At 57.9% G+C, this 115,343-nt stretch carries 106 protein-coding genes and 2 pseudogenes (2 of these 108 only partly in view); 61 read left to right on the top strand and 47 right to left on the bottom strand.

Features of this window, described 5'->3' with window-relative positions; all coding sequences use genetic code 11:
* From A6013_RS09270 to A6013_RS09240, 7 genes are all read right to left on the bottom strand, one after another.
* A protein-coding gene (locus tag A6013_RS09270; RefSeq protein WP_069732928.1) for a LacI family DNA-binding transcriptional regulator crosses the window boundary here: on the bottom strand, positions 1–619 show its 5' portion. It extends 398 nt beyond the left edge of the window; the window shows 619 of its 1,017 coding nt (coding positions 1–619); it begins with the start codon at positions 617–619; its stop codon lies beyond the left edge, outside the window.
* Positions 620–647: 28 nt separating this feature from the next.
* Positions 648–2,054 (bottom strand): sucrose-6-phosphate hydrolase, encoded by a 1,407-nt coding sequence (locus A6013_RS09265; RefSeq protein ID WP_069732927.1) that lies wholly within the window; start codon positions 2,052–2,054, stop codon positions 648–650.
* Positions 2,054–3,424: a sucrose-specific PTS transporter subunit IIBC gene (locus tag A6013_RS09260; RefSeq protein WP_028013216.1), complete on the bottom strand. Its 1,371-nt coding sequence runs from the start codon at positions 3,422–3,424 to the stop codon at positions 2,054–2,056. The genes A6013_RS09265 and A6013_RS09260 overlap by 1 nt, the downstream gene beginning before the upstream one ends.
* A gap of 66 nt (positions 3,425–3,490) precedes the next feature.
* The gene (locus A6013_RS09255) at positions 3,491–5,008 is read right to left on the bottom strand and encodes a carbohydrate porin (protein WP_063437974.1); all 1,518 of its coding nucleotides are present in this window, start codon (positions 5,006–5,008) and stop codon (positions 3,491–3,493) included.
* 172 nt (positions 5,009–5,180) lie between these two features.
* Entirely contained in the window at positions 5,181–6,071 is an 891-nt protein-coding gene (locus tag A6013_RS09250; RefSeq protein WP_069732926.1) for an aminoimidazole riboside kinase, read from the bottom strand.
* A gap of 88 nt (positions 6,072–6,159) precedes the next feature.
* Positions 6,160–7,371: a diguanylate phosphodiesterase gene (locus A6013_RS09245; RefSeq protein ID WP_069732925.1), complete on the bottom strand. Its 1,212-nt coding sequence runs from the start codon at positions 7,369–7,371 to the stop codon at positions 6,160–6,162.
* A gap of 95 nt (positions 7,372–7,466) precedes the next feature.
* On the bottom strand, positions 7,467–8,948 hold the full coding sequence (locus A6013_RS09240; RefSeq protein WP_069732924.1) for a carboxylesterase: 1,482 nt from the start codon (positions 8,946–8,948) through the stop codon (positions 7,467–7,469).
* A gap of 266 nt (positions 8,949–9,214) precedes the next feature.
* Here A6013_RS09240 and A6013_RS09235 point away from each other — a divergent pair, with 266 nt between their 5' ends.
* From A6013_RS09235 to A6013_RS09205, 7 genes are read left to right on the top strand one after another with little or no spacing between them, the layout of a single operon-like run.
* Positions 9,215–10,069 carry a MurR/RpiR family transcriptional regulator gene (locus A6013_RS09235; RefSeq protein WP_045630451.1) on the top strand — a complete coding sequence of 285 codons (855 nt, stop codon included), beginning with the start codon at positions 9,215–9,217 and terminating at the stop codon, positions 10,067–10,069.
* Between the two features lie 12 nt (positions 10,070–10,081).
* Positions 10,082–10,657 carry a D-alanyl-D-alanine dipeptidase gene (ddpX, locus tag A6013_RS09230; RefSeq protein ID WP_069732923.1) on the top strand — a complete coding sequence of 192 codons (576 nt, stop codon included), beginning with the start codon at positions 10,082–10,084 and terminating at the stop codon, positions 10,655–10,657.
* A 14-nt stretch (positions 10,658–10,671) separates the two neighbouring features.
* Positions 10,672–12,204 carry an ABC transporter substrate-binding protein gene (locus tag A6013_RS09225; protein WP_069732922.1) on the top strand — a complete coding sequence of 511 codons (1,533 nt, stop codon included), beginning with the start codon at positions 10,672–10,674 and terminating at the stop codon, positions 12,202–12,204.
* Positions 12,205–12,227: 23 nt separating this feature from the next.
* On the top strand, positions 12,228–13,250 hold the full coding sequence (locus tag A6013_RS09220) for an ABC transporter permease (protein ID WP_069732921.1): 1,023 nt from the start codon (positions 12,228–12,230) through the stop codon (positions 13,248–13,250).
* The gene (ddpC, locus tag A6013_RS09215) at positions 13,247–14,140 is read left to right on the top strand and encodes a D,D-dipeptide ABC transporter permease (protein WP_041909883.1); all 894 of its coding nucleotides are present in this window, start codon (positions 13,247–13,249) and stop codon (positions 14,138–14,140) included. Before A6013_RS09220 ends, ddpC begins: the two co-directional genes overlap by 4 nt.
* Positions 14,140–15,126 carry an ABC transporter ATP-binding protein gene (locus tag A6013_RS09210; RefSeq protein WP_069732920.1) on the top strand — a complete coding sequence of 329 codons (987 nt, stop codon included), beginning with the start codon at positions 14,140–14,142 and terminating at the stop codon, positions 15,124–15,126. Before ddpC ends, A6013_RS09210 begins: the two co-directional genes overlap by 1 nt.
* A complete protein-coding gene (locus tag A6013_RS09205; protein WP_069732919.1) occupies positions 15,119–16,048 on the top strand; it encodes an ABC transporter ATP-binding protein in 930 nt (309 codons plus the stop codon). The genes A6013_RS09210 and A6013_RS09205 overlap by 8 nt, the downstream gene beginning before the upstream one ends.
* Here A6013_RS09205 and A6013_RS09200 read toward each other — a convergent pair.
* Positions 16,045–16,794, bottom strand: a complete 750-nt coding sequence (locus A6013_RS09200) for an SDR family NAD(P)-dependent oxidoreductase (protein ID WP_048999630.1) — start codon at positions 16,792–16,794, stop codon at positions 16,045–16,047. The two genes, A6013_RS09205 and A6013_RS09200, sit on opposite strands and share 4 nt — an antisense overlap.
* 112 nt (positions 16,795–16,906) lie before the next feature.
* Here A6013_RS09200 and A6013_RS09195 point away from each other — a divergent pair, with 112 nt between their 5' ends.
* Entirely contained in the window at positions 16,907–17,812 is a 906-nt protein-coding gene (locus A6013_RS09195; protein ID WP_069732918.1) for a LysR family transcriptional regulator, read from the top strand.
* Between the two features lie 23 nt (positions 17,813–17,835).
* On the opposite strand, the gene A6013_RS09190 is transcribed toward A6013_RS09195, so the two are convergent.
* Positions 17,836–18,264 (bottom strand): OsmC family protein, encoded by a 429-nt coding sequence (locus A6013_RS09190; protein WP_028013230.1) that lies wholly within the window; start codon positions 18,262–18,264, stop codon positions 17,836–17,838.
* 115 nt (positions 18,265–18,379) lie between these two features.
* Between A6013_RS09190 and A6013_RS09185 the strand changes: the two genes are divergently transcribed.
* Complete coding sequence (locus A6013_RS09185; RefSeq protein WP_048958278.1) at positions 18,380–19,339, top strand: hypothetical protein; 960 nt, start codon at positions 18,380–18,382, stop codon at positions 19,337–19,339.
* Between the two features lie 7 nt (positions 19,340–19,346).
* Here the strand turns inward: A6013_RS09185 and A6013_RS09180 are convergent, their stop codons facing one another.
* Positions 19,347–20,222, bottom strand: coding sequence for a LysR family transcriptional regulator (locus A6013_RS09180; RefSeq protein ID WP_047365094.1), 876 nt, complete (start codon positions 20,220–20,222; stop codon positions 19,347–19,349).
* A gap of 110 nt (positions 20,223–20,332) precedes the next feature.
* On the opposite strand from A6013_RS09180, the gene A6013_RS09175 reads away from it, so the two are divergent.
* The 6 genes and pseudogenes from A6013_RS09175 to adhP all read left to right on the top strand — a co-directional run bounded on the left by A6013_RS09175 (position 20,333) and on the right by adhP (position 27,010).
* Positions 20,333–21,184: a Vmh family MBL fold metallo-hydrolase gene (locus tag A6013_RS09175; protein ID WP_049138013.1), complete on the top strand. Its 852-nt coding sequence runs from the start codon at positions 20,333–20,335 to the stop codon at positions 21,182–21,184.
* Positions 21,185–21,416: 232 nt separating this feature from the next.
* Positions 21,417–21,629 (top strand): annotated as a pseudogene (bdm, locus tag A6013_RS09170) (biofilm-dependent modulation protein); the annotation flags it as partial.
* Positions 21,630–21,727: 98 nt separating this feature from the next.
* Entirely contained in the window at positions 21,728–21,865 is a 138-nt protein-coding gene (sra, locus tag A6013_RS09165) for a stationary-phase-induced ribosome-associated protein (protein WP_008501714.1), read from the top strand.
* Positions 21,866–22,041: 176 nt separating this feature from the next.
* The gene (locus A6013_RS09160) at positions 22,042–23,739 is read left to right on the top strand and encodes an NAD-dependent malic enzyme (RefSeq protein WP_028013235.1); all 1,698 of its coding nucleotides are present in this window, start codon (positions 22,042–22,044) and stop codon (positions 23,737–23,739) included.
* 351 nt (positions 23,740–24,090) lie between these two features.
* Entirely contained in the window at positions 24,091–25,803 is a 1,713-nt protein-coding gene (locus A6013_RS09155; protein WP_069732917.1) for an ABC-F family ATP-binding cassette domain-containing protein, read from the top strand.
* A gap of 196 nt (positions 25,804–25,999) precedes the next feature.
* Complete coding sequence (gene adhP, locus A6013_RS09150) at positions 26,000–27,010, top strand: alcohol dehydrogenase AdhP (RefSeq protein ID WP_041909867.1); 1,011 nt, start codon at positions 26,000–26,002, stop codon at positions 27,008–27,010.
* 43 nt (positions 27,011–27,053) lie between these two features.
* Here adhP and A6013_RS09145 read toward each other — a convergent pair whose 3' ends face one another.
* A complete protein-coding gene (locus tag A6013_RS09145; protein ID WP_028013240.1) occupies positions 27,054–27,560 on the bottom strand; it encodes an Rrf2 family transcriptional regulator in 507 nt (168 codons plus the stop codon).
* Between the two features lie 130 nt (positions 27,561–27,690).
* Here A6013_RS09145 and A6013_RS09140 point away from each other — a divergent pair, with 130 nt between their 5' ends.
* The 7 genes from A6013_RS09140 (at position 27,691) to A6013_RS09110 (ending at position 36,148) form a co-directional block, all read left to right on the top strand.
* A complete protein-coding gene (locus tag A6013_RS09140; RefSeq protein WP_069732916.1) occupies positions 27,691–28,893 on the top strand; it encodes an NAD(P)/FAD-dependent oxidoreductase in 1,203 nt (400 codons plus the stop codon).
* 140 nt (positions 28,894–29,033) lie between these two features.
* Positions 29,034–30,653 (top strand): TIGR04028 family ABC transporter substrate-binding protein, encoded by a 1,620-nt coding sequence (locus A6013_RS09135; protein ID WP_069732915.1) that lies wholly within the window; start codon positions 29,034–29,036, stop codon positions 30,651–30,653.
* A gap of 10 nt (positions 30,654–30,663) precedes the next feature.
* A complete protein-coding gene (locus A6013_RS09130; RefSeq protein WP_047368609.1) occupies positions 30,664–31,608 on the top strand; it encodes an ABC transporter permease in 945 nt (314 codons plus the stop codon).
* On the top strand, positions 31,605–32,456 hold the full coding sequence (locus A6013_RS09125; protein WP_049138019.1) for an ABC transporter permease: 852 nt from the start codon (positions 31,605–31,607) through the stop codon (positions 32,454–32,456). Before A6013_RS09130 ends, A6013_RS09125 begins: the two co-directional genes overlap by 4 nt.
* Complete coding sequence (locus A6013_RS09120) at positions 32,453–34,060, top strand: ABC transporter ATP-binding protein (protein ID WP_069732914.1); 1,608 nt, start codon at positions 32,453–32,455, stop codon at positions 34,058–34,060. The genes A6013_RS09125 and A6013_RS09120 overlap by 4 nt, the downstream gene beginning before the upstream one ends.
* Positions 34,057–35,046 carry a putative FMN-dependent luciferase-like monooxygenase gene (locus A6013_RS09115; RefSeq protein ID WP_069732913.1) on the top strand — a complete coding sequence of 330 codons (990 nt, stop codon included), beginning with the start codon at positions 34,057–34,059 and terminating at the stop codon, positions 35,044–35,046. Before A6013_RS09120 ends, A6013_RS09115 begins: the two co-directional genes overlap by 4 nt.
* A 10-nt stretch (positions 35,047–35,056) precedes the next feature.
* On the top strand, positions 35,057–36,148 hold the full coding sequence (locus A6013_RS09110; protein ID WP_069732912.1) for an alkylhydroperoxidase domain protein: 1,092 nt from the start codon (positions 35,057–35,059) through the stop codon (positions 36,146–36,148).
* Between the two features lie 6 nt (positions 36,149–36,154).
* Here the strand turns inward: A6013_RS09110 and araJ are convergent, their stop codons facing one another.
* A complete protein-coding gene (gene araJ, locus A6013_RS09105; RefSeq protein ID WP_041909850.1) occupies positions 36,155–37,330 on the bottom strand; it encodes an MFS transporter AraJ in 1,176 nt (391 codons plus the stop codon).
* Positions 37,331–37,494: 164 nt separating this feature from the next.
* Here araJ and ppk2 point away from each other — a divergent pair, with 164 nt between their 5' ends.
* The 3 genes from ppk2 to A6013_RS09090 all read left to right on the top strand — a co-directional run bounded on the left by ppk2 (position 37,495) and on the right by A6013_RS09090 (position 38,927).
* A complete protein-coding gene (gene ppk2, locus A6013_RS09100) occupies positions 37,495–38,313 on the top strand; it encodes a polyphosphate kinase 2 (RefSeq protein ID WP_045630464.1) in 819 nt (272 codons plus the stop codon).
* 102 nt (positions 38,314–38,415) lie between these two features.
* Complete coding sequence (locus tag A6013_RS09095; RefSeq protein WP_045260590.1) at positions 38,416–38,604, top strand: type II toxin-antitoxin system CcdA family antitoxin; 189 nt, start codon at positions 38,416–38,418, stop codon at positions 38,602–38,604.
* On the top strand, positions 38,604–38,927 hold the full coding sequence (locus A6013_RS09090; RefSeq protein WP_047368614.1) for a CcdB family protein: 324 nt from the start codon (positions 38,604–38,606) through the stop codon (positions 38,925–38,927). Before A6013_RS09095 ends, A6013_RS09090 begins: the two co-directional genes overlap by 1 nt.
* A 48-nt stretch (positions 38,928–38,975) precedes the next feature.
* Here the strand turns inward: A6013_RS09090 and fdnI are convergent, their stop codons facing one another.
* The 3 genes from fdnI to fdnG are packed head-to-tail and all read right to left on the bottom strand — an operon-like array spanning position 38,976 to position 43,568.
* The gene (gene fdnI, locus A6013_RS09085; RefSeq protein WP_063437952.1) at positions 38,976–39,632 is read right to left on the bottom strand and encodes a formate dehydrogenase-N subunit gamma; all 657 of its coding nucleotides are present in this window, start codon (positions 39,630–39,632) and stop codon (positions 38,976–38,978) included.
* Positions 39,625–40,509, bottom strand: a complete 885-nt coding sequence (fdxH, locus tag A6013_RS09080) for a formate dehydrogenase subunit beta (protein ID WP_049138028.1) — start codon at positions 40,507–40,509, stop codon at positions 39,625–39,627. The genes fdnI and fdxH overlap by 8 nt, the downstream gene beginning before the upstream one ends.
* An 11-nt stretch (positions 40,510–40,520) precedes the next feature.
* Positions 40,521–43,568, bottom strand: coding sequence for a formate dehydrogenase-N subunit alpha (gene fdnG, locus A6013_RS09075; protein WP_139128221.1), 3,048 nt, complete (start codon positions 43,566–43,568; stop codon positions 40,521–40,523).
* Between the two features lie 221 nt (positions 43,569–43,789).
* Between fdnG and yddG the strand changes: the two genes are divergently transcribed.
* Together yddG and A6013_RS09060 are read left to right on the top strand one after the other, a co-directional pair.
* Complete coding sequence (yddG, locus tag A6013_RS09065) at positions 43,790–44,668, top strand: aromatic amino acid DMT transporter YddG (protein ID WP_069732910.1); 879 nt, start codon at positions 43,790–43,792, stop codon at positions 44,666–44,668.
* Between the two features lie 475 nt (positions 44,669–45,143).
* The gene (locus A6013_RS09060; protein ID WP_028013256.1) at positions 45,144–46,253 is read left to right on the top strand and encodes a porin OmpC; all 1,110 of its coding nucleotides are present in this window, start codon (positions 45,144–45,146) and stop codon (positions 46,251–46,253) included.
* A 55-nt stretch (positions 46,254–46,308) separates the two neighbouring features.
* Here the strand turns inward: A6013_RS09060 and A6013_RS09055 are convergent, their stop codons facing one another.
* Positions 46,309–47,253 carry a LysR substrate-binding domain-containing protein gene (locus A6013_RS09055; RefSeq protein WP_047368617.1) on the bottom strand — a complete coding sequence of 315 codons (945 nt, stop codon included), beginning with the start codon at positions 47,251–47,253 and terminating at the stop codon, positions 46,309–46,311.
* Positions 47,254–47,423: 170 nt separating this feature from the next.
* Between A6013_RS09055 and A6013_RS09050 the strand changes: the two genes are divergently transcribed.
* Genes A6013_RS09050 through A6013_RS09020 form a run of 7 tightly spaced genes read left to right on the top strand, consistent with a single transcriptional unit; the run spans position 47,424 to position 53,874 of the window.
* Entirely contained in the window at positions 47,424–48,374 is a 951-nt protein-coding gene (locus tag A6013_RS09050) for a branched-chain amino acid ABC transporter permease (RefSeq protein ID WP_047368618.1), read from the top strand.
* A gap of 8 nt (positions 48,375–48,382) precedes the next feature.
* Positions 48,383–49,489, top strand: coding sequence for a branched-chain amino acid ABC transporter permease (locus A6013_RS09045; RefSeq protein WP_047368619.1), 1,107 nt, complete (start codon positions 48,383–48,385; stop codon positions 49,487–49,489).
* Positions 49,486–50,253, top strand: coding sequence for an ABC transporter ATP-binding protein (locus A6013_RS09040; protein WP_048958777.1), 768 nt, complete (start codon positions 49,486–49,488; stop codon positions 50,251–50,253). Before A6013_RS09045 ends, A6013_RS09040 begins: the two co-directional genes overlap by 4 nt.
* Positions 50,246–50,965: an ABC transporter ATP-binding protein gene (locus tag A6013_RS09035; protein ID WP_069732909.1), complete on the top strand. Its 720-nt coding sequence runs from the start codon at positions 50,246–50,248 to the stop codon at positions 50,963–50,965. The genes A6013_RS09040 and A6013_RS09035 overlap by 8 nt, the downstream gene beginning before the upstream one ends.
* A 28-nt stretch (positions 50,966–50,993) precedes the next feature.
* On the top strand, positions 50,994–52,151 hold the full coding sequence (locus A6013_RS09030; protein WP_069732908.1) for a branched-chain amino acid ABC transporter substrate-binding protein: 1,158 nt from the start codon (positions 50,994–50,996) through the stop codon (positions 52,149–52,151).
* Positions 52,152–52,168: 17 nt separating this feature from the next.
* The gene (locus A6013_RS09025) at positions 52,169–52,651 is read left to right on the top strand and encodes an L-2-amino-thiazoline-4-carboxylic acid hydrolase (RefSeq protein WP_028013263.1); all 483 of its coding nucleotides are present in this window, start codon (positions 52,169–52,171) and stop codon (positions 52,649–52,651) included.
* The gene (locus A6013_RS09020; RefSeq protein ID WP_069732907.1) at positions 52,648–53,874 is read left to right on the top strand and encodes a Zn-dependent hydrolase; all 1,227 of its coding nucleotides are present in this window, start codon (positions 52,648–52,650) and stop codon (positions 53,872–53,874) included. The genes A6013_RS09025 and A6013_RS09020 overlap by 4 nt, the downstream gene beginning before the upstream one ends.
* A gap of 66 nt (positions 53,875–53,940) precedes the next feature.
* Here the strand turns inward: A6013_RS09020 and A6013_RS09015 are convergent, their stop codons facing one another.
* Positions 53,941–55,428: an MFS transporter gene (locus tag A6013_RS09015; RefSeq protein ID WP_069732906.1), complete on the bottom strand. Its 1,488-nt coding sequence runs from the start codon at positions 55,426–55,428 to the stop codon at positions 53,941–53,943.
* Positions 55,429–55,546: 118 nt separating this feature from the next.
* Between A6013_RS09015 and A6013_RS09010 the strand changes: the two genes are divergently transcribed.
* From A6013_RS09010 to narI, 6 genes are all read left to right on the top strand, one after another.
* The gene (locus A6013_RS09010) at positions 55,547–56,122 is read left to right on the top strand and encodes a TetR family transcriptional regulator (RefSeq protein ID WP_028013266.1); all 576 of its coding nucleotides are present in this window, start codon (positions 55,547–55,549) and stop codon (positions 56,120–56,122) included.
* A gap of 209 nt (positions 56,123–56,331) precedes the next feature.
* Complete coding sequence (locus A6013_RS09005) at positions 56,332–57,717, top strand: NarK family nitrate/nitrite MFS transporter (protein ID WP_069732905.1); 1,386 nt, start codon at positions 56,332–56,334, stop codon at positions 57,715–57,717.
* A 67-nt stretch (positions 57,718–57,784) separates the two neighbouring features.
* Positions 57,785–61,525, top strand: coding sequence for a nitrate reductase subunit alpha (locus tag A6013_RS09000; RefSeq protein ID WP_069732904.1), 3,741 nt, complete (start codon positions 57,785–57,787; stop codon positions 61,523–61,525).
* The gene (gene narH / locus A6013_RS08995; protein ID WP_008501747.1) at positions 61,522–63,066 is read left to right on the top strand and encodes a nitrate reductase subunit beta; all 1,545 of its coding nucleotides are present in this window, start codon (positions 61,522–61,524) and stop codon (positions 63,064–63,066) included. The genes A6013_RS09000 and narH overlap by 4 nt, the downstream gene beginning before the upstream one ends.
* Positions 63,066–63,761, top strand: a complete 696-nt coding sequence (gene narW, locus A6013_RS08990; protein WP_048999890.1) for a nitrate reductase molybdenum cofactor assembly chaperone — start codon at positions 63,066–63,068, stop codon at positions 63,759–63,761. Before narH ends, narW begins: the two co-directional genes overlap by 1 nt.
* Positions 63,758–64,438, top strand: a complete 681-nt coding sequence (gene narI / locus A6013_RS08985) for a respiratory nitrate reductase subunit gamma (RefSeq protein WP_023306265.1) — start codon at positions 63,758–63,760, stop codon at positions 64,436–64,438. The genes narW and narI overlap by 4 nt, the downstream gene beginning before the upstream one ends.
* 78 nt (positions 64,439–64,516) lie before the next feature.
* Here narI and nhoA read toward each other — a convergent pair whose 3' ends face one another.
* Positions 64,517–65,362: an N-hydroxyarylamine O-acetyltransferase gene (gene nhoA / locus A6013_RS08980; protein ID WP_069732903.1), complete on the bottom strand. Its 846-nt coding sequence runs from the start codon at positions 65,360–65,362 to the stop codon at positions 64,517–64,519.
* Between the two features lie 108 nt (positions 65,363–65,470).
* Here nhoA and A6013_RS08975 point away from each other — a divergent pair, with 108 nt between their 5' ends.
* From A6013_RS08975 to A6013_RS08965, 3 genes are all read left to right on the top strand, one after another.
* Positions 65,471–66,043, top strand: a complete 573-nt coding sequence (locus A6013_RS08975; protein WP_069732902.1) for a flavin reductase family protein — start codon at positions 65,471–65,473, stop codon at positions 66,041–66,043.
* A 126-nt stretch (positions 66,044–66,169) separates the two neighbouring features.
* Entirely contained in the window at positions 66,170–66,532 is a 363-nt protein-coding gene (locus tag A6013_RS08970) for a hypothetical protein (RefSeq protein ID WP_069732901.1), read from the top strand.
* Positions 66,532–66,957 (top strand): DUF3828 domain-containing protein, encoded by a 426-nt coding sequence (locus tag A6013_RS08965; protein ID WP_069732900.1) that lies wholly within the window; start codon positions 66,532–66,534, stop codon positions 66,955–66,957. Before A6013_RS08970 ends, A6013_RS08965 begins: the two co-directional genes overlap by 1 nt.
* Before the next feature lie 68 nt (positions 66,958–67,025).
* On the opposite strand, the gene fusA is transcribed toward A6013_RS08965, so the two are convergent.
* Positions 67,026–69,125, bottom strand: coding sequence for an elongation factor G (gene fusA, locus A6013_RS08960; RefSeq protein ID WP_041909807.1), 2,100 nt, complete (start codon positions 69,123–69,125; stop codon positions 67,026–67,028).
* 160 nt (positions 69,126–69,285) lie between these two features.
* Here fusA and A6013_RS08955 point away from each other — a divergent pair, with 160 nt between their 5' ends.
* On the top strand, positions 69,286–69,600 hold the full coding sequence (locus A6013_RS08955) for a helix-turn-helix transcriptional regulator (RefSeq protein ID WP_041909805.1): 315 nt from the start codon (positions 69,286–69,288) through the stop codon (positions 69,598–69,600).
* A 25-nt stretch (positions 69,601–69,625) separates the two neighbouring features.
* On the opposite strand, the gene A6013_RS08950 is transcribed toward A6013_RS08955, so the two are convergent.
* The 11 genes and pseudogenes from A6013_RS08950 to A6013_RS08895 form a co-directional block, all read right to left on the bottom strand.
* Positions 69,626–70,627 (bottom strand): Kdo(2)-lipid IV(A) acyltransferase, encoded by a 1,002-nt coding sequence (locus tag A6013_RS08950; protein WP_069732899.1) that lies wholly within the window; start codon positions 70,625–70,627, stop codon positions 69,626–69,628.
* A 192-nt stretch (positions 70,628–70,819) separates the two neighbouring features.
* Positions 70,820–71,050: a tautomerase PptA gene (gene pptA, locus A6013_RS08945; RefSeq protein ID WP_028013275.1), complete on the bottom strand. Its 231-nt coding sequence runs from the start codon at positions 71,048–71,050 to the stop codon at positions 70,820–70,822.
* Between the two features lie 37 nt (positions 71,051–71,087).
* A complete protein-coding gene (locus A6013_RS08940) occupies positions 71,088–71,705 on the bottom strand; it encodes a glutathione S-transferase family protein (protein ID WP_041909801.1) in 618 nt (205 codons plus the stop codon).
* Between the two features lie 41 nt (positions 71,706–71,746).
* Positions 71,747–72,634 carry an ABC transporter substrate-binding protein gene (locus A6013_RS08935; RefSeq protein ID WP_069732898.1) on the bottom strand — a complete coding sequence of 296 codons (888 nt, stop codon included), beginning with the start codon at positions 72,632–72,634 and terminating at the stop codon, positions 71,747–71,749.
* A 9-nt stretch (positions 72,635–72,643) separates the two neighbouring features.
* Positions 72,644–73,417, bottom strand: coding sequence for an amino acid ABC transporter ATP-binding protein (locus A6013_RS08930; RefSeq protein ID WP_045260613.1), 774 nt, complete (start codon positions 73,415–73,417; stop codon positions 72,644–72,646).
* On the bottom strand, positions 73,401–74,327 hold the full coding sequence (locus tag A6013_RS08925; RefSeq protein WP_047368635.1) for an amino acid ABC transporter permease: 927 nt from the start codon (positions 74,325–74,327) through the stop codon (positions 73,401–73,403). The genes A6013_RS08930 and A6013_RS08925 overlap by 17 nt, the downstream gene beginning before the upstream one ends.
* 9 nt (positions 74,328–74,336) lie before the next feature.
* A complete protein-coding gene (locus A6013_RS08920; RefSeq protein ID WP_069732897.1) occupies positions 74,337–74,846 on the bottom strand; it encodes a GNAT family N-acetyltransferase in 510 nt (169 codons plus the stop codon).
* 9 nt (positions 74,847–74,855) lie between these two features.
* Positions 74,856–77,119, bottom strand: a pseudogene (locus tag A6013_RS27580) (NtaA/DmoA family FMN-dependent monooxygenase).
* Between the two features lie 16 nt (positions 77,120–77,135).
* Positions 77,136–78,257, bottom strand: a complete 1,122-nt coding sequence (locus A6013_RS08905; RefSeq protein ID WP_069732895.1) for an amidohydrolase — start codon at positions 78,255–78,257, stop codon at positions 77,136–77,138.
* Positions 78,254–79,255 carry an MsnO8 family LLM class oxidoreductase gene (locus tag A6013_RS08900; protein WP_069732894.1) on the bottom strand — a complete coding sequence of 334 codons (1,002 nt, stop codon included), beginning with the start codon at positions 79,253–79,255 and terminating at the stop codon, positions 78,254–78,256. Before A6013_RS08900 ends, A6013_RS08905 begins: the two co-directional genes overlap by 4 nt.
* 110 nt (positions 79,256–79,365) lie before the next feature.
* Complete coding sequence (locus A6013_RS08895; RefSeq protein WP_069732995.1) at positions 79,366–79,905, bottom strand: AAA family ATPase; 540 nt, start codon at positions 79,903–79,905, stop codon at positions 79,366–79,368.
* Between the two features lie 62 nt (positions 79,906–79,967).
* Here A6013_RS08895 and A6013_RS27295 point away from each other — a divergent pair, with 62 nt between their 5' ends.
* Positions 79,968–80,111: a hypothetical protein gene (locus A6013_RS27295; RefSeq protein WP_154818592.1), complete on the top strand. Its 144-nt coding sequence runs from the start codon at positions 79,968–79,970 to the stop codon at positions 80,109–80,111.
* On the opposite strand, the gene A6013_RS08890 is transcribed toward A6013_RS27295, so the two are convergent.
* The gene (locus A6013_RS08890) at positions 80,108–80,506 is read right to left on the bottom strand and encodes a cupin domain-containing protein (RefSeq protein WP_063942400.1); all 399 of its coding nucleotides are present in this window, start codon (positions 80,504–80,506) and stop codon (positions 80,108–80,110) included. The two genes, A6013_RS27295 and A6013_RS08890, sit on opposite strands and share 4 nt — an antisense overlap.
* A 108-nt stretch (positions 80,507–80,614) precedes the next feature.
* Between A6013_RS08890 and A6013_RS08885 the strand changes: the two genes are divergently transcribed.
* Entirely contained in the window at positions 80,615–81,502 is an 888-nt protein-coding gene (locus A6013_RS08885; RefSeq protein WP_045260620.1) for a LysR family transcriptional regulator, read from the top strand.
* A gap of 331 nt (positions 81,503–81,833) precedes the next feature.
* Positions 81,834–83,330 (top strand): L-asparagine permease, encoded by a 1,497-nt coding sequence (ansP, locus tag A6013_RS08880; protein WP_069732893.1) that lies wholly within the window; start codon positions 81,834–81,836, stop codon positions 83,328–83,330.
* Between the two features lie 51 nt (positions 83,331–83,381).
* Here ansP and A6013_RS08875 read toward each other — a convergent pair whose 3' ends face one another.
* The gene (locus tag A6013_RS08875; RefSeq protein WP_069732892.1) at positions 83,382–84,443 is read right to left on the bottom strand and encodes a YncE family protein; all 1,062 of its coding nucleotides are present in this window, start codon (positions 84,441–84,443) and stop codon (positions 83,382–83,384) included.
* A 243-nt stretch (positions 84,444–84,686) separates the two neighbouring features.
* On the opposite strand from A6013_RS08875, the gene pqqU reads away from it, so the two are divergent.
* A complete protein-coding gene (gene pqqU / locus A6013_RS08870) occupies positions 84,687–86,801 on the top strand; it encodes a TonB-dependent receptor PqqU (RefSeq protein ID WP_069732891.1) in 2,115 nt (704 codons plus the stop codon).
* 119 nt (positions 86,802–86,920) lie between these two features.
* On the opposite strand, the gene A6013_RS08865 is transcribed toward pqqU, so the two are convergent.
* The 3 genes from A6013_RS08865 to A6013_RS08855 all read right to left on the bottom strand — a co-directional run bounded on the left by A6013_RS08865 (position 86,921) and on the right by A6013_RS08855 (position 89,526).
* Positions 86,921–87,589 carry a GntR family transcriptional regulator gene (locus A6013_RS08865; RefSeq protein WP_045260622.1) on the bottom strand — a complete coding sequence of 223 codons (669 nt, stop codon included), beginning with the start codon at positions 87,587–87,589 and terminating at the stop codon, positions 86,921–86,923.
* A gap of 255 nt (positions 87,590–87,844) precedes the next feature.
* Entirely contained in the window at positions 87,845–88,885 is a 1,041-nt protein-coding gene (locus A6013_RS08860) for an NADP-dependent oxidoreductase (protein WP_047368643.1), read from the bottom strand.
* 65 nt (positions 88,886–88,950) lie between these two features.
* Positions 88,951–89,526, bottom strand: coding sequence for an XRE family transcriptional regulator (locus tag A6013_RS08855; protein ID WP_028013292.1), 576 nt, complete (start codon positions 89,524–89,526; stop codon positions 88,951–88,953).
* A 135-nt stretch (positions 89,527–89,661) separates the two neighbouring features.
* Between A6013_RS08855 and A6013_RS08850 the strand changes: the two genes are divergently transcribed.
* Entirely contained in the window at positions 89,662–90,180 is a 519-nt protein-coding gene (locus tag A6013_RS08850) for a GNAT family N-acetyltransferase (protein ID WP_069732890.1), read from the top strand.
* On the top strand, positions 90,177–90,626 hold the full coding sequence (locus A6013_RS08845; protein ID WP_028013294.1) for a DMT family transporter: 450 nt from the start codon (positions 90,177–90,179) through the stop codon (positions 90,624–90,626). Before A6013_RS08850 ends, A6013_RS08845 begins: the two co-directional genes overlap by 4 nt.
* Here A6013_RS08845 and A6013_RS08840 read toward each other — a convergent pair whose 3' ends face one another.
* Both A6013_RS08840 and A6013_RS08835 read right to left on the bottom strand, forming a co-directional pair.
* Complete coding sequence (locus A6013_RS08840) at positions 90,627–90,860, bottom strand: YdcY family protein (protein WP_069732889.1); 234 nt, start codon at positions 90,858–90,860, stop codon at positions 90,627–90,629.
* A gap of 55 nt (positions 90,861–90,915) precedes the next feature.
* The gene (locus A6013_RS08835; protein WP_069732888.1) at positions 90,916–92,514 is read right to left on the bottom strand and encodes an ABC transporter substrate-binding protein; all 1,599 of its coding nucleotides are present in this window, start codon (positions 92,512–92,514) and stop codon (positions 90,916–90,918) included.
* A 283-nt stretch (positions 92,515–92,797) separates the two neighbouring features.
* On the opposite strand from A6013_RS08835, the gene A6013_RS08830 reads away from it, so the two are divergent.
* From A6013_RS08830 to A6013_RS08820, 3 genes are read left to right on the top strand one after another with little or no spacing between them, the layout of a single operon-like run.
* Complete coding sequence (locus tag A6013_RS08830; RefSeq protein ID WP_069732887.1) at positions 92,798–94,138, top strand: SrfA family protein; 1,341 nt, start codon at positions 92,798–92,800, stop codon at positions 94,136–94,138.
* A 4-nt stretch (positions 94,139–94,142) separates the two neighbouring features.
* Positions 94,143–97,124, top strand: coding sequence for a virulence factor SrfB (locus A6013_RS08825; RefSeq protein ID WP_069732886.1), 2,982 nt, complete (start codon positions 94,143–94,145; stop codon positions 97,122–97,124).
* Complete coding sequence (locus tag A6013_RS08820; protein WP_069732885.1) at positions 97,121–99,295, top strand: virulence factor SrfC family protein; 2,175 nt, start codon at positions 97,121–97,123, stop codon at positions 99,293–99,295. Before A6013_RS08825 ends, A6013_RS08820 begins: the two co-directional genes overlap by 4 nt.
* Before the next feature lie 56 nt (positions 99,296–99,351).
* Here A6013_RS08820 and A6013_RS08815 read toward each other — a convergent pair whose 3' ends face one another.
* Complete coding sequence (locus A6013_RS08815) at positions 99,352–100,107, bottom strand: alpha/beta fold hydrolase (protein WP_069732884.1); 756 nt, start codon at positions 100,105–100,107, stop codon at positions 99,352–99,354.
* Positions 100,108–100,193: 86 nt separating this feature from the next.
* Positions 100,194–100,367: a GhoT/OrtT family toxin gene (locus A6013_RS08810; RefSeq protein ID WP_014883956.1), complete on the bottom strand. Its 174-nt coding sequence runs from the start codon at positions 100,365–100,367 to the stop codon at positions 100,194–100,196.
* Between the two features lie 244 nt (positions 100,368–100,611).
* Here A6013_RS08810 and A6013_RS08805 point away from each other — a divergent pair, with 244 nt between their 5' ends.
* From A6013_RS08805 to A6013_RS08795, 3 genes are read left to right on the top strand one after another with little or no spacing between them, the layout of a single operon-like run.
* Positions 100,612–100,938, top strand: coding sequence for a DUF1971 domain-containing protein (locus A6013_RS08805; protein ID WP_041912006.1), 327 nt, complete (start codon positions 100,612–100,614; stop codon positions 100,936–100,938).
* A 27-nt stretch (positions 100,939–100,965) separates the two neighbouring features.
* The gene (locus A6013_RS08800; RefSeq protein WP_069732883.1) at positions 100,966–101,319 is read left to right on the top strand and encodes a DUF1971 domain-containing protein; all 354 of its coding nucleotides are present in this window, start codon (positions 100,966–100,968) and stop codon (positions 101,317–101,319) included.
* A gap of 4 nt (positions 101,320–101,323) precedes the next feature.
* Positions 101,324–101,506 carry a DUF1869 domain-containing protein gene (locus tag A6013_RS08795; RefSeq protein WP_003856955.1) on the top strand — a complete coding sequence of 61 codons (183 nt, stop codon included), beginning with the start codon at positions 101,324–101,326 and terminating at the stop codon, positions 101,504–101,506.
* Positions 101,507–101,545: 39 nt separating this feature from the next.
* Here A6013_RS08795 and patD read toward each other — a convergent pair whose 3' ends face one another.
* The 7 genes from patD to A6013_RS08760 form a co-directional block, all read right to left on the bottom strand.
* Positions 101,546–102,970, bottom strand: a complete 1,425-nt coding sequence (gene patD, locus A6013_RS08790; protein WP_060571765.1) for an aminobutyraldehyde dehydrogenase — start codon at positions 102,968–102,970, stop codon at positions 101,546–101,548.
* A 24-nt stretch (positions 102,971–102,994) separates the two neighbouring features.
* The gene (locus tag A6013_RS08785; protein WP_041909768.1) at positions 102,995–103,801 is read right to left on the bottom strand and encodes an ABC transporter permease; all 807 of its coding nucleotides are present in this window, start codon (positions 103,799–103,801) and stop codon (positions 102,995–102,997) included.
* Entirely contained in the window at positions 103,791–104,735 is a 945-nt protein-coding gene (locus tag A6013_RS08780) for an ABC transporter permease (protein ID WP_069732882.1), read from the bottom strand. Before A6013_RS08780 ends, A6013_RS08785 begins: the two co-directional genes overlap by 11 nt.
* A gap of 1 nt (position 104,736) precedes the next feature.
* Positions 104,737–105,750, bottom strand: a complete 1,014-nt coding sequence (locus A6013_RS08775; protein WP_069732881.1) for an ABC transporter ATP-binding protein — start codon at positions 105,748–105,750, stop codon at positions 104,737–104,739.
* A gap of 17 nt (positions 105,751–105,767) precedes the next feature.
* Positions 105,768–106,913 (bottom strand): putative ABC transporter substrate-binding protein YdcS, encoded by a 1,146-nt coding sequence (gene ydcS, locus A6013_RS08770; RefSeq protein ID WP_028013307.1) that lies wholly within the window; start codon positions 106,911–106,913, stop codon positions 105,768–105,770.
* A gap of 270 nt (positions 106,914–107,183) precedes the next feature.
* Positions 107,184–108,593, bottom strand: coding sequence for a PLP-dependent aminotransferase family protein (locus tag A6013_RS08765; RefSeq protein ID WP_069732880.1), 1,410 nt, complete (start codon positions 108,591–108,593; stop codon positions 107,184–107,186).
* A gap of 81 nt (positions 108,594–108,674) precedes the next feature.
* Positions 108,675–108,863, bottom strand: coding sequence for a hypothetical protein (locus A6013_RS08760; RefSeq protein WP_028013309.1), 189 nt, complete (start codon positions 108,861–108,863; stop codon positions 108,675–108,677).
* A gap of 393 nt (positions 108,864–109,256) precedes the next feature.
* On the opposite strand from A6013_RS08760, the gene A6013_RS08755 reads away from it, so the two are divergent.
* From A6013_RS08755 to hslJ, 4 genes are all read left to right on the top strand, one after another.
* Entirely contained in the window at positions 109,257–110,657 is a 1,401-nt protein-coding gene (locus A6013_RS08755; protein ID WP_047365011.1) for a cytochrome ubiquinol oxidase subunit I, read from the top strand.
* On the top strand, positions 110,657–111,667 hold the full coding sequence (cydB, locus tag A6013_RS08750) for a cytochrome d ubiquinol oxidase subunit II (RefSeq protein ID WP_045260632.1): 1,011 nt from the start codon (positions 110,657–110,659) through the stop codon (positions 111,665–111,667). The genes A6013_RS08755 and cydB overlap by 1 nt, the downstream gene beginning before the upstream one ends.
* Entirely contained in the window at positions 111,667–111,795 is a 129-nt protein-coding gene (locus tag A6013_RS08745) for a DUF2474 domain-containing protein (RefSeq protein ID WP_008501283.1), read from the top strand. The genes cydB and A6013_RS08745 overlap by 1 nt, the downstream gene beginning before the upstream one ends.
* Before the next feature lie 126 nt (positions 111,796–111,921).
* Positions 111,922–112,359: a heat shock protein HslJ gene (gene hslJ, locus A6013_RS08740; RefSeq protein ID WP_069732879.1), complete on the top strand. Its 438-nt coding sequence runs from the start codon at positions 111,922–111,924 to the stop codon at positions 112,357–112,359.
* Here hslJ and A6013_RS08735 read toward each other — a convergent pair whose 3' ends face one another.
* Positions 112,360–112,626, bottom strand: a complete 267-nt coding sequence (locus A6013_RS08735) for a DUF333 domain-containing protein (RefSeq protein WP_028013313.1) — start codon at positions 112,624–112,626, stop codon at positions 112,360–112,362.
* 271 nt (positions 112,627–112,897) lie between these two features.
* On the opposite strand from A6013_RS08735, the gene nifJ reads away from it, so the two are divergent.
* Positions 112,898–115,343, top strand: partial view of a pyruvate:ferredoxin (flavodoxin) oxidoreductase gene (gene nifJ / locus A6013_RS08730; protein WP_069732878.1) — the 5' portion only. 1,079 nt of this gene lie beyond the right edge of the window; 2,446 of the gene's 3,525 nt are visible here — the first part of the coding sequence; it begins with the start codon at positions 112,898–112,900; its stop codon lies off the right edge, out of view.

Below are 115,343 nucleotides of genomic sequence, written 5' to 3'. Positions count from 1 at the left end.
GCTTAAAACCGTCCAGACGGTCGCGCGTCGGAGACAGGCGCGGCTGGCCGCCGAGGAAGTAGAATTCATTCGGATGCTGGCGCGCAATGTCCGCTACCAGCGCCGCTGTCGGGGAAATGGAGTCGGTGATCACCAGCGGCAGCGCGCTGTCGTACATGTGCCGGTCAAAAAGCACCACGGGCAGCTGCTCGCTGAGCTTCAGGTAGTCCGCATCGTTCAGCATGCTGGAGGCCACAATCAGCCCGTCCACCTGACGCGCTACCATATTGTTCACCACCACCGTCTCCTGCCCCGGATTTTCATCGCTGCAGGAGATAAGCAGCTGAACGCCGGCCTCGCGGCACAGCGTCTCCAGCTCGTGAGAAAAGACGGCGAAACCGTAGTTGGTGATCTCAGGAACGACAAGACCAATGGTGTGGCTGCGGTTATCGCGCAGCGAGCGAGCGTGAATGCTGGGCTGATAGTGGTGCTCTTTTGCAATCGCCAGCACGCGCTCGCGCGTCTCTTCCGCCACGCGAAGCTCTTTGCTGCGCCCGTTCAGGACGAGGCTGGCGGTGGCTTTTGACACACCCGCCAGCTCCGCGATGTCTTTTATGGTGACGCGTTTTGTTTTTCTCACAACGACTTAGATCCGGCTGCCAAAACCCTCATTCTATCATGCAGGCGCGCAGCGACCAGTAGCGTAATGTGATGTCGGACGCACCTTCGAATCGCACCCGGGCTGGATGGTCAGGAAAATAGCGGCTGCTCATCACCCCTTCACCGTGATTGATGAAAATTTCAACGCTGGAGCCATCGCACAGAACGCGCAAATGACGGACGTCACCCAGCCAGAAGCGGGTCAATGTTTCACCGGTTTTCAGGCTCGCGCGTTCAAGGCGTAAACCCTGCTCATCGACCGTGAGGCGCAGCGCGCCTGCGAAATCGACATTCACCTGCGATGCGCCCAGTTCAAACTCAAGGCGCGTCGCGTCCAGTTCCGGCGCCTCGCTGGTGCGCCCCTGCCAGCGCTGCTCTTCTTCGCGCAGCGCCGCCAGCTCGCGCGCCGGAGTCTGCCAGAGCCTGCCGTCGCGGAAGCGTAATTCACGCGGGCAGGTCATCTGGTGCATCCAGCCGTGCGTCCGCGTCGGCTGAAGCATCTCTTCCCCGTCCGGTACGCCCATCCAGCCGATCAGAATACGTCGCCCGTCCCCCGCCAGCGTCGTTTGCGGAGCGTAAAATTCAAAGCCCGCGTCCAGCTCGTGCAGATCGCCGTGATCGAATGCGGCGCTGGCATAGTCAAACGCCCCGCTCATCCAGGTGGCCGGATAGGTATTGAGGTAGCGATGCGGCTCGCGCGCCAGCCCCTGCGGGCAGCAGATCAGGACGTGCGTTCCGTCGAGGGCGAACAGGTCCGGGCACTCCCACATATATCCCGCATCCGTCAGGCCGTTGACGCCGTGACCAGCGATCTCCCCGCAGGACGTCCAGGCATGCAAATCGGCTGATTTAAACAGCAGCACTTTGCCGCGCTTTTGCACATCCTGCGCACCCAGCACCATGTACCACTCCCCGTCGTGCTGCCATACCTTCGGGTCACGCACGTGGCCGGTGTAGCCTTCCGGCAGCGCCAGCACCGGCCCCAGCTTCGTAAAGGTTCCGTCCGGCTGCTCCACGGCGAGGCACTGCCAGGCGGTGCGGCTGCCGTCATCAAACTTTACGTTGCCGGTGTAGCACAGCGTGAGAACGCCGTGGTTGTCCACGGCGCTACCGGAGTAGCAGCCGTTGCGGTCATACTCTTCGTCGGGCATCAGCGCCAGCGGCTCATGCTGCCAGTGCACCAGGTCCGCAGAGCTCCAGTGCCCCCAGCATTTAAAGCGATGCTCGCAGGCCAGCGGGTTCCACTGATAAAACAGGTGGTAGCGTCCGGCAAACCAGATAAACCCGTTCGGGTCGTTCATCAGCCCCGTCACCGGCGCGGGGTGCCACTGCGGGTAATGGCTATCCGCCAGCGCCCGCGGCTGCCCTTTCATAACGGCCTGCAGGATCGCAGGCCAGCGGGAAAGTTGCGTCATTATTCAGAGTCCGTTTTATATTTCAGCAGCAGCGAGACGGTAAACGCCACGCCGAAGGCAATCACCATGCCGATAATATAGTTAAGGAGCGAGCTGGCCTGAACGATAGCCATGCCCGGAATAGCGGTCAGCCCGACGGCGGTCATGTAGACATGCACTGACACCACCCAGGCTCCGCCCGCCGCGCCGCCGATCAGCGCCGCGATAAACGGCTTCACGAAGCGCAGGTTGATACCAAAAATGGCCGCTTCGGTAATGCCCAGCATCGCAGAAAACGCCGACGGTAAGGTAATGGCTTTGATTTTGGCGTCTTTGGTTTTGAACCACACCGCCAGACAGGCGCCGCCCTGCGCCACGTTCGCCATGGCCCAGATCGGCAGCAGGAAGTTTACGCCAATGGACGGGTTACCCAGCAGCCCGGCTTCAATCGCGTGGAAGCTGTGGTGAATACCGGTGATCACAATCACTGAATACAGCCCGCCGAACAGCAGCCCGGCCAGCCAGCCCGCGTGTTCAATCAGCGTGCTCAGAATAAAGGAGATGCCGTCGCCCAGCGCGCGCCCTGCCGGGCCGATAATCAGCAAGGCGATGAAGCCAGAGATAACGACGGTGAGGAACGGCGTCAAAATCAAATCCAGCGCGTCCGGGATCGCGCGGCGCAGGTTTTTCTCGACGATGCTCATAAACCAGACGGCCAGCAGCACCGGGAATACCGTGCCCTGGTAGCCAATCATCGCGATCTCAAGGCCGAAGAAGTTCATGGTGTGGAAGCCGGAGGCCACGCCCCAGGCGTTGGTCAGTGCCGGGTGGGTCAGAATACCGCCCAGCGTCGCGCCCAGATACGGGTTCCCGCCAAATTCCCGCGCCGCGGTAAAGCCGATCAGGATTGGCAGAATGATAAACGCCGCCGAGCTGCACATGTCCAGCATGATGTAGAGGGCGTTATCCGCATTGACCCAGCCGTAGGTTTTCACCATGCCGAGAAGGCCCATCAGCAGGCCGGACGCCACAATGGCGGGAATGATCGGGACAAAGATATTTGAGAGCAGACGCGCAATGCGCTGGAACGGGTTCAGCTTGCGCGCGGCGATATCCGCCGCTTCAGACTTGCTGGACTCGCTAATCCCCGCCGCCTGAATAAACGCGGCGTAGACCTTATTCACCACGCCCGTGCCGAAAATGACCTGCATCTGCCCGGCGTTATGAAAACAGCCCTTCACGCCCTCGACCTTGCCAATCGCCTGCCGATCGGCAAGCGCGTCGTCGACCAGCACCAGACGAAGACGCGTAGCGCAGTGCGCAGCGCTGGCGATATTTTCCTTGCCGCCCAGCAGCGGAATAAGCTCGCGGGCGATTTGATTAACATCCATAGATACCTCTGCCTGACTTCTTTTTATGATGTGCGAAACGCTCCCGCCGTGCGGGAGCGTGATGGGTTAAAACCAGGTTTCCATCTGGACCCCAAAGTTCCATTCCCCGCCGGCGTTGAAGCCGCTGCTGCCAAAGGCATCATCGCTGGCGTAATTATCCAGTTTGCTGCTCCAGTCCATCCAGGTGGCAAACAGGCGCAGCTCCGGGCGGCTGAAGAAATCGCCGATTTTGCTCGCTTTTAACGTTGGCGCAAAGGTCAGCTTGTAGAAACTGCCGTTAACGGCGTTGCGGTCCTTATAGCCTTCCGGATGTAAATCCATGTACTGATAGCTTCCCTCAAACGCCAGCGCGAAGTTCTGGGTCACCTCTTTAATCAGGCGGGTGTTGAGCGTCACCCACTCATAGCTGTCGCCCTTGACGTAGCGATCTTTGCTGCTCTGTGCCAGCACGGCAGGCGCGATACTCCAGCCACCGCCGACAGGCGTGACACCGTAACTTGCGAAGCGCCAGGTATCGGCATCAGACAGCAGCGCCCCGTCGGAACCGATGCTCTTAACTTCTGCACCCAGGCCGTGGCCGTACAGCAGCGCCGTTTTGGCACTCCCTTCCCGCAGGCCATAGAAGCTCTCGTTGTGCAGCCCCACCAGGGCATGAACGCCGTTATTGGCCGCGTCGGTTTTGATGAGATCGCCGTTAGCGTCTTTACGGTCGTCGTTATCCTTCGCCCGCAGGCCGCTCACCATTACCTGCAGCGGCCCGGCAAAGTGGTTCATGCTGAGGATGTAGTTCTGAACGTTGTTGTCGGTCTGCTCCACGCTGCCGAAGTTGCGGCCGTAGATCGAGAAGTTGCTGCGCAGCGAGTCGTTCCACTTCACGTCGTAGACGCCGCCGCCGGTACCGGCCAGGAACACCACGTCGGAATCCAGCCAGTGAATATCAAAGTTGTCGCGGTCGAAGCGTTTACCCGCCCAAAAGGTGCTGCCCTTCAGCGCGCCGGTAAAATCAGGCAGGTTACCCAGCTCCGCAAAGGCCTGGCGAATATTGAGATCGCTGGTATCGGCTGACCAGTCGTTATAGGTTCGCTGACCGTCGGCCAGCATCGCCTTGAAGCGCGTGGTCGCCCCGTTATCCAGGGTTTGCTTGTGCTCCAGGTTCAGCTCGACGTAGGTGTCGGCTTCGTTACCCAGACGCCCTACCGCACCGCCGGTTTCCCCGGCTGGCGTCAGGTACGGGCCGCTTTTGCTGCTGGAGGCCGCGTCGTTCATCAGCAGGCCGGAGCGGGCGTAGCCGTGGAACTCAAATCCGCTGCTCTGATCCGCTTTTTTCTCCAGCGCGGCGGTACGCTGCGCCACCGCCTGGGTTGTGGTTTGCGTCTGCTGCTGGGCGGCGACCAGCTGCTGCGTTTTTTGTTCGGCTTCGCTGGCGCGTTTTTCGGCGACCTGCGCACGCGCTTCAGCAGCTTGAAGGCGCTGCTCCATCGCGGCAAGGCGCGCTTCGATACTCGTCATATCCGTCTGGGCAAAAACAGAGGTACTGCCGGCCAGCATGCCTATCATCACGGCAAGTCTGCGTTTTTTATACATTTTGTCGCATCCCTAAAAGTATTAATCGAACGTGCTAAATTGCTAAACCGGTTTAGGCTGCTGATACTAAACCCGGGAATTTTGGATCGGCAATCTTTTTTGCTAAACCGTTTTAGTAAGTGTGATCGAGGCGACAATTCAGGCCGCCGGACGGCGGCCAGTGAAGGAAGGATTACAGGTCGTGCTGCCAGGGCAACGCGGTCATCGCCCCCTTTGCCGTGGTGGCTAACGCGCCACAGCGCTGGGCTAAGGCGATTGCCGGAACCAGCTCCTGACCGGCGGCCAGCCCGAAGAGCAGCCCGGCGACGAAGGCATCGCCTGCGCCAGTGGTATCGACACATTGCACAGGGGTAGCCGGATAGTGTTTCACCGCGCCCTGATGCCAGGCGATAACGCCCTCTTTTCCCTGGGTGACCAGCACCAGGCGCGCCGGGCAGCGCTCCATCAGCGTGTTCAGACCTTCTCTTACATCCGCATCGCCGGTTAAAAATGCCAGTTCCTCAACGGAGAGCTTGACCACGTCGGCGCTCTGCAGGGCCTGTTCCAGGCAGCGACGCAGCGCGTTCTCATCCGGCCAGAGATCCGGGCGAATATTGGGGTCGAAGCTCACGTAGCCTCCCGCTTCCCGAATGTCGGCCATCGCCTGAATGGTCGCCGAGCGGCTCGGCTCTGCGCTTAGCGCGATGGAACAGACGTGCAGCCACTCGCCCGCGCTGAACGTCGGCAGGTCAGCGGGTTCAAGAAACAGATCGGCGCTCGGGCGCACCATGAAGGTAAACGAGCGTTCGCCGTGGTCGTCCAGATCCACCACCACCGTAGAGGTACGGTGGGCCGGGTCAAGGCGCATATGCTTCACGTCGACCCGCTCGTCAGCGAGCGTTTTCGCCATAAAGCGCCCGAAAGGATCGTCGCCAACCCTGCCGATAAACGCGCTTTTGCCCCCCAGCCGGGCAATGCCCACCGCGACGTTTGCCGGTGCGCCACCGGGGCACTGCAGTAATTTCCCTTCGCCATCGGGCAATAAATCCACCACCGCATCGCCAAGTACCCAGATTTTTTCCATGTGACCCTCTTAGCTAAACTATGTTAAACCGTTTTAGCTATTTAAGCACAGGCAGGGAAAAGGGGAAATAACGCGGGAGGAAAATTGCCTAACGCCTCAGATGCGGCCAGCGAATATCGCCAACGCCGTTAAGCTGCGGACGGGCAAACAGGAAGCCCTGGAAGCGGCGGATCCCGGCAGATTCGAGCCAGCACCACTCCTCTATTTTCTCGATCCCTTCGGCCACCAGGGTAATTTCAAGATCGGAGCAGCAGCTGATGATGGAGCGCACAATCGCCTGCTTCGGGCCGCTGAGGTGGATATCGCTGATGATTTCGCGGTCGATTTTGATTTTATCCGGCTGGAAGCGGGTCAACAACGAAAGCCCGGCATAGCCCGAGCCAAAATCATCGATCGCCAGGCCTACCCCCTCACCGCGAAGCCGCTTGATGGCGCTGTTAAACTGGTTGAACCCGGAGATCATCTCGTTTTCAGTGACTTCAATGACCACCTGCTCCGGCTGAAGGCCATGTTTTTTAATCTCATCGACCAAAAATTCCACCGCGCCAGGGACATTCACCAGCGACATGGGCAGCAGGTTTACCGCGATTTTATGGCTACCAATGCCCAGTTTTTCCGCCAGCGCGAAGGCATACGCTTTCGTCTGGAGATCGACTTCATAGATTTTCGCCGGGTCCAGGGAGCTGAAGAAATGTTCCGGGCTGCCGCCGTCATTGCTACGGATAAGCGCCTCAAGGGAGCTGATTTTCCCTTCCGAGGGCTCGACAATTGGCTGCAGCGCAAACTGGCAGGTTTGCCCGGCAATCAGGCCCAGATGTTCGCCAAAGGGTAGCGCTTCGGTCGAGAGCGTCCATTTGTCCGAGGTGTAACGCGTCCCCGACGGGGCCGGACGTTTACCGGTTATAAAGGTCTGAATAAATTTGAACACCCGGTCATCAGATGTCAGATAGCTGTCCAGCTTGCTGTAGCGCAGCACCGACTGCAGCACCTCTTTCGGCGACTGCGTTTGCAGGTCGAACAGAAGCATACCGACGTTTTCGAAGCGTCTGCGCGGACCATAGTCCCGCAGCAGTTCAACCACCCCACTGTGCCGCTTGTCCTCACGGATGGTGTGGAACAGTTTGACCACACTCTCTTCCGAACCTTCGAGGATCTGCAGAACGTCATTCCCTTTTGCCAGGAGGACGCCGGTAATATCCAGTTTTGTGTTGCGGCCTCTGGCGCGCTCCACCAGCTCCCGCAGTTCTGTGGACGGGCGGGATAAATTCAACTGGCTTCGGTAGATCAGCGTCGTCAGCACAAAAAGGGGTTCCAATGATGATGAGAGGTGCCTTGAAGCTACTATGTAACATACTTAATCAATGCGACCTAACATATTCACGCCACAAGGGAACATTACTTTTCCCCATCGCCAATCCTGCTGTCGATCCTCTCCTGCATATAGTCGTAAAACGGGTTCGAGGTGACCCGCATCAGCGCCTCTTTTCCGACGCTCAACACGGACGTTTCTCCCCACAGCGCAATTGTCCCCAGGCTTATCCCGTAGCGGTTTTTCACCCCAGGCTCACGGCCATAGAGATCGTCATCCGGCGGGAACGGCACGGCGATATGCGACAAGGAATAGACATCCTGCGGCCAGGTCTGCACAAGCGGCACAACCGTCTCCCGCGTGCTGCCTGCTGGCGTTGTTTTCGCCACCGTCGAGAAACTGTGTGCGTCCGCATTGGTAATAATCGTGACACCGTAACGTCTCTGCGCAACCGGCAGCAGCGCCGAGGTTGCCGTCCACGACGACGGCTTGAACAGCGGACGGAAGCTGGCCGCCTGATTGATATCAAACACCACCAGCTCGCTGCCGTTTGCCGGAAGCTGGTCAAACAGGCCGGTCACCACCGCGCGGGTGCTGACCGTAGAATCCATGACCGACTGGAACGCCAGCACAGGCGGCAAATTCACCAGCCTGTTCTCCCGCGCCTCGCGGCCAATCTGCTCCTGCAGGGCCTTCGTCAGCAGCCACGACTGGCGGGCGGCGTTCACCGGGAACGAGTTGTATTTATACGGGTTATATTCCGGGGAGATATTCAGCCACGCCGCTTTGGCAAACGGCGGCAGCAGCGCGGGTAGCCCCGCAAAACCGGCAAAGCGCGCAAAGGCCGTCACGCCGATCATCGGTGAGAGCAGGATTACCTGCTGCGGTCGACGAAGCGCAGAGGAATCCAGCGCATCGAGAGCATATTTCATCGCCAGCGCCCCGCCGTTGGAGTACCCCACCAGATGCAGCGGCACGTTATCTCTCGTCAGGCGCGTGGCTTCCCGCACGGCAAGACGCGTCGCCGCGAGCCACATCTCCCAGTCAACGTCGGTCAGCGCGCCGGGCGCGGTGCCGTGTCCGGGCAGGCGCGGAACCACGGCCACAAAGCCGTGCTGCTGATAATTTTCGGCAAGGTGCCTGACGCTGTAAGGCGAGTCCGTCAGCCCGTGCAGCAATACCACCGCGCCACGGGGTTTTCCTGCTGGCATCAGCACAAATGAACGGTTGGCATCGGGCGTGAACTGTCCCGGCCAAACCAGGCTCTGGCGATAATAGCGGTTTAGCGGCGTTTGTTCCTCGCCCGCTGTTTTCGCCGTCACCGCCCTATCAAGCTCGGCGAAAATGGCGTTTTCCCGGGCAACATACCCGGCAAAGTTGGCGTTATTGAGTTCACGCACGGACATCTCGTTCGCCCGCCAGGTGTGCCAGAGGTGCAGGTCCGGCCCCTGCTGCGAGAGAAACACCCGCACTGCCAACAGGACGACCAGGACGATCCCCACGACCATCCCTGTTTTCTTTGCAAGCGCCGTCAGGCGCACGCTGATTCGCCAGGGCAAATTCGCCATGCCGGGATCCCTTTTATGTTCACTGTCCTTTTATCTTATCAAAAATGTGAACGGACTGACGTATTCATCAAATTCATACCTGCCGCGTCAGCCGCTGCACCAAAAGTGAACTACGCTGCACAAATGTTGATCATTGGTTAACTAAATTTTGCGTGAAATTAACAGCACGGCGGGTTTTTACCTCACCGTGAACATGGCACGCGTCGTGCATTGTTAACCCGGTAACACAAATCCAGCTTTTGACAGCCAGTTAACAGCGAGGCGGTATGACGACGAAACCCGAGATGTTGAGCCGTATCGAAGCGACGTTCAGCCAGCTCACTCCCAGCGAAAAGCGGGTCGGGAGCTGGCTGCTGGCGCACGCCGCACAAATCCCGTTTGAAACCGCGGAAAGCGTCGGTCTGGCGAGCGGGACCAGCGGGATCACCGTCGGACGCTTCCTGCGCAAGCTGGGGTATCGCAACCTGGAAGATGTCAAAAAGAGCCTGCGCGATCCGTATCAGCCCTGGGGCATGAACGAGCGGCTGGACTCCTGGCAGCAGCAGCGCCCCCTGCCCAACCGCCTTCAGCATGCCCTGTCGCTGGAGGTGGACGCCATTACGCAGGTGTATCAGCTGGCGCAAACGGATGCCTTCCGTCAGGTGGTGCACAACCTGGCCCACGCCGACGCGGTGTTTGTGCTGGGGATCCAGTCCACGCGCGGGATCGCCAACGCCTTCTTCAGCCATCTCGAGTACCTTCGCCCGCGCGTGAGCTATTCCGAAGGCGCGTCCGGCAGCTGGGTGGAATCCCTCAACTCCGGGTTTTCGCACCCTTACGTTGTGCTGACCGATACGCGAACCTATTCCACGATGGCCCGCCAGTACTGCCGCGTGGCGAGCGAAAAAGGGATCCCGCTGGCCTTAATCACCGACATCTGGTGCCCGTGGGCGCGGGATTACCCGATGGATTTACTGCAGGTGAAAACCGATACCGGTCATTTCTGGGATTCGCTTGCCCCCGTGAGCTGTCTGTTCAACCTGCTGCTGTCGGGCGTGGTGGAAGCGCTGGGTGATGCGCTCCCGGCGCGTCTGGCGGTAAACCGACAATTACAACAAGAGTTTGGTCAATTCGAACGCTAAAGGAGCGGAGCTATGCCCGATGAGAGTGAACTGATTGACGTGGCGAAGACGTTTCCCACGCTGCATATCGATCTGAAGTACGCCACCGCCGACAACATCACCGGCAGGCCGATCTATCAGGAGGCGCTGTGCCTGCTGCATTCCGACGCCGCCACCGCGCTGGCAAAAGCCATCAGCATTGCCGCCCTGGCCGGGCTGAAGCTGGTGGTGTACGACGCCTACCGGCCGCAGCAGGCGCAGGCCCAGCTGTGGGACGCCTGCCCGAACCCGGAGTATGTGGTCGACGTGGCAATTGGCTCCAATCACAGCCGCGGTACGGCCATCGACGTCACGCTGATGGACGAGCATAACAGCGTGCTGGATATGGGCGCCGGTTTTGACGAAATGCATGACCGTTCGCATCCGTATCACCCCTCCGTAGCGCCGCACGCCCAGCGCAACCGTCTGCTGCTGAATGCCATCATGTTCGGCGGCGGTTTTGTGGGGATTAGCAGCGAATGGTGGCACTTCGAACTGCCGAACGCCGCCAGCTACCCGCTGCTTGATGACCGTTTTGCCTGTTTTCCCCTGACGCACACCTCTCTTTAACCTGGAGCACTGCCATGAAAACATCGCTTCTCACGACTCTGATTGCCGCCACGCTGGCGTTGAGCGCCCCGCTGGCGCTGGCCGCCGTCCCGAAAGACATGCTGGCGATCGGTAAAGCCGCCGACCCGCAAACGCTCGACCCTGCCATCACCATCGATAACAACGACTGGACCGTCACCTATCCGTCCTACCAGCGTCTGGTCAAGTACAAGCCCGGCTCTACCGAGGTGGAGGGCGATCTGTCGACGGGCTGGAAGGCGTCCGACGACCAGAAAGAGTGGACCTTTACCCTGACGGATAACGCCAAATTCTCCGACGGCACGCTGGTCACCGCCGAAGCGGTCAAACTCTCCTTTGAGCGCCTGCTGAAGCTCGGCCAGGGGCCGTCTGAAGCCTTCCCGAAAGATCTGAAAATTGATGCCGTCGATGACCACACGGTGAAATTCACCCTCAGCCAGCCGTTCGCGCCTTTCCTCTACACGCTGGCAAACGACGGGGCGTCCATCATTAACCCGGCGGTGCTGAAGGCCAATGCCTCGGACGACGCGCGCGGTTTTCTGGCGCAAAATACCGCCGGTTCCGGGCCGTTTATGCTGAAGAGCTGGCAGAAAGGCCAGCAGCTGATCCTGGTCCCGAACCCTCACTGGCCGGGCGACAAGCCGCACTTTAAGCGCGTCTCGGTGAAAATTATCGGCGAGAGCGCTTCACGCCGACTGCAGCTTTCCCGCGGCGATCTGGACATTGCCGACTCCCTGCCGGTCGATCAGCTTGCGGCCCTGAAGCAGGAAGGCAAAGTCGCCGTCGCGGAATACCCCTCCCTGCGCGTGACCTATCTCTATCTCAACAACAGCAAAGCGCCGCTCAATCAGGTGGATTTACGCCGGGCCATCTCCTGGGCGACGGACTATCAGGGAATGGTAAAAGGCATTCTGAGCGGCAACGGCAAGCAGATGCGCGGCCCGATCCCGGAAGGCATGTGGGGCTTTGACGCCGCGGCAATGCAGTACAGCTTCGACGAGGCCAAAGCCAAAGCGGCGCTGGAGAAGGTCAAAGACAAACCCGCCAGCCTGACCTTCCTTTACTCGGACAACGATCCGAACTGGGAGCCTATCGCCCTCTCCACTCAGGCGAGCCTTGGCAAGATCGGCATTAACGTCAAGCTGGAAAAACTGGCCAATGCCACCATGCGCGACCGCGTCGGTAAAGGCGATTACGACATTGCCATCGGCAACTGGAGCCCAGACTTTGCCGACCCGTACATGTTCATGAACTACTGGTTCGAATCGGACAAAAAAGGGCTGCCGGGCAACCGCTCGTTCTATGAGAACAAAGAGGTGGATTCGCTGCTGCAGGCCGCGCTGAAAACCACCGACCAGGCGGAACGCACCAAAAATTACCAGCAGGCGCAAAAGGTGGTGATTGACGAAGCGGCATACGTCTATCTATTCCAGAAGAACTACCAGCTGGCGATGAACAAAGAAGTCAAAGGCTTCACCTTTAATCCAATGCTCGAGCAGGTGTTCAACATCGCCACCATGAGTAAATAACGGTTCTCGTCGGGGGAAAGCGTATGACGTTCTGGAGCATCGTGCGCCAGCGCTGCTGGGGGTTACTCCTGGTGGTGGCCGGTGTCTGTATTATTACCTTTATTATTTCACACATGATCCCCGGCGACCCGGCGCGTCTGCTGGCGGGCGATCGCGCCAGCGACGAAATCGTGCAGAACATTCGCCAGCAGCTGGGGCTGGATCGGCCGCTGTATGTGCAGTTTGGCCGCTACGTGGACGCCCTGGCCCACGGTGATTTAGGCACATCCATCCGTACCGGACGCCCGGTTGCGGAAGACCTGAAGGCCTTTTTCCCCGCCACGCTGGAGCTGGCCTTTTGTTCTTTGCTGCTGGCGCTGGTTATCGGCGTGCCGCTGGGGATTTTGTCGGCGGTGTACCGCAACCGCTGGCTGGATCACCTGGTGCGTTTAATGGCGATGACCGGGATTTCCACGCCTGCATTCTGGCTTGGACTGGGCGTGATTGTCCTGTTCTACGGGCATCTGCAGATTCTGCCGGGCGGCGGCAGGCTGGACGACTGGCTCGATCCGCCGACGCACGTCACCGGGTTTTATCTGCTGGACGCCCTGCTGGAAGGCAACAGTGAAGTCTTTTTCAACGCGCTGCAGCACCTGATTTTGCCCTCACTGACGCTGGCGTTTGTTCACCTGGGCATCGTGGCGCGCCAGGTGCGCTCGGCAATGCTGGAGCAGCTTAGCGAGGACTACATCCGCACCGCACGCGCCAGCGGGCTGCCCGGCTGGTACATCGTCCTGCGTTACGCCCTGCCGAATGCGATGATCCCGTCCATTACCGTGCTCGGACTGGCGCTGGGCGACCTTCTTTACGGCGCCGTCCTGACCGAAACCGTCTTTGCCTGGCCTGGTATGGGCGCCTGGGTGGTGACGTCCATTCAGGCGCTGGACTTCCCGGCGGTGATGGGCTTTGCCGTCGTCGTTTCGCTGGCCTACGTGCTGGTTAATCTGGTGGTCGATCTGCTTTACCTGTGGATTGACCCGCGAATCGGGCGCGGAGGTGCCGAATGATGTTAACGCAGGAAACACCCGTCCCGGTGAAAACCGCCAGACAACGCATCAACTGGGCAAAGCTGTTCTGGATGCTGCGCCAAAGCCCGCTCACGATTGTCGGCGGCGTCATTATGATCGCGATGCTTTTGCTGATGGTGACCTCGCCGTGGATAGTGCCGCATGACCCGAACGCGCTGGATCTCACCGCCCGCCTGCAGGCACCTTCTGCGCAACACTGGTTTGGCACCGATGAGGTGGGACGCGACCTGTTCAGCCGTGTGCTGACGGGCAGCCAGCAGTCGATTACCGCCGGGCTGGCGGTGGTGGTGATTGCGGGCGGCATTGGCTCGCTGCTGGGCTGTTTGTCCGGCGTACTGGGCGGGCGCGGCGACGCCGTCATCATGCGGGTGATGGACATTATGCTCTCCATTCCTTCTCTGGTGCTGACCATGGCGCTGGCCGCCGCGCTCGGTCCGAGCCTGTTTAACGCCATGCTGGCGATTGCGATTGTCCGCATACCGTTCTACGTGCGGCTGGCGCGCGGGCAAACCCTGGTGGTGCGTCAGTTCACCTACGTGCAGGCCGCCCGCACCTTTGGCGCCTCCCGCTGGCATTTGATCCGCTGGCATATCCTGCGCAACGCCCTGCCGCCACTGATCGTGCAGGCATCGCTGGATATCGGCAGCGCCATTCTGATGGCCGCCACGCTGGGGTTTATTGGCCTGGGCGCGCAGCAGCCCACCGCCGAATGGGGCGCGATGGTGGCCGTGGGCCGTAACTACGTCCTGGACCAGTGGTGGTACTGCGCCTTTCCCGGTGCGGCAATTTTGATTACCGCCGTGGGCTTTAATCTGTTTGGCGACGGTATCCGCGATCTGCTGGATCCGAAGTCAGGAGGCAAACAGTAATGACCGAACCGGTACTCAATATTGAAGACCTGCACCTGAGCTTCCCGGTTTTTCGCGGGGAGGTTCATGCGCTGAACCACGTTTCGCTGGAGATCGGCAGGGGCGAAATTGTCGGCGTGGTGGGCGAATCAGGGTCGGGCAAATCCGTTACCGCCATGCTCGCCATGCGCCTGCTGCCAGAGGGCAGCTACCGTATTCATCACGGTCAGGTGAGATTACTCGGTGAAAACGTCCTGACGGCGTCCGAGAAACAGCTTCGCCAGTGGCGCGGCGCTAGAGTGGCGATGATTTTTCAGGAGCCCATGACCGCCCTCAACCCGACGCGGCGGATTGGCAAACAGATGGTGGAGGTGATCCGCCAGCATCAGCCGCTTTCCCGGCGCGAGGCGCAGCAGAAGGCGATCGCCCTGCTGGAAGAGATGCAAATACCGGACGCGAAGGAGGTCATGGCGCGTTATCCGTTTGAACTCTCCGGCGGCATGCGCCAGCGGGTGATGATCGCCCTTGCCTTCTCCTGCGAGCCGGAGCTGATCATCGCCGACGAACCGACCACCGCGCTGGACGTGACCGTTCAGCTCCAGGTGCTGCGGTTGCTGAAGCATAAGGCGAAGGCCAGCGGCACCTCGGTGCTGTTTATCAGCCATGATATGGCCGTAGTGTCCCAGCTCTGTGACAGAATGTACGTAATGTATGCGGGCAGCGTGATAGAGAGCGGCGCCACGCAAACGCTGATCCACCGCCCTGTGCATCCCTATTCTATCGGCCTGCTGCGGTGCGCGCCGGAAAACGGCCAGCCGCGCGACCTGCTTCCCGCCATCCCCGGCACTGTGCCCAACCTGAGCCAGCTTCCGCAGGGGTGCGCTTTCCGCGAGCGCTGCTTTGCCGCGGGGGCAAAATGCAGCGAAACGCCGCGCCTGCAGCCGCATGGCGCTGAGGGCCAACAGGCTGCCTGCTGGTATCCACAACGGGAGAAACACCATGTCTGATGTACTGCTGGAACTGGATAGCGTGCACGTGAACTTTGCGGCGCGCAAAAACTGGCTGGGCCGCGTGACGGAACGGGTCCATGCGCTCAACGGGCTGGATCTCCAGATCCGTCGGGGCGAAACGCTGGGCGTTGTCGGGGAATCCGGCTGTGGGAAAAGCACGCTGGCGCAGCTGCTGATGGGGATGCTTAAACCCAGCACCGGCGCATGCCAGCGTGCCCACCACGCCGGTGGCATGCAGATGGTGTTTCAGGATCCGCTCTCCTCGCTCGACCCGCGATTGCCGGTCTGGCGCATCATTACCGAGCCGATGTGGGTGCAAAAACGCAGCAGCGAGCGCGAGCGCCGTCAGCTGGCGGCGGATCTGGCGCTGCTGGTGGGCATTCGCCCGGAATATCTCGACCGCCTTCCACACGCCTTCTCCGGCGGACAGCGCCAGCGCATTGCCATCGCCCGGGCACTTTCGTCCGACCCGGATATCATCGTGCTCGATGAACCCACCAGCGCGCTGGATATCTCCGTGCAGGCGCAAATCCTCAACCTGCTGGTGACGCTACAGCAGCAGCGTAATCTGACCTACGTACTGATCTCGCATAACGTCTCGGTGGTCAGACACATGAGCGACCGCGTGGCGGTGATGTATCTCGGACAGATTGTGGAGCTGGGCAGCGCCGCGCAGGTACTTGGCGAACCGCGCCATCCCTATACCCGCCTGCTGCTTGATTCGGTTCCTCGCACCGGAGAGCCGCTGGATGAAACGCTGGCGTTACGCAAAACGGAGCTTCCCGGCAACCGTCACCTGCCCGAAGGTTGTTTTTTCCGCGACCGCTGCCCGATGGCCGCGCAGGGGTGCGAACATCCTCAGCCGCTACAGCCCTCTCGCGAGGGCCGTCACGTTCGCTGCTGGCGCAGCCTGGGTTAAATTTGCGCCATCCCGCCGTCCACAAACAACTCGGTGGCGTTGATAAAGCTGGCCGCGTCGGAGGCCAGAAACGCCACCGCTTTACCCACCTCGCCCGGCGCGCCTAAACGTCCGAGCGGCACCTGCGCGGCCAGCGCGTCGTACAGCCCCTGGCGGTGTTCTTCCGGCACCAGATCCCCTAAACCAGGCGTTTTGATCGGGCCCGGGCTTACGACATTGACGCGGATCCCACGGCCCTGCAAATCCAGCGCCCAGGAGCGGGCAAAGTTACGCACCGCGGCCTTACTGGCGCTGTAGACGCTGAAGTTGGCCGTCCCCTTAATCGACACCGTCGAGCCGGTCAGAATGATCGACGAGCCGGTTGATAATAGCGGCAGCGCCTTCTGCACCGTGAACAGCACCCCGCGAACGTTGGTGCCAAAAATCCGGTCAAACTGTTCTTCGGTGATCGCGCCCAGCGGCAGCATATCGCCGCCACCCGCATTGGCGAACAGAATATCGAGACGGCCTTCTTCTTTTGCTATCCGGGAATAAACCGCATCCAGATCGGCAAGCTTAGAGACGTCCGCGCGAATGCCCACTGCGTCAGAAGCAATCTCTGCTACCGCGGCGTCAAGTTCGGCCTGACGACGCCCGGTGATGTACACCTTCGCGCCCTGTGCCGCCAGCTCCTGCGCCGTGGCAAGACCAATACCGGTGCTGCCGCCGGTGACCAGTGCAATTTTTCCTGAGAGAGTCGTGTTCATGTCATTTACCTTTTTGTGTTTGCGTTGGACAGACTTTATCCCTTGCGACATTTATGAAAAATGGGCAAAAATGAAAATGACTATTCACCCATGGAAATAATCAGGGGTCATCATGGATCAGCTCATGGCGATGCGCGCCTTCACGCGGGTGGTGGAATCCGGCAGCTTTACCCGCGCGGCGGACTCGCTGAATATGCCGATCGCCACGCTGAGCAAACTGGTTAAATCCCTTGAGGCGCACCTGGCGATACGTCTCCTTCACCGGACGACTTGTCGGGTGGTCACGACGCCTGAAGGGCTGGAATACTATGAAAAAGCGCGCCGGGTGCTGATTGATATCGAAGATATCGACACCTCGTTTCGCGTTTCCCGCGCGACGCCCAAGGGACATTTGCGGGTTGACGTGGGCGGTTCCACCGCACGGGACGTGCTCATCCCCCTGCTGCCGGATTTTATGCAGCGCTACCCGGATATCCGTATCGATCTTGGCGTGGCCGATCGTCCGGTCGATCTTATCAGCGGTAACGTAGACTGCGTGATCCGCGGCGGCCCGCTGAACGATTCAACGCTTATCGCCCGTCATCTCGGTGACGCTCAGATGGTCACCTGCGCGACGCCGGGTTACCTTAAAAACCACGGCGTTCCGGCCTATCCGCAGGAGCTGCGCAACGGCCACAAGCTTGTTAGTTATCTCTCTCCCGTCACCGGGCGGCCGTTTCCGTTTCGCTTCCGACAGAACGGCGAGGCGCTGGAAATCACTATTCCGCACTATCTCGGCGTCAATGAAAGTAACGCTCATCTGGCGGCTGCCGCGGCGGGTCTGGGGATCGTTCAAACCTTTGAGTATTCAGCTAAGACCTATTTGCAGACGGGAGCGCTGGTGGCGATTCTGGGTGACTGGCAGCCTGCCGCGTACCCGTTTCACGTGGTCTACCCGCAGAACCGGCATTTAACGCACAGACTGAAGGTGTTTATCGCCTGGCTGGCGGAGGTGTTCCCCGCCGCGCTGAAGGGATAGCCGGGCGCAAACCCGGCTGTGATTTAGTTAAGCTTATAGTCCAGGGTAATTTCGGCCTTGAGCAACTGCGACACCGGACAGCCCGCTTTGGCTTTCTGAATAATGCCGTCAAACTGCTGTGGCGCAATGCCCGGTACGGTGACCTTACTTTGCAGCGCAACCTTAGTGATGGCAAAGCCGCCGTCGGTTTTATCCAGAGAGACGTCCGCGGTCGTATCAATCGAATCAGCGGTATAGCCCGCTTCACCCAGCATCAGCGACAGCGCCATGGAAAAACAAGCCGCATGTGCCGCGCCGATCAGCTCTTCCGGGTTGGTCCCCTTTTCACCCTCAAAGCGGGTGTTAAAGCCGTAAGGCTGTTGGTTGAGAACGCCGCTCTCGGTGGAAACCGTTCCTTTCCCGCGCTTAATGTCGCCAGACCAGTGTGCCGAACCGTGCTTATGAATCGTCATTCTTGCTCTCCTTTTGGCTTACAAAGGGTTAAGTATAGACTACGCATCTGACACGCCCTGGAACACAGACGATTCCGTGTCTTTCACCTGCTGTACCGACAACAAGGATAATGATATGACGCTAAAAATCAGGATGGCCGTCGCGGTAGCCACGCTGGCTCTCTCTCTTTCTTCACTGGCCAAAACGCCGGAAAACTTTATCTATACCAGCTCAGGCGACCTCGACGCGGCGCTCCCGCTGGTTGCGCGTGGCGACATCGGCGGCGTGCAGATCGTGTACAACTGGCGCCAGCTTGAACCCGAGAAGGACAGCTATGACTTCTCGCGGATTGAGCAGGATCTGGCGCGTCTTAAGGCTGCCCGGAAAAAACTCTTTATTCAGATCCAGGATCGTTTCTTTGAGCCGGACGCCCGCTACGTTCCGGACTATCTGATGCACGATAAGCAATACAGCGGCGGGATTGCGCCGCAGTTTGATAACCCCGGCGAGGGCAAGCCTGTCGGCGCGGGATGGGTAGCGCGTCAGTGGGACCCCACGGTGCGCCAGCGCTACCAGGCACTGCTGGCAGCGCTCGCAAAACGCTTTGATGGTGAGGTGTATGGCGTAAACCTGCCTGAAACCGCGATTGATATTGACGAGAAAAATCCGCCAGCGGGCTTCACCTGCGATAGCTATTTCGCGGGTGAGATGGAAAATCTGGCCTTTGCGCGCAAGGTTTTTCAGAAATCACATGTGGTGCAGTACGTGAACTTCTGGCCGTGCGAGTGGGATAACGACCACAACTATATGGGACGTCTTTTTGCGTATGCCAGCGCCAACAATATCGGCCTGGGCGGCCCGGACATTGTGCCCAACCGCAAGGCGCACATGAAGAATGCCTATCCCTTCTTCCATAAAAATAAACAGGCGCTGCCGCTCATTGCCATGGCGGTTCAGGAGCCGACTCTGACCTATAAGGATCCTCAGACCGGAAAACCGTTCACCAAAGCCGAGTTTGTCCGCTTCGGCGAAAATTATCTCGGGGCCGATATTATTTTCTGGAGCACGGCCTCTCCCTGGCTAAAGGCAAAATAATCGCCCCTCAGGCAAGGTGGCGGGACAGTTCGTCAAGAAACACGCGCAGCGCGGCAGGCTGGTATTCCCGTGACTGATAAATGCCGTGGATGGCAAGCGGTTTCGGCTCCAGCGACGCCAGTACCGGCACCAGTAATCCCTGCTCAAGCGCGGCGCGCGCTTCGCGCTCCGGCAGCATGGCGATGCCGCAGTGCTCGATCGCCGCGTTCATGAGCAGTGAAGAGATACTGGCGCTCAGGTTGCCGCTGACGGCCACGCTCAGGCTTTCGCCTTCCGGCGTCAGGAAGTGCCAGGACTGCCCGGCGAAAAAGCTGTAGTGCAGGCAGTTATGCTGCGCCAGTTCTTCGGGGCTGACGGGCGTGCCGTGCTGTGCCAGATACGCCGGCGAGGCGCAGAGCACCGATCGACATTCCCCCAGCCGGCGGGCGATCATGCCGGGCTCCGGGTTATCGGTAATGCGCACGGCGACGTCAATGCGCTCTCCCACCAGGCTGACCGGATGGTTGTTCACGTCCAGCTCAATGCGCAGCTGCGGGTAGCGCGAGAGCAGGCCGGGCAGGACCGGCGCAATCAGGTGCATGGCGGTAAAGTGCGCGCAGGCTACCCGCAGCGTGCCGGACGGCAGATCTTTTTCCGACTGACCTTCGATTTCCTGCGAGATCTGCGAGAGAGTCCGCGTTTTTTGCAGCACCTTTTCCCCTGCCGCCGTCAGCGTCAACTTGCGCGTGGAGCGGTTTACCAGCCGCGTCCCCGCCCACTTCTCCATTTGTTCAAGGTAACGGCTCACCATCGGCCGGGAAATGCCCAGCGCGCGGGCCGCCGCGCTCAGGCTTCCCAGCTCGCATATCCGGTTATAGACCTGAGCGGCAATAACGCGATCCATATAAGCTCCATCTGCTCGATTTATGAAACTAAGCATGTCTTGTTTCAGGAATTCTGGCAAATGAGAATATCCGTACAATAGAGACATTCCTGAACAACAGAGACAACAGCATGAAACTCACTCATATTGCCCTGCTTTCCACTCTTTTCGCTCCGGCCGTTTTTGCCGCGCCGTTGACGATTGATACCTATAACCCGCAGGATAAAGGCATTTTCGCGGTCTCCTCCACGCTCGTTTCCGGCCCAAAAGAGGCGGTGCTGTTTGACGCGCAGTTCAGCGTGAAGGATGGCGAAGCGCTGGTAGAGAAAATTCGCCGCAGCGGTAAAACGCTGAATAAGATTGTGATCACCTCCGGCGATCCGGATTTCTATTTTGGCCTGCAGCCGCTGGTGAAGGCCTTCCCGAATGCCAAAGTGGTGGCCACGCAGCAGGTGGTTGACCATATTAAGGCCACCAAAGACGCCAAGCTCGCCTTCTGGGGCCCGCAGATGAAAGACGGCGCGCCAACGGAACTGGTGGTGCCGCAGGTGCTCGCCTCCACCACCTTTATGATTGACGGGGAAAAGGTCGATATCGAGCAGCCGGACAGCTATGCGGCCTACGTGTGGATCCCGTCCGTGAAAACCATCCTCGGCGGCACCGGGGTCTCCTGGGGGATTCACGTCTGGACGGCTGATACCCAGACGCCGGCTCGCCGTCAGCAGTGGCAGCAGACTCTGGACAACATGGCCGCGCACAAGCCGGAACGCGTGATCCCAGGCCACTACCTGGGCACGCCACCGTCCGGAACCGGGGCTATTGATTTTACCCGAGGCTATCTGCAGCATTTTGAACAGGCGTTGTCGGCACATAAAAACTCTGCGGGCGTCATCGGTGCACTGAAAAAACAGTATCCGGATCTGGCAGAAGAGAGCTCTCTGGAATTAAGTGCCAAAGTGAATACCGGCGAAATGAAGTGGTAATTTAAAAACGGCTCCTGCTATATTCCCGCCATAGCAGGAGCACCGCCATAATATCCGCACTGCCTCACGCCAATATATCCCTCCGTTTTAAAAGCGCATAAAAGCATGCACTTATGTCATTTTTATTTCTAAGATGAATCTGAGACACAACCGGGGAAATATTTGCCATTCTGTTTATGAATTAAATTTTTTGCGAGCCGTACCATTAAACAGACAACGACACGGAGGCAGCATGTTTACTTATTACCCGGCTAATACCACAGCAGCACAACCTGAACTCGTTAACGCGATTGCGCAGGGTCTTCACGCCGAGCACGGTGCTGTGACTGAAGATGACATTTTAATGGAACTGACCAAGTGGGTGGAATCCACGGATAATGACATCCTCAGTGACATCTACCAGCAGACCATTAACTACGTCGTCAGCGGGCAAAACGCACCTTTGAAAAAACCTGCTAAGCTGGATCTGCAACCTAAGGGGTTACATTTCGTTTGCGAAAGCAAACTGGTCCTTAAAACTATCAACAGGATTGAGGAGTTAACATGAAATCGAACCGTCAGGCACGCCACATTCTGGGACTGAACTACAAGCTTTCTAATCAGCGTAAAGTGGTGATTGAAGGCGACCATGAAACGCAAGTCACTCACGCCACCGGCAGAAAACGCCACGCGGGCAAGTAAGTTCCAGACTGAGATCCAGAACACCATCGGCAAAACCGATGGTGTTTTTGTTTATGTGTTGCGGTAATTAATATTTAGCTCCTTTATAATACCGCCCGACCGCACCCCGTAGCACAGGCCAGAAAGATGACAAACAGCAGTGTCAGGGACGGATCTTCAAAAAAAGAGTGAGTGACATGGACAACAAACTGAAAAAACATCGTTCCTTATATATCCCTTATGCCGGCCCGGTTTTACTCGAATTCCCCCTGCTCAACAAAGGCAGCGCCTTCAGCATGGAAGAGCGCAGCAGCTTTAACCTGCTTGGCCTGCTGCCGGAAGTGGTTGAAACCATTGAAGAGCAGGCAGAGCGCGCGTGGATCCAGTATCAGGGCTTCAAAACCGAGATCGACAAACACATCTACCTGCGCAACATCCAGGACACCAACGAAACCCTCTTCTATCGCCTGGTGCAAAACCATCTCGAAGAGATGATGCCGGTGATCTACACCCCAACGGTGGGTGCGGCGTGCGAACGCTTCTCTGAGATCTACCGTCGCTCACGCGGCGTCTTTATCTCTTATCAGAATCGTCACAACATGGACGACATTCTGCAGAACGTGCCGAACCACAATATTAAAGTGATTGTGGTGACGGACGGGGAACGTATTCTCGGCCTCGGCGACCAGGGCATTGGCGGGATGGGGATCCCAATCGGTAAACTCTCTCTCTACACCGCCTGCGGCGGCATCAGCCCGGCGTACACCCTGCCGGTGGTGCTGGATGTCGGCACCAACAACCAGCAACTGTTGAACGATCCGCTGTACATGGGCTGGCGTCATCCGCGCATTACCGACGACGAGTACTATCAGTTTGTCGACGATTTCATTCAGGCCGTGAAGCACCGCTGGCCGGACGTTCTGCTGCAGTTTGAAGACTTTGCGCAGAAAAACGCGATGCCGCTGCTGAACCGCTATCGCGATGAGATCTGCTCCTTTAACGACGACATCCAGGGCACCGCAGCGGTGACCGTGGGCACGCTTATCGCCGCCAGCCGCGCGGCCGGCAGCCAGCTGAGCTACCAGAAAATCGTCTTCCTGGGCGCAGGCTCTGCGGGCTGCGGCATCGCCGAGCAGATTATTGCCCAGACGCAGCGCGAAGGCTTAAGCGAAGAGCTGGCCCGCTCCCGCGTCTTCATGGTTGACCGTTTCGGCCTGCTGACCGACGGTATGCCGAACCTGCTGCCGTTCCAGACCAAGCTGGTGCAGAAGCGCGAGAACCTGAAGAACTGGGACACCGACAACGAAGTGCTCTCCCTGCTGGACGTGGTACGCAACGTGAAGCCGGATATTCTGATCGGTGTTTCCGGGCAAACCGGTCTCTTCACCGAAGAGATTATTCGCGAGATGCACAAGCACTGCGAGCGCCCTATCGTGATGCCGCTGTCTAACCCGACTTCCCGCGTGGAAGCGACGCCGCAGGACATCATCGCCTGGACCGAAGGTAACGCGCTGGTTGCCACCGGCAGCCCGTTCGATCCGGTGGTATGGAAGGATAAAACCTATCCGATCGCCCAGTGCAACAACTCCTATATTTTCCCGGGCATTGGTCTGGGCGTGATCGCCTCCGGCGCATCCCGCATTACCGATGAGATGCTGATGTCAGCGAGCGAAACCCTTGCGGGCTATTCGCCGCTGGTCAACAACGGAGAAGGGCTGGTGCTGCCGGAACTGAAGGACATTCACAAGGTGTCGCGCGCTATCGCGTTTGCGGTGGGTAAAATGGCGCAGCAGCAGGGCGTGGCGGTTAAAACCTCTGCCGACGCGCTGCAGCAGGCTATCGATGATAACTTCTGGATGCCTGAATACCGCAGCTATCGCCGTACCTCGATTTAATTCTGCGCCCGAACCGTTCCCTCTCCTCATTGGGGAGAGGGTTACGATGAGGGGCAACAGACCGCACCATCGAATACCCACTAGCCAAACCCCCTTTCCCCCGCTACACTCCTTTCATCCATTAACCCACTGAATATATAAGGAGGCCAATTATGCTGTATCGTGAAATTTTCAATGTTTCACATACATTTGGTGATCGCACCAGCTCAAGCGTTATCGGTATCGTGCTGCGATAACTTCTGCTTGAGCGAAGACACCAACCCCTGAAATCCCTTCTCTCGGGCTTACTGAGTTATCGTCAGCGATGTTTGACGAGGCATAAACATGCCTGTAACTCTTGGGTAAGCAACAATGAGCACTTTACTCACTGCACAATCTTTACGCGTTGATACGGCGTTTGGCACGCTCTTCGACTCACTCTCCTTTACGCTGAAAAAAGGCGACCGCATCGGCCTGCTGGGCGACAACGGCTGCGGCAAAAGTACGCTTTTAAAGGTGCTGGACGGAACAGATATCCCAGCCGCCGGAACGGTAGCGCTGGCCGGGCACTGCCTGATGGCGCGCGTGGAGCAACATCTCCCGGACGCCATTTTCCCGCTGACTATGCTGGATGCCGTACTCGCGCAACTGCCTTTAGCTGAGCACGACAGCCTGCGCTGGAAAGCTGAAACGCTGCTGGCGAGCATGGGCTTCACGCCGCAGGATATGACGCTGCTATCCGCCACCCTGAGCGGCGGACAGCACACCCGCCTGTTGCTGGCGCGGGCGTTGATTCACGAGCCGGATCTGCTCCTGCTGGATGAACCCAGCAACCACTTGGATCTGCCGACCATGCTCTGGCTGGAATACTTTTTACAGAACTGGTCAGGCAGCTTCGTGCTGGTTTCGCACGACAGACAGCTGCTGGATGCCGTCACCAACGGCAGCTGGATCCTGCGTGATAAGACGCTGCACTACTTTGCCCTTCCCTGCACGGCCGCCCGTAAAGCGCTTGCAGCAAAAGACGAAAGCGATGCGCAGCGCCACAAGGCGGAGCAAAAGGAGATCGACCGCGTGACCGCCAGCGCCAAACGTCTGGCGACCTGGGGTAAGGTTTACGACAACGAAGACCTGGCCCGCAAAGCCAAGCAGATGGAAAAACAGGTCGAACGACTCAAAGAAAGCCAGACCGCGCTCACGGCGGGCAGTCCATGGACGCTAACCCTGCGCGGCGACGCGCTGCGGGCGGACCGTCTGCTGGAGATGGAAAACCTCAGCGTCCCGCCTGCGCCCGGGCTACCGCCACTGTTTAACATCGAAACGGCGCGGCTGAAAAGCGGCGATCGCGTGGCAATTGTCGGTCGTAACGGCTGCGGTAAATCGTCGCTGATGAAGCTTATCTGGCGACATTTTGTGGATGAACCGACGGACAGCGGGCTGAAAATCCATCCGCGCGTCTCGCCGGGCTACTACGACCAGACGCTGCATCAACTGCCGGATGACGCCACGCTGCTCGACGCGCTGGAACCTTTCGCTCCCGACCCGCAAAACAGGAAGATGGCGCTCATCAGCGCCGGGTTCCCGTGGGCGAGACACGGGCAAAAAGTCAGCACGCTCAGCGGCGGCGAGCGCTCTCGCCTGCTGTTCGTCGGGCTGACGCTTGCCCGCTACAGCCTGCTGATGCTGGATGAGCCCACCAACCATCTCGACATGGAAGGCAAAGAGTCACTGGCGGAAACGCTGCAACAGTTCGAAGGCGGCGTGCTGCTGGTCAGCCACGATCGCCAGTTAATTAGCCAAAGCTGTAACCGCTTCTGGCTGATTGAGGACGGCTGGCTGAGCGAGTGGCACGATGCTGAAGCCGTGTTTGAGCGGCTGCGTGAAAGCGCGGGGCTCGGGACATCCGCCGCGCCCGTCGTCACCGCTGGGGAGGTTCAACCCTCGCGGTATGACGATCTGCTGGAGCGGCTGATCGCGCTGGAAACGCTGCTGGAAGACGATCTGGCGCGTAAGCCGAAACATCAGAAGCCGCAGCTGCAGGCGCAATGGCGAAGAGAAATTGAGGAGATTGAAGCCCAGCTGTAAATCTGCGCCCGGCGAGCGCCTCGCCGGGCCAGCATTTTCCCCCTTAATTATTAGAGGATCGCCGTATTCTTAATCCGAAATCGAATCAAATGATGACATTATGTTGCCGCAGCCTTGCATTACCAGGCTAATGTATTAATCCTTAAGGGGTACTACACCTGCTATGCAGATTCTTATCATGAACAAGGAGATACACATGAAGGCTGCTGTTGTTACTCAGGATCACCAGGTCAATGTCACTGAAAAAACCTTACGCCCGCTTAAGCATGGGGAAGCCCTGCTGAAAATGGAGTGCTGTGGTGTATGCCATACCGACCTCCACGTGAAGAACGGTGACTTTGGCGATAAGACCGGGGTAATCCTGGGCCATGAAGGTATTGGTATCGTGAAAGAAGTCGGCCCTGGCGTGACGTCGCTGAAAGTCGGCGACCGCGCAAGCGTGGCCTGGTTCTTTGAAGGATGCGGTCATTGCGAATACTGTAATACCGGTAACGAAACCCTGTGCCGTGACGTGAAAAACGCCGGTTACTCCGTTGACGGCGGCATGGCGGAAGAGTGCATCGTCACTGCGGATTACGCGGTAAAAGTGCCGGATGGTCTGGATTCGGCGGCGGCCAGCAGCATCACCTGCGCCGGTGTCACCACCTACAAAGCGGTGAAAATCTCCGGCATAAAACCGGGCCAGTGGATCGCGATTTACGGTCTGGGCGGGCTGGGCAACCTCGCGCTGCAGTACGCCAAAAACGTGTTTAATGCCAAAGTCATCGCTCTGGACGTTAACGATGAACAGCTGAAGCTGGCCGCGAGCATGGGTGCGGATTTAACCATCAACTCACGCAGCGAAGATGCCGCTAAGATTGTGCAGGAAAAAACCGGCGGCGCGCATGCCGCAGTCGTCACCGCCGTCGCAAAAGCGGCCTTCAACTCGGCGGTAGATGCCGTGCGTGCCGGTGGCCGCGTGGTCGCCGTTGGCCTGCCGCCGGAAGCGATGAGCCTGGACATTCCGCGCCTGGTGCTGGACGGTATTCAGGTGGTAGGTTCGCTGGTTGGCACCCGTCAGGATCTGCAGGAGGCCTTCCAGTTTGCGGCCGAGGGCAAAGTGGTGCCGAAAGTGACGATGCGTCCTATCGAGGACATCAACGCCATTTTTAAAGAGATGGAACAGGGCCAGATCCGTGGCCGTATGGTGATCGACTTACGCTCGTAAACACCTTTTGCCGGGTAGTGGCTACGCCTTACCCGGCTCATTGCTACGACGAACGACGAACTGAAATCCACTCCTGAACCTCAATCTGGAAGGTGTCCGGCGCTTTTCGGTACATTTTACGCGCCAGGTCGAGAATAGTATGACGCGCGAGCTCCTCTTCCATCCGCTGCTGCGCGCTATCCATGACTGAACGTACTCCGCACGGCCCGTCGCAGACCCAGGCAGGCGGTGCTTCATCAAACACGGCCAGCCGCTGGCGCACTTCACGACATTCGAACATGTTTTTCTCGCCGTCAATGGCATGCGCCACATCCAGCACGCTGATCAGCTCCGCCGGACGCGCCAGCTTAAAGCCCCCGCCCTTGCCTTCCGTACTGATGACCAGCCCGGCACGTGACAGGCGTGTGAAGATTTTGCCGAGGTAGTCATACGGCACGCCCTGCAAGGCAGCCATCTCCCGGACGCTCATCTCACGCTCGTTGCCCTTCGCATCCACCATACACATCAGGCTGTGAATGCCGTATTCCACACCGGAACTGTAAAACGCCATGGTTAACTCCGAATTAGTGTTCGGAGCATTATAACGATTTTTAACTCAGAAAGAAGTTGTCGGAGTTAACTCCGACAAGTATAGTGGCAGTTATGTCAGGCATGAAGCCTGGCGGGAGAAAGGATCGAATATGAAAAAGCAGATTTTAATCGTAGGCAGTGGTTTTGCGGGTATGTGGGCAGCCGTGAGCGCGGCACGTCTCTCTGAGCAGCAGGGTAATAACAGTCTGGAAATTGCGGTTCTGGCCCCCTTACCCGAACTGCGCGTTCGGCCACGCTTCTATGAGGAGAAGGTGTCAACGCTGGTCGCCCCGTTGACTGACCTGTTTGCCGAGCTTGATATCACATTCATTGCCGGACACGCGGAACAAATTGATACCACGGCAAAAACCGTTTTATACCGGATGTCCAATGGCGCGCATGCTACGGCTTCCTACGATAGGCTGATCCTCGCTACGGGCAGCCAGACCAAACGCCCACCGATTGCCGGCCTGGCTGACTATGCCTTTGACATCGACCAGCTGGAATCCGCACAGGTATTTGAGCGCCACCTTGATTCACTGGCGTTACGTCCCTCCACGCCCGAGCGCAACACCGTGGTAGTCTGCGGAGGCGGCTTTACCGGCATCGAGCTGGCAACGGAGCTACCTGCCCGACTGCGTGCCCGTTTTGGCGACAATACGGAGATTAAAATAGTCGTAGTTGAGAGAGGGCCAGTCATTGGCGGCCGCTATAGCGACGCATTGCGTAAAACGATTGCAGAGGCGAGTGAGGCGCTGGGCGTCGAATGGCGGCTGAAGAGTGAAGTTGAAGCCATTGATGCTCACGGCGTAACGCTGAAAAACGGTGAACGTATTGCTGCTGCGACCGTCGTCTGGACCGCAGGCGTCGAGGCAAATCCTCTCAGCCTGCAGATAGACGGTGAACGCGATAGCCAGGGCCGCCTGGTTGTGACAGAGACGTTGCAGGTCCCCGCACATCCTGACGTCTATGCCACCGGCGATATGGCTCACGCCAAAACAGACGATGCGGGCAACACGGCGCTGATGACCTGCCAGCACGCGATCCAGCTAGGGAAATTTGCCGGTCATAACGCTGCCGCCAGCCTGCTGAACGTTACTCCTTACCCTTATCGTCAGGTGAACTATGTTACCTGCCTGGATTTAGGCGCGTGGGGTGCGGTCTATACCGAGGGCTGGGAACAGGCCGTCAAATCCGTCCGCGACGAGGCGAAGAAGATCAAAATCGCCATCACGAATGAGCTGATCTATCCGCCATTAGCAGACAAAACGGTCGCCTTTGCCGCCGCCGACCCGCTGGCGAAATTCGTTTAGGTCCCCGCCATCGCCCCGCTAACGGGGCGTTTTTATTTTCAGTTTCCGGCAATCCTTATCTTAATTCCTTTGTTCCCTTGTTTTCCCCCGCGCCCGATGATGAATCCGACGCTAACAAGAAGATAACAAAGGAATTCACCATGCAAACCCCATTTCGTCTGCCGCTGCTGACGGCGCTGATTCTGACGACAACCGCAGCCTGGTCCGCCGATGCGCCGGTCAAAGGCGGCACGCTGATTTATCTGGAGCAACAGGCGCACACCAACCTCTATCCGCCTGCCGGCGGCTTCTATCCGAACGGCGGCATTCTGAACCAGATCACCGACAAACTGACGTGGCAAAACCCAAAGACGCTGCAGGTCGAACCGTGGGTGGCCGAAAGCTGGACCACCAACGCCGATAAAACCGAATACACCTTCAAAATTCGCCCGGGGATCACCTTCTCCGACGGCACGCCGCTGGACGCCAACGCCGTAGCAAAAAACTTTGATACCTACGGTTTGGGCAATAAGGCGCAGCGCCTGCCGGTGTCAGAAGTGATCAATAACTACGATCGCAGCGAAGTGGTCGACCCGCTGACCGTGAAGTTCTACTTCAAAAAAACGTCGCCGGGTTTCCTGCAGGGCACCGCCACGATTGGCTCGGGTCTGGTCTCGCTCAGCACGCTGAAGCGCAACTTTGAAGAGCTGGGAGACGCCCGGCATATCATCGGCTCCGGCCCGTTTGTGGTGAAGGACGAGAAGCTGGGCCGCGAAGTGACGCTCGAAGCCCGTAAGGACTACCAGTGGGGGCCCAAAAGCCTGACGCAACAGGGTCCAGCCAATCTGGATGGCATCAAGTTTATCGTTACCCAGGAGGACAGCGTGCGCGTCGGCGCCCTGCTGGCCGGTCAGGCCGACTTTATTCGCCAGGTGCAGGCGTATGACGAAAAGCAGGCGACAGACCAGGGCTATAAAATCTACGCCGCCCCAACGCGCGGGGTGAACGACAGTATCAGCTTCCGCCCGGATAACCCGCTGGTCTCCGATATTCGCGTGCGCCAGGCGCTGCTGCATGCCACGAATGCAAAGCAGGTGGTCGAGACCCTCTTCTCGGCCAACTATCCGCAGGCGAAGTCGGTGATTGCCGATTCCGCCGCAGGCTTTGTCGATCTCAGCGACAAATTGACCTTTGACCCGGCAAAAGCCAACCAGCTGCTGGACGAGGCGGGCTGGAAAGCGGGCAGCGACGGGATCCGAGCCAAAGACGGGCAGCGGCTGGCGCTGACGGTATATGAATCCCTGCCGCAGCCGCAAAACAAAGAGGTGCTGCAGCTGGTTGCCCAGCAGTGGCGTCAGGTGGGCGTAGTGCTGAACGTAAAAGCCGGTGACGCTGGCAGCCGCACGCTGGATAACCTTGATCCACAGAAAACCCCGTTAACCGTCTCAGAAGTGGGCCGCGCCGATCCGGACGTGGTGAAAAGCATGTTCTACCCGGCTAACCGCGACGCGCTGCTGCAAAAAGGCGGCTCCAGCGACAAGGTCAAAAGCTTCCGCGACGACAAGCTGAATGCGCTGCTGGTAAATATCTCCTCAGAGGTCGATCCGCAAAAACGCCTGCAGCTGACCGGCGATGCCCAGCGCTACCTGCTGGATAACGCCTACGTCATTCCGATTTTCGAGGAGCCACAGGTCTTTGCCGGTGCGCCGTGGCTGAAAGGCGTCAATTTTGAAGCGGTCGGCCGCCCGTCGTTCTACGGCGCGTGGATTGAGAAACACTGAGGAGCTGACGATGCGCCACGCACTTCTTCAACGTCTTGGGCACGGGCTGCTGGTGCTGTGGGCCGCCTTTACCCTCTCGTTCGTGTTGCTCCAGGTGCTGCCTGGCGACGCGGTGCTGATTAAATTTCAGAACCCGGACCTGGGCCTAAGCCCGGCGCAAATCGAGGAGATGCGCGTGGCCTACGGCGCGGACAGCCCGCTGTGGCAGCAATACGGCCACACGCTGCTGGCGATGCTGCGCGGAGATTTCGGCTATTCATTACAGGCAGGGGTGCCGGTCAGCGAGCTGATTGCCAGCAATCTGCCGGATACCCTGAGCCTCGCCCTGCCCGCTTTTTTACTCGCGGTCCTGCTGGCGTTTGCGCTGGCCTTTGCGTCGCGTCTGCCGGGTCTGCGCTGGCTGAGTAATACCCTCCAGTCTCTGCCGGTCCTGTTTATCTCCTTACCCACGTTCTGGCTGGGGATTGCCCTCATTCAGCTTTTTTCTTTTCAGCTGCGGCTCATTCCGGTGATTAACCCGACGCCGCTGCAGGGGCTGATCCTGCCGATCGTCACCGTCGCGATCCCGATCTCCGCCCCGCTGGCGCAAATTCTGATGCGCAGCCTGGACCAGGTGGCGACGCAGCCGTTTGTCGCCGTCGCCCGCGCCAAAGGGCTGAGTGAAACCGCCGTCCTGTGGCGCCACGTCACCGGCAACGCGCTGCTGCCGGTACTCAATATTGCCGGGCTGCTGCTGGGCGAACTGATTGCCGGAGCGCTGATCACCGAAACCGTATTTGGCCGCAGCGGGCTCGGGCAGCTGACCCAGCAGGCGGTGAACAACCAGGACATTGCCGTGCTTCAGGCGGTGGTGATGATTTCCGCTCTCGGCTTTGTCCTGATCAATCTGCTGGTGGACCTGCTGATGCCGCTGCTGGATCCCCGTCTGCAAACCGTTACCGGAGGTGCATCATGAGCCTGGTCGATTACGCTGCCGCCGCGCGAAAACGCGTTCCCGGCTGGCACGGCGTCGCGTGGCAGCCGGGACTGTGGCTGGCGTGGGCGGTGATTATTCTCGCTATTTTTGCTGCCGTAGCCCCCGGCCTGTTAACCCAATACAGCCCGATTGAAGGCATCGCCGGAGCGCAACGTCTGGCACCGCAGGCGGGCCACTGGCTCGGCACCGATCAGCTTGGCCGCGATGTTTACACCCGCATTGTGTATGGTGCGTCCCACTCCCTGAGCGCAGCGCTCGCTGCCGTCACGATGGGGCTGGTGGTGGGCACCGGTCTGGGGGTGATCGCCGGCGCGTTCGCCGGACGCGTCGAATCTTTCCTGATGCGTTTTGTCGACGTGCTGTTGTCCATTCCGTCTCTGCTGCTCTCGCTGACGGTCATTATTCTGCTCGGGTTTGGCACCGTTAACGCCGCCATTGCCGTCGGCGTGGCCTCCATCGCCAGCTTCGCCCGCCTCGCGCGGGGTGAAGTGGTGCGCATCCGCCATACGGATTATGTCGAGGCGGCGTTTGGCAGCGGCGGGACGTTCCTGGCGGTCCTGTGGCGACACATCCTGCCCAACGCCTTAACCGCCGTTCTCGCCTTTGCCACGCTGCAGTTTGGTCAGGCCATTCTGGCCCTCTCCACGCTGAGCTTTCTCGGCTACGGCACCCCGCCGCCCGTTCCGGAATGGGGCTTATTGATTGCCGAAGGCCGTAACTATCTCTCTACCGCCTGGTGGTTAACTACCTTCCCCGGCGTGGTCGTCATCGCCGTCGTGCTTGCCACCAACCGTATCAGCCAGCAGTTCAGCGGAGGCCTGAAATGACCGTACTCTCGGTAGAAAACCTGACCATCAGCTACCGTACCGCGCGCCAGTGGCGTGAGGTGGTGCATAACGTCAGCTTCACCCTCCTAAGGGGGGAAATGCTGGCCTTTGTCGGTGAATCCGGCTCAGGCAAAACAACCACGGCACAGGCGATCATCGGTCTGCTGACGGATAACGCCCGACGCGATGCCGGGAAAATCGTGCTCAACGGCGAGGAAATTAGCCGGTGGTCAGCGAAGCGTCTCGATACCCTTCGCGGCGCGCGAATCAGCCTGGTTCCGCAGGATCCGGGTAATTCACTCAACCCGGTGAAGACGATCGGCGTACAGGTCGGGGAAATTATTCAGCAGCACCAAAAGGTAACGGCACTCCAGCGCGACGAGCAGGTGCTCGCCCTGCTGACAAAGGTCGGCCTGAGCCATCCCGAACAGCGCATGAAGCAGTATCCGCATCAGCTCTCCGGCGGGATGAAACAGCGCGTGCTGATTGCCATCGCCATTGCCCTGCGCCCGGACGTGATCGTTGCCGATGAGCCCACCAGCGCGCTGGACGTGACGGTGCAAAAACGCATTCTCGATCTGCTGGATGTCCTGCGTCGGGAATCGGGTACTGCGGTTCTGTTTGTCACCCACGATCTGGCGCTGGCTGCCCAGCGCGCGGACAGGCTGCTGGTGTTTCGCAACGGCGAGGTTCAGGAGCACGGCGACACCGCCGACATTGTCCGCACGCCGCAGCACGCCTATACCCGTCAGCTACTGAGCGATCTTCAGGGCCAGCGCCTGACCATCGCCCCGGTAGCGGGCCTTCCGCTGGCGTCACCGGCCATTCGCGCCCGCGCCATCAGCAAACGGTTCTCGCTGGGCAAAGGTCATCATCTTCAGGCGCTGGATCGGGTGGCGTTTGACGTCAGGCGCGGCAGCACGCATGCGCTGGTCGGTGAATCCGGCTCCGGGAAAACCACCCTCGCCCGTATTTTGCTGGGTTTTGAACAGGCGGACAGCGGACAGGTCATTATTGATGATATTGATGCCACCGATCTCAGCCGCGAGGCCCGACGCCAGCTGCGCCAGAAGATCCAGTTTGTCTACCAGAACCCGTTCGCCTCTCTCGACCCGCGTCAGACGCTGTTCGAGATCATCGAAGAGCCGCTGAAGAACTTTGCTCGCCTCGCTAAGGCGGAGCGCAAGCTCCGTGTAGAGACCGTGGCGCAGCGGGTTGCCCTGCCCGTTGAACTCCTGACCCGCACCGCAAGGGAGCTTTCAGGCGGGCAGCGCCAGCGCGTAGCCATCGCCCGGGCGCTTATTCTGGAGCCGACTATTCTGGTGCTGGACGAGGCCACCTCCGCGCTGGACGTCACCGTACAGGCGCAGATTCTGGCACTGCTTCAGCAGCTGCAGCAGCAGCTGGGATTGACCTACCTCTTTATCACGCACGATCTCTCTACCGTCCGCCGGATCGCCCACAGCGTCACGGTGCTGCGCAGCGGTCAGGTGGTCGAACACGGTGACGTCGAGACCTTATTCACGTCGCCACAGAACGACTATACCCGCGAGCTGATTGCCGCCATTCCCCATTTTTCACCCGCTACGGAGGAGTTCGCATGACGCGAAAACGCCTGGGATTTTTCACCCGCCTGCTTGACGACGCCACGCCGAAGGAGCGCTATCGTCTGGCAACCGAACAGATCCGCCACGCCGAACGCCACGGTTTTGACAGCGCCTGGATCGCGCAGCACCACTTCCACGAAAGTGAAGGCGGTCTGCCATCGCCGCTGCTGTTTCTGGCCCACGTTGCGGCGCATACCGAAACCATCCGCCTGGGCACGGCCATCATTACCCTGCCGATGGAAAACCCGCTGCGCGTGGCGGAAGATGCGGCGGTGCTGGATTTACTCGCCGATGGTCGTCTCGAAGTAGGTTTTGGTTCGGGCGGCACGCCGACCTCTTTCCTGCCGTTTGGACTGACGTTTGAACAGCGCGGCGCGGCCTTTGCTGACCATTTGCATGTGATCCAGAGCGCCTGGCGCGGGGATTCGCTTACCCATCCGGATAATCACCTCTACCCGCCAGCGCCACAGCTGGCTGAACGGATCTGGATTGCCACCTTTTCCGTCGACGGTGCCGTTCGCGCCGCGCGGGCCGGACACGGTTTGATGCTCTCCCGCACGCAGCCGCGCCCGGCAGACCAGTTGGATTTGACGCTCGACGCGATCCAGAACCCGATTGTGGATGCCTACCTTGATGCGCTGCCTGCGGGCATTGCGCCGCGTATTCTGGCCTCCCGCACGGCGTTCGTCGCCGACAGCGATGACTACGCGCTGAAGGTCGCCACGCCGGGTCTCACCAGGCAGGCCCAGCAGCATCGCGCTGCCGGACACGCGGTTAAAGGTGACACTGTCACAGATTTTCGTCGCCAGTTCGACGCCCATATCGGTTCGCCAGAGACGGTGCTGCGTTCACTGCATGCGGACTCCGTTCTCAGGCGCGCCACGGATATCTCGTTCCAGGTTCATTCGGTCGAGCCCACCCATCGCGACACGCTGCGATCCATCGAACTGATCGCCGAACATATTGCCCCCCACATCCTTTGAGGAGACACCTATGTCATTAAGTCAGGACATTCTCGCCGAGCTGGCGGAAATTAAACCCGGTTCCCCTCTGGCAGAGGCGCGCGCCACGCGGGACGCCGCCACGCGCCACGCCCAGGGCAGCTATGAAATCTTATTTACCCAGCAGGATAGCGATTTTGCGCTGGACGAGCGCTTCGCCGTCGCGGCAAAAGTCGCCAGGTGGCACAACGCGGAGGCGCTGGCCGCGCACTATGCGGGGTTTGGCCTGGCCGACCCAACATCCGAACGCCTGACCCCGGCGCTGCACTTCGCGCGCCTGCTGACGTTCTCTCCCGTCGAAGCCACGCCGTCCGCGTTGACGGCGCTGACCCGGGCGGGCTGGAGCAAGGAAGGCATTGTTACCCTGGCGCAGCTTGTTGCGTTTGTCAGCTTTCAGAGCCGACTCGTCGCCGGGCTGCGGCTGCTAAATGACAAGCCGGTGGTGGCAAGCGATGCGCCGGTGGCGGCAGGCATCTGGCATACAACCGCAGCCACGGTCTCCGGGAAGACGGCTCCCGTCGCGTTCACCCAGCAGGAGCTGGGCTGGGAGCCGTGGATCGACGCCAAACCGCTGGCGGACTTCCGTGATGACGAGGTTGCCGTTCTGGCGAAATTTGGCCATACCGATTCCGACTACTTCCGCCTGCTGGGGCGCAACCTGCCGGTGCTTGAACAGCGCACGCTAACGGATAAAGGAATTTTTTATACGCCGGGGGGATTGCCGCGCGCCGAGCGCGAGCTGGCCGCAACGGTAACCAGTAAAATTAACGGCTGCATCTACTGCGCCTCTGTCCATGCGCGCAAAGCCAGCCAGCTGTCAAAGGATGACGCGGCGGTAGAGGCCCTGCTGGCCGTGCGTCCGGGACGCTCCCTGAGCGAGGGGCAATCTGCGCGCTGGCAGGCGGAAATTAATTTTGCGGCAGCGCTGTCGGTTACCTCGCCTGCCGCCACGCCGCTGCACCTCGCCGCTCTGGAAAAAGAGGGGCTGGACACCTTAGCCCAGCTGGACCTGGTGCAGTCCGCTGCGTTCTTCGCCTGGGCCAACCGCCTGATGCTGACGCTGGGTGAGCCCTGGCTTGCCTGAATACAATCAGGCTAGCGCGCGAGCGTTAGCCTGAGCCTGTCTGGCCCGCAGGTAACCGTAGATCAACAGCGCGCTCATGGCCGAGAACGAGAGGAACGCCGCAGGCAGCGTGACGTAGCGCCAGCTAAAGCCGAGGGTAATCATCATCCCACCAAAGTACGCCCCGATCGCGCTGCCGAGATTAAACGCCATCTGCCCTCCGGCCGCCCCCAGCATCTCACCGCCCTTCGCATTTTGCAGAAGCAAAATTTGCAGCGGTGCAGAGAGCGCAAACAGCCCGGCACAGCAGATAAAGCCCATCACCAGCGAGGCCGTTTTCAGTTCGCCCAGGGCGAAAAGCAGCAGCAGCGAGGCGACAATCACCATATCGGTGATGGCCGCAATGCGCAGCGGGCTAAAGCGCCCCGAGAGTTTGCCGCTCAGCAGATTGCCCAAGACCATGCCAAGGCCCATCAGCATCATGATGGCCGTCATCATCCCTTCGGAAAAGCCAGAAACGTTGACCATAAACGGCTTAACGAAGCTGAACCACGCGAACACGCCAGCATTGCCAAACATGGTGGCGGCAAAAATCAGCCAGGGTTCCGGTTTCTTCAGGAAGTGGAACTGCTCGGACAATTTGATTTCTGATTTGTCATGGATATCCGGCACCCAGAGCAGAACCGAGAGGATAACCAGCGCGTCGAACGCAGCAATCAGGAAAAAGGTATAGCGCCAGCTGAACTGGTGCCCCAGCCAGGTGCCGAGCGGGACGCCCACCAGGTTGGCCACGGTCATCCCGGCGATCATCCCGGCCACCGCGACCGTCACCTTCCCGGGTGGCGCAATTTTAGAGAGGATAATCGCCCCGACGCCAAAAATGGCCCCGTGCGGAAAACCGGAGATCAAACGCCCCAGCGCTAGCCAGAAATACGACGTAGAAAACGTAAACAGGGCATTTCCGACTGCGCACATGGCAACCAGAAACAGCAGCGTCGTTTTTAACGAGAACTTGCCGGAGAACAGCGCCACAATCGGCGCGCCAATCACCACGCCGAAGGCATAAAACGAGATCATATTCCCGGCGGAGGGAATCGAAATGCCGGTGTCGTGCGCCAGTTCGGTTAACACCCCCATAATGCCAAATTCAGCCATACCCAGGCCAAATGTGCCAAGCGCCAACGAAAATATTGTCTTTTTCATGCCTCAACCACCGGTTAATCAATTGCGAGGGCATTATTAAATAATCTTGTATGGTGAGCCAGTTCAAATCAGCTGGCTGACACATTAATCCATTAATTCAGGTGGATTACACTTCATAGTGCGGCCTCGCTTTTTCCACGCCGGACAACCTGAGGATGACAATCATGGGAAGCAAAAAGAAAACCCCTGTCGCTGTTGATGTCGTATCGAATGCCCCCCTTAAGACCAAAGAGTATGAAAAAGAGCTCCGCCGCCTGCACGTCGAACTGGTTAAGCTCCAGCAGTGGGTCGTCGCCAAAGGATTGAAGGTGTGTATTGTTTTTGAAGGACGCGATGGCGCCGGCAAAGGCGGCACCATTAAAGCGATCACCGAGCGCGTCAGCCCCCGCGTGTTTCGCGTTGTTGCGCTTCCTGCCCCAACGGATAAAGAGAAAAGCCAGCTCTACTTCCAGCGCTATGTGCCTCACCTGCCCTCGGCGGGTGAAATCGTGATATTCGATCGCAGCTGGTATAACCGCGCAGGCGTGGAGCGGGTGATGGGGTTCTGCACGGAGGAACAGGCGGAGAAATTTTTGGACGGCGCGCCGGTCATGGAAAAAGCGATGGTCGATGCAGGAATTATCCTGCTGAAGTACTGGCTGGAGGTAACGCCGAAAGAGCAGGAGCGGCGCCTGCGCGACCGCATTAACGATGGGCGTAAGATCTGGAAGCTGTCGCCGATGGATATTAAATCCTTTAACCTCTGGGACGAATACACCCGCGCGCGCGACGCCATGTTTGAAGCCACCGATACAGCCTGGGCACCGTGGTTTGTCGCCCGTTCTGAAGATAAAAAACGCGTGCGTCTGAATATTATTTCGCATCTGCTTTCGCAGATCCCGTATAAAGAAATTCACGTCGACAAGGTGGATTTACCGAAGCGCAAAATCGGCAAAGTTAAACCCACAAAATACCCGTTCCGGTATGTAGAGGAGCGATTCTGATATAATTGGAAGGCGGTTCGCAGAATATAGATTACCAGGGGATACAGTATTGTTTTTTGTTGGCGGCGGTTGATAATGACCGCACCAACAAAGGAGATAACGATGAAACATACCACAGAAGCAGAGCTGGGCCAGAACATCACATCGCGTAAGCCCTTGTGTCATGCAGAACAAAATTCAACCAGGCGGCGGCAGCCATCAGAAGAGGATCGTGCATTTATACGGGCAATGAATGATTTTGTGGAGAAACACGGAACCATCACTGATGATGAGTTTTTCAGGGTGCTTTAATGCTGAGACAATTTAATGTTTACCGTAATACATCTGCGGCTACACGGGACAAACTTCCCTATTATATGCTCATTCAGGATGATTGTTATGATGATCTTGCCACACGCGTAATTGTACCGCTCGCGAGAAATAATAAGTTGCCGTTATGGCAAAGCCATCTGGCTCCGGGGATAAATATCGACTTTGAAACGTTTCTGATTTATTCACCGATGATAACAAACATTAACAACAATAAAATCAACCCTAAAGACTTTGTTTGTAATTTACGCAACGCACGTCATGACGTTATAGCGGCAATTGATCGTTTATTGACTAACACATGAAGGCCCGCGCAAGCGCAGCGCCGCCGGGCAGAGCCGACGGCGCAGGTCTTACTTCATTCCTTCCGTACTTTCCTGTTTCGCCTCCAGCCGTTCCACATCACGATACCAGCGCGGGTGGTGTTTCTGCGCCCAGCGGCGACTCACCTTCCCTTCGATCATCCCTTTAATCGATCCTTTCACCCAGAACGCCATATACATATGGATCAGGATGGCGTGGATCAGGATGATGGCCGACGTCGCGTGGATCAGCAGCGCGTAGCGAATCACCTGAATCGGGAAATACTGGGCAAAATACGGACGCCAGATAATCACGCCGGTCACCAGCAGCACAAAAATCATGCTCATGATGGTCCAGAACATCATCTTCTGTCCGGCATTGTATTTCCCAACCTTCGCGACTTTATGCTCGTTACCCTTCAGGACTTCGACAATTCCTTTCACCCACGGGATGTCCTGCTTGTCCGGAATATTGTGATGGACAAAGCGCACGAACATAAACATCAGCACCACGAAAATCAGCACGCCGAAGAACGGGTGCAGAATGCGCCCCATCTGCGGCGTCCCGAAGGTTTCCGTTAGCCACTGCAGCGTCGGGAAGAAGAACGAAATGCCGGATACCGCCACCAGGAAGAAGCAAATGACTACCGTCCAGTGACAGGCGCGATCGACAAATTTGGTGCGCACTATCATTTTCGACTTACTCATGATGCTCCTCCTCGTCGTCATCCACCTCTTTATTCGGGCCGATACCGATGTAGTGATAGATCAGCCCCGCAAAGGTGGCGATAAAGCCCGCCGCTGAGAGCGGTTTAAGCGCCCCTTTCCACAGGTTGATGGAGGTATCGATCGCCGGATCTTTCGGCAGGTTGTGATACAACTCCGGCTGGTCGTTGTGATGCAGCACGTACATCACGTGCGTGCCGCCCACGCCCTGCGGGTTGTAAATGCCCGCCTTGTCGTAGCCGCGCGCTTTCAGCTTCTCCACGCGCTCTTGCGCCACGTCGAGCATCTCTTTTTTGGTGCCGAAGTGGATCGCCCCGGTCGGACAGGTCTTCACGCACGCAGGCTCCTGCCCGACGCTGACGCGGTCCACGCACAGGGTGCATTTGTATACCCGGTTATCCTCTTTATTGAGGCGTGGGATATTAAATGGACAGCCCGCGATGCAGTAGCCGCAGCCGATGCAGTTATCCTGCTGGAAGTCGACGATCCCGTTGGCGTACTGAATTATCGCACCGGCAGACGGACACGCCTTCAGGCAGCCCGGATCTTCACAGTGCATACAGCCGTCCTTGCGGATCAGCCACTCCAGCCTGCCGTTCTGGTCGGTTTCGCTAAAGCGCATCACCGTCCAGGATTTGGCGCTCAGATCCGCCGGGTTATCGTAAACCCCGACGCAGTGCCCCACCTCGTCGCGAATGTCGTTCCACTCTGAGCAGGCCACCTGGCAGGCCTTACAGCCCACGCAGGAGGAGACGTCGATAAGCTTGGCGACCTCTGCCTTATAGTCCCGCGCGCGAGGCGCGGGGGTGATCGGGTTGGTCGCGGAGCGTTTAATAATGTCTTGTGTTTCCATCGCCATTTAATCGCTCCTTACGCTTTCTCGATGTTGACCAGAAACGCTTTGTACTCCGGCGTTTGCGAGTTGGAATCGCCGACGTTTGGCGTCAGGGTGTTGGCGATATAGCCTTTCTGCGCCACCCCTTCAAAGCCCCAGTGCAGCGGGATACCGACGGTTTCCACCTGCTGGCCGTGCACGTTCAGACTTTGCAAGCGACGGGTCACCACCGCCACCGCGCGAATAAAGCCGCGCTTGCTGCTTACCTTGACGCGATCGCCGTTGGCAATGCCTTTCGCCTTCGCCAGCGTTTCGCTTATCTCCACAAACTGTTCCGGCTGCGCGATGGCATTAAGCCGCGCGTGCTTGGTCCAGGTGTGGAAATGCTCGGTCAGGCGGTAGGTCGTCCCCACGTACGGGAATTTGTCCTTTTTGCCTAAGCGCAGCACGTCCTCTTCGTAGATGCGCACCACCGGGCTTGAGACCACGTTCGGGTGCAGCGGGTTGGTCCCCAGCGGCGTTTCCATCGGCTCGTAGTGTTCCGGGAACGGCCCTTCTGCCAGCTTGTTGAGGGCGAACAGACGCCCCAGCCCTTCCGGCTGCATGATGAATGGTCCGGTGTTGCTGCCCGGCGCGGCGGTGTTGTAATCCGGAATGTCGTTCCCCGTCCACTTCGCCCCGTTCCACTGGATCAGCATCCGTTTCGGATCCCACGGCTTGCCGTTGATATCCGCCGACGCGCGGTTGTACAGCACGCGACGGTTCAGCGGCCACGCCCATGCCCAGCCCAGCGTGTTGCCCAGGCCTGACGGGTCAGCGTTATCGCGATTCGCCATCTGGTTACCCTGCTCCGTCCAGCTGCCGGTGTAGATCCAGCAGGACGATGCCGTGGTACCGTCGTCACGCAGCAGCGCAAAGCTGTTCAGCAGCTGGCCTTTCTTCGCCACCAGGCTGCCATTGGTGTCGTAGAGATCCGCCAGCGCCACGCCGTTGTTCTCTTTCGCGACTTCCTCAGACTCAGGACGATCCGGCTGCTTGTAGTGCCAGCTCATCTTCAGCAGCGGCTCAGCGCCTTTGCCGCCTTCGCTGCGGTACATTTCGCGCAGACGATGATAAATGCCGGCCAGGATTTCGCCGTCGTTACGCGCTTCGCCCGGTGCGTCCTGCCCTTTCCAGTGCCATTGCAGCCAGCGGCCGGAGTTGGCAATAGAGCCGTCCTCTTCCGCAAAGCAGGTGGACGGCAGGCGGAACACTTCGGTCTGAATCGACGCCGGATCGACATCGTTGGATTCCCCGTGGTTCTGCCAGAAGGTGGAGGTCTCGGTCACCAGCGGATCGATAACCACCATGTACTTGAGCTTGCTCAGGCTGCGCACGACTTTGTTTTTATCCGGGAATGACGCCACCGGGTTAAAGCCCTGGCAGATATAACCGGTGACGTCGCCCTTATCCATCATGTTGAAATACTTAATGACGTCGTAAGCCTGGTCCCACTTGGGCAGCCACTCAAAGCCCCAGTCGTTCTCCTTCTGCGCCGCGTCGCCGTAGAAGGATTTCATCAGGCTGACGTAGAACTTCGGATAGTTGCTCCAGTAGTTTACCTGGTCCGGCAGCGTTGCTTTTGGCGTATTAGCTTCAAGATACGCTTGCAGACTGGCCTGCTTTTCCGAGGGCAGCGTCAGGTAGCCCGGCAGGCTGGTGGAGAGCAGGCCGAGATCGGTTAAGCCCTGAATGTTAGAGTGTCCGCGAAGGGCGTTCACGCCGCCACCGGCCATCCCCATGTTGCCGAGCAGCAGCTGGATCATCGCCATGGTACGGATGTTCTGCGCGCCCACGGTGTGCTGCGTCCAGCCCAGCGCATACAGGAACGTGGTGGTTCTGTCAGCGGCGCTGGTGGAGGCCAGCACCTCGCACACCTTCAGGAAGTCCGCTTTCGGCGTGCCGCAGATGTTCTCCACCACGTCCGGCGTATAGCGGGAAACGTGCTGCTTCAGCAGGTTCCACACGCAGCGCGGATGCGTCAGCGTTTCATCCCGCATCGCATAGCCGTTTTCATCGAACTGATAGTTCCAGGACGTTTTGTCGTACTGGCGTTTTTCAGCGTCATAGCCGCTGAACAGCCCGTCATCGAAAGCAAAATCATCCCGCACCAGCAGGTTCGCGTTGGTGTAATGCTTAACGTAGTCCGCGTTAATTTTGTTGTTTTCGATCAGGTACAGCAGCACGCCGGAGAGGAACGTAATGTCCGTACCGGAGCGGATCGGCGCATAGATATCGGCCACCGATGCCGTACGCGTAAAGCGCGGATCGACGACGATGAGCGTCGCATCGTTGTTGTTTTTCGCTTCCATCGCCCAGCGGAATCCCACCGGATGGGCTTCAGCGGCGTTACCGCCCATCACCACCACGACGTTGGCGTTTTTAATATCAACCCAGTGGTTGGTCATCGCACCGCGACCAAATGTTGGAGCAAGACTTGCTACCGTTGGTCCGTGTCAGACGCGCGCCTGGTTGTCTACCGCCAGCATGCCGAGAGAGCGCACAAATTTTTGCGTCAGCATGCCGGTTTCATTGCTTGCCGCAGATGCGCACAGCATCCCGGTAGAGAGCCAGCGGTTGACCGTCACGCCCTGCTCGTTCTTTTCAATAAAGTTGGCGTCACGGTCGGCTTTCATCAGTTTTGCAATACGGGAGAACGCCTCATCCCAGGAGATGCGCTGCCATTTGTCGGAGCCCGGCGCGCGGTATTCCGGGTAGCGGAGGCGGTTTTCGCTGTGGACATAGTCCAGCAGTCCCGCCCCTTTCGGGCACAGCGCCCCACGGCTCACCGGATGATCCGGATCCCCTTCAATATGGTAAATCGCTTCTCTGGCGTTCTTCGCGCCATCGCCCAGGCTATACATCAATAGCCCACAACCCACGGAGCAGTATGTGCAGGTGTTACGGATCTCTTTCGCACGCAGCAGCTTATAGTTGCGTGCCTGAGCCAGCGCCATTTTGGGAGCAAATCCCAGCATTGCGGCTGTGGTTCCGGCCATACCGCCCGCGCAGATTTTGAAAAATTGTCTGCGGCTGACGTCCATTGTTGTCCTCGTTATCTGATAAGACTTCGCGCCGCAAACTAACATTAAAGCCCCTGTTTTTTTTGCGTCAAATCAAGGTCGCCTGACGTCGCCCCCTTAATAGTCACCGCTGCCGCGTTTGAATACCCCTTAAGGGTTAAACACGTAAGAGAATAATTCGCGACAGGGTCAGAATTAATGCTATACATTTTCCCTTTGATTTTATTAGCGATGAAAACGTAATGGACAGAAAGAGAGCAACGCTCACGGGGCTGGCGGCGATACTGCTATGGAGCACAATGGTGGGCCTGATTCGCAGCGTAAGCGAGGGGTTGGGGCCCGTCGGCGGCGCGGCGATGATTTACACCCTCAGTGGGTTATTGTGCCTGGTAACGGTAGGATTTCCTGATATTAAACGTTTTTCACCTGGGTATCTTATTGCAGGCAGCGTACTGTTTGTCAGTTACGAAATTTGTCTGGCGTTGTCGTTAGGCTATGCCGCCACGCGAGCGCAGGCCATAGAAGTCGGTATGGTTAATTATCTCTGGCCGAGCCTGACGATCGTCTTTGCTATTTTATTCAACGGACAGAAATCAACGCTGTGGGTCGTCCCCGGTTTAGCTATCGCTCTGCTCGGCGTGTGTTGGGTATTAGGAGGTGAGCAAGGATTACACATTGATGAAATAATCCGCAATGTCGTCTCTAATCCCCTTAGCTATACGCTTGCCTTTGCCGGAGCATTTATCTGGGCCGCCTACTGCACCGTAACCGCCAAATTTGCCAAAGGGCAAAACGGTATTACCCTCTTTGTTTTGCTCACTGCGCTGAGCCTGTGGGTGAAATATACCCTTAGCGATCAGCCAGAAATGGTGTTCAGCTTTCCGGTTATCGTGAAGCTCGTTATGTGCGGCATTGCGCTTGGGTTTGGCTATGCGGCATGGAATATTGGCATTCTGCACGGTAACGTCACGGTGCTGGCTGCCGTATCCTATTTTACTCCCGTGCTCTCTGCCGTGCTTGCAGCCGTGCTGCTAAGCTCACCCCTCTCTTTTTCGTTCTGGCAGGGCGCGCTGATGGTCTGCGCCGGGTCATTGCTCTGCTGGTACGCTACACGAAAATAGGGTCCAGATTTATGCCGGGTTCGATTAAATCCGGCAGAAAAATTAACATAAATTTAATATGTGATCACATCGTAATATATTAATCAGAACATTAGTGCATTTGTTGATGTTCTGTTTATATTAGCTTCCTTCGTCAATTCCCCCGACATCAAATTGACATAACCTGACACCGCTGCGTAACTACTTCCCTGCGAATATTACCGCTGTTAATAACACGAAATGCAATAATATTCGCCATCATGGTTGCCAAAAAATAAACTCATTCTGATTAAATAATCGCCACAATATTTTATTCAGCCGTCATTAACCCGATCTCGATCACACTAAATGAAATTATTACTCATATTTTGAAACTTATTATTGAAAGACAACTACAAGATTTTTAAAAATAGCACGCCGTTGACGAACAGCCTCGTTTAGAAATCGTTCGCGATGGTTCAGGAAATACTGAAAAAAATTATAAGGAATATTTAAGATGAAACTTAAATTAGTTGCAGTGGCAGTCACTTCCATGTTGGCAGCAGGCGTTGTAAACGCAGCTGAGATTTATAACAAAGACGGTAACAAGCTGGATCTGTACGGTAAAGTGACAGGTCTGCACTATTTCTCTGATGACGCAGGCGCAGACGGTGATAAAACCTACATGCGTATCGGCTTCAAGGGTGAAACCCAGGTTAACGACCAGCTGTCCGGTTATGGCCAGTGGGAATACCAGATTCAGGGTAACAAGGACGAAGGCGACAACCAGTCCTGGACCCGTGTGGCCTTCGCAGGTCTGAAGTTCGCTGAAGCCGGTTCATTCGATTACGGTCGTAACTACGGCGTGATTTACGACGTGACCTCCTGGACCGACGTTCTGCCAGAATTCGGCGGTGACACCTACGGTGCCGACAACTTCCTGCAGTCTCGTGCAAACGGCGTGGCAACTTACCGTAACCAGGACTTCTTCGGTCTGGTTGACGGCCTGAACTTTGCCCTGCAGTACCAGGGTAAAAACGGCAGCGTAAGCGGTGAAAACACCAACGGCCGCAGCCTGCTGAACCAGAACGGCGACGGCTACGGCGCGTCCCTGACTTACGATCTGGGTGAAGGCTTCAGCGTCGGTGGTGCAATGTCTTCCTCTCGCCGTACCGCTGACCAGAATGCGGCTGGCGTATACGGTGAAGGCGACCGCGCTGAAGTGTACAGCGGCGGCGTGAAGTACGACGCGAACAACGTTTATCTCGCGGCGCAGTACTCTCAGACCTATAACGCAACCCGTTTCGGCACCTCTAACGGTAACCGCAGCGACATCTACGGCTTTGCAAACAAGGCGCAAAACTTCGAAGTTGTGGCTCAGTATCAGTTCGACTTTGGCCTGCGTCCATCCATCGCTTACCTGCAGTCTAAAGGTAAAGACATCGAGAACTTCGGCGACCAGGATCTGGTTAAATACATTGATGTCGGCACCACCTACTATTTTAACAAAAACATGTCCACCTACGTGGATTACAAAATCAACCTGCTGGACGACAACCAGTTCACTCGCCAGGCAGGTATCGGTACCGACAACATCGTGGCGCTGGGTCTGACCTACCAGTTCTAAAATCTTGTCTGTCAAAAAGCCAGCGTAACACGCTGGCTTTTTTTATCTTCCGCTTTTACCCGACAGACAACTCCCCGCCTGCCGCCCGACGCAGCCAGGTTTGCAGCAGCTTGCCGTCTTCGGTCATCTCTGAATCTGAGCGCACGCAGAGGTAATAATCGCGCCCGTCATCAATCGGTAAGTCAAATATCTTGACCAGCTCGCCGCTCTCAAGATATGGCGCAATCAGCGGCTCCCGCATGAGCGCACATCCCAGCCCGGCCTGAACGCCCGCCAGCGTCAACAGCCCGTCTTCAAACAGCGGGCCGCTGCGCCGGAGTGGACGTTTTACCCCCTGCAACAAAAACCACTGCGTCCAGCTCGTACGCTCTTCATCGTGCAGCAGCGGCATTTGCAGCAGCTGTTCAGGCGTGTCGATATGGCCATGTACGCGCAAAAACGCGCGGCTGCACACCGGCACCATCTGGCCGGAAATCAGCTTTTCACTCTGATACCCCGCCCACTGCCCGTTACCAAAACGAATCGACATATCCGACGCGTCGCTCAGATAGTTACGGTGATTGGCATACACCACGTTGATCTCGGTTTGGGGATTGGCGCGCATGAACGCAGGCAAGCGCGGGATAAACCACCCCATACCAAAAAGCGGAATCAGGCTGATGGTGACCTGACGCGTTTGCGCCTGCTCCGCCAGGTGCTCCGTCGCCTGGCGCAACACGTTAAAGGCCGCACGGATCGAGCGGTAATATTCCCGCCCGTGCTGGCTCAGCACCAGCCTGCGTCCCTGACGTTCCGTGAGCGGCATTTGCAGGTATCCTTCGAGCACCTTGAGCTGATGGCTGACGGCCGACGGAGAGATATCCAGCTCCTGCGCGGCCAGCGTGACGCTCCCCAGCCTGGCGATGGCCTCGAATGCACGTACGGCCCGAAGCGGCGGATCGTTTGCCAGGCGGCTCTCTGCAAACGCCGTCAGGCTCACCAATTGTTCTGTTTTATTCATATGTTGATTTCTTTAGGCTTTTTACCCAAAAGCAGGCATTAACTATTTTCATTTAAATCATAAACATAAAACAATATTTATTTATCATAAGAAATAATAGATGCGTATTTTACAATTTAATTCATTTATTGGATGGTAGCCGCAGAACGAGCACTTTGCGGGAACAGACGTTGGATACACTCATACAACAACTGATCAACGGTGTGATGCTGGGAAGCATCTACGCGCTGATCGCGCTGGGCTATACCATGGTGTATGGCATTTTGCGCATTATTAACTTTGCCCACGGCGATATTCTGATGGTCGGCGCGCTCACCACGCTCTCCGCCATTAACGCCCTGAATACCACCTTCCCGCATATGCCGCTGCTGTTGCAGCTCGGCGTTGCCCTGATGATTGCCATGGCCGTGTGCGCCCTACTGGCCATGGCCGTGGAGCGCTTTGCCTACCGTCGACTGCGCAACGCTCCGCGCCTGGCGCCGCTGATCTCGGGTATCGGCGTCTCCGTCCTGCTGCAAACCGTGGCGATGATTATCTGGACGCGCAACCCGCTGATGTTTCCGCAGATCTTGCCCATGGATCCGATTACCGTGACGTCAGGAAGTGAAATGCACCCTCCCGCCATCGTGACCGTTACCGGTATTGTCACCGTGGCGCTGGCGCTGGCGGTGATGACCGGGCTTTGGCTGCTGGTGGAATACACCCGCCTGGGGCGCGGCATGCGCGCCGTGGCGGAAAACCCGCGCGTGGCCACGCTGATGGGGGTTAACCCAAACGCCATTATCACCCTGACGTTTGCCATTGGCGGGGCGTTTGCCGCGCTGGCAGGCGTAATGATGGCCAGCAACTACGGTAACGCCAGCTTCTCGATGGGCTTTTTACCCGGGATCAAGGCCTTTACCGCCGCCGTGCTGGGGGGCATTGGCAACATTCGGGGTGCCATGATTGGCGGCATCCTGCTCGGCATTATCGAAGCGCTGGGCGCAGGCTACCTGGGTGAACTGACCCACGGTGTATTTGGCAGCAACTATCAGGATGTCTTTGCCTTTATGGTGCTGATCCTGGTGCTGGTCTTCCGTCCGGCTGGCCTGCTGGGCGAGCGCGTAGCGCACAGGGCGTAAGGAATACCATGACAACACTTCAAATTCAGGCCCCGGCGACGACGCGCAAATTCTGGTCAGGCATGAGCCTGTTCTGCCTCGCGCTGCTGATTGCACCCGTGGTGGCCACGCAGCTCGGCGGCAACTACTGGGTGCGCGTTATCGACTTCGCCCTGCTCTACATCATGCTGGCGCTCGGGCTCAATATTGTGGTCGGCTATACCGGCCTGCTGGACATGGGCTTTATCGCCTTTTACGCCGTCGGCGCCTACCTCGCGGCACTGATGGCCTCCCCACACCTGCTGGAGGTGTTTCCGATCCTCAGCGTCTGGTTCCCGGACGGGCTGCACACCTCGTATCTGCTTATTATTCCGCTGGCGGCCCTCGTGGCGGCAGTCTGCGGGATTTTACTCGGTGCGCCCACGCTGAAGCTGCGCGGGGACTACCTGGCGATAGTGACCCTCGGCTTTGGCGAAATTATCCGCATCCTGATGCGCAACCTCGACCGTCCGGTAAACATCACCAACGGCGCAAAGGGCATTACCGGGGTGGATACGCTGAACCTGTTCGGCCTGAAGTTTAGCGGCGTCTACCACTGGTTTGGTTTCAAAGTGCCCGCCCTGTGGCTGTGGTACTACCTGCTGATGCTGGTGATTGTAGCGATTATTTTTGTCTGCCTGCGCCTGCAGCATTCCCGTATTGGCCGCGCCTGGCACGCCATCCGCGAGGATGAAGACGTGGCCCGCGCGATGGGCATCAACGTGCGTAACTATAAGCTGCTCGCCTTTGCGATGGGCGCCTCCTTTGGCGGCATAGCAGGTGCGCTGTTCGGCGCGTTTCAGGGCTTTGTCTCCCCGGAATCCTTCACCTTACAGGAATCGATTGCCGTACTGGCGATGGTGGTGCTGGGCGGTATGGGGCACATACCGGGCGTGATCCTGGGCGCGGTACTGCTTACCGCCCTGCCGGAACTGCTGCGCAGCCAGGCAGCGCCGGTTCAGCAGGCGCTGTTCGGTACGGTACTGATTGACCCGGAAGTGCTGCGCCAGCTGTTTTACGGTCTGGCACTGGTGCTGGTCATGCTGGTGCGCCCGTCAGGCCTCTGGCCGGTACGCCACAAGGAGGTGAAGGCATGAGCCTGTTAACCGTACGCAACATGTCAAAACGCTTCGGCGGGCTGACTGCCGTAGATGACGTTTCGATTACCGTCAACAGAGGGGAAATCTACGGGCTGATTGGCCCCAACGGCGCGGGAAAAACCACCTGCTTTAACCTGATCACCGGGCTTTATCCGGCGGACAGCGGTGAGTTTTCGATTGCCGATAAGCCCTACTTCCCAAAGCACATAGAGAAAGTCACTGCCGCCGGGATTGCCCGCACCTTCCAGAACGTGCGCCTCTTCAACGAGATGTCGGTGCTGGAAAACGTGATGGTGGGCCGCCACGTGCGCACCCGTAACGGCCTGTGGGCCGCGCTGAGCCGCCATAAACGCGCCCGCGAGGAAGAGAAGCAGACCCGCGAGCTGGCCTGGCACTGGCTGGACTATACCGGCATTGCGCAGTTCGCCCACTATCGCGCCTGCGATCTGGCCTATGGTCATCAGCGTCGCCTTGAAATCGCCCGCGCGCTGGCGACGGATCCGCTGCTGCTGGCGCTGGACGAGCCCGCCGCCGGAATGAACGCGGCGGAAAAAGTGGCGCTCGGCGAGCTGCTCATCCGCATCCGCGATGACGGCAAAACCCTGCTAATGATTGAACATGACGTCAAGCTGGTGATGGGCATCTGCGATCGCCTGACGGTGCTTGATTACGGTAAAACGCTCGCCAGCGGTACGCCGGAAAGCGTGCGGCGCGATCCGGCAGTGATCGCCGCCTGGCTTGGAGGTAACGCCCATGACTGAATTACTGAAGGTAGAACGTCTGGACGTGCATTACGGCGGCATTCAGGCCGTACGCGATGTCTCCTTTACCCTGCACGAGGGCGAACAGGCTACGCTGATCGGCGCTAACGGCGCGGGGAAAAGCTCCACCGTGCGCGCCATTACCGGGCTGGAAAGCTTTAGCGGCAGTATTGAATTCAACGGTAAGCCGGTCCGCAAACAGAGCCCGGAGACCCTGCTTCACGACGGGCTGGTGATGGTCCCGGAGGGCCGCGGGATCTTCTCCCGCATGACGGTACTGGAAAACCTGCAGATGGGCGCCTGGCTAAGACGTGACACTGTCACCATTAAGCGCGAGATGAACGAGATTTTCGAACGCTTCCCGCGTCTGGGCGAGCGCCAGCATCAGCTTGCCGGGCTGCTGTCCGGCGGCGAGCAACAGCTGCTGGCCCTTAACCGCGCCCTCCTCAGCCGCCCGCGCCTGCTGATCCTCGACGAGCCGTCGATGGGCCTTGCCCCGAAGATGGTCGAGAACATATTTGCCGTTATTGCCGGGCTGCGCGAGCGCGGTGTCGCCCTGCTGCTGATCGAACAAAACGCCCGGCTCGCGCTGGAAGTGACCGACAGCGCATGGGTGATGGACAGCGGCAGCATTGTTCATCATGGCGAATCGACAGCACTGCTTCACGACGACCAGATTGCACACATTTATTTGGGCGAAATGCCCGTTTAACCACATCAGCCAACATCAGGGAAATACAATGAAAACATTAAAAATCAGCGCGCTCAGCGCCGCTATTCTGCTCGGCGGTTTTGCCTCAACGTCCTCGTGGGCCGCCGACGGTGAAACCGTGGTTATCGGTCTGGCAGGCCCGCTCACCGGCCCGTCCGCCCGTATCGGGAAAGATCTGGAGAACGGCGCGCAGCTGGCCATTGACGACGTTAACAAGCAGCATCCGACCATCGGCGGCAAAGCGGTCACCTTCAAACTGCAGTCCGAAGACGATCAGTCTGACCCGCGCACTGCCGTAGCCGTCGCGCAGCGTCTGGTGGACAGCGATGTGGCGGGCGTGGTCGGCCACTGGAACACCGGCACCAGCATTCCAGCGGCCCGCGTTTATCACGATGCGGGCATCGCCCAGGTAGCACCGGTCGCGACCGGTCACGCCTATACGCAACAAGGTTTTGATACCAGCTTCCGCGTGATGGGACACGACGATGACGGCGGCCAGCTCGCCGGTCAGTACGCGGTTAACACCCTGAAAGCCAAACGCATTGCGGTGATCGACGACCGTACCGCCTTCGGTCAGGGGCTTGCAGACCAGTTTATTAAATCGCTGGAAGCCCAGGGCGTGAAAATTGTCGACCGTCAGTACGTGGATGACAAAACGGTCGATTTCAGCGCCGTGCTGACCGCCATCCGCAGTAAAAACGCCGATCTGATCTTCTTCGGCGGCGTCGACAGCCAGGCCGCACCGCTGGCTCGCCGCATTAAACAGCTGGGCATGAATGCCACGCTGATGGGCGCAGGCGGATTCGTCAGCCAGACGTTCCTGAAGCTGGCGCAGAAAGAAGGCGAAGGCGTTGTGGCGCTGGAGCCGGGCCTGCCCGTTGACCAGATGCCGGGTGGAAAGGCATTCGAACAGGCCTACCAGGCCCGCTATCACACCCATATCGAACTGCACGCCCCGTTCGCCTATGACGCCACCCGCGTGCTGGTTGCGGCGATGGAAAAAGCAGACTCCGTTGAGCCATCAGACTATCTGCCCGCCCTGCGCGCCATCAGCTATTCCGGCGTTACCGGACAGATCGCGTTTGATAAAGAGGGCAACCTGAAATCGCCGTCGTTCACGGTCTATAAGGTTGTCGACGGCAAATGGCAGCCGCAGACCGTGCTGGGCGGCGCAAAAGCGAAGTAACGCAGCGAGGCAATGTGATGAGTGATAATAATGAGCTGGGCATTCTCGCCCGCCGCAAAATTGAAGCTGAAATTATTAAGCCAATTTATGAAATCCTGGTGCGCGAGATAGGGAAAGCCCGCGCCCAGGCGGTGATTGGCGAGGCCATTGAGCAGGCCGCGATTGACGCTGGTAAAGGGTTTGCCAGCAAAGAACCCAACGGCGCGAACATCAAGAGCTTTATCGCCCTGCAGTATCTGTGGGAGAAAGATAACGCCCTGGACGTGAAGGTGATCGACGCTGACGACCAGCAGTACAACTACAACGTGACCCGCTGTCGCTACGCGGAGATGTACCACGAGATGGGGCTGGGCGAGATCGGTCATCTGCTCTCCTGCGCGCGCGATGAAAAATTCATCGTTGGCTATGCGCCGGACGTAGAGCTAACCCGCACCACGACCATTATGCAGGGCGGTGCGTGCTGTGATTTCCGCTACCGCAGCGGTAAGGACAAGCCATGATCCGCGTCAACGCCGAACGGCTGTGGTCAACGCTTGAGATGATGGCGCAGATCGGCGGCACGCCCGCCGGTGGCGTCACCCGTCTGGCACTGAGCGAGGAGGATCGTATTGCGCGTAACCTGCTGCGCGACTGGGCGCTGGACGCCGGTTTTACCTGTGACGTCGACAGCATGGGCAATATGTTTATCCGCCGCGCGGGGAAAAACCCGCAACTCGCGCCGGTCATGACCGGTTCGCACGTGGATACCCAGCCGCTGGGAGGGTACTACGACGGGGTTTACGGCGTACTGGCCGGGCTGGAGCTGCTGCGCACCCTCAATGACCATCACCTTGAGACGGAGCGTGACATCGTGCTGGTCAACTGGACCAACGAAGAAGGCGCGCGCTTTGCGCCAGCCATGCTCGCTTCAGGGGTCTGGACGGGGCAATTTAGCGAAGCGTACGCCCATGCCCGCGCGGATAGCGACGGTATCAGCGTGGGTGAAGCGCTGGAAAGCATCGGCTACCGGGGTGAAGCCCCTGCCCGCGCGTTTCCGGTTCACGCCTGCTACGAGCTGCACATCGAACAGGGCCCGATTCTGGAAGATGAAGCCCTGGATATCGGGTTAGTCCGCGCGGCAATGGGCCAGCGCTGGTTTACCCTGACGCTGGACGGGTTTGCCGCCCACGCGGGCACCACGCCAATGCACAGCCGACGCGACGCGCTGACCGCGTTCTCGGAGCTGGCGCTGAAGGTGGAGGAGATTGGCTATCGGCACGCGCCGGACGGACGTGCGACCATCGGTATGGCGCAGGTTACGCCAAACTCGCGCAACGTCGTGCCGTCTCGGGTGGTCTGCAGCGTGGAGTTTCGCCATCCGGCGCTGACGGCACTGGAAGCCATGGAGGCGGCGCTGCATAAGGTGGCTGAAAGCCTGAGCCTGCGCGGCGTGGCGGCTGTCGTTGAGCGCATTTTTGACTACGCCCCCATCGCGTTTGATGCCGAATGTCTGGCCCGCACGGAGAAGGCCGTGGCGGAACTGGGCTACTCGGCGAAACCGATGGTCTCCGGCGCGGGACATGACGCCTGCTATGTGAGCAAAATTGCCCCTGCCAGCATGATTTTTATCCCCTGCGTGAAGGGCATCAGCCATAACGAAGCGGAAAGGATCCTGCCAGAGTGGTCGGAGAAAGGTGCGAACGTGCTGTTGCACAGCGTCCTGTCCGCGGCCCAGGAAAAATAAACCGGGTGGCGCGGCTCGGACAACCGCGCCCGTAGGCCCGGTAAGCGCAGCGCCACCGGGCGTGTTTTACGGCTTCGGCACCTTCGCCAGGCTAAACCAGATCCCCACTGCCAGCAACAGCAGCATTCCGCCCGCACACCCCAGCGCCACGCTGTGGGAGGTAATAAACGCACTTTTCGCCGCCTCAATCACCGGCTCCGCGAGGGACGGCGTCAGCTCCTGCGCCACCTTCATCGCTTCACCAATGGATGACGAGGCTTTATCGACGAGCGAGGCATTCAGCCCCTGCGGCAGGTCAATGGACGCCGAGAAGCTGCGGGTCAACAGCAGACCAAAAATAGCGATCCCCAGCCCGGCGCCCAGTTCATAGGACATGGTTTCAATCGCCCCTGCGGCAGCGGCTTTCTCCTTCGGCGCGGCAGCCATAATGGCGGAGGTCGAGGCCAGCAGCGCGCTTGCGGCGCTAAAGCCAAGCAGAACCATCAGCCCCCACGCCTGCCACTGCTGCGTGCTGAAATCAAGCATCGACAGGCCGATGAAGCTGACAGCGCTAAGCCCCATCCCCCCGGCAGCGACAATGCGCAGCCCCAGGCGGCCCACCAGCACACCGGCAATCGGCCCGCTGAATCCGCTTGCCACCATCACCGGGAGCATAAACATGCCCGCCTCGAACGGCGTAAAGCCGTGAACAAACTGCAGCTCCTGGGCCATCAGCAGCTCAAACCCGACCAGGGCAATCATGGCGGTCATCGCCATTACCACGCCGCTCAGAATGATGCGATGGCAGAACAGGCGCATATCGATCATCGGCACGCGGGCGCGAAGCTGAATACGCACGAAGATAAACAGCAGCACCGAGCCGGTCACCAGCGCGGAGGCAACCAGCCACGGCGACAGGACGCCTTTGAGCGCGGTTTTGGCACTGTAGACCAGCAGCAAAATCGCCACAATCAGCATGAGCGCATGGCTGATATTTAACGGCTGCTCAGGACGCCCTTCCTGCTGCGGGACAAAGCGCGCGGCAAGGGTAACGACAATAAGCACAATCGGCACGTTGATTAAAAACACCGATCCCCAGTAAAAATGCTCGAGCAGCATACCGCCAATCAGCGGACCAAACGCCGCCCCGCCGGAACCCACTGCCGCCCAGACGCCGAGCGCGATGTTGCGATCTTTCGCGTCGGTAAACAGCGTGCGGATCCCCGCAAGCGTAGCCGGAATGATCATTGCCGCACCGATCGCCAGCGAGGCGCGCGCCGCTATCAGCCACCCTGCCGACGGTGCAAACGCGGCCGCCAGGGACGACAGGCCAAACAGCGTGCTGCCGATCATCAGCAAGCGTTTAAAGCCAATGCGGTCACCCAGGGCACCCATCGGCAGCACCATCCCCGCCATCACCAGCGAGTAAATATCAATGATCCACAACAATTCGTTACCGCTGGCACCCAGCGTCATGCTCAATGTCGGCGCCGCCACGTGCAGCACCGTCGCGTCAATCGCCACCGGGATGTACACCAGCACGATAATTACTAACGCTAACCACTGACGAAACATAAATTTCCTTTTCATTTTAAACATGGACACATGTCCAGAATCCGATCCTACGTAAAGTTGAACGACTGTCCAGCTTTTTGTTACACTCGTTTCGGTCTTATTGAGAGTAGAGAAAAAAATGCGCTATTTGAGCAAGGAAGAGCGGCGGGAAGCGATCTTACAGGCCGCGATGCGCGTGGCGCTGGCCGAGGGGCTGGCAGCCATGACGGTACGGCGCATTGCCGCAGAAGCGGGCGTCGCGACCGGGCAGGTCCACCACCACTTTGCCTCCGGCGGCGAGTTAAAATCGCTGGCGTTTGTGCGCGTGATCCGCGAGCTGCTGGATGCCGACGTGGTGGGTGAAAACGCGGGCTGGCGGGAACGGTTGCACAGCATGCTCGGCAGTGACGACGGTGGCCTTGAACCTTACATTCGCCTTTGGCGGGAAGCCCAAATTCTCGCCAGCCGTGATCCCGAGATCAAAGCGGCTTATGTCCTCACCATGGAGATGTGGCATCAGGAAACCGTGGCGATTATCCGCGCCGGGGCTGATGCCAACGCGTTCACGCTTACCGATCGGGCGGAAAATATCGCCTGGCGTTTAATAGGGCTGGTTTGTGGCCTGGATGGGATCACCGTATTAAATATGCCTGAAATGGACGATGCGGCATTTAATAAACATCTCGACAAACTTATCACGCTGGAATTGTTTTAATACTCCTTCCGGAGTATAAATTGCGCAAAATGTTACAATTAGTAACACATTAAGCGAGCCCTTATTTTCATTCTAATCTCGGGGGTTCGCTTTTTTATCTATCCTTTCAGATGTATCCCAAAGCATCCCAAAAAACCAATTACACTTCTTTAATCATCTTTTTGTTTTTACTTCATTTTTCTCTCAAACATGGTAAGCAAGAGGGCGATATGTCGCAACAAAGTGATAAAAGTAATCCCCATCTGTTGAGTAACTGGAAACCTGAAAACGCGCAATTTTGGGAGAATAAAGGAAAACATATCGCACGAAGAAACCTATGGATTTCTGTAGCTTGCCTGCTATTAGCGTTTTGCGTGTGGATGTTATTTAGCGCCGTTGCGGTCAATCTGAATAAAGTCGGATTTGATTTCACCACCGATCAGCTTTTTATGCTAACGGCATTACCTTCACTCTCTGGCGCGATATTGCGCGTGCCCTACTCGTTTATGGTGCCAATATTTGGCGGACGCTACTGGACGGTATTGAGCACCGTTATCCTGATTATCCCCTGCGTCTGGCTGGGGATAGCCATTCAGGACACCGCGACACCTTACTGGGTCTTTATCGTGATTGCCCTGCTCTGCGGTTTTGCCGGGGCCAACTTTGCCTCCAGCATGGGTAACATCAGCTTCTTCTTCCCGAAGGCCAGACAGGGCAGCGCGCTGGGCATCAACGGCGGGTTGGGAAATCTGGGCGTCAGCGTGATGCAGCTGTTTGCTCCGCTGGTGATTTTCCTGCCAATGTTTACCTTCCTCGGCGTGCACGGCGTACCGCAGGAGGACGGTTCAACGATGTGGCTGGCCAATGCGGCCTGGGTCTGGACGCCGCTGCTGCTGCTGGCAACCCTTGCGGCGTTTTTTGGCATGAACGATATCGCCAGCTCTAAAGCCTCTATCGCCAGCCAGCTGCCGGTACTGAAGCGCTTTCACCTCTGGCTGCTGAGCCTGCTTTATCTTGCTACCTTCGGCTCGTTTATCGGCTTCTCGGCGGGCTTTGCCATGCTGTCGAAAACCCAGTTCCCGGACGTGAACATCCTGCACCTCGCTTTCTTTGGCCCCCTGATCGGCGCGCTGGCGCGTTCGGCGGGCGGGATGGTCTCTGACAGGCTGGGCGGCGTGCGCGTCACGCTGATTAACTTCGTCTTTATGGCTATCTTCAGCGCCCTGATCTTCCTGACGCTCCCCGGCTCTGGCTCCGGCAGCTTTATCGCCTTCTACCTGGTCTTTATGGGCCTGTTCCTCACCGCCGGGCTGGGCAGCGGTTCGACCTTCCAGATGATCGCGATTATCTTTCGCCAAATCACCCTCGACCGCGTCAAGAAGCAGGGCGGCACGGACGAACAGGCGCAGCATGAAGCGGTGACGGAGACCGCCGCCGCGCTGGGCTTTATCTCCGCCATCGGTGCCGTTGGCGGGTTCTTCATTCCCAAAGCTTTTGGCACCTCGCTGGCGATGACCGGATCGCCGGTTGGGGCCATGAAGGTCTTCCTCGTGTTTTACATCGTCTGCGTGTTGGTCACCTGGCTGGTGTATGGCCGTAAATCCTTAAAAAAATAAAAACTACATCTTCGCCGGAGCGTGATGCATCGCACTCCGGCCATGCTATCGAAGCAGGAGAAATGTCATGAGCAAACTGCTGGACCGCTTCCGTTACTTCAAAACAAAAGGCGACAGTTTCGCCGATGGGCACGGGCAGGTGTATCACACCAACCGCGACTGGGAGGACAGCTACCGCCAGCGCTGGCAATTCGACAAGATTGTGCGATCCACCCACGGGGTAAACTGTACCGGCTCCTGTAGCTGGAAGATTTATGTCAAAAACGGCCTGGTGACCTGGGAAACCCAGCAGACCGACTACCCCCGCACCCGCCCTGACCTGCCCAATCACGAGCCGCGCGGCTGCCCGCGAGGCGCAAGCTACTCCTGGTACCTCTACAGCGCCAACCGCCTTAAGTACCCGCTGGTGCGCCGCAGGCTGATCGAACTCTGGCGCGAGGCGCTGGCGCAGCATACCGATCCGGTGCTGGCCTGGGATGCCATCCAGAACGATCCGCAAAAGGCGCAAAGCTACAGGAAGGCGCGGGGTAAAGGCGGGTTTATCCGCTCAAACTGGAAAGAGCTGAACCAGCTGATCGCCGCCGCTAACGTCTGGACCATCAAAAACTACGGCCCGGACCGCGTGGCCGGTTTTTCGCCTATTCCGGCGATGTCGATGGTCTCCTACGCCGCCGGAACGCGCTATCTCTCCCTGCTGGGCGGCACCTGCCTGAGCTTCTACGACTGGTACTGCGACCTGCCGCCGGCGTCGCCGATGACCTGGGGCGAGCAGACCGACGTGCCGGAGTCCGCCGACTGGTACAACTCCAGCTATATCATTGCCTGGGGCTCGAACGTGCCGCAGACGCGTACTCCCGACGCCCACTTCTTTACCGAGGTGCGCTACAAAGGCACCAAAACCGTTGCGATTACGCCGGACTTCTCGGAGGTCGCCAAGCTCAGCGACCAGTGGCTGGCCCCCAAACAGGGCACCGACAGCGCCCTCGCCATGGCGATGGGCCACGTCATCCTCAAAGAGTTCCACCTCGATAACCCGAGCGATTACTTCCTTAACTACTGCCGCCGCTACACCGACATGCCGATGCTCGTGCTGCTGGACGAACAGGCTGACGGCCGCGTAGTGCCGGGCCGGATGCTGCGCGCCTCCGATCTCGTCGACGGACTGGGGGAGGCCAATAACCCAGAGTGGAAGACCGTCGCCTTCGATATCGCCGGTAACCTGGTGGTGCCAAACGGCTCGATCGGCTTCCGCTGGGGGGAAAAAGGCAAATGGAACCTGGAGCCTCAGGCTGCGGGCCATGAAACAGAACTCACACTCTCCCTGCTGATTACCCACGACAGCGTGGCGGACGTCGCGTTCCCCTACTTTGGCGGCAACGAAAACCCGCATTTTCGCAGCGTGAAGCAGGAGCCGGTGCTGACGCGCCGCGTGCCGAGCAAAACCCTGACGCTCGCCGACGGCAGCCAGAAACGAGTGGTCAGCGTTTACGATCTGGTGCTGGCGAACTACGGTCTCGATCGCGGCCTGGAAGACAGTAACGCCGCAGACAGCTATGACCAGATCAAAGCCTACACGCCCGCCTGGGGCGAGCAGATCACTGGCGTGCCCGCGTACCTGATCGAAAAAATTGCCCGCGAGTTCGCCGACACGGCGCACAAAACGCACGGTCGCTCGATGATCATTCTGGGTGCCGGGGTAAACCACTGGTACCACATGGACATGAACTACCGTGGGATGATCAATATGCTGGTCTTCTGCGGTTGCGTCGGGCAGAGCGGCGGCGGCTGGTCCCACTATGTCGGCCAGGAGAAGCTGCGCCCGCAAACCGGCTGGCTGCCGCTGGCCTTCGCGCTGGACTGGAACCGCCCGCCGCGCCAGATGAACAGCACCTCGTTCTTCTACAACCACGCCAGCCAGTGGCGCTACGAGAAGCTCACCGCGCAGGAGCTGCTCTCCCCGCTGGCGGACGCGTCGAAGTTCACCGGACATCTGATCGACTTTAACGTTCGCGCCGAGCGCATGGGCTGGCTGCCGTCGGCCCCGCAGCTCAACCTCAACCCGCTGCATGTCAAGGCGCGTGCGGACGCGGCGGGCATGACGCCGCAGGAGTACACCGTTCAGGCGTTGAAATCGGGCGATATCCGCTTCGCCTGCGAACAGCCGGACAACGGCAAGAACCACCCGCGCAACCTGTTCGTCTGGCGCTCTAACCTGCTCGGCTCGTCCGGGAAAGGCCACGAGTACATGCTGAAATACCTGCTCGGCACCGAGAGCGGCATTCAGGGGGAAGATTTAGGCTCAACGGACGACGTGAAGCCTGAAGAGGTGGAGTGGCAAACCGCCGCCATCGAGGGCAAACTCGACCTGCTGGTGACGCTTGATTTCCGCATGTCCAGCACCTGCCTGTTCTCCGATATCGTCCTGCCGACCGCCACCTGGTATGAAAAGGACGACATGAATACCTCGGACATGCACCCGTTTATTCATCCGCTTTCCGCCGCCGTTGACCCGGCGTGGGAATCGCGCAGCGACTGGGAGATCTACAAAGGCATCGCCAAAGTCTTCTCCGAGGTGTGCATTGGCCATCTGGGCACAGAAACCGACGTGGTGCTCCAGCCCCTGCAGCATGACTCCCCGGCGGAGCTGTCGCAGCCGTTTGATATTCAGGACTGGCGCAAAGGGGAATGTGACCTGATCCCCGGCAAAACGGCGCCGAACATCGCGGTGGTGGAGCGTAACTACCCGGAAACTTACGAACGCTTCACCGCCCTCGGCCCGCTGATGGACAAGCTCGGCAACGGCGGGAAAGGCATTTCGTGGAACACGCAGAACGAGGTCGATTTCCTCCGCAAGCTGAACTACGTCAAGCTCGACGGCCCGGCGAAAGGCCGCCCGCGCATTGAAACCGCCATTGACGCCTCGGAGGTGATTCTCGCCCTCGCCCCGGAAACTAATGGACAGGTGGCGGTGAAGGCCTGGGAAGCGCTCGGGGAACTGACCGGGCGCGACCACACCCATCTGGCGCTGAACAAGGAAGATGAGAAAATCCGCTTCCGCGACATTCAGGCGCAGCCGCGCAAAATCATCTCCAGCCCGACGTGGTCCGGCCTTGAGAGCGAGCACGTCTCCTATAACGCGGGCTATACCAACGTCCACGAGCTGATCCCGTGGCGCACCCTTTCGGGCCGCCAGCAGCTGTATCAGGATCATCCGTGGATGCGCGCCTTCGGGGAGAGCCTGGTGGCCTATCGCCCACCGATTGATACCCGCAGCGTGACCCACATGCGCGAGATCCCGCCGAACGGCTTCCCGGAAAAAGCGCTGAACTTCCTGACGCCGCACCAGAAATGGGGCATCCACTCCACCTACAGCGAAAACCTGCTGATGCAGACCCTGTCGCGCGGGGGGCCCATCGTCTGGATCAGCGAAACCGACGCGCGCGAACTAGGCATAGAGGACAACGACTGGATCGAAGCCTTCAACGCCAACGGCGCCCTCACCGCCCGCGCGGTGGTCAGCCAGCGCGTGCCGCCGGGCATGACCATGATGTACCACGCCCAGGAGCGCATCCTGAACATTCCGGGGTCAGAAGTGACCGGACGGCGCGGCGGGATCCACAACTCGGTCACCCGCGTCTGCCCAAAACCGACACACATGATCGGCGGCTATGCCCAGCTGGCGTACAGCTTCAACTATTACGGCACCGTCGGCTCGAACCGCGACGAGTTCATCATGATCCGCAAAATGAAAAACATTAACTGGCTGGATGGCGAAGGTCGGGATCAGGTACAGGAGGCGAAAAAATGAAAATACGCTCACAGGTTGGCATGGTTCTGAATCTCGATAAATGCATCGGCTGCCACACCTGCTCGGTCACCTGCAAGAACGTCTGGACCGGGCGCGAAGGGATGGAGTATGCGTGGTTTAACAACGTGGAGACCAAACCGGGGATTGGCTACCCGAAAAACTGGGAGGATCAGGAGGAGTGGCAAGGCGGCTGGATCCGCGGCATTCATGGCAAGCTGACCCCGCGCCTCGGCGGCAAAATGGGCGTGCTGTCGAAAATTTTCGCCAACCCCGTCCTGCCGCAGATTGACGATTATTACGAACCCTTCACCTTTGACTATCAGGATCTGCACCGCGCGCCGGAGGGGGATCACCTCCCTACCGCCCGCCCCCGCTCGCTGATCGACGGTAAGCGGATGGACAAAATCGTCTGGGGGCCAAACTGGGAGGAACTGCTGGGCGGCGAGTTCGAAAAGCGCGCCCGCGACCGCAACTTCCAGAAGATCCAGAAGGAGATGTACGGCCAGTTTGAAAACACCTTCATGATGTATCTGCCGCGCCTGTGCGAGCACTGCCTGAACCCGAGCTGCGTGGCCACCTGCCCGAGCGGCGCGATTTACAAGCGCGAAGAGGACGGCATTGTGCTGATCGACCAGGATAAATGTCGCGGCTGGCGCCTGTGTATCAGCGGCTGCCCGTACAAGAAAATTTACTTCAACTGGAAAAGCGGCAAGTCAGAAAAATGCATCTTCTGCTACCCGCGCATTGAGTCCGGCCAGCCGACCGTTTGTTCGGAGACCTGCGTCGGACGCATCCGTTATCTCGGCGTGCTGTTGTACGACGCGGATCGTATTGAAGAGGCCGCCAGCACCGAGCATGAAACCGATCTGTACGAGCGCCAGTGCGACGTGTTCCTCAACCCGAACGATCCGGCGGTGATTGAGGAAGCGCTGAAACAGGGCATTCCACAGAACGTGATTGATGCCGCCCAGCGTTCGCCGGTCTACAAGATGGCGATGGACTGGAAGCTGGCCCTGCCGCTGCATCCGGAATACCGCACCCTGCCGATGGTCTGGTACGTGCCGCCGCTGTCGCCGATTCAGTCCTACGCGGATGCGGGCGGCCTGCCGCAGAGTGACGGCGTCCTGCCTGCCGTGGAAAGCCTGCGCATTCCAGTGCAGTACCTGGCAAACATGCTCAGCGCGGGCGATACCGGCCCGGTGCTGCGCGCACTGAAGCGCATGATGGCGATGCGTCACTATAAACGCTCCCAGACCGTGGAAGGCGTGACCGATACCCGCGCCATTGAGGAAGTGGGCCTGACCGAAGCGCAGGTTGAGGAGATGTACCGCTATCTCGCCATCGCTAACTACGAAGACCGTTTCGTGATCCCGACCAGCCACCGCGAAATGGCGCGCGACGCCTTCCCGGAGAAAAACGGCTGCGGCTTCACCTTTGGCGACGGCTGCCACGGCTCCGACACCAAATTCAACCTCTTCAACAGTAGCCGCATCGACGCGATTAACATCACCGAAGTGCGCGAACACGGGGAGGGAGAATAATGCAGATCCTTAAAATCATCGCGCTGCTGATTGAGTATCCCGATGAGCTGCTGTGGGAAAACCGCGATGAGGCGCTTTCCCTTGTTGAGCAGGACGCGCCCATGCTGCTGCCGTTTGCGCAGCAGCACCTGAGCGCCCCGCTGCTGGATAAGCAGGCCGAATGGTGCGAGGTGTTTGAGCGTGGTCGCGCGACGTCGCTGCTGCTGTTCGAGCACGTTCACGCCGAGTCCCGCGATCGTGGTCAGGCGATGGTCGATCTGATGAGCCAGTATGAGAAAGCCGGGCTGGAGCTGGACTGCCGCGAGCTGCCCGACTATCTGCCGCTCTACCTGGAATACCTCAGCCTCGTCACCGACGACGAGGCGCGTGAAGGATTGCAAAATGTCGCGCCGATCCTGGCGCTGATTGGTGGTCGCCTCAAGCAACGCGGCGTGGCGCATTACCAGCTGTTTGACGCCCTGCTGACGATGGCCGGTACGCGGCTTTCCAGCGACAGCGTGGCGAAGCAGGTGTCCGGTGAAAAACGGGATGATACCCGTCAGGCACTGGACGCCGTGTGGGAAGAGGAACAGGTGAAGTTTATCGAAGACAACGCCACATCGTGCGACAGTTCGCCGATGCAGCAATATCAACGACGCTTTAGCCAGGACGTCGCGCCGCAGTACGTGGACGTCAGCGCCGGAGGCCCAAAATGACGCATTACCTGAACGTGTTTTTCTATGATATTTACCCGTATATCTGTGCCACCGTTTTTTTCCTCGGCAGCTGGCTGCGCTACGACTACGGGCAGTACACCTGGCGGGCCTCATCGAGCCAGATGCTCAGCAAGCGCGGGATGAACTGGGCCTCTAACCTGTTTCATATCGGGATTCTGGGGATCTTCTTCGGGCACCTGTTCGGCATGTTAACCCCGCACTGGATGTACGCCTGGTTTTTACCCGTCGCGGTTAAACAGCAGCTGGCCATGATTGCGGGAGGCATTTGCGGCGTACTGACGCTGATTGGTGGGTCAATGCTGCTGATCCGCCGCCTCTTCAACCAGCGGGTACGCGCCACGTCCACCACGCCGGATATTATCATCATGAGTATCCTGCTGCTTCAGTGCATCCTGGGGCTGTCGACCATTCCTTTCTCCGCGCAATATCCTGACGGAAGCGAGATGATGAAGCTGGTCGGCTGGGCGCAGGGGATCGTGACGTTCAGGGGCGGCTCATCGGAAATGCTGAGCGGCGTCGCGCCGATCTTCCGGGTGCATCTGGTACTGGGGATGACGATTTTCCTCATCTTCCCGTTCACCCGCCTGGTGCACGTGTGGAGCGCGCCGTTTGAGTACTTTACCCGTCGGTATCAGGTGGTGAGATCGCGCCGTTGATTTTATCGGGTGCGGCTACGCCTTACCCGACCAACGTTCACACTCCCGTAGGCCCGGTAAGGCGTAGCCGCCACCGGGCTATTTCCCTGCCTGCGGATGCGTATCAAACCCCGCCATCACCGCCGTCAGCTCGGCCAGTGTAAAGCCGTGCTTCGGGTCGTCAACGACCAGGCCAAACCGCTCCTGCATCAGCTTATACAGCGCCTCCGCATCCGGCAAATGGATCTGCTCCTCCACGTGACCGTTCTGCCAGTGGGTAAAGTTGAAGTTAGTCAGCGTCAGCTTGCCACCGTCCGGCAGGTGGCGACACATCAGCAGATGATGACGAAAATGGGACTGCGGCCAGTGCGCCGACCAGAAGTTCCCCATCACGTAATCGCTGAAATACTGCGTCGTCAGGTCAAAGTGGTACATCGACTGCCAGTGCTCGTGGTGACGGAACTGCAGCACCCAGTCGTTGCCTTCGCTCAGCAGTCGGTACATACCGTGCGGCGTCCCCTGCTCCTCGTTGGCGAGCAGGCGAATCGGCGCCGTCAGCGTCTGTCCACCAAACCCCACGTCGGCAATCCAGCGCTCGCCGTTCAGCTCAACTAGCAGCAGGCGGTGCGTGCGCGGCGGCATTTGCGGCGGGCTCGCTAATACCACGCGTCCCAGCACGCTGCGCACGTTAAACCCGACTTCACGCAACACGCGCTCGAAAAGGCCGTTTTGCTCAAAGCAATATCCTCCGCGTCGCGCCGTCACCAGCTTGTCGACCAGACATTGATCGTCAAGATGGATTTCGCGCGGCAGGACTACATCAATATTTTCGAACGGGATCGCACAGTTGTGGTGTAAATGCAGCGCGCGCAGGGTGTCTATATCAACCCGTGTCGGTTGCGCCCACCCAATGCGGGCAAAATAGTCAGTCAGAAAGGGGGACATACATCATTTTCCTTTGATTGTGATGTTCTGTTTATAAACTAATTTGACGCACTCACTTTGATTTACGTGCTTTTTCGTCATACTCATCGTTACAGATGAGGAGATCTTATGAGCCACTTTCGCCCTGTTGAATTACGTCATGCCAGCCGCCTGTTGAACCACGGCCCTACCGTGCTTATTACCAGTCGGGATGAAAACCTCGACAGACGCAACGTGATGGCCGCCGCATGGTCAATGCCCGTTGAGTTTGAACCGCCGCGCATCGCGATTGTGGTGGATAAAAGTACCTGGTCACGTGAGCTGATTGAGCACAGCGGGAAGTTTGGCATCGTCATCCCCGGCGTGGCGGCAGCTAACTGGACATATGCTGTCGGCAGCGTCAGCGGGCGCGACGAGGACAAATTCAACTGCTACGGGATCCCGGTCGTGAACGGCCCTGAGCTCGGGCTGCCGGTGATTGAAGAAAAATGTCTGGCGTGGATGGAGTGCCGATTACTTCCCGTCACCTCTGCGGCAGAGAAATACGACACGCTGTTTGGAGAAGTGGTTTCAGCGGCAGCCGATGAGCGGGCGTTTATCGCCGGGCGCTGGCAGTTTGACGTGGATAAACTGAATACACTGCATCATCTCGGCGCGGGGACATTTGTGGCGAGCGGGAAAATGGTGAAGGCGCTGGATTGATTTCCTAAATTATATCCTACTGAATTATAGTGAATTTCTATGGCATTTTATGTTTACTATTGCGTTCTAAAACGGAGGATATTTCCTGAGTTGCAGCATTAGCACTCTCGCGTTAAGGAAATATCAATGACATGGAATAAAGATGGCGCAATCTCATATGCTAAATCACACGCCCAACCGAAGAGCACGGGGTATTGTGCTCACTACGTCACCGAAGCGATCAGAACGGGTGGAAGATTAAAAATCCCCAATACGCGTCTGGCAAAAGACATGGGGCGGACATTGGTTAACGCTGGATTCCGCCTTGTATACGATCAACCCCATGCAGGCGACGTCGCAGTTATTCAAAATATTGTTGGTCATGATAGCGGGCACGTTTGCATATACGATGGTCAGCAGTGGATCAGCGATTTTGTTCAACGCTCCATGTACCCAGGGCAGGCTTACCGCAACATACAACCACATTACGAACTGTTCAGGCATGACTAATGAAAACACTTTGGTTTTTTCTTTTTGCCCTTTCTCCTCTCGCGGCCGCAGAAAATGTTTATGCACCGGGCCAGGCGGCGCTTAAATTCAATCAATGGTATATCGCCCAGTTAGATCAGCACAAACCGCCCGTAATTAACCCAGATATTATGAATGATTACGTTGCCTCGGAGACAATTGCAGCAATAAAAGAGTTGTATTCAGGTGACAGTAACGAAAAAGATATGCCTGATACGGATATGTTTATCAAATCACAGGATTGGGATGAGGACTGGAATCAGATAACCATCCTGCACTCTGATTTTGACGCCGTTTGCACAAACGTTTATATCGCGTTTGGTAAGAAGCAAGATCACGTTGTTGCAGATTGTCTTATTGAAGAACAAGGGAAATGGAAAGTCCGCTCGGCAACGCTAATTAAGTAACATGGATAATCTCCGTGTCGTAAAAAAAGCACATGGTAGCCCACCGACTACCATGTGCAATTAATTAACTACTTCGCACGCCGCGCAATAATCTCATCCGCAACATTCCGCGGTGCCTCTGCAAAATGATGGAACTCCATCGTGTACGTCGCGCGTCCCTGGGACATCGAGCGCAGCGTGGTGGCGTAGCCAAACATCTCGGCCAGCGGCACATCGGCGCGGATAATCTGGCTTCCGTACTGCTCCGCCATTCCCTGCACCATGCCGCGGCGGGAAGAGAGATCGCCCATGATGTTCCCGGCGTACTCTTCCGGCGTTTCCACCTCCACGTGCATGATCGGCTCAAGAATTACCGGATCCGCCCTGCGAGCGCCCTCCTTGAAGCCGAGGATCGCCGCCATGCGGAACGCCATCTCCGAGGAGTCGACGTCGTGGTACGAACCAAAGGTCAGGGTCGCTTTGACATCCACCACCGGATAGCCCGCCAGCACGCCGCTGTTCATCGCTTCCCGCAGCCCTTTCTCCACGGACGGGATATACTCGCGCGGTACCACGCCGCCCTTGGTGGCATCTTCAAATACAAAACCACTTCCGGGCTCCAGCGGCTCCAGGCTCAGCACCACATGACCGTACTGCCCTTTCCCGCCGGACTGTCGGACAAATTTCCCTTCAATATCCTTCACCGCCTTGCGCAGGGTTTCCCGGTAGGTTACCTGCGGACGACCAATGTTCGCCTCGACGCCAAACTCACGCTTCATGCGGTCGACGATAATCTCGAGGTGTAGCTCACCCATCCCGGAGATAATCGTCTGACCGGACTCCTCGTCAGTATGCAGGCGGAAAGACGGGTCTTCCGCCGCCAGACGCTGCAGCGCAATGCCCATTTTCTCCTGATCGCCTTTGGTTTTCGGCTCAATCGCCAGCGAGATCACCGGGTCCGGGAACTCCATGCGCTCAAGCGTAATGACGGCGTTCGGATCGGTGAGCGTGTCACCGGTGGTCACGTCCTTCAGCCCCACGCAGGCCGCGATATCGCCCGCGCGCAGTTCATCCACCTCATGGCGATCGTTGGCATGCATCAGCACGATGCGCCCGATGCGCTCTTTCTTCTCTTTCACCGGGTTATAGACCGCGTCGCCTTTGCGCAGCACGCCAGAGTAGACCCGAATAAAGGTCAGCTGCCCGACGTACGGGTCGCTCATCAGCTTGAACGCCAGCGCCGAGAACGGCTCATCATCGCTCGGGTGACGCTCCGCGTGCTGCCCTTTTTCATCCACGCCGTCAATGGCCGGCACGTCCAGCGGCGACGGCATCAGCTCAATCACCGCATCCAGCATGCGCTGCACCCCTTTGTTTTTAAAGGCGCTGCCGCAGAGCATCGGCTGGATTTCGCCCGAGATAGTGCGAATGCGCAGCCCTTTGATGATTTCCGCCTCCGTCAGGTCACCCGTTTCCAGGTATTTGTCCATCAGTTCATCGCTGGCTTCCGCCGCCGCGGAGACCATTTTTTCCCGCCACTCCTGGGCGGTACTGACTAAATCGTCCGGCACGGGGGCATAGGTAAACACCATACCCTGCGTCGCATCGTCCCACAGAATGGTGCGCATCTTGATGAGATCCACCACGCCGGTGAAATGATCTTCGGCCCCCACCGGGATGACAATCGGCACCGGATTGGCCTTCAGGCGCTCCTGCATCATCCGCACGACGCGGAAGAAATCGGCACCCGGACGGTCCATTTTGTTGACGAAGGCCAGACGCGGTACGTGATATTTATTGGCCTGACGCCAGACGGTTTCCGACTGCGGCTGCACGCCGCCGACGGAGTCGTACACCATCACCGCGCCGTCGAGCACGCGCATGGAACGCTCCACCTCAATGGTGAAGTCCACGTGCCCCGGGGTGTCGATGATGTTGATCCGGTGCGGCTCAAAGCCTCTGTCCATGCCTGGCCAGAAGCAGCTGACCGCCGCGGACGTAATGGTTATCCCGCGCTCTTGCTCCTGCGCCATCCAGTCGGTGGTTGCCGCGCCATCGTGTACTTCACCCAGCTTGTGGCTCATCCCGGTATAAAACAGGATGCGCTCAGTGGTGGTGGTTTTACCGGCATCGATATGCGCGGAGATACCGATGTTGCGATAACGTTCGAGAGGAATGGGTCGGGGCATGATATTTCCTTAGTCACTATGACGTGTTTGTGACGACCGGGATGGTCGTGCATTGGTTCGTTTGCTATAATAGTCCTATTGTACGAGTATTATCGAACTATTTTTTAAGGGTTGACCTATTGTTGATATAGCTCAATCTGACATCACGCGCAGGAAAACGATGATCCCTAACCACCCTGAAACTGAACAAATACTGCTGGAAAATGTGCTGTTTGCCCTCGGCAACCCGCTCCGGCTATCGATTATTCGCCGGCTCGCCGACGGCAGCGAACTCAGCTGTAACGCGCTGCGCCCGGAGGACGTGGTGAAGTCCACGATGACCCACCACTGGCGCGTGTTGCGCGACAGTGGGGTCATCTGGCAGCGTCCGCAGGGACGAGAAAATATGATTTCACTGCGTCGGGAGGATCTGGATGCCCGTTTTCCCGGGCTGATGGAAATACTGCTAAAGGCCAAAAGCGCTGCCGGAAACTAGCTCCAGCAGCCTTTTGCGTGGCGTTTTAGTGCTGCATGCCCGACTGCTGCGAGAATTCATCGTCGGTTAAGTCAGCCCGAGGGGGCGCGGAGATTTTTTTACGGGCATATCTGTCCGGCACGCCCTCAGGACGCGTCTTGAAGCGACGGTGCAGCCACATATACTGCTCCGGCGCCATCAGCACCGCGCGCTCGATCGCCCGGTTCATCTGGGTTGCAACAGACTCTTTATCCGCAGCCTGCAATGACGCGCTGATATCTTCAAGAATAATCAGCTCGTACCCTGTACCGTCCTCTCTGCGGCGCGGCACAAACGGAATAACGGCAGGTTTCGCGCTTTTGACCAGCATATAGCTGCCCGCCGTCGTGGCGGCATCCGGGACGGCGAAGAATGGCGCAAACACGCTGTTGGCTTTGCCATAGTCATGATCCGGCGCGTACCAGAGAATTTCATTCTGCTTCAGGGCACGGATCATGCCTTTTAAATCATGACGATCCAGCATGGTTTTATTCGAACGCAGACGACCGCGCGTTTGTAGCCAATCCAGGAGCGCATTATTGTTGGGACGATAAACCCCAATACCGGGGTTAAGCATGCCAAATATCCGCGCGCCCAGCTCAAGCGTCAGAAAATGCATGCCAACCAGCACCACGCCCTTTCCCTGCGCCCTGGCCTGCTCCATATGTTCGTAACCGCGCACGGTAAAGCATTTACGCACCCGCCATTCAGGCCAGAACCACGCCATGCCGGTTTCGATTACCCCCATTCCCACGGATTCAAAATTTCGCTGCAGCAAAGATTCACGCGCTTCTGCTTCCATCTGCGGAAAGCAAAGCTCCAGGTTGCGGCGGGCAATCTCGACACGGCGCGGTAGAAGGCGCATGGCTAACCGGCCCAGAACGTGGCCGAGTCTGAACAACAGCGAGTAAGGCAGCAGCATGATAAGCCACAGGGCGGCGATGCCTGTCCAGCTTAGCCAGTATCGCGGGTGGAAAAAAGCAGGTGAAAACCGGGGTAATTTTGTCATGAGAAAATTATCCTTTAATGTGACTGTCCTTAATTGATTCTGTTGTCGATCTTTCCTAAGGATTGATGAAATGTCGGTCGTGAACGTTAAGTGTAACGGATCAGATAAAACTTATTTTTATCGTTTTTTGCGAAAAGAAGGCGTAAGCGGCAGGAGAAACCGGGTAAGACGATGACCTCACCCGGCGAAAGATTACATTGAATACCCGGGCTTTTTAATCAACTCGTCCAGCTTCGGTCCGATTTCGGTATCCCAGACCTGTGCCTTCCAGTCTTCCGGGTTTACCTGGTTCAACGCCACCGATACTGAACCGTCTTTGCTGTTGAAATGGCGAATTATCACCTCGGCGATATCTGCCGCCAGCGCGGTTTTTTGCTCGTCGTTAAGATCGCGGGGAAAACATTTGATATCTACGTGTGGCATATGCAGGCTTCCTGTTATGTGTGAGCATTCCACGTTATCAGATAATGTTGTTTGCCTTTAACACCTTGTGCAGTTCCGGCAGCTGACACACGGTATCCGCAATCGCCGTAAGCTTCGGCGTATTTGTCGCAAACCACTCATGGCGAGGCCCCCAAGTGCGCGCCACCGCAATATACACATCCAGCAGCGTCAGCCGTTCACCCAGCGCAAACGGCGCGGCCTTAAGCTGATTTTCAAACCACAGATAGAGGGATTTCCGGTACTCAATGCAGTTTTTCTGCAGCTGTTCCGGCGCATCAGGCACCCAGCGTTCGGGATAATCGGCATAAGTAAAGGTGGGATAGACGTTCGCCACGAACCAGATAAGCAGACGCTGAAACTGCTGACGCTCGGCCTGCCCCACGGGCGGGGCGAGATCGGGACAGCGGTCGAGCACCATCAGGGCAATCGCCGCCGTTTCGGTCATGATGGCGCCATTTTCCAGCTCCAGCGTGGGCACCTGGCACAGCGGGTTGAGTTTTTGCAGCAGTTCACGCTGCGGGCCGGGCTGGTCAAACCCGTCAACGTTCACAAATTGATAAGGGATATCAGCCAGGGTCAGCATCACTTCACTGATTGCCGAGCCCCAGCCGGGTACGCCATAGAGTTTCATCATGTTGCCCCCTCAGGAGTGAAAATCCTAAGTGTAGAGCACCATTAGTAGGTTATCCCAGGCGGGTTGACCTCCGATTGCGCCACCGTTTCGCCCTGCTCCCCCCAGCGCGCCAGCACTTTCTGGTACTCTCCGCGCTCAATCGCCCCGTTCAGCGCGGCCTGCAGCGCGTACACCAGCCCATTGCCTTTTTTGGTCGTGGTGGCGACATAAGCTTTTTTCGGACCTAAACCGACCACGCGGGTTTTGCCGGTGAGCGCCGCTTTGTAAGCTGAAACCGACTGAGGGCCAAAGAACACGTCCGCCCTGCCGGACTGGATATAGAGATTGCCCGAGGCATCGTCGTGGAGATAGACCGGCAGCGCAGGCGCTCGCCCCGCCTTTTTATTCTCTTCGTTCCAGCCCAGCAGGATGCGCTCCTGATTGGTGCCCGAGCCGACAATCACCTTTTTCCCGGCCAGATCTTCCGCGCTTTTGATTGATTGAATCTTGCTGGTGGACTTCACCGAAAACGCCAGCGAATCGACGCGGTAGGTCGCAAAATCAAACTTCTCTTTACGCTGTTCGGTCACCGCAATGTTCACCAGCGCCACGTCGTAGCGCCCGGAAGCGATGCCCAGCGGCCAGTCTTCCCACGCCGTTGGCACCAGCTTTAGCTTCAGCCCCAGGCTGCCCGCCAGCAGGCGGGCGATATCCGGGTCGCTGCCAATCCGCGTGCGGTTATCGCTGGCCAGCAGCGCCAGCGGCGGGGAGTTCAGCATCGAGACGGCGACCGTCAGCGTACCCGGCTCAACGAATTTATAACCGGCGGGGATCTTCGCCACGGCCTGCCGATCCACCGTCACCGGCAGCGGCTGCTCGTTGGCTTTCAGATCGATGCTGGCGTGGCTTGCCGTTGTGAAGACCAGCACCGCCAGAAGTCCGTATTTCATCTGCGCTCCTTACAGCACTTTTGACAGGAACTGGCGTGTTCGCGCGTGCGACGGACGGTTCAATACCGCGTCGCTGCTGCCCTGCTCCACGATTTTCCCGTCGACCATAAACACCACCTGATCCGCCACCTCGCGGGCAAAACCGATCTCGTGGGTGACCACCACCAGCGTAGTGCCGGACCGGGCCAGTTTTTTGATCACGTCCAGCACCTCTCCCACCAGCTCCGGATCCAGCGCCGAGGTAGGTTCATCAAACAGCATCACGCGGGGACGTAAGGCCAGCGCGCGGGCAATCGCAATGCGCTGCTGCTGCCCGCCGGAGAGATGGCGAGACCAGGCATCGGCCTTATCCCGCAGCCCGACCACATCCAGCAGGCTGTATGCCCTTTCCACCGCCTCTTTTTTGCTGAGCTTCTTATGCGCGATGGGCGCCTCAATCAGGTTTTCCAGCACCGTGAGGTGAGGAAAGAGATTGAAGTTCTGAAACACATAGCCCACGTTGACGCGCTGCCTGAGGATCTCTTTCTCCTTCAGCTCATAGAGCTTGTCGCCCTGACGACGGTAGCCAATGTAGTCCCCGTCGATCTGAATAAAGCCTTCGTCGACGCGCTCCAGGTGGTTAATGGTGCGCAGCAGCGTCGATTTGCCCGAGCCTGAGGGCCCGAGAATGACCGTCACGGAACCGGGCGGGATCTCAAGCGAAACGTTGTCGAGCGCCTTATGGCGACCAAAATACTTGCTGACGCCGGTAATCGAGATATGTCCTTCAGGAGAGGCTTGCATGGATAGGCTCCTGTGCTGGCGTGGTGGTGACGGAACGGGTGCGACGGGCGGCGCGGTTCTGATTAACCGCAGAGCGGCGTTCGCTGCGGGCGAGTGCGCGTTCAACACCGTACTGGATAGCGGACAAGACGGTGGTAATCACCAGGTACCAGGCGGCACCGACCATCAGCAGCGGGATCACCTCCTGCGTGCGGTTGTAGATCATCTGGATGGTATAGAACAGCTCCGGCATTGCCAGGACATAGACCATCGCCGTCCCCTTGGCGAGGCTGATAATTTCATTGAACCCGGACGGCAGAATGGTGCGCAACGCCTGAGGCAGGATTATACGCACCGTACGTCGCCAGGCCGGCAGGCCAAGCGCGGCGGCCGCTTCATACTGGCCGTGATCCACCCCGAGGAACCCCCCGCGAATAATCTCTGCGGTGTAGGCGCTCTGCACCAGCGTCAGCCCCACCACGGCGGTGGAGAACTGTCCGAGCACGTTAATGGTCTCAAAGCTGCCCCAGCTAATGCTGGTGAACGGCACGCCGAGGGAGAGCGTGTCGTAGAGATAGGAAAAGTTGTAGAGAATGATCAGCACCACGATCAGCGGCAGCGAGCGAAACAGCCAGATATAGCCCCACGCCAGGCTGCTCAGCAGCCATGACGAGGAGAGTCTCGCCAGCGCCAGCATGCCGCCCAACACCACGCTCAGCGCGGTACCGATCAGGGTAAGCAGCAGAGTCTGCCCTACACCTTCGAGAATAACCGGGTCGAAGAACCAGCGGGCAAACACCGCCCACTCCCAGCGCGGGTTGAAAGCGACGGACTGGATCACGATCGCCAGGACAAACAGCGCCACCGCGGCGCCGACGGTCCGCAGCGGATAACGCGCCGGGACCACCTTAATGGTTTCAACGTTGCTCATCGTCGTTCCTCATGCGGTTTTACTGAACGCTTCGCGTACCAGCGTTTTAGTGAAGCGCAGCCGACCGTCAAACGGCGGCTGGCTGTACTCTTCCGGATCCCGGTTCAGATCAAACTGTGGCTGGTAGCCCTGGCTGAGATAGAGCCTGACCGCTTCCGGCTGACGGAAACCGGTTGTCAGGTAGATCTGGCTGTACCCTGCCAGCACCGCCCTGCGCTCCAGCACCTGCACCACGCGCCCGGCAAGCCCCTGCTGACGCAGGGTTTTGTCCGTCCAGATGCGCTTGATTTCCGCGGTGCGTTCGTCGAACGGTTTGTACGCACCGGTGGCGATGATTTTTCCGTCACGCTCCAGGACGATAAACAGCCCCTGCGGCGCTAAATACCACTCGGTGAGCTCCACTTCAGCGTCTTTAGAGAAGTAGTCACCGTAGCGGGCGGCATATTCACCGAACAGCCCCTCGATAATGGGCTGAAGTTCGGCATCTTCCGGTGAAACGTCACGAAATTGTTCACGCATAGCGCCTCCTTAATCACCCAGGCCATCAGGATTCACTTCTGACTGCGGAATACGCTCAACGCCTTCCCCCCAGCGGTTCAGCACTTTGTCGTAATCGCCGTTTTTAATTACGCCGTTCAGCGCGGTTTGCACCGGCTCAACCAGCCCGCTGCCTTTCTTCAGCGTCACCGCAATGTGCGCCGCCTTCGGCCAGCCGCCGTCGACGCTGCCGACCAGTTTAGTTTTCCCGTTCAGCGCCGCCTTCCATGCGCCAATCACGTTCGGGCCAAAGTAGGCATCCGCGCGCCCGGACTGGAGCGCCAGCGTTTGCGCCGCATCGTCTTTGGTGTAGATCGGGGTAAACGGTTTCAACCCCTTCTTCAGGTTTTCAGCATTCCATGCCAGCAGGATGGCCTCCTGATTGGTGCCGGAGCCGACGATAATCCGCAGCCCGGCGATGTCCTCAGCCTTCTGAAGCGATTCGATCGGGCTGGTCGATTTCACGTAGAAGCCGAGGGAGTCCTTACGGTAGGTGGCGAAATCAAACTTCTCTTTGCGCGCTTTGGTAACGGTAATGTTGCTGATGGCGGCATCGTATTTTCCGGACGCCACGCCCAGTGGCCAGTCTTCCCACGACGTTGGCACCACGTTCAACTCAAGTCCGAGGCTGTCGGCCACCAGACGGGCGACGTCAACTTCACTCCCGAGCAGCGTTTTGTTGTCGTCGGAAAATACCGTCAGCGGCGGTTGATTCAGGCCCGCCACCGCCACGGTAAATTTCCCCGGCACGGCGAAGCGATAATCTTTCGGCAGCTGCGCCACTGCATCGCTGTTTTTGGCGGTATTGATCGGCGTTTTATTGGCCTCGATGCTCACGCCGGTGCCGTTAATGTTCACATTCTCTGCCCAGACGGCAGGGGTAAAGGCCAGCGCGAGCGCCAGAATAAGCGATGTTTTCTGCATAGCGGAGTTCTCTTTTATTGTTGTGTGAACTGGTTTTTCGGTTGGTCTAAGCCCAGGCTTTCGCGCAGCGTGGTTCCCGGGTAGTCGGTGCGAAACAGGCCGCGGGCCTGTAAAACGGGCACCACCTGGTCAACAAAGCGCGGAAAGGTATCCGGCGTACCGCCCTGGATGATGAAGCCGTCTGCGGCATAGCCTTCAAACCAGGCCTGCAGACCGTCGGCGACCTCCTCCGGCGTGCCGGAAAAGCGCGGGCGCGGCGATGCGGCCTCAAGCGCCACCTGGCGCAGGGTTAAGTTGCGCTCGCGGGCATTTCGCTTAATTTCATCGGTGGTGCTACGGAAGCTGTTTTTGCCTAAGTCACCGATATCCGGGAACGGCTCGTCGAGCGGATACTGGCTGAAATCGTGATGTTCAAAATAACGCCCGAGGTAATTGAGGGCATCGGTAACCGACACCAGCGCCGCCGTGGTTTGATACTGGTTTTCCACGTCATCGGCGTCTTTACCGACAATCACGCTGACGCCCTGGAAGATATGTAAATCTGACGAGCGGCGGCCGTTTGTTTCCAGCTGCTGCTTAACGTCGCGGTAAAACGCTTTTGCCTCGTCGAGCGTTTCGTGATGAGTGAAAATGGCGTCGGCATGTTTTGCCGCTAGCTTTTTCCCGTCGTCCGACGCGCCCGCCTGAAAAACAATCGGACGCCCTTGCGGGGTGCGACCAATATTCAGCGGACCGGCGACCTGGAAGAAGTCACCGTGGTGATCGAGGGTATGCAGCCTGGTCGGGTCAAAAAACTGACCGCTCTCTTTGTTGCGTATAAACGCGTCGCCTTCCCAGGAGTCCCACAGCCCTTTCACCACGTCGAGATACTCATCCGCAATGCGATAGCGCAGCGCATGCTCGGGGTGTTTTTCGCGCGAGAAGTTCTTTGCCGACCCTTCCAGCGGCGAAGTCACTACGTTCCAGCCCGCACGTCCGTTGCTCAGATGATCGAGGCTGGCGAACTGGCGCGCCGTGGTAAAGGGTTCGCTGTAGGAGGTGGATAATGTTCCCACCAGCCCCAGACGCGTGGTGATGCTTGCCAGCGCGGATAATACCGTTAACGGCTCAAAGCGGTTTAAAAAATGCGGAATGGATTTCTCATTTATATAAAGACCGTCGGCAACGAATAAAAAATCGAGTTTGCCCTCCTCCGCTTTTAACGCCGTCTCTTTTACAAATTCAAAATTAATGCTGGCATCCGCGACCGCCGCCGGATGACGCCAGGCGGACATATTGCCCGATGCACCATGCAAAATGGTCCCAAGCCGCAGTTGACGATGTGCAGACATATTTACCTCTCCAGAATTAAACGTGTTGCAGGGCTTTTTCCGCCAGCTGTGCAAAATAGCGGGCTGCGGGCTCAATCAGGGCTTCGTCAGGATTAAACGCCGGGTGGTGTAAACCATACGGGCTGTTGCTGCCGATGCTGACAAACGCGCCGGGAACAGACTGCAGGTAGACCGCAAAATCTTCCCCGCCCATATGCAGTTCCGCGTGCCGGGTTTCATAACCGGCCTCACGCGCGACCGAGGTGGCGAAGTCGGCCCAGCGCTCGTCGTTCACCAGCGCGGTGGGCCCGGCATACCAGGTGATGTCAATCTGCGCGCTGAAGGCGCTGGCAAACCCGGCGGCAATTTCACCCACGCGGGCTTTCACATTCTGCTGCACTTCCGTGCGATGGGTACGCAGCGTGCCTTCCAGATCGACGCTTTCCGGCAGCACGTTCCAGGTGTTGCCGCCTGCGATGCGGGTGACGCTCAGCACCACCGAATCCAGCGTGTTGACGTTGCGGCTGGCGACGCTTTGCAGCGCCGTCACCAGCTGGCTCGCCAGCACAATGGCGTCGTTGCCTTCGTGCGGGCGGGCTGCATGTGCGCCCTTGCCGGTGATGCGGATCACGAAGCGATCGACGTTGGCATAAAACGGTCCGCCGCGGGTGGCGAACTCACCGACCGGCAGGCCCGGCTCGTTATGCATGCCGAAGATGGCGCTGACGTCACGCAGGGCACCGGCACGCACCATGCTCTTCGCACCGCCAAAGTTCTCTTCGGCAGGTTGAAACAGGATGCGCACCCGGCCGTTAAGCGAGGCTTCCCGCTCTTTGAGCTTTAACGCGGCGCCGAGGATCACGCTGGTGTGGATATCGTGTCCGCAGGCGTGCATCACGCCTGCATGCTGCGAGCTAAACGGCACGCCGCTGCGCTCCTCAATTGGCAGGGCATCAATGTCTGCCCGCAGCGCAATCAGCTTGCTACCGGTTCCAATTTCCGCCACCAGCCCGGTTGGCAGATCGTAAGGCTGCGGGGGAATACCGGCATTCGTCAGCCACTGGCGCAGGCGCGCGGTGGTCTCCACTTCCTGGCCGGACAGCTCCGGGTTCTGGTGCAGCTCGCGGCGCCAGGCAATCAGCTGTTCGCCAAAACTCATACGGTGACCTCCTTGTTAAGACGCGCCTCGGCAAGCAGGCGCAGCGACGCGACGCGCGTCCCCCCCTCCGCCACCGGCGTGTCGATGATAAATTCGTCAATGCCCCACTGCTGGTGCAGCGCGTTGAGCTGTTCCACTACCGACTTAGCGGTGCCCGCCAGCAGCGACTGCGCCCGGCGTGCAATACGCACCGGCTCACTCCCCGCCTGGCGCGCAAACGCGTAGGCCTGCTCTTCGCTGGCCACGGTGACACGCTGTCCGTTTGCCAGCTCAACGCCCCACACTTCGACCTTCTGCGCCAGCGCGTCCGCTTCGGCCTGGGTCGGCGCGACAACCGCCTGCACAGCCACTATCACGTCCCGCGCGCTGTTCTCACGCCAGGTCGATACCACCTCGCGCAGCAGCTCCGGATCGCCGTTCAGGTGTGCGGCAAACACAAAGTGCCAGTTGAGCCTGGCGGCCAGCAGCGCGCTTTCGATGCTCGCGCCCAGCAGGAAACCCTCAGCGGGCAGCGGCGGCAGCGGCGTGGCGCGGACGGCCTCCTCAGCAGAGAGATGCTCAGGACGGATCCAGCGGTCGAGCTGGGCCAGCTGTTCGGCAAAGCTGCCCTTTTCCTGCTGATTCAGGCCCTGCTGAAGCGCGCGGGTTGAGAGCGGCAAACCGCCGGGGGCTTTCCCGACGCCCAGATCCACGCGACCCGGCGCCAGCGCGGCCAGAACGTTAAAGTTTTCAGCGACTTTATAGGGGCTGTAGTGTTGAAGCATGACGCCGCCAGAGCCCACGCGGATGCGCTTTGTTTGCCCGAGGATCCAGGCAATCAGCAGTTCCGGCGAGGGGCTGGCGAGTTGCGGGGTATTGTGGTGTTCGGCAATCCAGAAGCGGTGATAGCCCAGATTTTCCGCCTGTTGCGCCAGCGCTAACGTCCGCGCCAGCGCATCGGCAGCCGTTTCATTTTCAGCGATGGGGCTTTTATCCAGAATGCTGATTCGCCATGACATGTTGCGTTCTCGTTTGACTTAACATGTCGACATTATTAAAGGCGCACTTCACCACTGAGAAACAATTAATTTACATTTGGTTTGCCGGAAATCAGATATATAAAACCCTACTAAGAATAAGATTTTAAGGCGGCAATCAGCGTTTCCGCCTGCCCGCGGCGGGTAATATGGACGAAGCGGATATGCCCATATTGCGGGTTTTGCAGATCGGCTTCATAACGCGTGCGGTTGTTACGCCACGTTTTCATCGTCCAGATGAGAATCGACTCTTTACTGAAGAACGCACGCCGGAAACTCTCTTTGTTCCCGGTTCCGGGCCAAAGCTCGTGTTTATGCCAGGCCCGTTTGATTGCCCTGTTGACGGCCTGCCAGAGGGTGCGGACAAACCCATAATCCACCCACACGACAACGTCTACATTACGCCATTTAACGGGCCGCGTGCGGTTATAGTTGCCGTCGAGTACCCAGTCTGGCGACGCCTGTAGCACCTGCTCAAGCTTTTCCTGAAACTCATCGTCCGGCGTTCCCTGCCATTCGGGTCGCCAGTAGAGTCTGTCCATCTCGATATAGGGAATAGTCAGTTCGGTCGCAATCTGCTTCGCCAGCGTGCTTTTTCCACTTCCGCTGGTTCCGATGACGTTAATTTTCACCTCAGCCTCCCTGTATTTACGAAAATGAGACCGAATCATAACGTTTTCATTCTGTTAACGAAATGCTTCCTGGTATTACCGCGGCGGTGTTACTCTCCTGTCTGGCAGTCTATTTATTCCCTGAGAAACGTCTGCAGCTGGCCAGTCTGGTGCTGCTGTTTGATCAACCGCGCCTGCAGCAGGCGATTGCCGTTTTTGGCGGTTAGCCGTTCGGGTACTGTTCGTCGGTCACTTTTTCCAGCCACGTTACCGGGCTGCCGTTTACCGCTTCGGCGATGGCGATATGCGTCATCGCCGTTTGCGCACTTGCGCCGTGCCAGTGCTTCACGCCGGGTGGGATCCAGGCGATATCGCCCTGATTCAGGATTTCCGCCTCTTCGCCCCACGCCTGTAACCAGCCGCGCCCCTGCGTCACAATCAGCGTTTGTCCCAGGGGATGCGTATGCCAGGCCGTGCGCGCCCCCGGCTCAAAGGTCACGGTTGCCCCGCCGACGCTGGCAGGTTCGCTCGCCTGAAAGGGCGCGTCAATGCGAACAGCGCCGGTAAACCAGGCCTCCGGGCCTGCTGCTGAAGGTAATGAACCGCTGCGGATAATTTTCATCTTTTGCTCCTTGTTGACTGTTGCGTTAACAGTAGCGCAAAGCATTCTGGAGCATTAGGGTACATAATGAGATAGAACACATGACTGAAATTCATAAATAGAACCGCAATGCTAAAAGATAATTTCAACGACCTGCTCTCCTTTATGGTAGTGGCCCGCGAGCGCAGCTTTACGCGCGCAGCGGCGCAGCTGGGCGTCTCGCAATCGGCACTGAGTCATGCGATGCGCAAGCTTGAAGCGCGATTAGACGTTCGCCTGTTAACCCGCACAACCCGCAGCGTGGTTCCGACACCCGCGGGTGAGCAGCTCTTTTCGCGCCTCAGCCCGCATCTGCAGGAGATCGAACAGGAACTCACGGCGCTTTGCAGCACCCGCGACAAACCCGCAGGCGCTATCCGCATCGTCGCCGGCGAGCACGCGATGGACGCCGTCCTCTGGCCGGCACTGAAGGCTTTTATGCTGCAGTATCCTGAAATCAACGTCGAAGTGACGGTCGACAACGGCCTGACAGATATCGTCGATGGCCGCTTCGACGCGGGGGTACGCCTGGGTGAACAGGTGGCAAAAGATATGATTGCGGTGCGGATAGCGCCGGACATGCGCATGGCGGTCGTCGGCTCCCCGGATTACCTGGCTCGTTTTGGCGTGCCGCTCGTGCCGGAGCAGCTGGGTGAGCACCGCTGTATCAATCTCCGCCTGCCCACCCGAGGGGCAGTGTATGACTGGGAGTTTGAGCGCGACGGGCGCGAGCTTCGGGTGCGGGTTGAAGGACAGCTTACACTGAGTAATCTGTCGCAGCGCATCGACGCGGCGGAGAGTGGCCTCGGATTAGCCTACGTGCCCGAGTCCTCGGTCCTGGACGCCCTTCAGTACGGACGGCTCGTCAGGGTCCTTGAGTCCTGGTGCCCCACGTTTGAAGGATATCACCTCTATTATCCAAGCCGTCGACAGCACACAACCGCGTTCAGGTTGCTTCTCGATGCCCTGCGGCAGTAAAAATTTATACCATCTGGTAATAATTAAGGGAATCTGATGATTAAATAAACAACGTCGCGATTGTTTTGACTAAAAACTCATCACGATTCAGCGTGTTGTGATCCCCCTCTGCTCTGACCACACGATTTCCTTCGACGTGCATCACTTTCGGCACGGTTATATTTTGCGTCGCTTATCAATTGCAGGTAGGATGCCTCGCCATGTTTCGCCTTATCCATACGCAGAATGACTGGGAAGGCGGCATGTGTTTGCGCAGAAGCAATCGTTTGTATTGCGCTCTGCCAGGCAGGACTATCACGATAATGGTTCAGACAGGCAAACAGGTAACTCAATGAAAACAAGCAATAAAAGCGCAGCCGATCATCACGCTGCGAAACGTCGCTGGTTGAACTCCCACGAAGAGGGCTACCACAAAGCGATGGGCAACCGTCAGGTTCAAATGATCGCCATCGGCGGCGCTATCGGAACGGGTCTGTTTTTAGGTGCTGGCGCGCGTCTGCAGATGGCGGGCCCGGCTCTCGCCCTGGTCTATCTGGTGTGCGGGATCTTCTCTTTCTTCATTCTTCGCGCGCTGGGTGAACTGGTACTGCATCGCCCTTCCAGCGGAAGCTTCGTCTCTTACGCCCGAGAATTCCTCGGTGAAAAAGCCGCCTACGTGGCAGGCTGGATGTACTTCGTCAACTGGGCGATGACCGGTATCGTCGATATCACCGCCGTTGCGCTGTATATGCACTACTGGGGTGCGTTCGGTGATGTGCCGCAGTGGGTCTTTGCCCTTGGCGCGCTGGCGATCGTCGGCACCATGAACATGATCGGCGTGAAGTGGTTCGCCGAGATGGAGTTCTGGTTTGCGCTGGTCAAAGTGCTCGCCATTGTGATTTTCCTGGTGGTCGGTACCGTCTTCCTCGGCAGCGGCAAGCCGCTGGACGGCAATGCTACCGGCTTCCACCTGATAACCGATAACGGCGGTTTCTTCCCGCACGGTCTGCTGCCTGCGCTGGTTCTGGTGCAGGGCGTGGTGTTTGCCTTTGCCTCTATTGAGCTGGTCGGTACCGCTGCGGGCGAATGTAAAGACCCACAAACGATGGTGCCAAAAGCCATTAACAGCGTGATCTGGCGTATCGGTCTGTTCTACGTCGGCTCCGTGGTGCTGCTGGTTCTGCTGCTGCCGTGGAACGCCTATCAGGCCGGCCAGAGCCCGTTCGTCACCTTCTTCTCGAAGCTCGGCGTGCCTTACGTGGGCAGCATCATGAACATCGTGGTGCTGACGGCGGCGCTCTCCAGCCTGAACTCCGGTCTTTACTCTACCGGGCGTATCCTGCGCTCCATGTCGATGGGCGGTTCAGCGCCGAAGTTCATGTCGAAGATGAGCAAGCAGCACGTGCCTTACGCGGGCATTCTGGCCACGCTGGTGGTGTATGTCTTCGGCGTATTCCTGAACTATCTGGTGCCGTCTCAGGTCTTTGAGATCGTTCTGAACGTGGCCGCACTCGGCATTATCGCTTCCTGGGCCTTTATCGTGGTCTGCCAGATGCGTCTGCGTAAAGCCATTAAAGAAGGCAAAGCCGCAGATATCAGCTTCAAGCTGCCGGGCGCGCCGGTGACCTCCTGGCTCACCCTGCTCTTCCTGTTCAGCGTGCTGGTGCTGATGGCGTTCGACTACCCGAACGGCACCTATACCATCGCCACCATCCCGCTGCTGGCCGTGCTGCTGATCGCTGGCTGGTTCGGCGTGCGTAAGCGCGTTAACGAAATTCACAGCACCGCGCCGGTTCATCCAGACGATGAAAAACACGACGCGCCGCTGGTGGAAGAGACCTCGCGTTAAGCATCACACAGGCATTAAAAAGGGAAGGCATTTGCCTTCCCTTTTTTTATATTACAGCGCGATACGAATCACATCATCAGGCTGGGTCGCTTCCTGCTGGCGGGTAGATTTTTGCTTCACCGTCACGTAAAGCGTTTTGCCATCCGCAGAGAGCACCAGGCTGTTCGGGTAGACCGGCGTATCGAACGTTTTCGTCACTTTGTAGGTCTTCGCGTCAATCACGCTCACCTTGCCGGCCTCACGGTGCGTCACGTAGGCTTCATTGCGAGCCGGATTAAACAGAACGGCCAGGGATTCAGGCGCGGCGATTTTCTCGATCACGCTGCCGTCTTTCAGGCTCACCGCCAGCACTTCCGGCTGTTTTGAATCGGTCAGGAACGCGCGCTGACCGGCGGTGTCCAGGCTCAGGTTCAGATAGAAGTGCTCTTTTCCGTCGTCCTGCACTTTTTTGCGGCTCAGGATTTTGTTGGTGGCGGTATCAATGGTGACCAGTTCACCGTCTGCATTGGTGGTGTACAGGCGTTTCGCCTTTGCATCCAGCGCCAGACCGGTACTGTATGTGCCGGTATTGGAAATGGTCTCTTTCAGCTTCAGCGTTGCGCCATCCACGACCCAAATCACGCTCTCTTTGCCGACTCCGGTGATGTAAATCGTGTTGCTCGCGTCATCCGCCACCAGCTGGCGCGGCTGCAGCGGCTTGACGGTTTCACTGCGCTGGCGGCTATCAAGCACCAGTCGCCCTTTCACGTCGCCCGTTTTCGCATCAATGGCCGTCACCGCGCCGTTGATCGTATTACCCAGCCACAGGGTTTGCGTCGCGCCGTCGAGGGTGGCGCCAAACGGTTTGAGATCGCTATGAATGGCCTGCGTCACCTCCAGCGTAGCAGGATCGAGGCGATAGATAACGCCACCCTTGTCGAGTTTACGGCTTTGCGACGTCGCAACCCACAGGGCGTTCTCCTGCTGGCTGACCGCCATTTCATAGGCACCTTTACCCACCGCTTTACGCAGCATCTCTTCGGCGGCATGCGCCTGGAAGGTTCCGGCAAACAGTAAAGCGGCAGACAGCAGAGACGTACTCAGGCGTGGCGAGCACAGATGGCGTAAAGACATAACAATTCCTTTTTTGAAAATTGGGGGTACTGCTGACATCGCTTCCGGCTGGCAACGTCATGGCATTGCCGTTTTGATAATGAGAATAGTAATCATTAATAAGTTAAAAGTGGAGTTTTTCTTTTCCCTATTGCCTTTCATTAACGCAATGTGCGGTTATAGTTTTCAAAACATTTACAAAACCTTTAACATGTATGGACATGTTCCATTTGGTTCGTTTATACATCACAACCGGTTTTACTCATGAAAATCATATCTGCCCGTAAGGCATCTCTCCCGCTGCTGCTGGTTCCCGTTGTTTTTGCGCCTCTAAGCGCGATGAGCGCAGAGGAACAGACCATGATCGTCAGCGCCACGCCGCAAACCGTATCAGAGCTTGATACTCCGGCGGCGGTCAGCGTCGTGAATGGCGAGGATATGCGCCACGCTGCGCCGCGCATTAATCTCTCCGAATCGCTTGGCAGCGTTCCGGGACTACAGATTCAGAACCGTCAGAACTATGCTCAGGATCTCCAGCTTTCGATGCGCGGGTTTGGTGCCCGCTCAACGTTTGGCGTGCGCGGCATTCGCATGTACGTCGACGGTATTCCAGCCACCATGCCGGACGGACAGGGCCAGACCTCCAACATCGATCTCACCAGCATTGACAGCGTTGAGGTGCTGCGCGGTCCCTTCTCCGCCCTGTATGGCAACGCCTCTGGCGGCGTGATTAACATCAATACGCAAACCGGGCAGCAGCCGCCGACCATCGAGGCAAGCAGCTATTACGGCAGTTACGGGACATGGCGCTACGGCATGAAAGCCACCGGCGCAATGGGCGATGGCACCCATGCCGGGGACGTGGATTACACCGTATCCACCACCCGCTTCACCACTAAAGGCTACCGCGACCACAGCGGCGCGCGGAAGAATCTCGCTAATGCCAAACTGGGCGTACGCATTGACGATGCCAGCAAGCTGACGCTGATTTTTAACAGCGTGGACATGAAAGCCAACGATCCGGGCGGGCTGAGCTATCAGGAGTGGCAGGATAACCCGCGTCAGTCCCCGCGCGGCGATCAGTACAACACGCGCAAGACCATCAAGCAGACTCAGGCGGGGCTGCGCTACGACCGCCAGCTTAGCGCTCAGGACGATCTCAGCGTGATGATGTACGCCGGCGAGCGTGAAATGACCCAGTACCAGTCGATTCCCTACCAGCCGCAGCTGAGGCCTTCTCACTCCGGCGGCGTGATCGATATGCAGCGTCATTATCAGGGGGTTGATACCCGCTGGACGCACCGCGGCGAGCTGCTGGTGCCGGTCACCTTCACCACCGGTCTGAACTATGAAAACATGAGTGAAGATCGTCGCGGGTACGAGAACTTCGTGATGAACAACGGCGTGCCGGATTACGGCGTGAAGGGTGATAAACGCCGGAACGAACGTAACCTGATGTGGAACGTCGACCCTTACCTGCAGACCAGCTGGCAGCTGACGCAGAAACTGTCCGTGGATGCGGGCGTGCGTTATAGCTCGGTCTGGTTTGATTCTAACGACCATTACGTTACGCCGGGCAACGGCGACGACAGCGGTGACGCGAGCTATCACAAGTGGCTCCCGGCGGGCTCCGTGAAGTATGCGGTGACGGACGCGTGGAACCTCTACGCTGCCGCAGGGCGTGGGTTCGAAACGCCAACCATCAACGAGCTTTCGTATCGCGCCGATAACCAGGGCGGCCTGAATATCGGCCTGCAGCCTTCCACGAACAACACGTATGAGGTGGGCAGCAAAACCCGCATTGGCAATGGCCTGCTGACGGCAGCGCTGTTCCGCACCGATACGGATGACGAGATCGTGGTGGATGCCAGCTCTGGTGGCCGCACAAGCTATAAAAATGCCGGAAAGACCCGCCGTCAGGGAGTCGAAGTGTCTCTCGATCAGCAGTTCGCTGAAAACTGGAAGCTGAAAATGGCGTGGACCTACCTGGATGCCACCTACCGGACTAACGTCTGCAGCGACGCAGACTGTAACGGTAACCGTATGCCGGGTATTGCGCGCAATATGGGCTTCGCCTCGTTTGGCTGGCAGCCGGAGGAAGGCTGGTACGCGGGCACGGACGTGCGCTACATGAGCGATATCATGGCCGACGATGAAAACACCGCGAAAGCGCCGTCGTACACGGTGGTCGGGCTGAATACCGGGTATAAATTCAACTACGGCAACTGGGGCATGGACGTCTTTGGCCGCGTAGATAACCTGTTCGACAAAGAGTACGTTGGCTCGGTTATTGTCAACGAATCCAACGGGCGTTATTACGAGCCAGCGCCTGGCCGTAACTACGGTGTGGGTCTGTCGGTGTCTTATCGGTTCGAGTAACAAATAAGTAAAGTTTATTTTATACTGAAAATAACGATCCTGATGGCAAAATGCCATCAGGAGTTATTCACTAGATAAATAAATAGACGCGGTATATAGTCGCTCTGTTAAATTATCTCTCAGTTAAAATATTGTCGCTGTAAAAGCGTATTCGCTTCATCAATCGATTTTTCAATCGCCTTCTGGCTGGCGTCGACATCCCGGCGTTCCAGGGCTGAAAGCAGTTCGTCATAGTGATACGTCGCTTCCTTAATGTCATTAAGCTCCCGGTGCAGATAGTTAATGCAAGGCCCGATACGCACCCAAAGCTGTTCAATTAATGCATTCAGCGTGGGCATTTCCGCATACTGATAAAGCGTAAAGCGGAAGATGCGATTTGCCTGCAATGCCTGCTGAACGTTCCCGTTGCGCATGGCCTCATGAAACGCTTCCGACAATTTGCGCAACGTCTCGATCTTTTGGTCAGACATATTCTGACAGGCTGCGGCAACCGCCATGGGTTCAAGCTGCTTGCGAATAGCGTTGATTTCGTTATAACGGTCCAGCGTCACCTCCGGCACCAGAAATGCCTGTGCCGGCGTGGCATGTAATGCCCCTGCTGATACCAGACGCAGTAGCGCCTCGCGCACTGGGGTAATGCTGGTTCCTAATTTATCGGCGATCTCTTTCGTAATCAGTCGTGCACCCGGTTTAAGGGAGCCTGTAATTAACGCTCCTTTCAAACTGAGTTCAACTTGCATGGTAAGACTGATCCTTTGGGCTTTTTCTAAGTGATCCAAATCAAGCATGTTCAATTCCTGTAGCTAAAACTTAATGCTATTTTTAAACGCCAGTTTTAATAAAACGACGCTGGTCCGATATATCCTGTATCGTCATGCCTGGTGGTGGGAAGTACGTAAAACAGCAAAAAATGCAAAATGTGTTTTTTTTATCGGTTTCGGGCTCATCCGGGATGATGGCGCGAAAAGCCATGTCCGTTAATTAAAGACAATATATCGTATCTTCACAAATAAATATGGCGGGAAACCCCGCCATAGTGCCTTTTATTTATTGTCACCCGCGACGCGAATCACGACTTTACCGAAGTTTTTTCCTTCCAGCAGGCCAATCAGCGCTTCAGGCGCGTTTTCCAGCCCGTCCGTCACCTGTTCACGATAGTGAATTTTACCCTCCTGCACCCAGCGCCCCATCTCTTCCTGAAACTCATGAATGCGGTGGCCGTAGTCCTGGGCAATGATAAAGCCCTGCATCCGGATGCGTTTCTTCAGAATCGTCCCCATCAGAAGCGGCAATCGGTCCGGTCCGTCAGGCAGCCCCGTTGCATTGTAGCCGCTCACCAGGCCACACACCGGCACGCGCGCGGAGGTATTCAGCAGCGGCAGCACGGCGTCAAACACTTTCCCGCCGACGTTTTCAAAGTAGACATCAATGCCTTTCGGGCAGGCGCGTTTCAGCTGCTCAGCGAAATCCGCCGCGTGGTGATCGAGACACACGTCAAACCCAAGAACCTCAACGGCGTGGCGGCATTTTTCTGCCCCACCGGCTACCCCGACCACGCGGCAGCCTTTGATTTTACCGATCTGCCCGACTGTCGCCCCAACCGGGCCCGTCGCGGCGGCGACCACCAGCGTTTCACCCGCTTTCGGTTGTCCGATATCCAGCAACCCCATATAGGCGGTAAAGCCCGGCATCCCAAGAATGCCCAGCGCCCAGGAGGGATGGGTGGGATTATCGCCCAGCTTGACCAGGCCGCTGCCGTCCGAAAGCGCGTACTCCTGCCAGCCGCTGTAGCTCAGCACCCATTCACCCGCTTTAAAGTCGGGGTGGTTTGACTGCTCAACGCGGCTAACTGTTCCCCCTACCATCACCGCACCAATCTCAACCGGCGGAGAATAGGATGGCGCATCGCTCATGCGGCCCCGCATGTAAGGGTCCAGCGACAGCCAGACGGTGCGAAGCAGCAGCTGCCCCGCCTGAGGAGCAGGAACGGGCTGCTCTTCCAGACGAAAATTCTCCGCCACCGGCGCGCCCTGTGGGCGAGAGGCCAGCACCCAGCGGCGGTTTTGCGAAACAGATTGATTCATCGGATTCTCCTTCTGGTACAAATGTCATTACAGCCTGGCTCACGATCGGCATTATCGCCTTAACATTACGAGGCAGACTGGTTAAGCCGGACCACAAGATAGATGCAGGTTTCGTTCGTTTCGTTGATAAAACGGCAGTCGTTTGGCGGCCCCAGCTCCAGACAGTCTCCGGCCTTCATCTCGTGGCGAGTATCGCCCTCCTGAAATACCAGCTCGCCGGACTGCAGCCAGATCAGCTGACGCGCGAGCGCGTAGGAGGACGCCGGCATCGGGACGTCGCTCCCCGCGGGCAGCTCAATCTGAACGAGGTCGATAGGCAGATCGGTACGGGGAGAAACGTGGCGACGAAGGTAGTGGGTTTGCGGATCGCGCCAGACGGGCTGGTTCGCCAGGCGCAGGAGTTTTCCCTCCTGCATCTCGGCTCTGGCAATCAGGGTCGACATGCTGATCCCAAACGCGCCTGACAGGCGGGCAAGCAAGGTTGCCGTCGGGCTGCTGTCGCCGCGCTCTATCTTGTGGATCATGGCGCGAGATACGCCTGCCCGCTCGGCCAGCTCGCTAAGAGACCAGCCGCGTGATTCACGTTCGAGGCGAATTCTGGCGCTAATACGCTGATTCATTGTGTCTGTTATTGTGTTCATAACGTCATACTAAAGCGTATGAACGCCGTTTCAATGGGGCTCATAATCATTCTCACGTAGCGCTCTGACGATACAGTTGTGTAATATCATATCTATAGCGTAATACTATAGTAAACAACATACAGAGGTTTAATCATGATCGTTCGTCACGCCTGTAAAGAAGACTGCGCTGCGATAGGAGAGATCTATAACCATGCGGTGCTGCATACTGCCGCGATCTGGAACGATAAAACCGTTGATACCGATAACCGAATCGCCTGGTTCGAGGCCCGCACGCTCTCGGGTTACCCGGTTCTGGTAGCTGAGGAAAATGGTGTGGTTACCGGGTACGCCTCTTTCGGCGACTGGCGCGCCTTCGACGGCTTTCGTCACACGGTTGAGCATTCGGTGTATGTCCATCCGGAGCATCAGGGTAAAGGCATTGGCCGGACGTTAATGAAAGCGCTGATCAACGAGGCCCGCGCCATCGGCAAACACGTGATGGTGGCCGGCATTGAAGCGCAAAATAAGGCCTCGATTCACCTCCACGAAACGCTCGGTTTTGTGACCACGGGGCAGATGCCGCAGGTGGGAACCAAGTTTGGCCGCTGGCTGGACTTAACCTTTATGCAGCTGCAGCTGGACGAGCGCAGCGACCCGGACGCAATCCCATGAATCAGTCGCTGACGCTGGCGTTCCTGGTGGCGGCGGGGATCGGTCTGGTGGTGCAAAACACCTTAATGGTGCGTATCACCCAGTCCTCCTCCACCATTCTTATCGCAATGCTGCTGAACTCCCTGGTCGGCATTGTGCTGTTTGTCAGCATTCTGCTGCTGAAGCAGGGCTTCGCCGGGTTCAGCGAGCTGGCCGCAACGGTGCGATGGTGGACGCTGATCCCGGGGCTGCTGGGGTCGTTTTTTGTGTTTGCCAGCATCAGCGGCTACCAGAACGTGGGCGCGGCAACGACCATCGCGGTGCTGGTCGCAAGCCAGCTGATTGGCGGGCTGGTCCTTGACGTGCTGAGAAGCCATGGCATTCCCCTGCGCGCGCTGATCGGCCCGGTATGCGGCGCGGTGATGCTGGTCGTCGGGGCCTGGCTGGTAGCGCGACGCCAGTTTTGATTACAGTATGGTGCCGCCCTTGGTCAGCTGTTCCTGGCGCGCGTCCAGCTCCTCTTTGTGCTGCTTACCGTGGTGCGAAATCGCGGTACGCAGACGCTGCTGTTGGGCGTAACGGTCTTCACGGCTGAGATCGGCATCCTCGCTCAATGCAATCAGCAGTTCGTTCATATGGGCGATGACGCTCTCTTCGATGGCGGCATCCACGCGGGCGATAACTTCGTTTAAATGTGACATTGTCACTCCTTGTTTTTGCCGGGTGGTGGCTTACGCCTCACCCGGCAATAAATGCTTAGTTCAGCTTCGCTTTAGAGAAATCGCTGCCCATCAGGCTCACGCTGTATCCGGTCACGTTGCTGCGGGTTGCAAAGAACGTTTTGCCGTTTGCCAGCGCGATCCACGGTGCCTGCTGGTAGAAAATCTCCTGCGCCTGGCCGTACAGTTTCGCACGCTCGGCCGGATCGCTGGTCAGCTTCGCTTTTTGCACTAGTGCATCATAACCCTTATCGCACCAGCGTGCGGCGTTTGACCCGGTTTTAATACTGTTGCAGCCCAGCAGCACATCGGCAAAGTTGTCCGGGTCGCCGTTATCGGACATCCAGCCGAACAGCGCGGAGTCGTGCTCGCCTTTGCGCATCCCGGAGAGGTATTCGCCCCACTCATAGGAGACGATTTTGGCCTTCACGCCGACTTTCGCCCAGTCGCTCTGGATCATCTCCGCGATACGACGCGAGTTAGGGTTATACGGACGCTGAACCGGCATTGACCACAGCGTGACCTCTGCGCCCTTCTCCAGCCCGGCCTGCTTCAGCAGCGCTTTTGCTTTATCAGGATCGTAGCTGTAGTCCTGCAGATCTTTATTAAAGCCCAGCATATTTGGCGGGATCGGCGATTTAGCCACCGTACCGGAGCCCATAAAGACCGCATTAACGATAGCCTTCTTGTCGGTCGCGTAGTTCAGCGCCTGACGCACCAGCACGTTATCGAACGGCTTTTTCTCGGTGTTAAACGCCAGATAGCCGACGTTCAGCGCATCGACAGAGTGCAGCGTCAGGTCTTTGTTCTTTTTAATCACGTCAAACTGAACCGGAGACGGCGCAGGAATAATCTGACACTCGTTGGTCTGCAATTTCGCCAGGCGGGTTTCCACGTTTGGCGTGATGGAGAAGATAAGATGTTTGGTCGGCACCTCGCCATCCCAGTAGTTCGGATTAGCGACGTAGCGGATCAGCGAGTCCACCTTGTACTGCTGGAGCACATAGGGCCCGGTGCCGATAGGCCAGGTGTCTACGTTCTCAGGCGTGCCTTTTTTCAGCATCACATCGGCGTATTCGGCGGAAAGGATCGACGCGAAATCCATTCCCCAGTCGGCCAGGAACGCGGCGTTGGGTTCACTCAGGGTGAACTGAACGTGATAATCGTCGACCTTTTTAACGTCCTGAATCAGCTTATCGAGCCCGACATCGTTGAAGTATTCGTAGTTGCCCTGGGACACATTATGGTACGGGTGCTTAGGGTCTTTCTGACGCATCAACGAGAAAATAACGTCATCGGCGTTAAAGTCGCGCGTCGGCTTGAAGTATTTGTTGCTGTTGAACTTCACCCCTTTGCGCAGGGCAAAGGTATAGGTCTTGCCGTCCGGTGAAATCGTCCAGGATTCCGCCAGTGACGGGACCGGGGTATTTTTCACCGGGTCGAAATTGATCAGGCGGTTGTACAGAACCTGAGAGCTGGCCACGAACGACGGGCCAGAGCTGGCGATTTGCGGGTTGAACGACTCTGGCGATGCCTCGGAGCAGTAAATAAGGGTGTCGTTATTTGCCGCACATGCGGCACCGGCTGGTAAAAGAGCGCTCAGCGCAAGGGCGAGCAGCGTTTTCCCTGTAGACATAGTTATAACCCTGACAGTTTTATTATATAGGTCAGTAATAACAGCACAGCCCTTATCACCTGGCAAATAACGAAACACTATCAGGTTATTCTAAAGCCGCGTTTTTTGCCGGTTTTGCCGCCAGTGCAGAAAAAGGTGATTTGCCTTAAGTGACTTTATTCGTCAAGCACAACCGTCACGATCTATGCCGTAAGAAATCGGCGCTTTTAGCGTCTCTTCCTCCGTTTGTTTGCTTCCTCGTTTCGTTAAAGTAACGGTGTGAAGAAGTATATGGGATCAAATCGTGGCAAAAACTCTTTTACGCAGCGGTAATCTGGATGATTTTCAGGCCGTTGGCGGCGGCGGACAGGCCGTTTTTGAATCAGCGTTACAAATCCGGGAAGCGCTTCGATTGCGCAAACAGCAGGCCATAGTGGACTGTCTGGCTATTCCTCAGGTCAACGACAGCGGCGACCGCGTGGACTGGTATTCCCCCGTTGAGGGAAGCGTCACCAGCTGGAAGGCGGCCAGTGAAGACGACCGCTACCGCGCCCTGCGCTATCTGGAAAACACGCTTGCCAGCGTTGAGTCGTTAAGCAAGAAATGCCTCCAGTCGCCCAAAACCGCGCAGCAGCTTTTCGGCTCGCTGCTGTCGAAAGCGTTTCAGTTTCCCGGCGAGAATTTTGTTTTCCTGGTCGCAGGAAAGCCGATTATTTGCTTCTGGGGTTTTGTAAACCTGAACGAAAATGCGCGCGACGATGTGCTCGACTGCCTGCGTGAAGCGTTGATCCCCGAGCCTGCCCCCGTTGTGATTGAAGAGCCCGAGCCAGAACCCGAGCCCGAACCGGCCATCACCTTTGAAAAAGCAGACGAGCCGCTGATTGCGCCCGTCGCCGCCGTGCGTATTACGCCTGAAGAACTGTATGAGCCGGAGCCCGCGCCGGTTGTTGCGCAACCCGCTCAGGAACCTGCGCCTGTTGCCGTCACGAAAAAACGTCGCATTCCCCTGTGGACCCTGCCGGTTGCCGCCGTGATTGTGGCAGCCGTTGCCGCGCCGCTGCTGTGGCCAAAACAGGCCCCTTCGGCAGAGCCCGCTCCGGCACCGGCTCCTGAGCCCGTGGCTATTGCACCGCAGCCGATCAAAGCGGTAGAGCCGCTGGCTATGAATCTCCCCCTGCATCAGGCTGAGGTCGTCGCCAGTAAAGAAAAAGAACCCGCTCCTGCGCCTGAAGCCGCACCGGTGGTAATTGTTCCGATCCCGAAAGATGCCATGGTGATGGAAGCCGGTCAGGTGAAAGCCGGGTCGACGCGCTTCCTGAACGGTACCTGGCGCGCGGTTCTCGACGTGAAAGATCCGGTCACCGGCAAGCCGCCATCAATGCGCTATCAAATCCAGAACAATAAAGGTTTTGCCCGCGTCGTGCACGGCGACAACATTGTCTGCCGCGCGGAGATTTTCTCCGGGCTACACAGCAATGGCGAGCTGATGATTAAAAGTCGCGGCAATGCTCGCTGCACCGACGGTTCCCGCTATCCGATGCCGGAAGTCGCCTGTAAAGCCGGGGCCAGCGATATCGCAGAATGTCGCGCTCGCTACGATGCCAACACCGTCGTCCCACTGACGTTCAAGAAAGCAGGTGCCTGATCCTATGCTGGTAAATCTTTGCGACTATAAACAAAGCGTCACGCTTATTGCCAACAGCGGCGTGCAGTTCCTGGATTTCGGCCTGACGCCGCAGGACACCGCCAGCAACGGGCGCTTCGTACGTAAAACCGCGAACGGCCCCCTTTTGCGGCTCGATTTCGACCTGGTGAACGGGCGCTATACCCTGCCGGGGACGAACGGCGGTCAGCCTGAAGTGGTTAAACCGGAAACCACCATTCCGCTGCATCAGTCCCTTGCCGTGCTGGACGGCGTCTGGCTTCCCGTGCCCTTCCTGCGCTTCAACCCGCCGCGGACCTTTGTGGAAGGACCGGATAACTGGGCGCGCGTTCAGGTGCGCAAGCTCGAGAAGCCCGACACGGCAGGCAACTCGCACCGCGTCACCCTCGCGCTCGACAGCCAGATCGCGGAGCATGCCACTTCAGCCCTGTCGCCGGTTGAAAACGATATTCTGAATGGAACCCGCTTTGCGCTGGCGTGGCGCGATAGTGAGGTAGAAAGCTTCCTCGACCAGACCTGGATTGACGGCTGGCTGCGCGAGGCATTTACCCAGTATGCCGACGGCGTGGAAAACCGCTCTGAACGCGACCTGCAGCAGGCGATGCGCAGCTTCGAATACCAGGCCCACTGGCTCAACCTGCTGACCATGCTCGGTGAACAGATCACCATTCCGGAAGTGAAATTTGTCACCCACACGCTCAGCACGCCTGCCATTCCTGTCGACCTCATCCTCGACGTGGGCAACACCCACACCTGCGGCGTCATTATCGAAGACCACGGTGATGCAAACGACGGGCTTCGGCAGACCGCCGAGCTGCAGGTTCGTTCGTTAAGCGAGCCGCAGTTCCTGAACGAGCCTCTCTTTACCAGCCGTCTTGAATTCTCCGAAGCGCGTTTTGGCAAACAGCACTTCTCGGTGGAAAGCGGTCGCGAAGATGCGTTTGTCTGGCCGTCGATTGTTCGCGTGGGCGATGAAGCCCGCAAGCTGGCGATGCAGCGCCTGGGAACCGAAGGTAACAGCGGCATCTCCAGCCCGCGCCGCTACCTGTGGGATGAAACGCCTGTCGTACAGGACTGGCGCTTTAGCCAGATGAACGGCAAAACCCAGCGTGAACCGCTCGCCACGGCGTTTCCGCTGATGAACCTGATGAACGATGACGGTGAGCCGCTGTTTACGCTGCCGCAGGACGAGCGGCTGCCGGTCTTTTCGCCGCAGTACAGCCGCAGCACGCTGATGACGCACATGCTGTGCGAGCTGCTGGCGCAGGCGCTGGGCCAGATCAACAGCGTCGCCACCCGCCTGCGCCTGGGCTTCCCGGCCTCGCCGCGCCAGCTGCGCACCCTGATCCTGACCCTGCCCTCGGCCATGCCGAAGCAGGAGCGCGAGATTTTCCGTCGCCGCATGTTTGAAGCCATTGCCATCGTCTGGAAAGCGATGGGCTGGCACCCGCAGGATGAAGATTTTGCCACCCGCAAGCAGCAGGAAAAAAGCGTGGTGCCGGTCCCTGAGATCCAGATGGAGTGGGATGAAGCCAGCTGCGGTCAGCTGGTCTGGCTGTATAACGAAGCGATTTCCCGTTTTGGCGGCCAGACGGAAGCCTTTTTCGCCTCCCTCGCCCGCACGGATCGTGAACCTGAGCCGGGCGTGCAGCCGGGCCGCGCATTACGCGTCGCGTCTATCGACATCGGCGGTGGCACCACGGATATGGCAATAACCCACTACCAGCTTGATGACGGCTCCGGTAATAACGTCAAAATCACCCCGCAGCTGCTGTTCCGCGAAGGGTTCAAGGTGGCGGGCGACGATACCCTGCTGGACGTGATTCAGCGCTATGTCCTGCCCGCCCTGCAAACGCAGCTGCAGAAATCCGGCATTGCGGACGCCTCGCTGCTGATGGCGTCGCTGTTCGGCGACTCCGGGCGTATTGATACCCAGGCGGTACTGCGCCAGCAAACGGCGCTTCAGCTCTTTATGCCGATTGGCCACGCCATTCTTTCCGCGTGGGAAGCCAGCGATATTGACGATCCGCTGGCGGGCCTGCATGCCACCTTTGGCGAGCTCCTTGCGCAGAAACCAACCCGCAACGTGATGAACTATCTTCAGCAGGCAATCGATCATGCCATGCCGGCGGGCTCAGAGGCGTTCGACCTGTTCGCCGTGCCGCTGCACGTGAACTTCCGCGAAATGCAGGATGCAATGCTGGCCGGTCAGTTTACGCTGACCTCGCCGCTTCACGCGGTGTGTGAAGCGATTTCCCATTACAGCTGCGATATTCTGCTCATCACCGGGCGCCCGGGCTGCCTGCCGGGCGTTCAGGCGCTGATTCGGCATCTGCAGCCGGTGCCGGTCAACCGCATCGTCTGGCTGGATAAATATCAGGTTCACGAGTGGTATCCCTTCAGCCAGCAGGGGCGCATAGGCAATCCGAAATCGACCGCCGCGGTGGGGGCCATGCTCTGCAGCCTGGCGCTCGATCTGCGTCTGCCGCGCTTTAACTTTAAGGCCGCGGACATTGGCGCCTATTCCACCGTGCGCTATCTGGGCGTGCTGGATAACACCGTCAATACCCTGCGCGAGGAAAACGTCTGGTATCAGGATATCGATCTCGATAAACCCGGCGCGAAGCTTGACGCGCGGCTGCACTTCCCGCTGCGGGGTAACGTTACCCTCGGCTTCCGCCAGCTGGCGAACGCGCGCTGGCCCGCCACGCCGCTTTATACGCTCAGCATCAACTCGGCTGAACTGGCAAAAGCGATTGCCGGCGACGGCGTGCTTAACGTGCGGCTTAAGCTCTGCGGCGGCAGCAAATTAGAGGGCCCTGAGTCCTTCGAGCTCAGCGATGCCTGGCTGCAGGACGGCACGCCGGTTGCGCCTGACGCGTTAACCTTCAAACTGAATACCCTGGCCGATCGCCGACACAGCGGCAGCCACTACTGGATCGACAGCGGGAGCGTATACCTGAAATGACAGCGACCACGACCACCACTCAGGCCTTAATCGGGTGGATTAATGAGACGCGCCTGACCGCCCCTGTGCTGGATAACGATGCTGATGCCCTGCTTGCTCGCATCAACGCGGCGCAGGCGCGGGAGCATGCTATTGAACGCGCCCTGACCCGCCGGAGCAGCATTGGGCTTTACGGCCATTCTCAGAGCGCCAAAGCGCACCTGCTGCTGTCGCTGTGCGGCAGCGGTAACGGGCGCCTGAACGTGATGCCGGGCCAGCGCACCTTTGACTATTTTTCGCATATTAACCCAGGGCATGCCCTGACCAACATGGCCGTGCGCTTCACACGAGACACCCCGGAGGTAGCGGATGAGGCGTTTCCGCTGCGTCTGAGCCTGGTCACCGAGGCCGAACTGGTACAGCTGTTTATTGCCCGCACGACGCTGCACCCGCAGATGCGCGCGGTGGATAAGGCGGTCATTGAGACGCGTCTGGAGAAATGGCGCGGCCTTCGCCAGCCGCAGAGCGTGCCCGGCATCACTGCGCAGGATGTGGGTGCGATTTCGCGTTTCTGGCAAAGCACGGTACCCGCCGCGAGACAGCAAATTGATGACGCCCTGTGGCATGAGTTTGCCCAGCTGGTGCCATCGCTCGATCTCAGCACCCGCGCCAGCGTCTGGTCGCTGCTGTGGGGCGAGCAACAGGAGTTAACCCAGCAGTGGCTGAAGCTTGCCCACGTGCTGCATCAGACCAGCCATGCGAGCGAGCTGGCTGCGCCGCTGAGCCTGCTGGTGGACAGCTTTGGTCTGCCTGGTGAAGGGTTCCTGACGCACGGCACCTTAACCCAGCAGGAAACTCAGGAGACGCTGCTTCATCCGCTGAACAACGGTGAAATGCTCAACGCTATCAGCATCCCGGTCGACGTGCTTGCCTTCCTTACCCGCGAGCTGGTCTTGCCGGTTGAGAATGGCGCGCTGGATAACGTTGATATCATTGATATTCCGGTCTTTGAAGACGGCAGTGCCGATCCTTTAGTACAGGCTAAATGCCAGTGGCTGCTTGAACATTACCGCCAGCAGCTCCAGCCGGATGTGCTGGTTATCTGCAACGCGACAGCGCGGCACGAGCAGACGGCCCAAAAAGCAAAAGTGTTAATTAACTGGATTAAAGAGACCCAGCCTGCCGAGGAGTCTGCCCTGCCGGGGCTGGTGTGGGCGATCACCCCGCATGACGCTCGTTTCACTACCCGACAGAATCTCGATGAAGCCGTACAGCATCTGCTGGGCAAGCCAGGCCTGCGCTGGGGAACTCTGCAGGCGCTGGACAGCCACAGCATGCAGCGCGTCATTGAGTGGTTGTCTCAGGCGACGCTCCCGGCACAGCGGCAGAAGCGCCTTGGCACGCTGAAAAACCTGCTGCGGCAGGAGATCGCGTCGCTGATGCAAAGCTATCTGGCGCCGCTGGTTGAGGAACCGGGTACACGACGTGCTCAGGCCGAAAACATGGTGCGCACGCTGCAAAGCAGTGCCGCCCGTCACGGCGAACTGCTTGAAGGTCTGCTGCCGCCGCTGAAAGCCTTTGAAACGCTGCTCGCCGTTCAGCAGCCGCGCGAGGAGCAGGTGAACGGGCTGTTCACGGACACCATCGATCTGTTCGCCGATAACGCCCAGGAAAGCGCAGGACGATTCCAGACAAAAGACAAAGCGCGCCTGGCGCACAGAGTATGGATAAATCATCTGCGCCAGTGGAGCCGCAATGAAGCTACCGCCGCCCGTCTTGGTCTGGAGCCCGCGGTGCTGCAGCAAATCGCGGATGTGCTGGTGGTAACCAGCTACCGGCTTAATCTGCCGCAACAGCTTCAACGAATTGTCGATGCGGATAAAAGCAGCGCGGCGCAGCTGCATGCGGTTATAGGGAATTTCGTTGGCTGGCTGGGTTACGACCAGACCCCGTCAGCAGAACGCCCCGCAAGCCGCATTCGCAAAGGTCAGGCAATCTTTGTTACGCCCGTCGTCAGCAGTGCCGCACCACGCCTGACGCGTCTGGGAGAACAGCCTGTTCATGCGGCCACCGCGTACGTTTACGACTGGCTGGTTGCCCTCTATAGCCGGGCAATCGAAAACATTGATTATCAGCACCCGCATGATGTTCAGCCTGACGCACGTCGGGCACTGCGGGCTTTAATCCTGTAGAGGCCTTTCTTGCCGGGTAGCGCTGCGCTTACCCGGCCTGTATTCCGCAACGATAATCACGCCGCCATACACTCCGCTAACGCCTGCGCCAGTGCCGATGGGTTTTCCCACGACATGGAGTGCCCCGCCGCAGGGATGATTTTGAGCTCAACGCCCTTCAGCTTCAGATTATCCACATCGTCATCCGGCAGTGAGAGCTCACCAAAAATCAACGTCACCGGGCAAGTCAGCGACAGAAATTGCGCTTCCCAGTCCGGCTCAACACCCGCGACCAGACTTGATGCGCCACGCCAGACGGCATAGGGTGCATTGCTTTGCAGGCACCCGGCCCAGGCGGTGGTCTCTTTACGGAGCATGGCATTATAGCCCTGCGCCACAAACTGGTGTTCGGTTTGCGCCGCAATAGAGCGGCTAAACATCCCCCCACCGGCGTGAAAATTGGGCTCCGACACCATCAGTCCCTTCACGCGCGGTGCCAGCAGCCCCGCCGTTTCTATAGCAATGCTGCCGCCCATGCTGTGACCGTATAACCAGAAGGCATCCAGCTGAAGATGGTCAATCAACTCCGCCACGACGCGCGCCTGTTCAGTCGTTTTATAGCTGTAATGTTCAGGCTTATCGCTGTAACCGCTGCCGGGTAAATCGATGAGAATAGCTCTGCGCCCGCCAAACTGAGGGTCTCGGACGACGCGAGGATATTCATAGGAAGAGGCGCAGCCCAATCCGTGGATAAAGACTACGGGATCGCCAGAGCCGGGCAAATCATGCCAGCGCACGGTGCAACCCGCATGCTGCGAGTAAAAACTGTTCATAAGCACTCCTTTTACGATGCACTGTGTATTTATACAGCTATCGTAACTGGAATGCTATGTTCATCTTTCGAAATTGGAAGGATGCTTCAGAAAAGAGAAATCAGCAGCGCAACGGGGAAACTCATCGGCCAGGTCGACCCGACCAGAAACGCGCTAAGCAGGCGGATGCGCTTGCGGTCTTTAGAAAGGAACCAGGTAATCAATGCACAGATGGAAGCCATCACTGCGTAAAAAACCAACATCTTTTGATACAACGTCATTCTGTATACCAGAGCCGAAAAAATAACCGCACGCAATATGCGTCATATGTTGATACAGATCAAGTTTTTTCATTACATAATAACCACTTAAATATTATGGCTAATAACAACTGAGTATTTTGTATTACAAACAGGGGGAGCCACCCATAATCTTTATTGATAACATGCAAGTTAAATGCACTTTTTGATAAATCCTCTCTTCCGCATAGGCGTCTAATAAAGGCAGACATACATGGGAGGCAATATGCTACGCATTCCGCAAAGCTGTATTCATACCCGCTCTACCCCTTTCTGGAATAAAGAAACCGCCCCCGCCGGGATCTTTCAGCGTCATCTCGACACGGGTACCCGTCCGGGCGTTTATCCCCGCCTGTCCGTTATGCAGGGTGCCGTCCGCTACCTGGGTTATGCTGATGAACATGCCCCTGAGCCTGACAGCACACTGATTATCAGGGCCGGCCACTTCGGTGTTTTTCCCCCTGAGAAATGGCATCACATCGAGGTGATGAGCGACGACACGCTGTTCAATATTGAATTTTTCGTCGAACCAGAGGTGTTGAAGTCGCTTTAAGCGGCTTTTATTTACGAGGTAACCTTTATGCTACGTATCCCTGAGAATTTTGTTCATACCCGCTCCACGCCATTCTGGAACAAAGACACCGCGCCAAAAGCCCTTTTCACTCACCATAATACGAAAGCCAGCGTATATGGCCGTTTGTCGGTGATGCAAGGTGCGGTGCGCTATTTTGGTTTCCCGAACGCTGACGCGACCGAACCGGATCTGGAACTGGTGATTGAAGCCGGATCGTTTGGCATCTCGCCGCCGGAGAAATGGCACCGCATCAAGCTATTGACCGACGATACCTATTTCAATATCGACTTTTTTGCCGATCCTGACGTTACGCTTCAGGGCGCGGGCATCGGCAAAGTGGTCAATACACATAAGGAGTAACCGCGTGGGTAAAGCAACGTACACAGTGACCGTGACCAACAACAGCAACGGCGTCTCGGTGGATTATGAAACAGAGGCCCCCATGGAGTTGCTCATCCCCGACGTCGCCGCAGACGTGGTAAAAGATCTGGTGAATACCGTCCGCGCTTACGACACGGAAAATGAGCACGAGGTGTGTGGCTGGTAAAGCAAACGCCCGGCGATGCCGACCGCCGGGCATGATTTCCTAGTGTTTTATCATCACATGCCGGACAACCGTATAATCCTCAAGCCCGTACACCGACATATCCTTTCCATAGCCAGACAATTTCATGCCGCCGTGCGGCATTTCGCTCACCAGCATAAAGTGGGTATTGACCCAGGTGCAGCCGTACTGCAGGCGCGCGCTCAGGCGATGGGCGCGGCCCACGTCTTTCGTCCAGACCGATGACGCCAGGCCGTATTGCGAATCGTTCGCCCAGGCCAGGACCTGCGCTTCATCGTCGAATTCGGTGACGCTCACCACCGGTCCAAACACTTCTCGCTGAACGATGGCATCGTCCTGTTTCGCCCCGGCCAGCAACGTTGGCTGGAAGTAGTAGCCCGCCCCCTCTTTTTTGCTCCCGCCCGTCACCACGCGGATATGGCCGAGGGCTTTCGCCTCGTCAACCGCCTGACAGACGCGTGAAAGATGGGCAGCCGAGCTGAGCGGACCGAGTTCAGTAGATTCATCCTCCGGGGCACCCATTTTGAGGCTGGCGACCGCGGCACCGAGCTTTTCCACCAGCCGGGCATAGATCCCCTTCTGGGCATAGATACGGCAGGCCGCCGTACAGTCCTGCCCGGCATTGTAGAAACCAAACGTCCGCACGCCTTCTACAACCGCATCCAGGTCGGCGTCATCGAACACGATAACCGGCGCTTTACCGCCCAGCTCCATGTGGGTGCGCTTAATGGAGGACGCCGTGTGGCCGATGATATGCTCCCCGGTAGCAATCGAACCGGTCAGCGACACCATGCGCACTTTTTCATGTCCGGTGAGCGGGTCGCCCACCGTTTTTCCACGGCCAAACAGCACGTTGAGAACGCCAGCCGGGAAGATATCTTTCGCCAGCTCCGCCAGCTTTAACGCCGTTAGCGGCGTGATTTCAGACGGCTTGATGACCACACAGTTACCGGCCGCCAGCGCAGGCGCCAGCTTCCATGCCGCCATCATCAGCGGGTAGTTCCACGGCGCGATAGAGGCAACCACGCCCACCGGGTCGCGGCGGATCATCGACGTGTGGCCGTCAAGATACTCACCCGCGGCCAACCCGTTCAGGCAGCGGGCCGCCCCGGCGAAGAAACGGAAAACGTCGACCACTGCGGGAATTTCATCGCCCAGCGCACAGTGCAGCGGCTTGCCGCAGTTGAGGGATTCGAGCCGGGCAAACTCTTCGCCATGCGCTTCAATCGCATCCGCGAGCTTCAGCAGGCACTCGGCGCGCGTTTTCGGCGTCGTTTGTCCCCACGCCTCAAAAGCACGGTCGGCGGCCTGAACCGCTGCGTCGACCTGTGCCGCTGACGCTTCTGCAATCTCCAGCAGCACCTCTCCGGTGGCCGGGTTATAGACAGGCTGTTTCTCTCCCTCTCCGGCAACCAGTTCACCCTTTATCAGCAGATGTGTTTGCATAGCATTGTCCTGTTCAAATCAATGTTATTTCCCGCCGCCGGCGATGTTCTCGCCGTCGCGGGTTAGCCACCAGGCTCCCAGAATGGGGATGGTTGTTACCAGCATCACCAGCAGTGCAACGACGTTGGTGACCGGCACGTCGCGCGGACGGCCTAGCTGATTGAGCAACCACAGCGGTAACGTGCGTTCGTGTCCCGCCGTAAAGGTTGTGACGATAATTTCGTCAAACGACAGGGCAAACGCCAGCATTCCCCCGGCCAGCAGCGCGGAGCCCAGGTTGGGCAGCACCACATAGCGGAAGGTTTGCCATCCGTCGGCCCCGAGATCCATCGACGCTTCCACCAGACTCCAGGAGGTGCGTCTGAACCGGGCAATCACGTTATTGAAGACCACCACCACGCAAAACGTGGCGTGCCCAACCACGATGGTGAAAAACCCCGGCTCAAGGTTGATTGTTTTGAACGCTGTCAGCAGCGCCAGGCCGGTGATGATCCCCGGCAACGCAATCGGCAGCAGCAGCAATAGCGAGATCGCGTTCTTGCCAAAAAACTCGCTTCGCCAGAGCGCCGCTGCAGCAAGCGTGCCAAGCACCAGGGCTATCGCGGTGGATAGCGCGGCAACCTGAAGTGACAACGTCACCGATTCGATGATATCGCCGCGCCCCGCCGCCGCAGTAAACCACTTCAGCGTCAGCCCCTGAGGCGGAAAGCTGTAGGCAGCATCTTCGGTATTAAAGGCATAGACTGCGATAATCAGCAGCGGGAAGTGCAGGAAGATGACACCTCCCCACGCTGCCACTTTCAGGAACAGCGGTGCGCGTTCAGAGTGCATCGAATGCTCCCAGACGCTTCACGAACGCCAGATAGAGTGAAATCAGCACGATGGGAATCAGCGTGAACGCGGCGGCCATGGGCATATTGCCGATCGCCCCCTGCTGGGAGTAGACCATGTTACCGATGAAAAACCCCGGCGGCCCAACCAGCTGCGGTACGATGAAATCCCCCAGCGTCAGGGAAAAGGTGAAGATTGAACCCGCGGCAATACCCGGAATAGCCAGCGGCAAAACGACATAGCGGAAGGTCTGGCGCGGGCGCGCGCCGAGATCGGCTGAGGCCTGCAGCAGCGAAGCCGGCAGACGTTCCAGCGCCGCCTGAACGGGCAGGATCATAAACGGCAGCCAGATATAGACGAAGACCAGAAACCGTCCCAGCCCGGAGGTCGATAAGGTGTTGCCGCCTACCGTGGGTAGCGTAAGGATCGAGGTCAGGAGCGGCTCCAGCCCCAGGTGGTTGAGGAACCATTGTGCCACGCCGTCCTTCGCCAGCAGCAGCGTCCAGGCGTAGGCTTTGACGATGTAGCTCGCCCACATTGGCAGCATCACGGCGATATAGAAAAACGCTTTCCACTTGCCGCGGGTGTATCGCGCCATGTACCAGGCCATCGGGAACGCCAGAATTGCGCTGGCAATCGTCACCGCAATCGCCATCGTTAACGTGCGCAGGATGATGTCGTAGTTTGCCGGATTGAAGAGCGCCAGTATGTTCGCCAGGGTCAGATCCGGCGTGACCGCCATGGTGAAATCGTCAAAGGTGTAAAAACCCTGCCACAAAAGGGTCAGCAGCGATCCTAAATAGACAATGCCAAACCACATCAGCGGTGCAAGCAGAAGCAGAAACAGTCCAAGCGACGGTTTACGCCAGAACAGTGACGTAATGCGGCTTATGCGGCCGCGCGGGGCGGGAGGGTGCGCGACACTCATAGCCATTTCACCTCTCCTCCTGCAGGCGAATCATCGCCTCGCGCGACCACGACGCCGTGACGGTCTGCCCCGGCGCAATGCCGCTTAGCGGCGAGAAATCGCTGAGATTGGCCTGGCTCATCAGCAGTTTGGCACCGTCGGCGAGCCTGAGCTCAAGACGCGTGGCAGCCCCCTGATACTGAACGGCCTGGACGACGCCCTGCACCTGAACTTCACCCCCCTCATTCAGGCGGATATGTTCCGGACGCAGGGAATAGCTGCCCTCCATGCCGCAGATTTTATGCGCCAGGCCTGCATCGAAGACGTTCGAGGTGCCGACAAAACCGGCGACAAACGGCGTGCGCGGGCGCATGTAGAGATCGCGCGGGGTATCGACCTGCTCGATGCGCCCATTATTGAACACCGCCACCCGGTCCGACATGGAGAGGGCTTCACCCTGATCGTGGGTGACGAAAATAAAGGTGATGCCGAGTTCCTGCTGAAGTTTCTTCAGCTCGAACTGCATCTGTTCCCGCAGCTTGAGATCGAGCGCGCCTAACGGCTCGTCGAGCAGCAGGACGCGCGGTTCATTCACCAGCGCCCGCGCGATGGCCACACGCTGGCGCTGGCCTCCGGAAAGCTGCGAAGGCTTGCGGGCGACGGCAAAGCTTAAGCCCACTTTTTCCAGCGCGTCGCGAGCCTGCGCGTGGCGTTTTTTCTTGTCGACGCCTTTCACCATCAGCCCGTAGGCGACGTTATCGAGGATCGACATATGCGGGAACAGCGCGTAATCCTGGAATACGGTGTTCACGTCCCGCTCCCACGGCGGCAGCGCGCTCGCCTCTTTGCCAAAGATAGATATCGTGCCGCCTGACAGCTGCTCAAAGCCGGCAATCAGACGCAGGCAGGTGGTTTTGCCGGAGCCCGAAGGCCCCAGCATGGAGAAGAATTCTCCGTCACGAACGGCAATGGTGACCCCATCCACCGCCCGCACGTCGCCGTACAGACGGGAAACGTCATTAAACTCTACCGCGTACGTCATGTTCTGCTCCCGGATGATTAACGGCCACCCATGATGGCGATGTAATCCTGCGTCCAGCGGCTGTAAGGCACATATTTTCCGCCTTCTGCGATGGGGGTTTTCCAGAACATGATTTTGTCAAAATAGTTATAGCCGTTGGTTTCACAGCCCTTGTCACCCAGCAGCGTGCTGGCCTTACACCCTTCAGGCACGACGGGCAGCGAGCCAAACCATGCCGCCAGATCGCCCTGCACTTTCGGCGTGAGCGACCAGTTCATCCACTTGTAGGCGCACATCGGGTGTTTTGCCTGCGCATGCAGCATGGTGGTATCCGCCCAGCCGGTCACCCCCTCTTTCGGGAAGACGGTGGCAACGGGCTGGTTCTCGCCCTTCAGGGCATTCGCCTGATACGGCCAGGCGCTGGAGGCCACGACGCCTTCATTTTTGAAGTCGCTCATCTGGACGGTGGTGTCATGCCAGTAGCGGTGGATCAGGGCATGCTGGTCGCGAAGTACTTTGAGCACGGCGGCATACTGTTCTTCAGTGAGCTGATACGGGTCGCTAATACCCAGCTGCGGCTGAGTGGCTTTGACGAACAACGCCGCATCGGCGATATAAATCGGGCCGTCGTATGCCTGCACGCGTCCCTGATTGGTTTTGCCGTCCGGCAGATCCTGCTTCGTAAAGACCACGCTCCAGCTGTCCGGCGGCGTAGGGAAGGTTTTGGTGTTGTACATCAATAGATTGGGCCCCCACTGATACGGCGTGCCGTAGACCTTGCCGCCCACGTTAAACCACTCGCCCTTCACGATGCGCGGGTCAAGGGTTTTCCAGTTGGGGATCAGTTCCGGGTTAATCGGCTGAACGCGTTTTCCCATAATCAGGCGGAGCGAGGCATCACCTGACGCGGTGACAAGGTCGTAACCTCCCTTCGCCATCAGGCTGACCATTTCATCGGACGTGGCCGCCGTTTTAACGTTGACCGCGCAGCCGGTCTCTTTTTCAAACTGGGTAACCCAGTCATAATTTTTATCCGTCTGTCCGCGTTCGATGTACCCCGGCCAGGCGATAATATCCAGTCGGCCTTCCCCGTCGCCAATGGCCTTTGGTGGTTCTGCGGCTTGCGCGGTCATGATAGTCATGCCGAGCGCGCACAGGCTGCTGCGGGCAAATTTTTTGCTCATAAGACTTACTCCTGTCGCAATGAAATTTAGCGGCAGCCGTGCCGTAAAAATATCTCCCTTATTAAACGTAGACCGCGCAAATGCGCCGCACCGTTCGGCTTAAGGAAATTTCATCAAGGTGTGACCGAGGACGCATTCCCCGTTAACTGGATTATAGACAAGGAGTTAGCCGCGAAAGCCGGTATGCAGATTTCATATGATACGGCACCGCAAAATATTTGCCGTGCCGTCGTCAGGATAAGAAATGATTATTTAAATTAAGTAGAAAAGTTATTCCATCATTGTGCTAATTAATTTACCTAACTGAAGGGCCGCCTGCTCTTCCCGCTCGCCCCACGCCCAGGACGTATTAAACCGGAAGAACGGCGTCCACGCGTCAGAGGTTGAAAACATCTTTCCGGGCGCAATGCTGATATGGTGCGTTAAGGCCTTTTCGCTCAGCAGTCCCGCGTCCAGCTGCGCAGGTAGCTCCAGCCATAAAAAGTAGCCGCTGTCGTTGTGGTGGATTTTGACGCCGGCGGGCATATGGCGCAGAAGCGACTGCCACGCCTGCTGTTTTCGCTCGGCGAGGGTTCGTCGCAGGCGGCGCAGATGGGCGTCGTAGCGTTTTGTCGCCAGGTAGTCCACCAGCGCCAGCTGCATGGGAGAACTGGTTGAAAGCGTGCTCATCAGCTGCAGCTGCTGAATGCGGCGCGCGTGTTTTCCTGCCGCCACCCAGCCGATGCGAAACCCCGCCACCAGGCATTTTGAAAAGGAGGAGCAGTGAAGCGTCATATCTACCCGGTCCCAGGCTTTGGCCGGAAGCGGTTTTTCGCGACCAAAATAGAGCTCGCTGTAGACATCGTCCTCGATCAAAGTGACGTTGTGCTCCGTCAGGAGCGCGACCAGACGCGCTTTTTTTTCCGCACTTAGCGTAAAGCCAAGCGGGTTTTGGCCGTTGGTCATGAGCCAGCAGGCTTTTACGGGGTAGTCGTTCAGCGCCTGCTCAAGCGCATTCAGATCGATCCCCTCCCGAACGTCTGTGGCGACCGACAGCGCTTTTAGCTTCAGACGCTCCAGCGCCTGCAGCGCGCCGTAAAAACACGGGTTTTCAACAATCACCCAGTCTCCTGGCTCCGTCACCGCCTGCAAACTCAGGTTGAGGGCCTCAAGGGCGCCTGCGGTAATGACGATCTCGTCCGGCGAGATGTTCATCCCCTGCTGCGCATAACGGCGCGCAATGGCGTGACGGAGTTCAGCGTTACCGGGCGGCAGGTTCTCAATCACGCTCATTGCGGTAGCGGTTTTACTGACGTTTGCCAGCGAGCGGTTGAGCTGCTGAAGCGGGAAAAGCCGGGGGTCGGGAAACGCGGAGGCGAAAGGAACAACGGACGGATCGCGGCTGGCCTGTAAGACCTCGAAGATATAGGTGTTGATATCTACCGCTTCATCACGCATCACCTGGGCAGGCGGCGCAGGCTGTTGTGCGGTCGGGCGCGAGGCAACGTAATAGCCCGACTGCGGCCTGGCGACAATGCGCCCCTGACTTTCCAGCATCTGATACGCGTGGCCAACGGTCATAAAGCTCATGCCGCTGCTTGCCACCTGCTCTCGCAGGGAAGGCAGCTTATCGCCCGGCAGCCAAACGCCAAGCTCAATCTGCGAGATAATTTGTTGCGCCAGACGCTGGTATTTTTTCATCAGATTCTCCTTATTGCCGACAGTGTATATCAGCAGGAGAAAAAGAGAAGTTTTTGCTAACTGTTATAGTTTAAGTAAAAATTACTTACGGTACTCGGTAACGTGGCTTTGCGCCTGACGCGCAGCGGCCAGGTGATCGAGCGTGATCATTGACGATTTGCAAAAGATGCATTTCGCACCGAGCGGGTTTTTCTCAGATACATCAAAGACTGAGGTACGGTACTGCGAGCCATGACAGCATGGGCAGCGGAAATGGATATAAGAAGTCATAGGATTCTCCTGTGAACGTAAAAACGTAAATTACTCATGAGCCGATCAGGCAATAATGGTTTTAAACAAAACTAATCGGAATGTAGATAAAGACCCAAGAGAGGCTGCGGAGAGGCACAACGTGATGAGAACTGCTTTATGAAACTACGTCAGATATTTTTTTGGACTCAAAACCAGAAGACCATTAACGCACGGCGTTGACGACAAAGCAAGCGGTTTAATGCGTAAAATTCATAAAAAGAATGTTTTTATTCCTCGTTGGCGAGGTATATCTGATAGCTAAAGCATGCGTTTTATGCCAACTGTTATGGTTAAAAATCACTTTTCTGCGTCTGAAAGTCCGAACGTTGCCCCTATAGCATAACAGTACACCGTTTGACATTGAGGCTGTGCATGTTTGGTTTAGATGCTTTTCACCTTGCGCGGATACAGTTTGCCTTTACCGTATCCTTTCACATTATTTTCCCGGCCATCACCATCGGCCTGGCCAGCTATCTTGCCGTGCTCGAAGGGCTGTGGCTGAAAACAAAAAATCCGGTCTGGCGCTCGCTGTACCATTTCTGGTCGAAGATTTTCGCCGTCAACTTTGGCATGGGCGTGGTCTCCGGGCTGGTGATGGCCTACCAGTTTGGCACCAACTGGAGCGGCTTTTCGCAGTTTGCAGGCAGCATTACCGGCCCGCTGCTGACCTATGAAGTGCTTACCGCCTTCTTCCTCGAAGCCGGGTTCCTCGGCGTGATGCTGTTCGGCTGGAATAAAGTGGGGCCAGGGCTGCACTTCTTCTCCACCTGCATGGTGGCGCTGGGCACCATTATCTCAACCTTCTGGATCCTCTCCTCGAACAGCTGGATGCAGACCCCGCAAGGCTACGAGATCGTCAACGGTCAGGTGGTACCGGTGGACTGGTTCGCCGTGGTATTTAACCCCTCCTTCCCCTACCGCCTGCTGCATATGTCGATTGCGGCATTCCTGAGTAGCGCCCTGTTTGTCGGTGCATCCGCGGCATGGCATCTGCTGCGCGGGAATAATACCCCTGCCATTCGGGCGATGTTTTCGATGGCGCTGTGGATGACGCTGATTGTTGCACCCATCCAGGCCCTGGTTGGCGATATGCACGGGTTGAACACCTTAAAGCATCAGCCCGCCAAGATTGCCGCTATTGAAGGCCATTGGGAAAATCCGCCGGGCGAGCCTACTCCACTGCTGCTGTTTGGCTGGCCTGACATGGAGCAGGAACGCACCCGCTTTGGAGTGGCGATCCCGGCGCTGGGTAGCCTCATCCTGACGCACAGCCTGGATAAACAGGTCCCTGCGCTAAAAGAGTTTCCAAAGGAAGACCGTCCTAATTCCACCATCGTCTTTTGGTCGTTCCGCATTATGGCGGGCTTAGGGATGCTAATGCTGCTGCTAGGGGTAGTGGCGCTCTGGCTGCGTTATAAAAAGCGGGTTTATTCTTCGCGTCCGTTCCTGTGGTTTGCCCTGCTGATGGGGCCATCCGGGCTGATTGCCATTCTGGCCGGATGGGTCACCACCGAAGTCGGCCGCCAGCCGTGGGTGGTCTACGGACTCCAGCGAACGAAGGATGCGGTTTCAGCCCATGGTGACCTGCATATGAGCGTGAGCCTGCTGGCCTTCTTCGTCGTCTATACCTCGGTATTTGGCGTGGGCTACAGCTATATGGTGCGCCTCATCCGAAAAGGCCCGCAGCCGCATGAATCGTTCGCCACCGAGTCCGATGGACGCCCGGCGCGCCCGCTTTCTGCCGTCACAGCTGAACATAAGGAGCAGCCATAATGGGTATCGATCTTTCCATTATCTGGTTTGTCATCATCGTCTTTGCCACGCTGATGTATATCGTCATGGACGGGTTTGATCTGGGAATCGGTATTCTGTTCCCGGCAACACAAAACGCCGACGATCGCGACGTGATGGTCAACAGCGTCGCACCGGTCTGGGACGGCAATGAGACCTGGTTGGTGCTAGGTGGTGCCGCCCTGTTCGGTGCATTCCCACTGGCCTATGCGGTGATTATCGATGCTCTGACCATTCCGCTGACGTTAATGCTGATCGGACTTATATTCCGCGGCGTGGCGTTTGAATTTCGCTTTAAAGCCACGCCGGCCCACCGTCCTTTCTGGGATAAGGCGTTTATTGGCGGTTCCGTTCTGGCGACCTTTACCCAGGGCGTGACGGTAGGTGCCGTCATTAACGGCTTTAGCGTCACTGGCAGAACGTATACCGGCGGACCGTTTGACTGGTTTACCGCGTTTAACCTGTTCTGCGGCGCGGGTCTGGTGGTGGCCTACGCGCTGTTAGGCTCAACCTGGCTGGTGATGAAAAGCGAAAATGCGCTGCAGCAGCGGATGCGTGAGGTGTCGAAAACGCTGTTAATCGTGCTGCTGGCGTTTATCGCAGCGATCAGCCTCTGGACGCCGCTGGCGCACCCGGCCATCGCGGCGCGCTGGTTTACGCTGCCGAATCTGTTTTATCTGCTGCCAGTCCCTGCCCTGGTCGTCATGTTTAGCTTCTACCAGTGGCGCTGCCTGAGTAATCCTGACAGCCATGCTCGGCCGTTTATTCTGACGCTGGGGCTAATATTTCTCGGCTTTAGCGGGCTTGGTATCAGCATCTGGCCGCATATCATACCGCCGTCGATCACCCTGTGGCAGGCCGCCGCGCCAACGCAAAGCCAGGGCTTTATGCTGGTGGGCGCGCTGTTGATCATTCCCGTTATTCTGGTCTACACCTTCTGGAGCTACTACGTATTTCGCGGCAAAGTTCAGCCTGGGGAGGGTTATCACTGATGCAACAACCTGTCTGGAAAAGATTGCTGTGGCTGGCCATTATCTGGGGCGGCAGCGTACTTGCGCTGGCAGCAGTCAGCATGCTCTTTCGCATGCTGATGACGGCTGCCGGATTTAAATCGCATTAAACTTCATTCCGGGCAGCCCTGCGCTGCCCGGCACCACCCCGCACTTTCAGATAAACCCCATTAACGCACCGCAGAGTATCGTTACACTGGTAAAGGATTCACAGAATTTATTATTTGAGAAGAAAAATGAAAAAGCTCATCGCGTTAAGTGTTATCAGCCTTGTCCTCAGCGGCTGCGTTAATCCGGGCAAAGCATCCGTTCAGCCGGATCAGCTGAAGAGCCACCGTTTTGTTCTGGAAAACGTGGACGGCAAATCCGTGAAGGGCATGACAACGCAGCCTGAGATCGCTTTTAACGCGCTTCCCGACATTAGCCTCATTGATAACATTAGCGTTTCGGGCCAGATGTGTAACCGCTTCAACGGGCAGGGGAAGCTGTCCGAAGGTGAGCTGAAAGTGAAAACGCTGGCGATGACCCGCAAACTTTGTACCGACCCACAGCTTAACGAGCTGGATCAGGCCATCGGCGACATGCTGCGCAAAGGGGCGCAGGTTGACCTGACTGAAGACCAGCTGACGCTGGCGACGGCCGATAAGACGCTGATGTTTAAGCGAGCAGAATAATCAGTAGCTACCGCAGCTTCCAACGGCAAGCGACTGTTCACTGCAGCGTTTGCCGTTTGGCAAGGCGCACATCCCAATAGCCGAACCATCAAGCTGGCGGGCAACAGACAGCGAGCCGCCAATCATGGCGCAGTTGGCCTGGCCTGAACTGGACATTGCCGCTTTCATTCCCGGCGCCACATGGGCCGCCGTGGCCTGCTGCACAGGTTCACTGCTACATGCCGACAACAACAACGCGGCACACCCTACCCAAAATGCTGAACGCATGCTCTCTTCCCCGTAATTAGTGCGAAACCTAAGCATAATAGGCATCACATCCCGTGTCGTCGAGAGCGGAAGTGCGTATTTATGCGCCGCTGAAACAATTTCTCGCAATTTTTTCGCCCTAAGTTTGATCTAACCATTGATGGTGGGAATATCGAGGACACAAAAGCGAAAATCGTAAAACCCCCTGTTTGCTAGACTACACAGATAATATTCAGGGTTTGTCGCCTTATGACAGCCCCCTATTTTTTGCGCAATGTAAGGGTGTCGTCCTATGCAAACTATTGACGGTAATGGTGCAGTTGCCTCAGTCGCGTTTCGCACCAGTGAAGTTATCGCCATCTATCCGATCACGCCAAGTTCAACTATGGCCGAGCAGGCGGATGCCTGGGCGGGAAACGGGTTAAAAAACGTCTGGGGCGATGTCCCGAGAGTGGTTGAAATGCAGTCTGAAGCGGGTGCGATTGCTACGGTCCACGGTGCGCTGCAGACTGGTGCGCTTTCCACCTCGTTCACCTCCTCTCAGGGATTGCTGTTGATGATCCCAACGCTGTACAAACTCGCGGGTCAACTGACCCCCTTCGTCCTGCACGTCGCGGCGCGTACGGTGGCCACCCACGCACTCTCAATTTTTGGCGATCACTCGGACGTGATGGCCGTGCGCCAGACCGGGTGCGCGATGCTGTGCGCCAGCAGCGTTCAGGAAGCGCAGGACTTTGCCTTAATTTCGCATATCGCCACGCTTAAAAGTCGCGTGCCGTTTATTCACTTCTTTGATGGTTTCCGTACCTCTCACGAAATCAACAAAATCGTCCCGCTGGCGGACGAGACTATCCTGGATCTGCTGCCACAGGCGGAAATTGACGCGCATCGCGCCCGCGCCCTTAACCCGGAACATCCGGTAATTCGCGGGACATCAGCAAACCCGGATACTTATTTCCAGTCACGCGAGGCCACAAACCCGTGGTACAACGCGGTTTATGACCACGTCGAGCAGGCAATGAATGACTTTGCCGCCGCAACCGGACGCGAGTACAAGCCGTTCGAATACTACGGCCATCCGCAGGCCGAGCGCGTGATTGTGCTGATGGGATCTGCTATCGGCACCTGTGAAGAAGTCGTTGACGAGCTGCTGACCCGCGGCGAAAAGGTCGGCGTGCTTAAAGTGCGTCTTTACCGCCCGTTCTCGGCTAAACATCTTCTCTCTGCCCTGCCGGAAAGCGCGCGTACCGTGGCGGTGCTCGATCGAACCAAAGAGCCTGGCGCACACGCGGAACCGCTGTATCTTGACGTGATGACCGCCCTCGCTGAAGCCTTTAATAACGGCGAACGTGAAACGCTACCGCGCGTTATCGGCGGTCGCTATGGCCTGTCTTCCAAAGAGTTTGGCCCGGACTGCGTGCTGGCCGTGTTTAACGAGCTAAGGGAAGCGAAACCCAAGCCGCGTTTCACGGTCGGTATTTATGATGACGTAACGAATCTTTCCCTGCCTTTACCGGAAAATACCCTGCCTGCGACAGCCAAACTTGAAGCGCTGTTCTACGGCCTGGGCAGCGACGGCAGCGTCTCGGCCACCAAAAACAACATCAAAATCATCGGCAATTCAACCCCGTGGTACGCGCAGGGTTACTTCGTCTACGACTCCAAGAAAGCCGGCGGTCTGACCGTTTCTCACCTGCGCGTCAGCGAGCAGCCCATCCGCTCGGCCTACCTTATTTCTCAGGCCGACTTTGTTGGCTGCCATCAGCTGCAGTTTATCGACAAGTACCAGATGGCTGAGCGCCTTAAGCCCGGCGGTATTTTCCTCCTCAATACGCCATACAATGCGGATGAGGTCTGGGCGCGCCTGCCGCAGGAAGTACAGACGGTGCTGAATCAGAAAAAAGCCCAATTCTATGTGGTTAACGCGGCGAAAATCGCCCGCGAATGTGGCCTGGCCGCGCGTATTAATACCGTCATGCAAATGGCCTTCTTCCATCTGACCAATATCCTGCCGGGCGACAGCGCGCTGGTGGAACTTCAGGGCGCCATCGCTAAAAGCTACAGCAGCAAGGGGCAGGAGCTGGTAGAGCGAAACTGGCAGGCGCTGGCGCTGGCGCGCGAGTCCCTGTTCGAGGTGCCGCTGCAGCCGGTCAATGACGCCAGCCCGAATCGCCCTCCGGTGGTCTCGGATTCCGCACCTGATTTCGTGAAGACCGTCACGGCCGCCATGCTGGCCGGGTTGGGTGACGCCCTGCCCGTCTCTGCGCTGCCGCCGGACGGAACCTGGCCGATGGGCACCACCCGCTGGGAAAAACGCAACATCGCCGAAGCGATCCCCATCTGGAAAGAAGAACTCTGTACCCAGTGTAACCACTGCGTCGCGGCCTGCCCGCACTCGGCCATTCGCGCCAAAGTGGTGTCACCGGAAGCAATGGAAGATGCCCCGGCCAGCCTGCACTCTCTGGATGTAAAATCCCGCGACATGCGCGGCCAGAAATACGTTCTGCAGGTCGCACCGGAAGACTGCACCGGGTGTAACCTGTGCGTTGAGGTCTGCCCGGCAAAAGATCGCCAGAACCCGGACATCAAAGCCATCAATATGATGTCGCGCCTTGAACACGTTGAAGAAGAAAAAGTGAATTATGACTTCTTCCTGAACCTGCCGGAAATCGATCGCAGCAAGCTGGAACGCATTGATATTCGTACCTCGCAGCTGATCACGCCGCTGTTCGAGTACT

This window comes from Enterobacter sp. IF2SW-B1 (assembly GCF_001743375.1).
Classification (GTDB): domain Bacteria; phylum Pseudomonadota; class Gammaproteobacteria; order Enterobacterales; family Enterobacteriaceae; genus Enterobacter; species Enterobacter bugandensis.
The sequence above is the reverse complement of the archived record's forward strand: the minus strand, read 5'-3'. Positions and strand labels throughout refer to the sequence as shown.

Coding starts and splice junctions, on each gene's coding strand:
- A6013_RS09265 (WP_069732927.1), bottom strand. CDS start 2,054: ATGACGCAACTTTCCCGCTGGCCTGCGATCCTGCAGGCCGTTATGAAA.
- A6013_RS09260 (WP_028013216.1), bottom strand. CDS start 3,424: ATGGATGTTAATCAAATCGCCCGCGAGCTTATTCCGCTGCTGGGCGGC.
- A6013_RS09255 (WP_063437974.1), bottom strand. CDS start 5,008: ATGTATAAAAAACGCAGACTTGCCGTGATGATAGGCATGCTGGCCGGC.
- A6013_RS09250 (WP_069732926.1), bottom strand. CDS start 6,071: ATGGAAAAAATCTGGGTACTTGGCGATGCGGTGGTGGATTTATTGCCC.
- A6013_RS09240 (WP_069732924.1), bottom strand. CDS start 8,948: ATGGCGAATTTGCCCTGGCGAATCAGCGTGCGCCTGACGGCGCTTGCA.
- A6013_RS09235 (WP_045630451.1), top strand. CDS start 9,215: ATGACGACGAAACCCGAGATGTTGAGCCGTATCGAAGCGACGTTCAGC.
- ddpX (WP_069732923.1), top strand. CDS start 10,082: ATGCCCGATGAGAGTGAACTGATTGACGTGGCGAAGACGTTTCCCACG.
- A6013_RS09225 (WP_069732922.1), top strand. CDS start 10,672: ATGAAAACATCGCTTCTCACGACTCTGATTGCCGCCACGCTGGCGTTG.
- A6013_RS09220 (WP_069732921.1), top strand. CDS start 12,228: ATGACGTTCTGGAGCATCGTGCGCCAGCGCTGCTGGGGGTTACTCCTG.
- ddpC (WP_041909883.1), top strand. CDS start 13,247: ATGATGTTAACGCAGGAAACACCCGTCCCGGTGAAAACCGCCAGACAA.
- A6013_RS09210 (WP_069732920.1), top strand. CDS start 14,140: ATGACCGAACCGGTACTCAATATTGAAGACCTGCACCTGAGCTTCCCG.
- A6013_RS09205 (WP_069732919.1), top strand. CDS start 15,119: ATGTCTGATGTACTGCTGGAACTGGATAGCGTGCACGTGAACTTTGCG.
- A6013_RS09200 (WP_048999630.1), bottom strand. CDS start 16,794: ATGAACACGACTCTCTCAGGAAAAATTGCACTGGTCACCGGCGGCAGC.
- A6013_RS09195 (WP_069732918.1), top strand. CDS start 16,907: ATGGATCAGCTCATGGCGATGCGCGCCTTCACGCGGGTGGTGGAATCC.
- A6013_RS09190 (WP_028013230.1), bottom strand. CDS start 18,264: ATGACGATTCATAAGCACGGTTCGGCACACTGGTCTGGCGACATTAAG.
- A6013_RS09185 (WP_048958278.1), top strand. CDS start 18,380: ATGACGCTAAAAATCAGGATGGCCGTCGCGGTAGCCACGCTGGCTCTC.
- A6013_RS09180 (WP_047365094.1), bottom strand. CDS start 20,222: ATGGATCGCGTTATTGCCGCTCAGGTCTATAACCGGATATGCGAGCTG.
- A6013_RS09175 (WP_049138013.1), top strand. CDS start 20,333: ATGAAACTCACTCATATTGCCCTGCTTTCCACTCTTTTCGCTCCGGCC.
- sra (WP_008501714.1), top strand. CDS start 21,728: ATGAAATCGAACCGTCAGGCACGCCACATTCTGGGACTGAACTACAAG.
- A6013_RS09160 (WP_028013235.1), top strand. CDS start 22,042: ATGGACAACAAACTGAAAAAACATCGTTCCTTATATATCCCTTATGCC.
- A6013_RS09155 (WP_069732917.1), top strand. CDS start 24,091: ATGAGCACTTTACTCACTGCACAATCTTTACGCGTTGATACGGCGTTT.
- adhP (WP_041909867.1), top strand. CDS start 26,000: ATGAAGGCTGCTGTTGTTACTCAGGATCACCAGGTCAATGTCACTGAA.
- A6013_RS09145 (WP_028013240.1), bottom strand. CDS start 27,560: ATGGCGTTTTACAGTTCCGGTGTGGAATACGGCATTCACAGCCTGATG.
- A6013_RS09140 (WP_069732916.1), top strand. CDS start 27,691: ATGAAAAAGCAGATTTTAATCGTAGGCAGTGGTTTTGCGGGTATGTGG.
- A6013_RS09135 (WP_069732915.1), top strand. CDS start 29,034: ATGCAAACCCCATTTCGTCTGCCGCTGCTGACGGCGCTGATTCTGACG.
- A6013_RS09130 (WP_047368609.1), top strand. CDS start 30,664: ATGCGCCACGCACTTCTTCAACGTCTTGGGCACGGGCTGCTGGTGCTG.
- A6013_RS09125 (WP_049138019.1), top strand. CDS start 31,605: ATGAGCCTGGTCGATTACGCTGCCGCCGCGCGAAAACGCGTTCCCGGC.
- A6013_RS09120 (WP_069732914.1), top strand. CDS start 32,453: ATGACCGTACTCTCGGTAGAAAACCTGACCATCAGCTACCGTACCGCG.
- A6013_RS09115 (WP_069732913.1), top strand. CDS start 34,057: ATGACGCGAAAACGCCTGGGATTTTTCACCCGCCTGCTTGACGACGCC.
- A6013_RS09110 (WP_069732912.1), top strand. CDS start 35,057: ATGTCATTAAGTCAGGACATTCTCGCCGAGCTGGCGGAAATTAAACCC.
- araJ (WP_041909850.1), bottom strand. CDS start 37,330: ATGAAAAAGACAATATTTTCGTTGGCGCTTGGCACATTTGGCCTGGGT.
- ppk2 (WP_045630464.1), top strand. CDS start 37,495: ATGGGAAGCAAAAAGAAAACCCCTGTCGCTGTTGATGTCGTATCGAAT.
- A6013_RS09095 (WP_045260590.1), top strand. CDS start 38,416: ATGAAACATACCACAGAAGCAGAGCTGGGCCAGAACATCACATCGCGT.
- A6013_RS09090 (WP_047368614.1), top strand. CDS start 38,604: ATGCTGAGACAATTTAATGTTTACCGTAATACATCTGCGGCTACACGG.
- fdnI (WP_063437952.1), bottom strand. CDS start 39,632: ATGAGTAAGTCGAAAATGATAGTGCGCACCAAATTTGTCGATCGCGCC.
- fdxH (WP_049138028.1), bottom strand. CDS start 40,509: ATGGCGATGGAAACACAAGACATTATTAAACGCTCCGCGACCAACCCG.
- yddG (WP_069732910.1), top strand. CDS start 43,790: ATGGACAGAAAGAGAGCAACGCTCACGGGGCTGGCGGCGATACTGCTA.
- A6013_RS09060 (WP_028013256.1), top strand. CDS start 45,144: ATGAAACTTAAATTAGTTGCAGTGGCAGTCACTTCCATGTTGGCAGCA.
- A6013_RS09055 (WP_047368617.1), bottom strand. CDS start 47,253: ATGAATAAAACAGAACAATTGGTGAGCCTGACGGCGTTTGCAGAGAGC.
- A6013_RS09045 (WP_047368619.1), top strand. CDS start 48,383: ATGACAACACTTCAAATTCAGGCCCCGGCGACGACGCGCAAATTCTGG.
- A6013_RS09040 (WP_048958777.1), top strand. CDS start 49,486: ATGAGCCTGTTAACCGTACGCAACATGTCAAAACGCTTCGGCGGGCTG.
- A6013_RS09035 (WP_069732909.1), top strand. CDS start 50,246: ATGACTGAATTACTGAAGGTAGAACGTCTGGACGTGCATTACGGCGGC.
- A6013_RS09030 (WP_069732908.1), top strand. CDS start 50,994: ATGAAAACATTAAAAATCAGCGCGCTCAGCGCCGCTATTCTGCTCGGC.
- A6013_RS09025 (WP_028013263.1), top strand. CDS start 52,169: ATGAGTGATAATAATGAGCTGGGCATTCTCGCCCGCCGCAAAATTGAA.
- A6013_RS09020 (WP_069732907.1), top strand. CDS start 52,648: ATGATCCGCGTCAACGCCGAACGGCTGTGGTCAACGCTTGAGATGATG.
- A6013_RS09015 (WP_069732906.1), bottom strand. CDS start 55,428: ATGTTTCGTCAGTGGTTAGCGTTAGTAATTATCGTGCTGGTGTACATC.
- A6013_RS09010 (WP_028013266.1), top strand. CDS start 55,547: ATGCGCTATTTGAGCAAGGAAGAGCGGCGGGAAGCGATCTTACAGGCC.
- A6013_RS09005 (WP_069732905.1), top strand. CDS start 56,332: ATGTCGCAACAAAGTGATAAAAGTAATCCCCATCTGTTGAGTAACTGG.
- A6013_RS09000 (WP_069732904.1), top strand. CDS start 57,785: ATGAGCAAACTGCTGGACCGCTTCCGTTACTTCAAAACAAAAGGCGAC.
- narH (WP_008501747.1), top strand. CDS start 61,522: ATGAAAATACGCTCACAGGTTGGCATGGTTCTGAATCTCGATAAATGC.
- narW (WP_048999890.1), top strand. CDS start 63,066: ATGCAGATCCTTAAAATCATCGCGCTGCTGATTGAGTATCCCGATGAG.
- narI (WP_023306265.1), top strand. CDS start 63,758: ATGACGCATTACCTGAACGTGTTTTTCTATGATATTTACCCGTATATC.
- nhoA (WP_069732903.1), bottom strand. CDS start 65,362: ATGTCCCCCTTTCTGACTGACTATTTTGCCCGCATTGGGTGGGCGCAA.
- A6013_RS08975 (WP_069732902.1), top strand. CDS start 65,471: ATGAGCCACTTTCGCCCTGTTGAATTACGTCATGCCAGCCGCCTGTTG.
- A6013_RS08970 (WP_069732901.1), top strand. CDS start 66,170: ATGACATGGAATAAAGATGGCGCAATCTCATATGCTAAATCACACGCC.
- A6013_RS08965 (WP_069732900.1), top strand. CDS start 66,532: ATGAAAACACTTTGGTTTTTTCTTTTTGCCCTTTCTCCTCTCGCGGCC.
- fusA (WP_041909807.1), bottom strand. CDS start 69,125: ATGCCCCGACCCATTCCTCTCGAACGTTATCGCAACATCGGTATCTCC.
- A6013_RS08955 (WP_041909805.1), top strand. CDS start 69,286: ATGATCCCTAACCACCCTGAAACTGAACAAATACTGCTGGAAAATGTG.
- A6013_RS08950 (WP_069732899.1), bottom strand. CDS start 70,627: ATGACAAAATTACCCCGGTTTTCACCTGCTTTTTTCCACCCGCGATAC.
- pptA (WP_028013275.1), bottom strand. CDS start 71,050: ATGCCACACGTAGATATCAAATGTTTTCCCCGCGATCTTAACGACGAG.
- A6013_RS08940 (WP_041909801.1), bottom strand. CDS start 71,705: ATGATGAAACTCTATGGCGTACCCGGCTGGGGCTCGGCAATCAGTGAA.
- A6013_RS08935 (WP_069732898.1), bottom strand. CDS start 72,634: ATGAAATACGGACTTCTGGCGGTGCTGGTCTTCACAACGGCAAGCCAC.
- A6013_RS08930 (WP_045260613.1), bottom strand. CDS start 73,417: ATGCAAGCCTCTCCTGAAGGACATATCTCGATTACCGGCGTCAGCAAG.
- A6013_RS08925 (WP_047368635.1), bottom strand. CDS start 74,327: ATGAGCAACGTTGAAACCATTAAGGTGGTCCCGGCGCGTTATCCGCTG.
- A6013_RS08920 (WP_069732897.1), bottom strand. CDS start 74,846: ATGCGTGAACAATTTCGTGACGTTTCACCGGAAGATGCCGAACTTCAG.
- A6013_RS08905 (WP_069732895.1), bottom strand. CDS start 78,257: ATGAGTTTTGGCGAACAGCTGATTGCCTGGCGCCGCGAGCTGCACCAG.
- A6013_RS08900 (WP_069732894.1), bottom strand. CDS start 79,255: ATGTCATGGCGAATCAGCATTCTGGATAAAAGCCCCATCGCTGAAAAT.
- A6013_RS27295 (WP_154818592.1), top strand. CDS start 79,968: ATGCTTCCTGGTATTACCGCGGCGGTGTTACTCTCCTGTCTGGCAGTC.
- A6013_RS08890 (WP_063942400.1), bottom strand. CDS start 80,506: ATGAAAATTATCCGCAGCGGTTCATTACCTTCAGCAGCAGGCCCGGAG.
- A6013_RS08885 (WP_045260620.1), top strand. CDS start 80,615: ATGCTAAAAGATAATTTCAACGACCTGCTCTCCTTTATGGTAGTGGCC.
- ansP (WP_069732893.1), top strand. CDS start 81,834: ATGAAAACAAGCAATAAAAGCGCAGCCGATCATCACGCTGCGAAACGT.
- A6013_RS08875 (WP_069732892.1), bottom strand. CDS start 84,443: ATGTCTTTACGCCATCTGTGCTCGCCACGCCTGAGTACGTCTCTGCTG.
- pqqU (WP_069732891.1), top strand. CDS start 84,687: ATGAAAATCATATCTGCCCGTAAGGCATCTCTCCCGCTGCTGCTGGTT.
- A6013_RS08865 (WP_045260622.1), bottom strand. CDS start 87,589: ATGCTTGATTTGGATCACTTAGAAAAAGCCCAAAGGATCAGTCTTACC.
- A6013_RS08860 (WP_047368643.1), bottom strand. CDS start 88,885: ATGAATCAATCTGTTTCGCAAAACCGCCGCTGGGTGCTGGCCTCTCGC.
- A6013_RS08855 (WP_028013292.1), bottom strand. CDS start 89,526: ATGAACACAATAACAGACACAATGAATCAGCGTATTAGCGCCAGAATT.
- A6013_RS08850 (WP_069732890.1), top strand. CDS start 89,662: ATGATCGTTCGTCACGCCTGTAAAGAAGACTGCGCTGCGATAGGAGAG.
- A6013_RS08845 (WP_028013294.1), top strand. CDS start 90,177: ATGAATCAGTCGCTGACGCTGGCGTTCCTGGTGGCGGCGGGGATCGGT.
- A6013_RS08840 (WP_069732889.1), bottom strand. CDS start 90,860: ATGTCACATTTAAACGAAGTTATCGCCCGCGTGGATGCCGCCATCGAA.
- A6013_RS08835 (WP_069732888.1), bottom strand. CDS start 92,514: ATGTCTACAGGGAAAACGCTGCTCGCCCTTGCGCTGAGCGCTCTTTTA.
- A6013_RS08825 (WP_069732886.1), top strand. CDS start 94,143: ATGCTGGTAAATCTTTGCGACTATAAACAAAGCGTCACGCTTATTGCC.
- A6013_RS08820 (WP_069732885.1), top strand. CDS start 97,121: ATGACAGCGACCACGACCACCACTCAGGCCTTAATCGGGTGGATTAAT.
- A6013_RS08815 (WP_069732884.1), bottom strand. CDS start 100,107: ATGAACAGTTTTTACTCGCAGCATGCGGGTTGCACCGTGCGCTGGCAT.
- A6013_RS08810 (WP_014883956.1), bottom strand. CDS start 100,367: ATGACGTTGTATCAAAAGATGTTGGTTTTTTACGCAGTGATGGCTTCC.
- A6013_RS08805 (WP_041912006.1), top strand. CDS start 100,612: ATGCTACGCATTCCGCAAAGCTGTATTCATACCCGCTCTACCCCTTTC.
- A6013_RS08800 (WP_069732883.1), top strand. CDS start 100,966: ATGCTACGTATCCCTGAGAATTTTGTTCATACCCGCTCCACGCCATTC.
- patD (WP_060571765.1), bottom strand. CDS start 102,970: ATGCAAACACATCTGCTGATAAAGGGTGAACTGGTTGCCGGAGAGGGA.
- A6013_RS08785 (WP_041909768.1), bottom strand. CDS start 103,801: ATGCACTCTGAACGCGCACCGCTGTTCCTGAAAGTGGCAGCGTGGGGA.
- A6013_RS08780 (WP_069732882.1), bottom strand. CDS start 104,735: ATGGCTATGAGTGTCGCGCACCCTCCCGCCCCGCGCGGCCGCATAAGC.
- A6013_RS08775 (WP_069732881.1), bottom strand. CDS start 105,750: ATGACGTACGCGGTAGAGTTTAATGACGTTTCCCGTCTGTACGGCGAC.
- ydcS (WP_028013307.1), bottom strand. CDS start 106,913: ATGAGCAAAAAATTTGCCCGCAGCAGCCTGTGCGCGCTCGGCATGACT.
- A6013_RS08765 (WP_069732880.1), bottom strand. CDS start 108,593: ATGAAAAAATACCAGCGTCTGGCGCAACAAATTATCTCGCAGATTGAG.
- A6013_RS08760 (WP_028013309.1), bottom strand. CDS start 108,863: ATGACTTCTTATATCCATTTCCGCTGCCCATGCTGTCATGGCTCGCAG.
- A6013_RS08755 (WP_047365011.1), top strand. CDS start 109,257: ATGTTTGGTTTAGATGCTTTTCACCTTGCGCGGATACAGTTTGCCTTT.
- cydB (WP_045260632.1), top strand. CDS start 110,657: ATGGGTATCGATCTTTCCATTATCTGGTTTGTCATCATCGTCTTTGCC.
- A6013_RS08745 (WP_008501283.1), top strand. CDS start 111,667: ATGCAACAACCTGTCTGGAAAAGATTGCTGTGGCTGGCCATTATCTGG.
- hslJ (WP_069732879.1), top strand. CDS start 111,922: ATGAAAAAGCTCATCGCGTTAAGTGTTATCAGCCTTGTCCTCAGCGGC.
- A6013_RS08735 (WP_028013313.1), bottom strand. CDS start 112,626: ATGCGTTCAGCATTTTGGGTAGGGTGTGCCGCGTTGTTGTTGTCGGCA.